Source organism: Stutzerimonas stutzeri (genome assembly GCF_038561965.1).
Taxonomy (GTDB): domain Bacteria; phylum Pseudomonadota; class Gammaproteobacteria; order Pseudomonadales; family Pseudomonadaceae; genus Stutzerimonas; species Stutzerimonas stutzeri_AA.
This window is the reverse complement of sequence record NZ_CP139348.1, coordinates 1-115,343: the sequence shown is the minus strand read 5'-3', so window position 1 is coordinate 115,343 and position 115,343 is coordinate 1. Positions and strand designations below refer to the sequence as shown.

The following is a 115,343-nucleotide window of genomic DNA, read 5'->3' as shown; positions in this document are numbered from 1 at the left end:
GTTTTAGTGGCCGGCGACTGGACACTTGCGCATTACGCCGCGCTGCGGCGTGAGGTCGAGCGATTCAAAACGCGCATCGACGAACGCAGCGAGGTCCGGCTGGAACAGCTCAGCCGGCTGGATACCGCGGGTGCCGGCCTGCTGGTGGAGTTGCTCGGCCGCGAGCGGATCGCTGCCATCGAGGCATGGGCACCGCAGTTACCAGCTGAACGACTTGCCCTGCTGCGTACCGTCGCGGCTGCGCTGAGTCAGCCGGACGCCACCCCGCCACCAAGTGGCTATGCCTTCGGTGATGTGCTGGCGCATATCGGTCGCACGGTTGCCGCCGTATGGAAGCAGCAGCGCATGCTGCTGGGCTTTATCGGCCTGACCCTGCAGACCCTGCTGCTAACCCTGCCGCGGCCTCGGCGTTGGCGGCTGACGTCGCTGGCCGTGCATGTCGAGCAGACCGGTCTGGATGCGGTGCCAATCGTCGCGCTGCTGACTTTTCTGGTCGGCGCGGTGGTGGCGTTTCTCGGCGCCACCGTGCTCGCCGACTTTGGCGCAACCATCTATACGGTCAATCTGGTGGGCTTTTCATTCCTGCGCGAGTTCGGCGTGCTCCTGGCGGCAATCCTGCTCGCCGGGCGCAGCGCCAGCGCTTTCGCCGCGCAGATCGGCTCGATGAAGTCGAATGAGGAGATCGACGCCATCCGCACCCTCGGCCTGAGCCCGATCGAACTGTTGGTGCTGCCGCGGGTGCTGGCAATGCTGATCACGCTGCCGATCCTGACCTTCGTCGGCATGCTCAGCGGCATTGCCGGCGGGCTGGTGGTGTGTGTGCTGGCGTTGGATATCTCGGCGACCATGTTCTTCAACATCATGGCCCGCGACATCGCCGTCAGCCACTTCCTGGTCGGGCTGGTCAAGGCGCCGGTGTTCGCCTTCGTCATCGCAGTGATCGGCTGTCTGGAAGGCTTCAAGGTCACCGGCAGCGCGCAATCGGTGGGCGAACACACCACCTCCAGCGTGGTCCAGGCGATTTTCATGGTGATTCTGCTGGATGCCATCGCCGCGCTGTTCTTCATGGAGATGGGCTGGTGAAGGGCGACGACGCGCTGATCCAGGTACGTGGACTGGTCAATCGCTTTGGCAGCCAGACCGTGCACGAGAACCTCGACCTGGACATCCGCCGCGGCGAGATTCTCGGGGTGGTAGGCGGCTCAGGAACCGGCAAGTCCGTGCTGCTGCGCAGTATTGTCGGCCTGCGGCGGCCGAATGCCGGCAGCGTGACGGTGTTTGGCGAGAATCTGCTGGAACTGCCGGCCGAGCGCCGCTCACAGGTGGAGCGACGCTTCGGTGTACTGTTTCAGCGCGGCGCGCTGTTCACCTCGCTGAATCTGCAGGAGAACGTTGCCCTGTCCCTAATCGAGCACGCCGGCCTCGAGCGCAAGGATGCCGAGCACCTGGCCCGCCTGAAGCTGGCGCTGGCCGGATTGCCGCCAGATGCCGCCTGCAAGTACCCCGACGAGCTCTCCGGCGGCATGGTCAAGCGTGCCGCCCTGGCCCGTGCACTGGCACTGGACCCTGAAGTGCTGTTTCTCGACGAGCCCACTGCGGGGCTCGACCCCATTGGTGCAGCGGCATTCGATCAACTGATCCTGACCCTGCGCGATGCCTTGGGCCTGAGCGTGTTTCTGGTGACGCACGATCTCGATACGCTCTACACCATTTGCGACCGGGTCGCGGTGCTGTCACGCAAGCGAGTGCTGGTGGCCGACCGCCTGGACGTGGTGGAAGCCACCGACGATGCCTGGATCCGCGACTACTTCCACGGCCCGCGCGGCCGGGCGGCACAACAAGCCGCCGATTTGCTGGAGAACTGAAAATGGAAACCCGTGCCCATCACGTGCTGATCGGCCTGTTCACCGTCCTGGCAGTCGGCGGCGCCTTGCTGTTCGCCCTCTGGCTGGGCAAGTCGAGCATGGATCGCGAGTACAACTACTACGAGATCAGCTTCAATCGCGCGGTCAGCGGCCTGTCCAATGGCAGCTCGGTGGAGTACAGCGGCATCAAGGTCGGCGACGTCGAAGCGCTATGGCTCGAGCCGGACGACCCGCGCATGGTCCGCGCGCGCATCCGCGTTTACTCCGGCACGCCGATCAAGCAGGACACCCGTGCCCGCCTGGCCTTGGCCAACATCACCGGCAGCATGATCATCCAGCTGCACAGCGGCACGCCGCAGAGCTCACCGCTGGAAGGCACGCGTGGCGAACCGCCGCTGATCATCGCCGACCCATCGCCGCTGAGCGCGCTGCTGGAGAACGGCGAAGACTTGATGACCAACATCAACAACCTGCTGCGCAGCGCCAATCTGATGCTCTCAGAAGACAATGCCGGGCATATCGGCCGCACGCTGGCCAACCTCGAGCAGGCCACCAGCGTACTCGCCGAGCAGCGTGGTGATCTTAGCCAGGCGCTTACCCAACTCGGCCAGCTAGGCCAGCAGACTAATAAAGCGCTGGAGGAAATCAGCCTTCTGACGCGAAATGCCAACGGCCTGATCGACGGAGAAGGCCGCCAGGTATTGACCAGCGCCAGCGAGTCGATGGCTGCGCTGGAGCGTGCCACATCGCGCCTGGACGAACTGCTGGCAAGCAATCAGGGCGCACTCAACAACGGCCTGCAAGGCTTCAGCGAGCTGGGCCCGGCAATCAACGAGTTGCGCGGAACCCTTGGTGCACTGCGTCGCGTCACCCAGCGCCTCGAAGACAATCCGAGCGGCTTTTTGCTCGGCCGCGAAAAAATTCAGGAGTTCACCCCATGAGCCGTCTTGCGCTGATTCGCTCGTTCGCCGTCGCAGCACTGCTCGGCACGCTGCCTGCCTGCACGCTGCTGCCCGAGGCCGAGTCGATTCGGGTGTTTTTGCTGCCGGCCAGCGAGGCTCCAGCGAACCAGGCCGCCGGTACGTTGCGCCAGGCACTGCGCATTCATACGCCACATGCCAGCAGGATTCTCGCCGGGCCCCGTATTGCCGTAATGCCCGATGGCAGCCAGATCAGCAGCTATCAAGGAGCACGCTGGGGCGATACGGCACCGACCCTGCTGCGCGATCGGTTGATCGAGCAGTTCAGGCAAAGCGGGCAACCGACGGCGGTGAGCAGCGAGGAAAGCAATCTGTTCGCCGAACTGGAGCTGTTTAGCGACTTACGGGCATTCCAAAGCGAGTACATCGACGGTAAACCGCAGGTGCGGATTCGCCTGGACGCGCAGCTGGCATCGGCCGCAGATCAACGCATCCTCGCCAGCCGTCGCTTCGAAATTCTCCAGCCCAGTGGTAGCGCGCAGTTGGAAAGCGTGGTCGAAGCGTTCGGCCAAGCCAGCGACCAGCTCAGCCTGCAACTGCAAAACTGGGTATTACAGGTAGCAAAAAGCCAGCCTGTGCAGTGAATTGCCGCGAAATGGTCAGATAACGCAATAGGTGCGCTTTTATTGACTCAGGCTAAACGCAACCTTCATGACAATCGCTTAGCATGCGAACTATTGCTTCACGAAAGGAATGCTCATGAAAGCGCCAGCCCAAAAAAATCTTCGCCGCGTGCTGTTAGGGCTCGTAGCGCTCGTGGTGGTCGGCCTGCTGGCTTGGTCAGAGCTACGCACGGATGGCCTGGGGGAAGGCTTCGCCAGCGGCAACGGGCGTATCGAGGCCACCGAAATCGACGTAGCGACTAAACTGGGTGGGCGCATTCGCGAGATCAGCGTCGACGAAGGTGACTTCGTCCAGCCGGGCCAGGTCATCGCGCGAATGGATACCGAGGTGCTCGACGCGCAACTCAACCAGGCCCGTGCCCAGGTGCGCCAGGCAGAGAACGCCATTCTCACCGCGCAGGCCCTGGTTACCCAGCGCGAGAGCGAGAAGGCCACAGCCGAGGCGGTGGTGTTGCAGCGGCGTGCCGAGCTGACCGCCGCGCAAAAGCGCCACCAGCGCACCGAAACCCTGGTCGGGCGCAATGCCTTGCCGCGCCAGCAACTGGACGATGACCTCGCCGCCATGCAGAGCGCGCAAGCCGCTTTGGCCGCTTCCCGCTCGCAGGTACTGTCGGCCGATGCCGGCATCGCAGCCGCCAGGTCTCAGGTCATCGAAGCGCAGTCGGCGCTGGAGGCAGCACAGGCCAGCGTCGTCCGGCTGCAGGCCGACATCAGCGACAGCGAGCTGAAAACCGATCGCGTGGCGCGCGTGCAATACCGCGTGGCGCAGCCGGGCGAAGTGCTCGGCGCCGGCGGCAAGCTACTCAATCTGGTCGACCTGGCCGATGTCTACATGACTTTCTTCCTCCCCGAGCGCCAGGCCGGCCGGGTGGCGATGGGCGCGGAAGTGCGCCTGGTGATCGACGCCGTACCGCAATACGTCATTCCCGCGAAGGTCACCTACGTCGCCAGCGTCGCGCAATTCACGCCGAAAACGGTGGAGACCGAGAGCGAGCGCGAGAAGCTCATGTTCCGGGTCAAGGCCCGGATCGATCCCGAACTGCTGCGCAAGCACATGGAGCAGGTCAAGACCGGTCTGCCCGGCATGGCCTATCTGAAGCTCGACGCTGATGCCGAGTGGCCGGTACACCTGCAGATCAATGTCGGCTCATGAGCCAGCCGCTCGCGCCGGTGGCGCAGATCGATGGCGTCAGCCTGCAGTACGGCAAGTCACGCGCGCTGGACGACCTCAGCCTGGCACTGCCGGCGCGCTGCATGGTCGGCTTGATCGGCCCGGACGGGGTTGGTAAATCCAGCCTGCTGGCGCTGATCGCTGGTGCGCGCAAGCTGCAGCAGGGCCGCGTACAGGTGCTCGAAGGTGACATGGGCGATGCCGGTCACCGCCGCGCCGTGTGCCCGCGCATCGCCTACATGCCCCAGGGGCTGGGCAAGAACCTGTATCCGACACTCACGGTTTTCGAGAACCTGGAGTTCTTCGGCCGCCTGTTCGGCCAGGGCGCCGAAGAACGCCATTGGCGCATCGCCGAGCTGACCCGCAGTACGGGCCTGGCGCCGTTCGTCGAGCGCCCGGCCGGCAAGCTGTCCGGCGGTATGAAGCAGAAGCTCGGCCTATGCTGCGCACTGATCCATGATCCCGATTTGCTGATCCTCGACGAGCCCACCACCGGCGTCGACCCGTTGTCCCGGGCGCAATTCTGGGAACTGATCGAACGCATCCGCACCGAACGGCCGCAGATGAGCGTGCTGGTCGCTACCGCCTACATGGATGAGGCGCAGCGCTTCGATCATCTGGTGGCCATGGACGCAGGGCGAGTACTGGCCACCGGTACGCCGGCCGAGCTGCTGGCGCGCACCGATAGCGAGAGCCTGGAAGAAGCCTTCATTCGCTTGCTGCCAGAAGAGAAAAGGCGCCGCCATCGCGCCCTGGAGATCCCGCCGCGCCAGGCCAGCGATAGCATCGCCATCGAAGCCCATGACCTGACCATGCGTTTTGGCGACTTCGTTGCGGTAGACCGGGTCAACCTGCGCATCGAGCGTGGGGAGATATTCGGTTTTCTCGGCTCCAACGGCTGCGGCAAAACCACCACCATGAAGATGCTCACCGGCCTGCTGCCGGCCAGCGAGGGCCAAGCCCTGCTGTTCGGCAAGCCGGTCGACCCGCACGACCTGCAGACCCGTCAGCGCGTCGGTTACATGTCCCAGGCCTTCTCGCTGTACAGCGAACTGACCGTGCGCCAGAACCTCGACCTGCATGCGCGGCTGTTCCACCTGCCGACCGAACACCGCGAGCCGCGCATACGCGAAATGCTCGAACGCTTCGAGCTGGTCGAGGAAGCCGACAGCCTGCCGGAAGCCTTGCCGCTGGGCGTTCGTCAGCGCCTGTCGCTGGCAGTGGCGGTGATTCACGCGCCGGAGATGCTGATTCTCGACGAGCCGACATCGGGCGTCGACCCGGTGGCTCGCGACGGCTTCTGGGAGTTGCTGGTGCAACTTTCACGCGAGGACGGCGTGACCATCTTCATTTCCACCCACTTCATGAACGAAGCGCTGCGCTGCGACCGCATTTCGCTGATGCATGCCGGGCGGGTACTGGACAGCGACACACCGCAAGGGCTGATAGATAAACGTGGGCTGCCGACGCTGGAAGCCACGTTCATCGCCTACCTTGAGGACGCCATGGCTGAAGGCGCGGCGAAGGCAACGCAGCCTCTGGTGAACAGCAATAGCGTTCGACCGGCCGAGTTCAAGAGCAGTGGCGAACTGCAGGCGCGATTCAGCCTGCGCCGCCTGCTCAGCTACACCCGCCGCGAATCCATGGAACTGCGCCGCGACCCGATCCGCGCGACGCTGGCCATGCTCGGCACGGTGGTACTGATGTTCATCATGGGCTACGGCATCAGCATGGACGTCGAGGACCTGACCTACGCCGTGCTCGACCGCGACCAGACCACGGCCAGCCAGGCGTATGCACTGAACATCGCCGGCTCACGCTACTTCATCGAGAAGACGCCATTGACCAGCCCTGCGGATCTCGACCGGCGCATGCGCAGCGGTGATATCGCCCTGGCCATCGAGATTCCGCCCAACTTCGGCCGCGACCTGAAACGCGGTGCCGTGCCACAGGTCGCGTTCTGGATCGACGGCGCCATGCCGATGCGCGCCGATACCATCAAAGGTTACGTGCAGGGGCTGCACATGAGCTACCTGCAGGACCTCGCACGTAGCGCGGGTGTAGACGGTCGAGCGCTGGCCAATGTGGCGATCCGTTATCGCTACAACCCCGACGTGCAGAGCCTCCCGGCCATGGTCCCGGCAATGATTCCGATCCTGCTGATGATGATTCCGGCCATGCTGACGGCGCTCGGCGTGGTACGTGAGAAGGAGCTGGGTTCGATCACCAACTTCTATGTCACGCCAGTCACCCGCCTGGAGTTCCTCATCGGCAAGCAGCTGCCCTATATCGCGCTGGGCATGATCAATTTCGCCACGCTGGTGCTATTAGCGGTTTTCGTCTTCGGCATTCCGATCAAGGGCAGCCTGTTCACCCTGGTGCTGGGAGCGCTGCTTTACGTCACCTGCGCCACCGGCTTGGGTCTGTTGATGTCGTCGGTTCTCAACAGTCAGATCGCGGCGATCTTCGGCACGGCCATCGCTACCCTGCTGCCGGCCGTACAGTTCTCCGGGCTCACCCACCCCGTTTCGGCGCTGGAAGGCGTTAGCGCTTTGCTCGGCCAGATCTACCCGACCAGCCACTTCCTGGTCATCAGCCGCGGGGTGTTCTCCAAGGCGCTGGGCATGGCCGACCTCTATTGGTACTTCATCCCCTTGCTGCTGGCGATTCCGCTGCTGACCCTGCTCAGCGTCGCCGGTCTGCGCAAGCAGGAAAAATGACATGCGTACACTTGGCAACGTCTTCCAGCTCGGCCTCAAGGAACTGCGCAGCCTGTATCGCGACCCGGCGCTGCTGGTGCTGATCGTCTACGCCTTCACTCTGGCGATCTACACCGCCGCCACCGCATTGCCCGAGGCGCCCCACCGGGCAACCCTCGGGGTAGTGGACGAAGACCAGTCGCAGGCATCGCAGCGCATTCTCAACGCCTTTCAGCTGCCGTATTTCCTGCCACCGGTGCCCATTGACCTGCGGCAGATGGACAGCGGAATGGACGCAGGCCTGTATACCTTCACGCTGAACATCCCCCCGGGTTTCCAGAAGGACCTGCTCGCTGGCCGCAACCCGACCATTCAGCTAAACGTCGACGCGACGCAGGTCAGCCAGGCGTTCACCGGTGCCGGGCATATCCAGCAGATCATCAACGACGAGGTCAGCGCCTTCGTGCAGCGCTATCGCGCCAACACCGCACTGCCGGTCGAGGCGGTGGTGCGCACCGCCTTCAACCCCAACCTGACCCGGTCCTGGTTCGGTGCCGTCAACGAGGTGATCAACCAGATCACCATGCTTTCGATCATCCTCACCGGTGCAGCGCTGATCCGCGAGCGCGAACACGGCACCATCGAGCACCTGCTGGTGATGCCGGTCACCCCGTTCGAGATCATGCTGGCCAAGGTCTGGGCGATGGGGCTGGTGGTACTGCTGGCCTCCGCATTCGCCCTGCGCTTCATTGTCGAGGGCTGGCTGCAGATTCCGATTCAGGGCTCGCTGCTGCTGTTCATGGGCGGCGCAGCGTTGCACCTGTTCGCCACCACTTCGATGGGTATCTTCTTCGGCACCGTGGCGCGCTCGATGCCACAGCTGGGCCTGCTGATCATCCTGGTATTGATGCCGTTGCAGATCCTTTCGGGCGGCATGACCCCGCGTGAGAGCATGCCCGATCTGGTGCAGCACATCATGCTGGCAGCGCCCACGACTCATTTCATCGAACTGGCCCAGGCAATTCTGTTCCGAGGCGCCGGCGCCTCGGTGATATGGCCGCAGCTGCTTGCCCTGGCTGTTATCGGCACGGTGTTCTTCCTCGGCGCGCTGTCGCGGCTACGCCAGTCGTTGCGCTAGCGCCGGCACAATCTTCCTGACGCATCCATCGCCGCGCCCCCTCCCCCTGCCGACGTCATGTGGCACGACGCCAGCATCCTATGCTTACCTTGGTAACCATATGGTTACCCATGACCCCGAAACGCTCGGGAATTTTTGTATCAGTGGCCGGTCTATCGTGCCGACATGCTAAGAGCCTGATGCTCGACAGCGCGCCAAGGAAGCCTCATCACTATGCGCATTCTCGTTACTGGCGGTGCCGGATTCATCGGCTCCGCACTGATCCGCCACCTCATCCTCGATACCGAGCACAGCGTGCTCAACCTGGACAAACTGACCTACGCCGGCAACCTCGAGTCGCTGGCAACCGTGGAAGACAACCCGCGCTATCAGTTCCTCCAGGCCGACATCGCCGATCGTGAGCGGGTCAGCGAGGCGCTGTTGGAGTTTCAGCCGGACGCCATCATGCATCTGGCCGCCGAATCTCACGTGGACCGCTCCATCGATGGTCCGGCCGAGTTCATCCAGACCAACATCGTCGGCACCTATCAGCTGCTGGAGGCCACCCGCGCTTACTGGCAAAGCCTGCCGGCCGAGCGCCGCGAGGCGTTCCGTTTCCATCACATCTCCACCGACGAGGTGTATGGCGACTTGCACGGTTTCGACGATCTGTTCACCGAAACCACGCCTTACGCACCCAGCTCGCCCTACTCGGCGAGCAAGGCGTCATCGGATCACCTGGTCCGTGCCTGGCAGCGTACCTACGGGCTGCCGGTGCTGATCACCAACTGCTCGAACAACTACGGCCCTTATCACTTCCCCGAGAAGCTGATCCCGCTGGTGATCCTCAATGCGCTGGACGGCAAGCCGCTGCCCATTTACGGCAACGGCACCCAGGTGCGTGATTGGCTGTTTGTCGAAGACCATGCCCGCGCACTGTTCAAGGTGGTCAGCGAAGGCAAGGTCGGTGAGACCTACAACATCGGCGGCCACAACGAGCAGAAGAACATCGAGGTGGTGCGCGGTATCTGCGCGCTGCTCGAAGAGCTGGCACCGAGCAAACCGGCCGGCCTGACGCACTATGAAGAGCTGATCACCTTCGTCAAGGATCGCCCGGGCCACGACCTGCGCTACGCCATCGACGCCAGCAAGATCGAACGCGAGCTCGGCTGGGTGCCGCAGGAAACCTTCCAGACCGGCCTGCGCAAGACCGTGCAGTGGTATCTGGACAATCTCGAATGGTGCCGTCGCGTTCAGGACGGCAGCTATCAACGCGAGCGCCTTGGCGCACTGGAGAACGCATGAAAGGAATCATCCTCGCCGGAGGCTCCGGCACTCGTCTGCATCCCATCACCCTTGGCGTATCCAAGCAGCTGCTGCCGATCTACGACAAGCCGATGGCCTACTACCCGATTTCGGTACTGATGCTCGCCGGTATCCGCGACATTCTGCTGATCTCCACCCCGCAGGATCTGCCGCAGTACCGGAACCTGCTGGGTGATGGCAGCCAGTTCGGCGTCAACTTCACCTATGCCGAGCAGCCCTCTCCGGACGGCCTGGCCCAGGCGTTCCTGATTGGTGAAGAGTTCATCGGTGACGACTCGGTGTGCCTGATCCTCGGCGACAACATCTTCCACGGCCAGCACTTCACCGAGAAGCTGCAGCGTGCCGCGGCACAGCCAAGCGGCGCCACGGTGTTCGGCTATTGGGTCAAGGACCCGGAGCGCTTCGGCGTGATTGACTTCGACGAGACCGGCAAAGCCCTGTCTATCGAGGAAAAACCGAAGAAGCCCAAGTCCAGTTACGCGGTGACCGGCCTGTATTTCTATGACAATGACGTGATCGAGATCGCCAAGTCGATCAAGCCGTCGCCACGCGGCGAGCTGGAGATCACCGACGTCAACATGGCCTATCTCGAGCGCGGCGATCTCAATGTCGAACGCTTCGGCCGTGGCTTCGCCTGGCTGGATACCGGCACTCACGACAGCCTGCTCGAAGCCTCGCAGTACGTGCAGACCATCGAGCACCGCCAAGGTCTCAAGGTCGCCTGTCTGGAAGAGATCGCCTACCAGAACAAGTGGATCGACCGCGAGCAGCTACTGCGCCGCGCCGATGCCTTGGGCAAGACCGGTTACGGCCAGTACCTGTTCAAACTGGCGGGTGAAGACGCATGAAGATCATCGAAACCAGCATTCCCGACGTACTGATCATCGAGCCCAAGGTCTTCGGCGACGAACGCGGTTTCTTCTACGAGAGCTTCAATGCGGCCGCTTTCGAAGCGGCCACGGGGCTCAAACGCCAGTTCGTCCAGGACAACCACTCCAAGTCCCAGCGCGGCGTGTTGCGCGGCCTGCACTACCAGATCCAGCAACCGCAGGGAAAACTGGTACGGGTCGTTGCCGGCGAGGTGTTCGACGTTGCCGTAGACCTGCGCAAAAGCTCGCCGAGCTTCGGCCGCTGGGTCGGTACTCACCTGAACGCGCAGAACCAGCGCCAGCTGTGGATTCCCGAAGGTTTCGCACACGGATTCGTGGTGCTCAGCGAAAGCGCCGAATTCCTCTACAAGACCACCGACTACTACGCGCCGGAGCATGAACGCAGTCTGTTGTGGAACGATCCGGAGCTCGGCATCGAGTGGCCGATCGAAGAACCGCTACAGCTGTCCGCCAAAGACCAGGCCGGCAAGCGCCTATGCGATGCGGAGCTGTTTCCATGAAGATCCTGATCACCGGCAGCAAGGGGCAACTCGCCCGTGAACTGCAGTTGGAGCTGGCGGGTGCCGGTAAATTGCTGGCGCTTGGACACAACGCACTGGACCTGTCCGATCCGGATCAGGTCCGTGAACAGGTGCGCCTATTGCGACCGGATCTGATCATCAATGCGGCGGCGTACACCGCCGTCGACCCTGCTGAAAGCCATCGCGAGCTGGCCTTCGCTGTCAACGCCCGCGGCCCGCAGGTACTTGCTGAAGAAGCGGCGCGTCTTGGCGTGCCGCTGATTCACTACTCCACCGACTACGTGTTCGACGGCCGCAAGGCCGAGCCCTACACCGAAGCCGATGTGCCGCAGCCATTGAGCGTCTACGGCGCCAGCAAGCTGGCCGGAGAGCAGGCCATTCAGGCGGTCGGAGGGGAATACCTGATCCTGCGCACCAGCTGGGTCTACTCGCAGCACGGCAAGAATTTCCTGCTGACCATGCAACGTCTGCTGCAGGAGCGCGATGCGCTTTCAGTGGTCAGCGACGAGATCGGCGCGCCGACCTGGGCCGCCACCATCGCTCGCACCACGGCGGAAATGGTGCGCAAGCGCAGCAGTGGCGAAGCAGGCCCGAGCGGTCTGTATCACCTCACAGCCAGCGGCGAGACGTCCTGGTATGGCTTCGCCTGCAGCATCGCCGAAAAGCTACGCCAGCAAGGCCGCCTGCGCGCCGAGATTACCCCGATCCTGTCGAGGGACTACCCGACCGCAGCACAGCGCCCGCTCAATTCCCGACTCAACTGCGCGCGACTACAAAACGACTGGGGCATCGACCTCCCGGATTGGGAAACCGCCATGCATGAGTGCCTTGCCCAATCGCAAGACTTCGGCATGCCCAACACCCTCCAGGCTGCTGCCGTCGGCCGCTGAGCCGAGCGGCGAATAGCGGCAGCAGCGGACAGCTGCCGTACAAGCATCCGCTGCCTGGCCGCCTCGATCATCGACGCTGAACGCCGGCACGCTCTGCGTGCATAATGCGCCCGACACCCAGGCGCCCACGCATGACCGCACAGCATCCTCCTCGCCGCCCTCGCTGGCGCAACCTCGCCCTGCTGGCCTTGCTGCTGGCGCCTTTGCTCTGGCCGTTGCAACAGCTCGCCGAGCGCTACTACCGCAACGAGCTGACCGAACAGAATCGTCAAACCCTCGACCTGTACGTAGCCAACCTGCTCGGCACGCTGAATCGCTATGAAGTGCTGCCGCGCATTCTCGGCGACTTGCCGGCTTTGCGCGCCGTTCTGCAGGGCGACGCACCGGCGGTGCGGGACAACGCCAATCGCTTGCTCAAGCGTCTGCGCAATCAGACCGGCGCCGACGTGATCTACCTCATGGGAACGGACGGCAACACCCTGGCGGCCTCGAACTGGGACGAGGAAGACAGCTTCGTCGACCGCAACTTTGCCTTTCGCCCCTATTTCCGCCAGGCCATGGAGGGCCGTCTGGGACGTTTCTTCGGTCTGGGTACTACCTCCGGAAAGCGCGGCTACTACTTCGGCGCCGCCGTGCGCGACGACAGCGGCATTCTCGGCGTACTGGTGGTCAAGGTCGATCTGGACCACACCGAGACCCTCTGGGGCAATACCCCGGAACAGCTGCTGGTGACCGACAATTTCGGCGTGGTAATTCTCACCTCACGCCCCGAATGGCGTTTCCGCGCGACGCGGGGACTGGCCGTCGACGAGCGCGAACAGATCGCCTTCGACCAGCCCTATCCCACCCTGTATCCACAGGACCTCACGCTGAACATCGACGCCTGGCTGATCCAGAGTCGCGAGCTCAAGGAAACCGGCTGGACGGTGCGCATTCTCGCCCCGGTCAACCTGGTCGAGCGACCGGTACGCACCGTCGTCGCCATCGGTGCCGCTACCCTGCTGGCGCTGCTGCTTTGGCTCGGCCTGCTGATGCAGCGCCGTCGGCACTTTCTCGAACGGCTGGCCCTCGATGCCCAGGCACGCCAGCAGCTGGAGCAACGCGTGCTCGAGCGCACCCGTGATCTGGAGGCGCTGAACAGCCGGCTGAAGGTTGAAGTGCTCGAGCGCGAACACGCCCAGCAGGAATTGGTGCGCGCCCAGGACGAGCTGCTGCAAGCCGGCAAGCTGTCGGCGCTGGGCACCATGTCGGCGAGCATCAGCCACGAACTCAACCAACCGCTGGCGGCGATTCGCAGCTATGCCGACAACGCCGGCGTGCTGCTCGACCATCAGCGCAACGGCGAGGCCCGCGACAATCTGCGATTGATCAGCGAATTGACCGCGCGCATGGCCTCGATCATCGCCCACCTGCGTGCCTTCGCCCGTCGCGACCAGCATGCGCCAGAGCGCGTCGCCCTGCAGCCAGCGCTGGACGACGCCCTTGCACTGCTCGCCAAGCGCCGCCAGGCGATGGGTGTGGAGCTGATCCGCGACCTGCCGGAAGCGACCCTATGGGTGCAGGCAGGCGAGACACGGCTGCGGCAGATCCTCGCCAATCTGCTGGCCAATGCCCTCGACGCGCTGACCGAGCGGCCGCAACCACGACGCATCTGGCTGCGCGCCGAGCAGCAGGGCGACGGTGTACTACTGAGCCTGCGCGACAATGGCCCGGGCTTTTCCGCCGAAGCCCTGCAGCGCGCCCGCGAGCCGTTCTTCACCACCAAGACCAGCGCACAGGGTCTAGGCCTCGGCCTGGCGATTTGCGATACCCTCACCCGCGCCTTGGGCGGCGAGCTGCGCATGAGCAACCATCCCGAGGGTGGCGCACAGCTTGGCCTGTTTCTGCGCTGTGCCGAGCCTGGCGTCGCCTTTCCCACCGAGGACCATTTCCAATGAGTAGCGACCACCCGATCAGTGCCCAGGCGCAGGTGCTGCTGATCGACGACGATCCCCATCTGCGTCAGGCATTGAGCCAGACCCTTGATCTCGCCGGGCTCAAGGTCGTCAGCCTGGGCGATGCACGGGATTTGGCTGCACGCCTCCCTGCGGATTGGGCAGGCGTGGTGGTCAGCGACATTCGCATGCCGGGTATCGATGGCCTGGAGCTGCTGCAGCAGCTGCGCGCCCGCGATGGCGAGCTACCGGTAATCCTCATCACCGGGCACGGCGACATCCAGCTGGCCGTGCAGGCGATGCGCGCCGGCGCTTACGATTTCCTAGAAAAACCCTTCCCCAGCGAAGCACTGCTGGACAGCGTGCGCCGGGCACTGGCGCTGCGTCAACTCGTGCTGGACAACCGCTCGCTGCGCCTGGCGCTGGCCGACCGCCAGCAACTCTCGGCGCGCCTGCTCGGCCAGTCCAGGGCGATGCTGCGCCTGCGCGAGCAGATCGGTGCGTTGGCCGGCACCCAGGCCGATGTACTGATCCTCGGCGAAACCGGCGCCGGCAAAGAGGTGGTTGCCCGCGCCCTGCATGACCTGTCCAACCGGCGTAACGGGCCCTTCGTGGCGATCAATGCCGGGGCGCTGGCCGAGTCGGTCGTGGAAAGCGAACTGTTCGGCCATGAGCCCGGCGCCTTTACCGGCGCGCAGAAGCGACGCATCGGCAAATTCGAGTTCGCCAACGGTGGCACGCTGTTTCTCGACGAGATCGAGAGCATGAGCCTGGACGTGCAGGTCAAGCTGCTCCGGCTGCTGCAGGAACGGGTCGTCGAACGGCTCGGCGGCAACCAGTCGATCGCGCTGGATATTCGCGTTATCGCCGCAACCAAGGAAGATCTACGAGTGGCTGCTGATCAGGGCCGCTTTCGCGCCGACCTGTATTATCGGCTCAACGTCGCGCCGCTGCGAATCCCACCGCTACGCGAGCGCAACGAGGACATCCTGCTGCTGTTTCAGTATTTCGCCGAGTCTGCCGCCCAGCGCCATGGCCTGCCGATACGCGAGCTGCAGCCGGAACAGCGTGCGGCGCTTTTGCGCCACGCCTGGCCGGGCAACGTGCGCGAGCTGCAAAATACAGCCGAGCGCTTCGCATTGGCCCTCGGCCTAGGGCTCGACCAGCCGGATGGCGAACCGGCTGACCGCCTGGCTGACAGCGGCAATCTTGGCGAGCAGGTTGACGCGTTCGAGCGCGCACTGATCGCTGCCGAGCTGAACCGCCCGCACGGCTCGCTGCGCAGCGTCGCTGAAGCACTGGGCCTGCCGCGCAAGACGCTGCACGACAAACTGCGCAAGCACGGCCTGACTTTCAACGACGCTGGCGGAAGCTCGCCCGACGAGAACGACTGAATGGCGGAAATCCGCCATCCTCTTTGCTAGTGACGGCACCGTCCATCAGGCAAAGGCGCGGTGAGGTCGACCATCCGCCTCAAAGCCCCCATCTGCCGCAAAGGTGCGAAATAGACGCGTTAGTTGGCAATTGGCCATTCAAACTTTCATCTATTGCTGGGTAAACTCCCCGCCCTCGGGTAGCGCTGCCGGTGATTGGCACAGGCATTGCTCCTGAAACTCGAAGAACCGGACGGAACAAGTGGCGATGGTGCATCGCAACCGGGCCATTGCGCCTAGACTTAAACCGCTGGTTACTGCCGGGAGCGCCGGACGGCCTCCCACTCACAACAAGAGGAAACATCAATGTTCAAACTGACTGCCAAGGCGCTCGCATGCGCCCTGTCGCTGAGCATCGCCGGTCTGGCCCAAGCGGCTGACCCGATCACCATCAAGTTCTCCCACGTCGTCGCCGAGAACACGCCGAAAGGCCAGGGCGCACTGATGTTCAAGAAACTGGTGGAAGAGCGTCTGGCCGGCAAGGTCGAGGTGCAGGTTTACCCGAACTCCTCGCTGTTCGGTGATGGCAAGGAAATGGAAGCCCTGCTGCTGGGCGACGTTCAGCTGATCGCTCCGTCGCTGGCCAAGTTCGAACATTACTCCAAGGGTGTTCAGGTCTATGACCTGCCGTTCCTGTTCGACGATATCGCGGCAGTCGACCGCTTCCAGAAAGGCGAAGCCGGGCAAAGCCTGCTGCGCACCATGGAAGACAAGAACATCACCGGCCTGGGCTACTGGCACAACGGCATGAAGCAGCTGTCGGCCAACAAGCCGCTGCGCGAGCCGAAGGATGCCCGTGGTCTGAAGTTCCGCGTACAGGCTTCTGCCGTACTGGACGAGCAGTTCAAGGCCGTGCGCGCCAACCCGCGCAAGATGAGCTTCGCCGAGGTCTACCAAGGCCTGCAGACTGGCGTTGTGAATGGTGCCGAGAACCCCTACTCGAACATCTACTCGCAGAAGATGCACGAAGTGCAGAAGTACATCACCGAGTCCAACCACGGTCTGCTGGATTACATGGTGATCACCAACACCAAGTTCTGGAACGGTCTGCCGGCTGACGTACGCGGCGAGCTGGAAACCATCCTGGACGAAGTGACTGTCGCGGTGAACAAGCAGGCTGACGAGCTGAACCAGGCCGACAAGCAGCGCATCGTCGATGCTGGCACCACCGAGATCATCAACCTGACTCCTGAGCAGCGCGAAATGTGGCGCGAAGCCATGAAGCCGGTCTGGAAGAAGTTCGAAGGCGAGATCGGTGCTGACCTGATCAAGGCTGCCGAAGCAGCCAACCAGGCTAACTAAGCCTTGCCGAGGGGCGGATACTCCGCCCCTTTGCTGTAACACCCGAAATACCCGACAGCTCAGTGAAAAAACATAGCAGCTGACGAAGGCGAAGCCCACACCAAGGGCAGACAGGCCAGGCCAAGGTGATCCCCTAGCCACGCCGCTTCGATAGTGACAACAAGAGTTTTTCATTGCTCTGTCTGCCAGCCCACCCCGGCTGGTTCACGGCGCACCTCCGTGCTGCCTTTGCACAACAGCAGTCCATCGGGAGATGTCATCCATGAACGCCCTCTGGCGCGTCTGGGATCGCTTCGAGGAAGGCTTCATCGCCTTTCTGTTGGTCACCATGACACTGGTGACCTTCGTCTACGTGATCCTCAACAACCTCTACACACTTTTCTACGATCTGGGCGACCGGTTCGAAGGCAGCGCCGACTTCTGGTTCGCGATCGGTGATTTCATCATCGGTATGGCCCAGGCCATGACGTGGAGCACCGCACTGACCAAGGCGCTGTTCGCCTGGCTGATCTTTTCCGGCCTCGCCTATGGCGTGCGCACCGCCGGTCACATCGGCGTCGATGCACTGGTGAAGCTGGCGCCGCGGCACATCCAGCGCATCATCGGCATCATCGCCTGCCTGTTCTGCCTGGGTTACGCCGGCCTGCTGACTGTAGCCAGTTTCGAATGGATCCAGACGCTATTCATCGCCAATATCGGCGCGGAAGACCTGGGGCATATCGGCATCAAGCAGTGGCACATCGGCATGATCGTGCCGTTCGGCTTTGCCATGGTGTTCATCCGTTTCGTCGAAATCTTCGTGCGCATCCTGCGCAACGAGCAAACCGGACTCGGCCTGGCCGATGAAGCGGCCGAAGCGGCCAAGCTCGGCGAAGAGGAGCCCAAGCAATGACCATTCTGTTCCTGTTCCTCGCCCTCTTCGCACTGATGTTCATCGGTGTTCCGGTGGCCGTTTCCCTCGGTCTGGCCGGTTCGCTGACCATCATGATCTTCAGCCAGGACTCGGTGCGCTCGCTGGCAATCAAGCTGTTCGAGACCTCCGAGCACTACACCCTGCTGGCAATCCCGTTCTTCCTGCTTGCCGGTGCCTTCATGACCACCGGCGGCGTGGCGCGTCGCCTGATCGACTTCGCCAACGCCTGTGTCGGCCACATCCGTGGCGGCCTGGCGATCGGTGCGGTGCTGGCATGCATGCTGTTCGCCGCGTTGTCCGGTTCGTCACCGGCAACCGTAGCCGCAGTCGGCTCCATTGCCATCGCCGGCATGGTGCGCTCCGGCTACCCGCAGGCATTCGGTGCCGGCATCGTCTGTAACGCCGGCACCCTGGGCATCCTGATCCCGCCATCGGTGGTCATGGTGGTCTACGCCGCCGCGACCGAGACCTCGGTGGGCAAGCTGTTCATGGCCGGTGTCGTCCCCGGCATCATGCTCGGCGGCGCGCTGATGCTGGCGATCTACATCATTGCGGTGAAGAAGAACCTGCCGGCACTGCCGCGCGCCACGTTCCGCGAATGGCTCTCCGCCGCGCGCAAGGCGGTCTGGGGTCTGCTGCTGATGGTGATCATCCTCGGCGGCATCTACTCGGGGATGTTCACGCCCACCGAAGCGGCTGCCGTGGCTGCGGTGTATTCGGCCTTCATCGCCCTGTTCGTCTACAAGGATCTGACCTGGCGTGAGTGTCCGAAGGTGCTGCTGGAGTCCGGCAAGCTGAGCATTATGCTGATGTTCATCATCGCCAACGCCATGCTCTTCGCCCACGTGCTGACCACCGAGCAGATCCCGCAGGCAATCACCGCCTGGGTCATCGAGGCCGGGCTGCAGCCATGGATGTTCCTGCTGGTGGTGAACATCGTGCTGCTGATCGCGGGTGCCTTTATGGAACCGTCGGCGATCATCCTGATCCTGGCACCGATTCTGTTCCCGATCGCCATTCAGCTAGGCATCGATCCGATTCACCTCGGCATCATCATGGTGGTGAACATGGAGATCGGATTGATAACGCCACCGGTGGGGCTGAACCTGTTCGTCGCCTCGGCGGTGACGGGCATGCCGGTCACCCAGGTGATCCGTGCAGTGCTGCCGTGGCTGGCGCTGATGCTGAGCTTCCTGGTGATCATCACCTACGTGCCGTCGATTTCGCTGGCGCTGCCAAACATGCTTGGCATGTAGCGCGGAGCAATTTCTTCCCTTTAGCCCGGCTTATGCCGGGCTTTTTTTCGCCCGGAGAAAGGCGCGTCAGAGCGCCAGTACGTCCGCCGGGCGGCGGCGGAACCAGCCCGTCAGCGACAGGCGATCGGCCTGGGTGACCAGCACCTCGTGGGGGAATTCGCCGGAGAGAAACACCACCAGATTACCGGCCAGCGGCGGCACGTCCTGCTGCGAGCCATCGGGCATATGCATGCGCAACTCGCCGGCATGGGCCGGCTGCCAGTCCGGATTAAGGTAGATCACCGCGGTCACCGAACGGCTGTCGTCATCGCGAAAGCGATCCAGATGGGTCTGGTAGAAGGCGCCGGGCGGATAGAAGGCGAAATGGCACTCGAATTCTTCCAGGCCGAGAAACAGCTCGCGGTTGAGCGCCTGACGCAACTCGTCCATCACCCCGAGGTACTGATCGCAGACCGCCGCCTGGCCAGGTTCCAGCCACTGGATATGGTCGCTGCGAATGCCTTCGCGCACAGCCTGCGCCTCGCCGCGGCCGACGCCGGCCGGTGCCAGGGCACCTTCGGCCTCACGCCTGCGGCACTCGTCGGCCAGCTTGTGGGTCACATCACTGGGAAGAAAAGAACTCTGCAGCGACCAGCCGCGCTCGGCGAGGTCGTCGATGATCGAAGAGAACTGCAAGGAAGTGACTCCGAAGGGATACCGCAGGAGTCTAGGGTCTGTTACGACCCCGCCACAAGCACCGTCGCTGCGCCAATTGGCTGCAGCGCTCGCGCGCCTCGACAAGCATGCGCCGGGGCACGGAAAATGAACCGCCCGCCAGACAGGAGCTTCCATGCGCGCCCTTTTAGCCTGTGTACTGCTGACCTTCAGCTTCGCCAGCTTTGCCGATACTTATCAGGAACTCTACGAAACCGCCGGCTGGACCGAACAGCGGGCCAATTTCGCCGATGCCCTGACCGCCGCCCAGCAACGTTACAAGGACACCCTGCCGCCTGCGGTATTCCAGGCACTGGTGACCAACAGCAACCGTCGCTTCGCCTCTCACGCCATCGACCAACGCGCTCAGCGAGCGCTACGCGAGCACCTGCCAGAGCCGCAACCAGCACTGGAGTTCTTCCAGTCGACACTGGGACGCAAGATCGTCTCTGCCGAAGTGCTGGCCGCGCGCCGCGAGCAACTGGCGCGGCACAGCAACGGGTTGCCACGGGTCGAGGCTGGCAGCAATCGGCAGTTGCTGATCCGCCACCTGGCCACGGCCATTCCGGCCAGCGAGGCGGGTGCGGAAGTCAGCCTGGCGCTGGCCGGCGTTGCCGCCGACAGCTTGAGCCAGATGATTCCCGGGCTGCTTGGCGGCAATCAGGCGCAGAACCTCTTGAGCAGTCAGCGCAAGCGGATGATCGAGCAGACCGAAGCCGACCTCGATAACACCCTGCTGTATGTCTATCGCGACCTGTCCGATGCCGAGCTGGAGGAATACGTGCAGTTCGCCCAGTCGGACGCGGGCAAAGCCTATTACCAGGCGGCGCTGCAGGCGCTGCGGGCCGGGCTGGCAGTAGGCATGAGCGGCACCGACCTGGAGCCGCAGCAGGGCATCTGAGCGGCTACTTCAGGCGCTCGCGCAGGAACTCGAAGTAGGCACGGCGCAGCTCCTCGCGTTCGTTCACCAGATGGTGGCGTGCCTCGGGCAGGCGCAGAACTTCCGCACCAGCGAACTTGCGTTCGAGGATCGGCAGGTTGTACTGCCAATCCACCGTCATGTCCGCCTCGCCCTGGATGATCAGTGGCGAGTGGGTGCTGCCCGCTGCACCTTCGATGCGCGGTATCCAGCGTGACAAGGCGCCGACCCAGGCGGTTGGCAGGATGTCCGGCTGCAGCGGGTCCTGGCTCTGGACGAACTCGAGAAAACCCGGATCACCGGAGTTCTCACTGAACGTCCGCGGTATCTGCTGTACGAAGCGCCGCAGCAATTCGTAGCTGATGCGCGAGCGCAACCAGGCACGCGGGCGGATCAATGGCGCCAGCAGGATGGTGCGGCCCAAGTCAGGACTGTCGGCCTGATGCAACAGGTAATCCAGCGCGATGGCACCGCCGGTGCTCTGGCCAAGCAGATGCCAAGGCCGCGGCAGATCAAGCTGGCGCGCCTGCTCGAACAGCCCGCTGAGCACCGCCTGGTATTCGTCGAATTCGTTGATGCTCGCCCGCGGGCCACTGGACAGGCCGTGCCCCGGCAGGTCGCAAGCAAGCACGGCGAAACCCATCTCCAGCGCCCAGTCGACCACATGTCGATACAGGCCCATGTGATCGTAGTAGCCATGCAGGATCAGCAGACTGGCGTGGGGCTGCTCGGGCCACCAGGCCTGGGCGACCACATCGTAGTCATGCACACGGAAGCGCCCTAACCGCCGCTGCACATTGCGCCGATGCGGCATGTCCAGGCCGTAATAGGCCTGGTAGTGCAGCGTTTCGGCGCAAGCGTCGGTTGCCTCGACCAGGGCGGGCAAACTGTTGCGCAGACGATCAGGCTGGATACGCGAAGGCATGGGCTTTCTTTGGACGGTTGGGACTCGGGATATTCAGCTCTGAGCCGCGTCATGGCAAGCTTGCGCACCCACATCGGAGCCAGCCATGAGTGCCCGCCGCAAATACCTGATCGCCGCCTTGATCGCCCTGCTCTGGGGCGGCGCCATGCTGGCCGCGTTCTGGTGGTTCGAGGCACGCTACCTGCGCACCTTCGAAGGTGAGCGCGCCGAGCTGTTTTCCGGCGACGAGCTGCGCCTGCCGGCGGAACTGCAGGGCCCTGGGCCGGTGCGTTTCGTGCATTTCTGGGATCCGAGCTGTCCATGCAATGTTGGCAACCAGCAGCACCTGGAAGAGCTGCTGAAGCGCTTTGCCGGGCAGCCCGTGGACTTCTATGAAGTGCGCAAACCCGGCAGCAAGGGCCGTCTGCCGGGACCGCTGGCGTCACTGCAGTCGCTGGACGTGCTGCCCGGCTCCGAGCAACTGCCGGCCAGCCCCGCCGTGGGCATCTGGGACCAGAGCGGCGAACTCGCCTATATCGGTCCGTACAGCGAGGGCGCGGTGTGCAGCTCGGACAATAGCTTCGTCGAGCCGATCCTCGATGCGGTGCTGGCCGGGCGCAAGGTGCGCGCCACCCATTCGCTGGCGGTGGCTTGCTTCTGCGACTGGCAGCAACCATAGGCTATGACCGGCAAACTTGATCGCAATCAAATGATAACTATTATCACCTGAACGAGAATCGCTCCCATCCAGTCGGCATCACAGTCGACGCACCATCCGGGAGCCGTTCGATGATCCTCCGCCTTCACCCGCTCGCCCTGGCCTGCCTGGCCGTAAGCACTACTTCCGCTCTCGCCGCACCACTCGAGTTGCCGGAAACTGTCGTCACCGCCAAGGGCTACGAAGCCGCGACCCAGGACATTCCGCAAGCCATCGAGGTACTGCAAGCACAGCCAACCGAAACGGCAGCGCCGGCTGGCAGCCTGTTCCGCGGTAAGCCCGGGCTCGCCGTGCATAGCGACGGCGCCTGGGGGCAGAACCCGGTGTTGCGCGGCATGAAGAAGGAAAGCGTGGTGCTGATGGTCGACGGCGTGCGGGTCAATTCCGGCCAGCCGCAAGGCTCGTTAGCCTCGCAGCTTGATCTCGGTTTGCTGGAACGCGCCGAAGTGGTCAAGGGTCCGGGCTCGGTGCTGTACGGCAGCGGCGCCATGGGCGGGGTGGTCAACCTGGTCACGCCACAGGCACGCTTTACAGAGCAGGACGAACGCAGCGGACGCTTCTCCACCAGCGCCAGCAGCGTCGACAAGGGCTTCACCGGCGCGACGCTGCTGCGCGACTCCAGCAGCGATCATGCGCTGGTGCTGGGCGTTGCAGGGCGCAAGGTCAACGACTACAAAAGCCCCAACGGTACCGAAGAGAACACTGGCTACAGCTCCGATACCCTGCTGTTCAAGTACAAGCAAAGGCTGGCCGAGGATGTCAGCGTAAACCTGAACATCCAGCGCCACACCGACCGCGACGTCTGGTACCCGGGCTCGGCGCGTACCGGTGGGCAGCCGGGCGGCGCCGGCATCCCGGTACCGCTCGGCACCGCGACCATTCATTCGCCGGAACAGCAGCGCGAGCTGTTCCAGATCGGACTGGAAAACGGTCTCGGTGCAGGCACCCTGAACACCGAACTCTACCGTCAGGAGGTCTACCGGGAGATCCGTGCCTACTCCGAGCGGCTCGATCGCGACTACGTTCGCAACGACGTCAGCTTCATTACTCACGGGCTGCGCTCGAGCTGGGTGGTGCCAGTAGCCGATCACCTGCTGACGGTGGGCGTCGACGGCTGGAAGATGACCGGCGATCCGGAGCGCTACGTGGATGGCCCGCCGACCTTCAACAACAACCAGCGCAACGACCCCTTCAAGGATGCCGAGATCGAGTCCTACGGGCTGTTCGTGCAGGACGAATTCGACCTCGGCCAGACGCGCCTCACCGCCGGAGCCCGTTACGACCGCATCAGCGCCGATGCCCGAGCCAAGGGCAACGGTCCTTCATTTACAACCAGCGGCCTGGACAGCACTGACCACAACCTGTCGTGGTCGCTGGGTGCGCTGCATCCGCTGACCGACACCCTTAACCTTTATGCCAACGTCGGCCAGGCCTATCGCGCCGCCGACATGCGCGAGCGCTATGACGATGCGCCGCGCGGCGACGGCTATTTTCACGTCGGCAACCCGCAGCTGGACGCCGAGCGCTCCACCAGTTTCGAGGTCGGTCTCAAGGGTAACGATGGCGATTTCACCTATCAGCTGGCTGCCTTCCACACACGCATCGACGACTACATCGCCGGCCGCGTGACCGGCACTAACGCGCCCAACGGGCTGCCGATCAAGCGCACCGAGAACCTCGACAAAGTGGTGATCTACGGTTTCGAAGGCAGCGCCAGCAAGGCCGTTGGCGTCTTCGTGGTGGACGGCAGCTTCACCTGGCTGCGCGGTGAGAACAAACAGGACGACGAACCACTGAACCAGATGCCGGCCCACGAGCTTACCCTGGGCATTGGCCAGCCGGCCGAGCGCGGCCTCTACTGGCATGCCCAGCTGCGTGCGGTCGCCGAACAGGATCGTGTAGCGACCGAGTTCACCCGCGGTGGCGAGGACCGTACCGCAGGCTTCGTTACCGCCGATGCCAGCCTGGGCTGGGGCTTTGGCAAGATCGGTGTACTGCAGACCGCCAATCTCGATGCGCGCCTGAGCAACCTGTTCGACAAGGCCTACCACGAGCATCTGGCTGACGGCATCAGCGGCAACGAGCTGGAAGCACCCGGGCGCGGCATCACCGTCGCGCTGAGCGGGAGCTTCTGATGCTCCGCCACCTGCTGATGGCCGTTCTGCTGGTGGCTGGAGCACCAGCGTTGGCGGACAAGCTGCCGCGCCTGGTCCTGGCCGGCCCGTCCTCGTCGGTATCGAATCCGTTGATTCACATGGTCGAATCCGGTGCGCTGGACGACCTGGCGGACAAGGTGGAATTCGTCAGCTGGCGCGATCCCGACCAGCTGCGCCTGCTAGCGCTGAACGAGCAGGCAGACGTGCTGGCCATGCCGGTCAACGTCGCCGCCAACCTGTACAACCGCGGCGCCAAGCTGCGCATGCTCAACGTTTCGACCTGGGGGCTGCTCTGGCTGGTGTCCCGCGAACAGGGCCTGACCACCCTGGACGATCTGCGCGGCAAGGAGATCGCCATGCCGTTCCGTGGCGACATGCCGGACATCCTCTTCGGCCTGCTGGCCGAGCGTGCCGGCATCGATGTACGCAAGGACCTGCGTTTACGCTACGTCGCCACCCCAATCGACGCCATGCAGCTGCTGCTGATGCGCCGTACCGACCACGCGCTGCTGGCCGAGCCGGCAATCTCCATGGCCCTGCGCAAGGCCAGCGAAGGGCCGTTGGGGCTGGTTGCGCCGGATCTGTATCGCAGCGTCGACCTGCAACGGGAGTGGGGCCGTCTGCTGCAACGCGAAGCACGCATTCCACAGGCCGGCATCGCGCTGATGGCCAGTGTGAAGGACCAGCCGCAGATCGCCGCACGTATCGCCCAGGCCTATGCCGACTCGCTGCAGTGGTGCAGCGCCAACGCCGAGCGCTGTGGCCAGCTGGTCGCCAAGCATCTGCCGATGCTCAGCGCTGCTGCGGTAACCGATTCGCTGGCCGTGGCGCAGATGGAGGCCGTGCCCGCCGCCGAGGCGCGGGCAGAAGTGGAGTATCTGTTCGAGCTGCTGTTGCAAAAGAACCCGGCGCTGATCGGCGGCAAGCTGCCGGCCGATGACTTCTACTCGCCAGTCAGCGATCAGCCATGAGCCTCCTGCGCAGCTGGCTGGCCAGCCTGCCCGGCTATCTGTGGAGCGGCTGGGGCGCGCTAGCCAGCCTGTTTCTGCTGCTGGCGGGCTGGGAGGCAGTGGCCAGTCACTATGGCGCACTGGTGCTGCCTACGCCGCTGGACACCTTTGCCCGTCTGCTCCAGTTGATCGATGAAGGGGCCGCCTGGCCGGAGCTACTGGCCACCAGCCGCCGGGCGCTGCTCGGCTTTGCCTTGTCCGTGGTGGTCGGCAGCGTACTCGGGCTTGCCGCCGGTGTCTCCATGACTGCCTCGATGATGGCGCGGCCGCTGGTCACCGTGCTCATGGGCATGCCGCCAATCGCCTGGCTGGTACTGGCGATGCTCTGGTTCGGCGCCAGCGACGGCACTCCGGTGTTCACCGTGTTCATCGCCAGCTTTCCGCTGGTGTTCGTCGGTGCACTGCAAGGCACCCGCACACTGGACAACCAGCTAAAGGGCATGGCCCTGGCATTTCGCCTGCCGCGGCGGATGCTGTTGCTCGATGTCTATCTGCCGCACGTCGTCTCCTACCTGTTTCCGGCCTGGATCACCGCACTCGCCATGGCCTGGAAAATCGTGGTGATGGCCGAGTTGCTCGCCACCCAGGACGGCGTCGGCGCCGCGCTCGCGGTGTCACGCTCGCATCTGGATACCAGCGCGACCATGGCTTGGATCACCGCGGTGGTCGGCCTGTTGCTGGCGGTGGAATACCTGCTGCTGGAACCGATCAAGCGCGAAGTCGAGCGCTGGCGCGAGGTGTCCTCATGACGCAATTGCACATTCACGGCCTGGCCCACGCCTTTGGTCGCGAGGAAATCTTCAGCGGCATCGACTTCAACCTGGCGGCAGGTGAAGTGGTCGCGCTGGTCGGCCCTTCGGGCTGCGGCAAGACCACCCTGCTGCACCTTTGCGCAGGGCTGCTGGACGTGCAGGAAGGACGCATCGACAACGGTTTCGGTAACCCCGCCAGCATGTTCCAGCAACCGCGGCTGCTGCCATGGAAAACCACACTCGATAACATCGCCCTGGGCCTCAAGGCCGCCGGCATGCCGCGACCGCAACGCCTGCAGCAAGCGGCGGCCCTGGCGCTGCGCCTGGGCCTGGCTGCTGGCGATCTTGGCAAATTTCCGCACCAGCTTTCCGGTGGCATGCAGAGCCGTGTGTCCCTGGCGCGGGCGCTGGTGTTGCAGCCGGATCTGCTGCTGCTCGATGAACCCTTCGCCGCGCTGGATATCGGCCTCAAGGAAGACCTCTACGCCCTGCTGCTGGCCGAGCAGGCTGCACGCGGCATGGGCGTGCTGATGATCACCCACGACCTGATGGAAGCCGTGCGCCTGGCCGACCGCATCCTGGTCATGGCGGCCACACCGGGACGCATCGTCAGCCACCTTGAGCTGGATCTGCCAGCCGTGCAGCGCAGCGATATCTGGATCTATCAGCACACCGCCGAGCTGCTGCAGTTGCCCGCCGTGCGCGAGAGCTTCGGCCTGGCCAGCCGCGCGCCGCAGCCCTTGCCCACCGACGCCAAGTTCGCCATTCGCGAGGCAGCCCCCTCACCCACCGCCAGTAGAGCGCGCTCACGATGCTGAAGACCTTATCGCCGCGACTCGCTGCCTGGCCATTGCTGCTGTGCAGCTTCCGTCCGCTGTTTCTCGCCACCGTGCTGCTGGCCGTGGCCGGCATCGCACTCTGGCTCGGCTTTCTCGGTTTCGGGTTGCCGCTGCCAAGCGTGCCGGGTGGGCCAATGGTCTGGCATGCCCATGAGATGCTGCTCGGCTTCGGCCTTGCCGCGGTGGCCGGCTTCGTGCTCACCGCGGTGCCCGAATTCACTGCCACCGCGGCGTTCGGCCGGCATGTGGGTTTTGCCTTTTTGCTGCTCTGGCTGGCGGCGCGGCTGTGTTTCTGGCTCTCCGGCATCATTGGGCCGTGGCCGGCGGCGCTGTTCAACAGTGCCTTCGCGCTCGCCCTGCCGCTGCTGCTCGCCCCGCGCCTGCTGGGCGATCCCTTGCGCCGACAGTACGGTTTCTTTGGCGGGCTCAGCGCGCTGGCCCTGGTGACAGTCGGCTTCCATATCGACGCCGTCAGCGGCCAGTACCCGATGCGCTGGTTACATGCGGCGGTCGGCGTGATGATGGTGCTGATCGTGGTCGCCATGAGCCGAATCTCCATGCGCATCCTCAACGACGCCATTCAGGCACACCGGGATGCCGGCCACGAGGTGGACGACGACTATCGCGCGCGACCGCCACGGCGCAACCTGGCGATCTTCTGCATCAGCCTGTTTTCCCTCGTTGAGTGGCTGGCTCTGCCGGCCCCGCTGAACGGCTGGCTGGCGCTCGCCACAGCCGCTGCCATGTTCAATCTGCTCAACGACTGGCACATCGGCCGCGCGCTGCTGGAACGCTGGTCGCTGATGCTCTACAGCGTTTACTGGTTGATGGCCTTGGGTTATGGCGCACTCGGCGTCTCGCTGCTCGCCGACGGTTATGCCAGCAGCGCCGGTCGCCATCTGCTGACGCTTGGCGCCATGGGCGTATCGATTCTCGCGGTGCTGTGCATCGCCGGGCGCACCCACAGCGGTTATGCGCTGGATCGCGGGCCCTGGGTGCCTATCGCAACGTGCCTGCTGGTATTCGCCGCGCTGCTGCGCGCCAGCGCCGGGCTGCCGGGTGCGCCCGTGCCACTGCTGAACATGCTCGCAGGGCTCGGTTGGCTGACGGCCTTCGGCCTGGCGTTGCGCTACCTGGCACCACTCTGGCTGCGCCCGCGCCCGGATGGCGGTGCGGGATGCGACGAGCCACTGAGTGAGAACGCAACTGGTACGGGTTGCCGACCTGAAGGCTGATCGGCACATGGACGCGGAATGGTTGCTGGGGAAGCGCAACGGACGCACCGAGACGTGATGCCTGAAGATGGCGCGACTCGCGTTATCCGCTCTCCGGCTGCACATGGCGTTGCGGAGCAGACAACTGAAACAAAAAGGGCGCATCGATGCGCCCTTTTCGTTTTGCTGTCGAGCCAATGCTCAGGTATGTACCGAGGGCGGCACCAGCACTTTGCGGCTGTCGATCACCTGGCGCCAGGTCGGATTGCCAGCGGTTTCAGCAGCGGCCTGCTGCATCGCGCGGATACGGCGTTTTTCGGCGCGGCGGGTGAGGAACCAGGCAAGGAAGGTCGCCAGCGACACGCTGAGCAGGATCAGGCTGGCCACCGCGTTGATCTCCGGTTTCACGCCCAGACGCACGGCAGAGAAGATCTCCATCGGCAGGGTGGTCGAACCTGGACCGGAGACGAAGCTGGCCAGTACCAGATCATCCAGCGACAGGGCGAAGGAGAGCATGCCGCCAGCCGCCAGCGAGGGCGCGATCATCGGCATGGTGATCACGAAGAATACCTTCCACGGTCGCGCACCGAGGTCCATCGCGGCTTCCTCGATGGACAGGTCCAGCTCGCGCAGGCGCGCCATCACCACCACCGCGACGTACGCCGAGCAGAAGGTGGTGTGGGCGATCCAGATCGTCACCAGCCCGCGCTGCGCCGGCCAGCCGACCAGTTGCGCCATGGCGACGAACAACAGCAGCAAGGACAGACCGGTGATCACTTCCGGCATCACCAGCGGCGCGGTGACCAGGCCACCGAACAGCGTGCGGCCACGGAACACCGGGATCCGCGTGAGGACGAATGCAGCCATGGTGCCCAGCGCCACGGCGGCAACCGCGGTGTAGGCCGCGACTTCCAGCGAGCGCATCACCGCGCCCATCAGCTGGGAGTTGTCCAGCAGCCCGGTGTACCACTTCAGCGACCAGCCACCCCACACCGTCACCAACCGCGAGGCGTTGAACGAGTAGATGACCAGAATCACCATCGGCAGGTAGATGAACAGCAACCCGAGCACCAGGATCAGATTGGAAAAGCTCCAGCGCCTCATAGCTTGCCCTCCAGTTCCTTGGCTTGGTTTCTGTTGAACAGGATGATCGGTATCAGCAGGATCGCCAGCATCACCACCGCCAGAGCCGAGGCCACTGGCCAATCACGGTTGTTGAAGAACTCCTGCCACAGCACCTTGCCGATCATCAGCGTCTCCGGGCCGCCGAGCAGTTCGGGGATGACGAACTCGCCCACCACCGGGATGAACACCAGCATGCAACCGGCGATGATGCCGTTCTTCGACAGCGGCACGGTGATCTTCCAGAAGCTGGTGAGGTTGCGCGCACCGAGGTCGGAGGCGGCCTCCAGCAGGCTCTGGTCGTGCTTCACCAGGTTGGCGTAGAGCGGCAGGATCATGAACGGCAGGTAGGAATAGACCACGCCGATGTACACGGCGATATCCGTATTGAGTATCTGCAGCGGTGTGTCGATCAGCCCCATGCCGAGCAGCAGGCTGTTGAGCAGACCGTTGCTGCTGAGAATGCCCATCCAGGCATAGACGCGGATGAGGATGGCGGTCCAGGTCGGCATCATGATCAGCAGCAGCAGCACCGTCTGCAGATCCTTGCGCGCCCGCGAGATCGCATAGGCCATGGGATAGCCGATCAGCAGGCAGAGCAGGGTGCTGAAGAAGGCGATCTTCAGCGAGCCCAGATAGGCCGCCAGATACAGCTCGTCTTCGCTGAGGAAGATGTAGTTGCCGAGGTTTACCAGCACCTGCAGCTGCTGGTTGGCATAGGCGAAGATGTCGGTATACGGCGGTATCGCCACATCGGCTTCGGCGAAGCTGATCTTCAGCACGATGGCGAATGGCAGCAGGAAGAACAGCATCAGCCAAACGAAGGGTACGCCGATGACCAGTCGGCGCCCGGTGTTCAACGGCGAGCGCTTCATGCCTGCAACACCACGCCGCTGTCATCCCACCAGTAGACGTACACCTCTTCCTCCCAGGTCGGCAGTTTCACGTGGCGCTCGGCGTTGGCCATGAAGGCCTGCAGCACGCCACCGGATGGCAGCTTGATGTAATAGACCGAGTGGCCACCGAGGTAGGCGATGTCGTGCACGACGCCTTTGGCCCAGTTGTAGCCAGGGCGCTCCAGTTCTGGCAGTTCGGTGCCGATCAGCAGCTTTTCCGGACGGATCGCGTAGGTGATCTGCTTGTCCTGGGCGCGGGTACTGATGCCGTGACCGACGTAGATCGGGTTCTCAAGGCCTGGGCTGGCAATGACGGCGTGATCGCCCATGTCTTCGATCAGCTCGCCATCGAACAGGTTGACGTTGCCGATGAACTCGCAGACCAGGCGGCTCGCCGGGGTCTCGTAGATGTCCATCGGGCTGCCGACCTGGGCGATCCAACCCAAATGCATGATGGCAATGCGTTCGGCCATGGTCATGGCCTCTTCCTGGTCGTGGGTGACCATCACGCAGGTCACGCCGACGCGCTCGATGATCTGCACCAGCTCCAGCTGCATCTGTGAGCGCAGCTTCTTGTCCAGCGCGCCCATCGGCTCGTCGAGCAGCAGCAGCTTGGGACGCTTGGCAAGCGAACGCGCCAGCGCGACACGCTGGCGTTGGCCGCCGGACAGCTGATGCGGCTTGCGCCTGGCGTACTGACTCATCTGCACCAGCCCGAGCATCTCCTTCACCCGCGCTTCGACCTCCTCTTTCGGCAGCCCATCCTGCTTGAGGCCGAAAGCGATGTTCTGCTCCACTGTCATGTGCGGGAACAGGGCGTAGGACTGGAACATCATGTTGATCGGCCGCTCGTAGGGCGGCATGTCGGTAATGTCCTGGCCATCGAGGAAGATGCGTCCCTCGGTGGGCCGCTCGAAGCCGGCGAGCATGCGCAGCAGGGTCGATTTTCCCGAGCCCGAACCGCCCAGCAGCGCGAAGATTTCGCCCTGATGGATGCTCAGCGAGACATCGTCGACCGCCACCGTTTCGTCGAACTTCTTGGTGACGCGATCGATCTTCAGCAGCACCTGCTTGTTCTTGCTCTCGCCACTGAGGGCTTTCTTGTAGGCGCTGGAGGCAACGGCCATGCGCGAACTCCCGAAATGAAAAAGGTTGGCCGGCCTGCGCCGGGTATCTAGTGGTCATTGCAACGAGCGCGTCGCCAGACGCGCCCTTCGATCAGGGGTTCACTTGCCGGACTTCACCTTGGTCCAGGAGCGGGTCGTCAACCGCTGGATCTTCGGCGGCAGCTCGGCCATGACGTACAGGCGATCCAGCACTTCCTGCGGCGGATATACCGAAGCGTCCTGGCGCACCTCCTGGTCCATCAGCTCGCCGGCCTTGAGATTGGGGTTGGCGTAACCGACATAGTCACTCACCCCGGCAATCACTTCGGGGCGCAGCAGGTAGTTGATGAACGCGTGGGCTTCGTCGACGTTACGTGCATCGGCCGGAATGGCGAGCATGTCGAACCAGAGGTTGCCGCCCTCCTTGGGAATGGCGTAGGCGATCTCGACCCCTTTGCCGGCTTCCTCGGCGCGGGCGGCCGCCTGGAATACATCGCCGGAGAACCCGGCGGCGACGCAGATATTGCCATTGGCGAGGTCAGAAATGTATTTGGAAGAATGGAAATAACGCACATGTGGACGCACGGCCAGGAGCTTCTCCTCGGCCTTCTGATAATCCGCGGCGTTCTCGCTGTTGGGGTCCAGCCCCAGGTAGTTGAGCATGGCCGGGATCATCTCATCCGCCGAATCGAGAAAGGCGATGCCGCAGCTGGCCAGCTTTGCCGCGTTCTCCGGCTCGAAGATCACCGCCCAGGAATCGATCTCATCGACGCCCAGCGCGGCTTTGACCTTCTCCACGTTGTAACCGATGCCGTTGGTGCCCCATAGATACGGCGCCGCATGGGCATTGCTGGGGTCGTTCTTCTGCAGCTGCTTGAGCAGCGCCGGGTCGAGGTGTTCCCAGTTCGGCAGCTTGCTCTTGTCCAGCGCCTGGAACGCACCGGCACGGATCTGCTTGCCGAGGAAATGGTTGGAGGGCACCACCACGTCGTAGCCGCTGCGGCCAGCCAGCAGTTTGCCTTCCAGGGTTTCATTGGAATCGAAGACGTCGTAGACGGGCTTGATGCCGGTTTCCTTCTCGAACTCTTCCAGCGTCGTTTCGCCGATGTAATCCGACCAGTTGTAGATGTGCACGGACGCAGCCTGGGCGGTCGCGGTACCGGCAATGGCGGCGGCGACGATCAGCGACTTGAATGTCGAACGCATGAATGAGTCCTCTTGTTACAGACCGCGCGCGATCCCGGCGGGAAAGGCGGGCTGTTTATTGGAAAAACCTCTGAAAATCAACAGATTTGGTGTAACGGACAGTGCTGCCGCGACGAGCAGGCGTGCCGGGGCCGTGTTCGGATGCTTACTCTCGCAACCCAATGTGCGGCAGGTACTGCTGTCGATGATTGCCCCGATAGCCGTGCATGCGTGCGTACACACTAGCCGGCATCGGGGCGGGCCCATCAACGTCCGGACTTGATCTTGGTCCAGCTGCGGGTCATCGCGCGCTGGGTTTTCGGATCCAGGTCAGGGAAGGTGTAGAGCTTCTGCAGCACCTCCTTGCTCGGGTAGATACCTTCGTCCGTGCGAATCGCTTCATCCAGCAACGGGGTAGCAGCGGCGTTGCCGTTGGGGAACTGCACGTAGTTGGTGATCGACGCCATCACTTCCGGCTTCATCAGGTAGTTGAGGAAGACGTGGGCGTTGTCGACGTTCTTGGCATCGGCTGGCACCGCCAGCATGTCGAAGAAGCTGCCGGCGCCCTGCTGCGGAATCTTGTAGCCGACGTTTACGCCGTTGGCCGCTTCCTCGGCGCGGGATTTGCCTTGGTAGATGTCGCCGGAATAACCGATCGCCACGCAGATATTGCCGTTGGCCAGGTCCGAGATGTACTTGGACGAATGGAAGTAGGCGACGTGCGGGCGGATCTGCATGAACAGGTCTTCGGCCTTCTTCAGCTCGTCGGCCTTGCCGCTGTCCGGCGCATAACCCAGGTAGTGCAGCGCGGCAGGCAGCATCTCGGTCGGCGAGTCGAGGAAGGCGACGCCACAGGACTTCAGCTTCTCGATGTTTTCCGGCTTGAACACCAGATCCCAGGAGTTCACCGGCGCGTTATCGCCGAGTACGGCCTTGACCTTGTCGACGTTGTAGCCGATGCCGATGGTGCCCCACATGTAGGGAATCGAGTACTGGTTGCCCGGGTCGCTCGGCTCCAGCGCCTTGAGCAGGTCCTTGTCGAGATTTTCCCAGTTCGGCAGCTTGGACTTGTCCAGCTTCTGGAACACGCCGGCCTTGATCTGCTTGGCCAGGAACGGGTTGGACGGCACCACCACGTCATAACCGGAGCTACCGGCCAACAGTTTGGCTTCGAGCACTTCATTGCTGTCGAAGACATCGTAGACGACCTTGATGCCGGTTTCCTTGGTGAAGTTTTCCAGGGTGTCTTCGGCGATGTAGTCGGACCAGTTGTAGACGTGCAATACCTGAGCCTGAGCAGCCCCGGCAACGGTGCCGGCCAGCGTCATGGCAAGAAGGGTCTTGGCGAAGGGTTTCATCCGTGCAGCTCCTGTTGTCATCGTTAATTGTCGGGGCAGTGGAGCAGGCCATGTAGCGGAACGGCCCGCGGTGTGCCGGCGTCGACACACCCCTCGGCAAGTCTGGCCTCCAGCACGCGCGCAGTCTGGCAAGGTCAGGGGCTTTTTTTCAACAACCCGAACGCACGCAGCTGGCAATCGACAACCGTGGCCCAGCTAGCACCGGCTGCCGCGTCGCTCAACCCAGCACATCCTTGGCCGTTGCATCCAGGCACAGACGCACCTTGCCGATCAGCTCGTCGATCTGCTCCTCGCTGATAACCAGCGGCGGGGAGATGATCATGGTGTCGCCAACCGCCCGCATCACCAGGCCGTTACGGAAGCAATGCTCACGACACAGCATGCCGACGCCGGGGTCGGCAAAGCGCTCGCGGGTCTTCTTGTTCTTCACCAGCTCCAGCGCACCGAGCAGGCCAACGCCACGGGCTTCGCCCACCAGCGGATGCTCAATCAGCTCCTGCCAGCGAGACTGCAAATAGGGTGCCGTCTTGGTCTTCACCCGCTCGACGATCTTTTCCTCGCGCAGGATGCGGATGTTCTCCAGCGCCACCGCGGCGGCCACTGGATGCCCCGAGTAGGTGAAGCCGTGATAGAACTCGCCGCCCTCGTTGAGCGTCTGCACCACTTCGTCGCGTACCACCACGCCGCCCATGGGGATATAGCCCGAGGTCAGCCCCTTGGCGATCGGCATCAAATCCGGCTCGAGGCCGTAATAGTCGCTGCCGAACCACTCACCGGTACGGCCGAAGCCGCAGATGACTTCGTCGGCGATGAAGAGGATGTCGTAGCGCGCGAGAATTTCCTTGATCCGCGGCCAGTACGTTTCCGGCGGGATGATCACGCCGCCGGCGCCCTGGATCGGTTCGGCGATGAAGGCGGCGACCTTGTCCTCACCAACTTCGAGGATCTTCTGCTCCAGTTGGTCGGCAATGCGCACGCCGAACTCTTCCGGGCTCATGTCGCCGCCCTCGCCGAACCAGTAGGGCTGATCGATATGCTCGATGCCGGGGATCGGACCGTCACCCTGCTCGTGCATGGCTTTCATCCCACCCAGGCTGGCGCCGGCGATGGTCGAGCCGTGGTAGCCGTTCCAGCGGCCGATGACCACCTTCTTCGCCGGTTGGCCCTTGATCGCCCAGTAATGGCGCACCATGCGCAGCACGGTGTCGTTGGCTTCCGAGCCGGACCCGGTAAAGAACACGTGGTTCATGCCGGCCGGTGCGATGTCGGCAATCGCCTTGGCCAGCGCCACGGCCGGCGGGTGCGCAGTCTGGAAGAACAGGTTGTAGTAAGGCAGCTCGCGCATCTGCTTGGTCGCGGCCTCGACCAGCTCCTCGCGGCCATAGCCGAGGTTGACGCACCAGAGCCCGGCCATGGCGTCGAGGATCTTGTGCCCCTCGCTGTCCCACAGATAGACGCCGGACGCCTTGGTGATGATGCGCGTGCCCTTGGCATTCAGCGCTTTGTAGTCGGTAAACGGCGGCAGATGATGGTCGCGGCTCAGCGCTTGCCAGTGCAGGGTTTGCGAATCGCTCATCAGTCACCTCTCGATAAAGTACGTGCATGTTTGGCGAATGAGAAAAACGTCATCCGCCCTACGACCGGTTCCGGTGGAAGCGGCGCTTATACCGACAGCATCAGGAACTCCCGCTCCCAGGAACTGATCACCCGGTGGTAGTTCTCCTGCTCGGCGCGTTTGACCGCGACGTAGCCGGTGATGAATTTCGGGCTCAGGTATTTCTCCAGCTCGCGGCAGGTTTCCATCCGTTCCAGCGCCGCTTCCAGTGTCAGCGGCAGGCGCAGGTTGCGTCGTTCGTACCCGCGACCCTTGACCGGCTGGCTCGGTGGTAGCTGCTCGACCATGCCGATGTAGCCGCACAGCAGGCTGGCGGCGATGGCCAGGTAAGGATTGGCATCGGCGCCGGCCAGGCGGTTCTCAACGCGGCGGTTCTGCGGATCTGAATCCGGTACGCGCAGGCCCACGGTACGGTTTTCCTCGCCCCACTCGACGTTCACCGGTGCCGAGGTATCCGGCAGGAAGCGGCGGAACGAATTGACGTTCGGCGCGAACATCGGCAGCAGCTCGGGGATGTACTTCTGCAGGCCGCCGACGTGGTGCAGGAACAGCTGGCTCATGGAGCCGTCTTCGTTGGAGAAGATGTTGCGTCCGCTCTGGTCGATGACGCTCTGGTGCAGGTGCATTGCACTGCCCGGCTCGCCGGTCATCGGTTTGGCCATGAAGGTGGCGGCGACGTTGTGCTTGAGCGCCGCCTCGCGCATGGTGCGCTTGAACACCAGGATCTGATCGGCCAGGTGCAGCGCCTCGCCATGACGGAAGTTAATCTCCATCTGCGCGGTGCCTTCCTCGTGGATCAGCGTATCCAGATCCAGTCCCTGTGCCTCGCACCAGTCGTACATATCCTCGAACAGCGGGTCGAATTCGTTGGCCGCGTCGATGGAGAACGACTGGCGGCCGGTTTCCTGGCGACCGGAGCGGCCGATCGGCGGCTGGAACGGCAGGTCCGGATCTTCGCAGCGCTTGGTCAGGTAGAACTCCATTTCCGGCGCGACGATGGGCTGCCAGCCGCGGTCGGCGTACATCTTCAGTACGCGCTTCAGGATGTTGCGCGGTGACAGCTCGATGGGATTGCCCATCTTGTCGTACGTGTCGTGGATCACCTGGGCGGTGGGCTCGATGGCCCAGGGCACGAGAAAAACGGCATCCGGGTCGGGCCGGCAGAACATGTCGATGTCGGCCGGATCGAGCAGCTCGTAGTAGATGTCGTCCTCGACGTAGTCGCCGGTCACGGTCTGCAGCAGAACGCTTTCCGGCAGGCGCATGCCTTTCTCGCCGAGGAACTTGTTGGTTGGTGAAATCTTGCCGCGGGCGATCCCGGTCAGGTCGCTGATCAGGCATTCCACTTCGGTGATCTTGTGTTCTTTCAGCCAGCCGGTGAGCTGGTCGAGCTGGATACTCATGTTGACCTCGGGGTTGCTGGAAAGGGCCGCCTGGATCGGCCGTCAGCGTTGTCGGGCGCGGGCCTCGCAGGCTTCGGCGAAGCCCCGGAACAGCGCCAGATAATGCGGATGTTCGTGAACCTGCCACTCCGGGTGCCACTGCACACCGAGGGCAAAGCTGCGTGACTGCTTGACGGAAAACGCCTCGATCAGCCCGTCCGGTGCCAGCGCTTCGATGCGCAGACCGCCACCGAGCCGTTCGACACCCTGACCGTGTACGGAGTTGACCTGAATTTGCGCCGGCAGGCCCATTTTCTCGAGCAGGCCGCCAGGCTGGACATGCAATGCATGACTGAGGCCGTACTGCACCTCCAGTGGATCATCCTGACGCTCACGGTGATCCTGATAAGGTCCGGCCTCGTGAACCTTCTGGTGCAGCGTGCCGCCAAAGGCCACGTTCATTTCCTGAAAGCCCCGGCAGATGCCAAACACTGGAATACCCGCCTCGACAGCTGCACGAATAAGCGGCAGGGTGAGGTGATCACGCGAAGGATCATGATGCGTACCCGCCTCGCTCGCTGGGCCGCCATAATGAAGCGGCTCGACATTCGACGGCGAGCCGGTGAACAACAGGCCGTCGAAGCTTTCCAGCAGCGTCGTCGGGTCGATCAGCTCGTCCAGTGCCGGGATCACCAGCGGCACACCGGCGATCGCCGCGGCACGCAGGTACTTGTCACCAGCGATGTGGAATTTGTGGTGGCCGATCTGCTTGGTACAGGCCGAAACGCCGATCAGAGGCTTGCGCGACATGGGATACTCGTCGTTCGAATGAGGCATACCGGAGAGTAGTCTTGTTCATTTTTATAGACAATAGCCCGAGCATTAGCCCGTCGCAGGTTATCGTCAGCGCCTTCGATATGCCCCAAAAAAGGCCTGTTGTGGGCACTGATGGGGCGCTAGCGGGCTACTATTGACAGTGAACAGGCTTTTCGATTGACTCCCAGACAAGCATCTGATGATTGAAATTTTTAACAATTAAGGTAATTCATCATGGCCCCGCCGCGTGCCGTTCAGCTCAACGAAGCTAACGCATTTCTCAAGGAACATCCGGAGATCCAGTACGTCGATCTGCTGATCACCGACATGAATGGAGTAGTGCGCGGCAAGCGCATCGAGCGCGCCAGCCTGCACAAGGTCTACGAAAAGGGCATCAACCTACCCGCTTCGCTGTTCGCTCTGGACATCAATGGCATCACCGTTGAAAGCAGCGGGCTGGGCATGGATATCGGCGACTCCGACCGCACCTGCTTCCCGATCCCCAACACACTGTGCAAGGAACCCTGGCAGAAGCGCCCCACCGCGCAGCTGCTGATGACCATGCACGAGCGTGATGGCGACCCGTTCTTTGCCGACCCGCGCGAGGTGCTGCGCCAGGTGGTGAGCAAATTCGACGAGCTCGGCCTGACCATCTGCGCCGCCTTCGAACTCGAGTTCTATCTGATCGACCAGGAGAACATCAACGGCCGACCGCAGCCGCCGCGCTCGCCGATTTCCGGCAAGCGGCCGCATTCGACCCAGGTCTACCTGATCGATGATCTCGACGAATACGTCGACTGTCTGCAGGACATTCTCGAAGGCGCCAAGGAGCAAGGCATTCCGGCCGACGCCATCGTCAAGGAAAGCGCTCCGGCACAGTTCGAGGTCAACCTGCATCACGTTGCCGACCCGATCAAGGCGTGCGACTACGCAGTGCTGCTCAAGCGACTGATCAAGAACATCGCCTACGACCACGAGATGGACACCACCTTCATGGCCAAGCCCTATCCGGGCCAGGCCGGCAACGGGTTGCACGTGCACATCTCGCTGCTCGACAAGAATGGCAACAATATATTCGCCACCGACAATCCGCTGGAAAGCGAAACACTGCGGCATGCCATCGGCGGTTTGCAGGAGACCATGGCGGCGTCGATGGCCTTCCTCTGCCCCAACGTGAACTCCTACCGCCGCTTCGGCGCGCAGTTCTACGTGCCCAATGCGCCCTGCTGGGGCATGGACAACCGCACGGTGGCGCTGCGCGTGCCGACCGACAGCCCGGACGCGGTGCGTGTCGAGCATCGTGTCGCTGGCGCTGATGCCAACCCGTACTTGCTGCTGGCGGGCATCCTCGCCGGGGTGCATCACGGCCTGACCAACAAGATCGAGCCGGACGCGCCCATCGAGGGCAACTCCTACGAGCAGGTCGAACAGAGCCTGCCGACCAATCTGCGCGACGCACTGCGCGAGCTGGACGACAGCGAGATCATGGCGCGCTACATCAGTCCTGATTACATCGACATCTTCGTTGCCTGCAAGGAGAGCGAACTGGCCGAATTCGAGCACTCGATCTCCGATCTGGAATACAACTGGTATCTGCATACCGTCTAGCCGCCTGTCATGGCGAGGCGATAGCACGGCGGTTTGCATCCGCCGCCGTGCTGGCTTCAAATAGGCCGATGACCAAGCCCAGCCCAGCGACGCCCAGTCGCCGCCCGCGCGCCAGCAGCCAGACGCGCATTCGCCAGATCCTTGCCAGTGCCCGCGAACTGCTCGCCGAGCAGGGCGCCACGACGTTATCCGTATATGCCGTGGCCGAGCGCGCCGGCATTCCGCCTTCTTCCGTCTATCACTTCTTCTCAGGTGTGCCGGCGCTGCTCGCAGCACTGACGGCGGACGTCCACGCGACCTTCAGAGCCAGCCTCGAACAGCCCATCGATCATCAGAGCCTGACCAGCTGGCGCGACCTCTCACGACTGATCGAGCAGCGCATGCTGAGGGTCTACGAGCAGGACAGCGCCGCTCGCCAGCTGATCCTGGTGCAGCATGGCCTCGGCGAGGTGACGCAAGCCGACCAGCGCCTGGATCTCGAACTCGGTCAGGCGATGCAGACGGTGTTCGACCGCCACTTCGCCCTCCCGCCCCTGCCGCAGGACATTGATGTCTTTGCGCTGGCCCTGGAACTGGGCGACCGCGTCTATGCTCGATCCATACAGCTGTACGGCAGCCTGACGCCGCGCATGGCCGAGGAAGGCCTGCGAGTGTTCGACGCCTACCTGGGTCTGTATCTGCCGCCGTGCTTGCCGAAGCGGGCGCAGGCTGAGTAATAACCGATAAATATCGATAAACGGCCTAATCGAAACCGACCACATGCCAATCGAACACTATCAATCCGGATAAGTATCGAATAAATTTGCGCCTTCGATAACTGCCGCCCTTTCAACCGCAGCCGCGAGGTTTCCATGTCCCGAGTCGTTACCGTTGCCGCCACCCAGATGGCCTGTTCCTGGGATCGCCAGGCCAACATCGCCAATGCCGACAAGCTGGTGCGCGAGGCCGCCGCCAAGGGCGCGCAGATCATCCTTATTCAGGAGCTGTTCGAGACGCCCTACTTCTGCCAGAAGCCCAATGCCGAATACCTGCAGCTGGCCTCGTCGGTCGAGGAAAATCCGGCCATCCAGCATTTCCAAAAGGTCGCCGCCGAACTGCAGGTAGTGTTGCCGATCAGCTTCTTCGAGCTCGCCGGGCGTGCACGCTTCAACTCGATCGCCATCATCGATGCCGACGGCAAGCTGCTCGGCGTCTACCGCAAGAGCCACATTCCGGACGGCCCCGGGTATCACGAGAAGTACTACTTCAACCCGGGCGACACCGGCTTCAAGGTCTGGAATACCCGCTACGCCAAGATCGGCGTGGCCATCTGCTGGGATCAGTGGTTCCCCGAAACCGCGCGCAGCATGGCGCTGATGGGCGCGGAACTGTTGTTTTACCCGACCGCCATCGGCAGCGAGCCGCACGACCCGAACATCACGTCGCGCGACCACTGGCAGCGCGTGCAGCAGGGCCATGCCGGCGCCAACCTGATGCCGCTGATCGCCAGCAACCGCATCGGCCGCGAAGAGCAGGACGGCTACGACATCACCTTCTACGGCTCCTCGTTCATCGCCGACCAGTTCGGTGCCAAGGTCGAGGAAATGGATGAAACCAGCGAAGGCGTGCTGGTGCACCAGTTCGATCTCGACCAGCTCGAACACATCCGCAGCGCCTGGGGTGTGTTCCGTGATCGCCGGCCGAATCTCTACGGCTCGATCCGGACTCTGGACGGCTCGCAGCCGTCAGAGTGAGTCGCGCGCCCGCCGCTACGCACCACGGGAAAGGCCTGCCCTTTCCCGCTTCATGAGAGATACAGATGACCACGCTGACCACCACGCCACGTACCGATGGCTACTTTATGCCCGCCGAATGGGCGCCGCACAGCCAAGCCTGGATGGTCTGGCCGCAACGCCCGGACAACTGGCGTGACAACGGTGCGCCCGCGCAGGCTGCGTTCACCGCCGTAGCCAAAGCCATCGCGCGCTTCGAGCCGGTCACCGTCTGTGCCAGTGCCGAGCAATACATCACGGCACGAGCGGCATTGGATGATCCGCGAATCCGCGTAGTGGAGATAAGCACCGACGATGCCTGGGTGCGCGACACCGGACCGACTTTCGTCGTCGACGACAACGGCGGGCTGCGCGGTGTGGATTGGACATTCAACGCCTGGGGTGGTGAAGACGGCGGGCTCTATGCCGACTGGCAGCGCGACGACGAAGTGGCGCGCAAAATTCTCGAGATCGAATACTGCGATCGCTACCGCACCGAAGGCTTCGTGCTCGAAGGCGGCTCGATCCATGTCGACGGCGAAGGCACGCTGATCACCACCGAGGAATGCCTGCTCAATCGCAACCGCAACCCGCATCTGACCCGCGAGCAGATCGAGGCAGTGCTACGCGATCACCTGGCGGTCGACAGCATCATCTGGCTGCCCCACGGCCTGTTCAATGATGAAACCGACGGCCACGTCGACAACTTCTGCTGCTTCGTACGCCCCGGTGAAGTGCTGCTGGCCTGGACCGACGATGCGAACGACCCCAACTTCGAGCGCTGCCAGGCGGCCATGGCTGTGCTGCAGAGCGCCCGAGACGACAAGGGCCGCGCGCTGACAGTGCACAAGATGCCAATCCCCGGCCCGCTGCACGCAACCGCCGAGGAATGTGCTGGCGTCATCGCCCTGGATGGCAGCCAGCCGCGCGATCCGTCGGTCCGCCTGGCCGGCAGCTATGTGAATTTCCTCATCGTCAACGGCGGCATCATCGCACCAGCCTTCAGTGACCCGCTGGATGCCGAAGCCGAGCGAATTCTGGCGCAGGTGTTTCCGCAGCATCAGGTGGTGATGGTACCGGGTCGCGAGATTCTCCTCGGCGGCGGCAACATTCACTGCATCACCCAGCAGCAACCGGCGCCGCTGTTACGCTGACGCGACGAACTTGAGCCTGACCATCAGGCACGAGGAGGTTCGATGACGTTTCTGGTGAACCTGGATGTCGACGACCTGGAGCGGGCTGTCGACTTCTACCAGTCGGTGTTCGACCTTCGTGAAGGCCGCCGCCTCGGCAGCTTTGCGGTGGAGATGCTCGGTGGCCCGACACCGATCTATCTGCTACTCAAGGACGCGGGCAGTGCCGCGATCCCCGGTGGAACTCTGCAGCGCAACTACGGGCGGCACTGGACTCCACTGCATCTGGATTTCGTCGTCGAGGACATCGAAGCCGCCACGGCCAGGGCCATCGCTCATGGCGCGCATCTGGAACAGCCGATAGCGACTCAGGTCGGACACAAGCTGGCGCTGCTGGCCGACCCGTTCGGCCATGGCTTTTGCCTGCTGCAGTTCATCGGGCGGGGTTACGACGAACTGGCCGACTGAGCAGACCGGCCAGCGTCAGTTCGATCCGCTGAGCTGCGTCTCAGCCGACGATCACCTGGTTCTTGCCCAGGCGCTTGGCGGTGTACATCGCCGCATCGGCGCGGGCGAAAACGCTGCTCAGCTCGGGATCGCTGGCTTTCAAATAAGTCAGGCCCAGGCTGGCGGTGACACGGAAGCGCTCGCCATTTTCAGCGGTAAATACCACGCGTTCGATTTCGCGCTGCAAGCGCTCGGCAATCTGCTCGGCCAGGTCCGGCTGACAGCCCGTTAGCACGGCGGCGAATTCCTCACCGCCGATGCGCCCGAACAGATCGCTCTGGCGCAGCACCGAAGCGCCGCAGCGGGCCACTTTCTGCAGCACCTGATCACCCATCTGGTGCCCGTGGGTATCGTTGATGCGTTTGAAGTCATCGATGTCCAGCAGCAGGAATGCCAGCGACGAGGCGAACTGCCGGGCTCGCTCGAATTCGTTGCGGGCGCAATCGAAGAAGTGCCGGCGGTTGCTGCTCTGGGTCAGCACGTCGGTGGTCGCCAGGCGCTGCAGCTCGCCTTCGAGTTGTTTCTTCTCGGTGATGTCCTCGGCGATGCCGACGATGATCGGGCCCTGACCATGCTCGGCCTCGCGCCCGATGAAGCACTTGTCGCTCAGCCAGCGCAACTGCCCATCGCCACGGATGATGCGGTACTCGCGGGTCTCTACGGCGCCCTCGTCAAGCACGGCAAGCATGCTCTTCTGCGCATACTCCACGTCATCGGGATAGATCGAGTTGCGCCATTCGCCGTAGTCGGCCAGCAGCAAGGCCGGCGAGCGACCGAAGATGCGCTCGTATGCCGGGCTGACGTAGATCATCCGCTGCGCCTGCCAGTCGAACGCCCAGAGCACCGCGTTAACGCCGCCCAACAGGGTGCTGAACAGCTGCTCACGCTCACCCAGGCGGGCCGCTTCGGCACGCGCGTGCATCAGTGCCAGCAACGTCTGCGCGTCGCCGCCCGGAGGCATTCTCATTCCCGAATCACCCTGATTGCTCGCCAGCCGCATAGCCATTCTTCCTGAATCGACCGCCGCACATGCGGCGGTACTGCATAGATAAGAGTGCTGTTCAGAGAGTTGGCCAGGCGCAAAGTTCCGAGCGCCGCCACACCGGCAGGCTAAGCCGATCGAAGGTCAAGCCGAGGCGACGGGCGGCCTCAGGGAGTAGGTACGCAGGTGCTCGGCGAATTCACGCAGCGACTGGATGCCGCTGGCCTCGGCCTCGTGCACCCATTGTTTGATGGCGGCAAGCATGTCGTGGCCGTTGGAGCTGGTCCGGGTCCAGATCTGCTGCAGTGCCAGACGCTTCTCGTAGATCACCTTGAGTGCCTGGCTTTGCGCGAGCATGAGGTCGATATGCGCTTGCTGCTCCTGCTGCAACAGACTCGGTTCACGCGATAGCAGGCGCTTGGCACGGCGCAGCTGATGACGTACGGAGGCGTCGGCGCGGCTCAGTTCCTGGCGCACCAGCGGCACGATGACCAGCTTGCGGTACTGCGCCATGATCTGGAAACGGTTGTTGAGGATCGCCATCGCGCTGTCCATGTCCAGCTGCTGCTTGCCTTCGATGCGATGGGCGATGGGTGCGGTACGGTTGACCTTGGCCAGCCCGAGCAGGCTGAACAGGCGAATCCAGGCCCAACCCATATCGAACTCCCACTTGCGCACCGAGAGCTTGGCCGAGTTCGGATAGGTGTGGTGATTGTTGTGCAGCTCTTCACCACCGATGAGGATGCCCCAGGGCACGAGATTGGTCGCCGCATCGCGGCATTCGAAGTTCCGATAGCCGACCGCATGGCCAAGACCGTTGACCACGCCGGCGGCCCAGAACGGAATCCAGATCATCTGCACGGCCCAGATGCTGAGGCCGATGACGCCGAACAGCGCCAGGTCGATGAGCAGCATGAGCACGATGCCGCCATTGGGGAAACGCGAATAGAGGTTGCGCTCGACCCAGTCATCCGGGCAGTTCTTGCCGTAGATGCGCAAGGTCTCCTCGTTCTTCGCCTCTTCCATGTACAGCTCGGCGCCCTTGCGCACGACCGTGGCGAGGCCCTTGTGTACAGGGCTGTGCGGGTCGTCGGGGGTTTCGCACTTGGCGTGGTGCTTGCGGTGGATGGCGGTCCACTCGCGGGTGTTCATCGCCGTGGTCAGCCACAGCCAGAAACGGAAGAAGTGTTTGAGCGCCGGATGCAGCTCCAGCGAACGATGCGCCGAATAGCGATGCAGGTAGACCGTGACGCTGACGATAGTGACGTGAGTCAGCAGCAGCGTGGTCGCGATGAGTTGCCAGACCGAAAGGTCGAGTAAACCGGTGTGCCACATAGTTACGGGGTGCCTCGTGGATTAGGCGCGCCGACAACCTCGCCGGCGTTGGCCTGCTTGCCAGCCTAACATCACGTCGCAGCGAGTCTATAAAACAGCCTGACCGACCGTCTAAAAGCTGGTGCTTTTTTAGCCAGCTTCGGCTGCAATCGCCAGGCTGTTTCAGCATGCTCCGAGCGTGCTGATTACCCCCATTTCCAGCAAGACGCTATCAGCCGTGCTGGCATACGGCTATCATTGTTTCTTTTTCCGCCCCGGAAAGTTGCGTCTCATGCAAACGTTGTATGTCGAGCGCAGCACCTCGCGCTTCTGGCCGGCTTGCCGATGACCACCGCCGGCATTTCTACCGCCAGATGGATCTTCGCACTAGGCAGCCTGCTGCTCGCGCTGCTGTTCGGCAGCCTTGCGTTCAATGATTACAGCGCCCGAGATATCGCCTGGCATCTGGAAATCGAAACCCACGGCGAGCTGCAGAGCCTGGCGCTACAAAGCGCTCAGCTCAACCAGCGGCGTCAGGCGGATATGGTCGCTACGGCCTTGGCCGGCAATGCCGAGGTTTTGCGCCAGGTGCGTCGGATCGACACCAAGCTGCGTGATGGCATTGCGCTGGACGATGAGCGCGTGGAGCGCTCGCGCCAGCGCCTGCTCGCGGCACTGACCCCGGCCTGGAACTCGATGCAGCGCAACCAAGCGCTACAGCTGCAGATATTCTGGGGTAATGCCGGCATGGCGCTGCTGCGCATGCAACAGCCCGAGCATTTCGGCGACACGCTGGCCGAGCAGCGCCCGATGCTCGCGCGGGTGCTGCTCGATGACATCGCGCAATTGGGCCTGGAAGTCGACGCACTCGGCGCCAGCAGCCGCGCCATCATTCCGCTGCACGCCACCGACCGGCCGGGCAGTGAAGTGATTGGCGCGCTGGAAGTCGGTTACAACGTACTGCCGGAGCTGTCCGACCTGAGCAGTCAGCTGGCTGCCGGCCTGGCATTGATCGTCAATCGAGACGCGCTTCAGGCGGCCAACCTGCCGCCACCCAGCGGCGTTCAGCTGCATCGAGACAGCAACTGGCTGCTGATCGGCCATTCAGCGACGCAGGTTCTGCATTGGGCCGAGACCGGCATGCTGCCAGACCCGGAAAGCGGCACCGCCTCGCGTCTGCTCAGTGCCGCCGGGCGCAGCTACATGCTCAACCAGATCCCGCTGCACGATGAGCAGCAGGCCCAGCCAAAGCGTCCGCTGGCGGCAGCCCTGGTGTGGCGCGACATCAGTGCGATGGAAAACGAGCATCACCAGGCCGAGCGCCGCCTGCTGATCAAATGGAGCCTGGCCTGGCTGATCGCCGAAGCGCTGCTGCTGACATTGGCCTTCCTCCTGCAGCGACGCTTCAGCGTGCAACGGCAGCATCAGTTCGCCCAGCAGCAACAGAGCCGCCGCCAGCAACGCCTGTACGACCGCGCGCAGAAAATCGCCAGCCTGCTGCCCGGCGTGGTGTTCCAGCTCAAGCGCTTCGCCAATGGTCGCTACGCGTTCCTGTATGCCAGCGAGGGCGCGCGCGAACTCTATGGCATCGATCCTCAGCAGCTGCTGGATGAGCCCACTCACGCGCTCGCGCGCGTACACCCGCAGGACCTGACTCGCTTAAAGTTCGCGCTGCTGCGCCTGGCGGCGCGTCCCGGCACCGGCTCGGTCGAATTCCGAATCCAGCATCCGCAGCGCGGCCTGGTCTGGGCTGAAGGGCGTGCGACGGCCGAGCGGCTTTCCGACGGCACGGTGCTGTGGCATGGCTTCGTCACCGAAATCACCGAGCTGATGGAAGCCACCCGCGCACTGAAGAAAAGCGAAAGCCGTTATCGCGCCATGGTCAGCAATCTGCCCGGGGTGGTCTACCGCTGCCGCAACGATGGCCGTCGCCGCATGAGTTACCTCAGCGAGGGCATCGTGCGCCTGACAGGCTATCCGGCCAGCGACTTCGTCGGCGACCGCGTGCGCAGCTTCACCAGCCTCATCCACACCGAGGATCTGCCGCTGGCCTGCCACCGCCCCGAGCAGGACACCTTCGAAGGCATCTACCGGCTCACCAATGCCGAAGGACGCACGGTCTACGTGCGGGAAAAGGCCCGTGTAGTGCGCGAGCGCGACGACAGTGTCGGCTGGTGCGACGGCTTCATCTGGGACGTCACCGACCAGGCATTGGCCAAGGAAGAGATGCAGGAGCGCGAACGCTACCTGAGCATGCTGATCGACAACGTGATCGACGCCATCATCATCATCGATGAGCGCGGCATCATCGAAACCTTCAACCACGCCGCCGAACAGATCTTCGGTTACGGCAGTGACGAAGTGCTGGGTCGCAACCTCTCGATGTTGATGCCCGAGCCGGACCGTTCGGCCCATGACGGCTATCTGGACAACTATACGCAACGCGGCACTTCGCGCGCGCTGGAGCAGAACCGCGAACTGACCGCGCTGCGCCGCAACGGCGAAACCTTCACCATCGAGCTGCGCGTATCGCAGATCAGCCACCATGGTGAGCGCAAGTTCATCGGTCTGGTGCGCGACATCACCGAGCGCAAGCGCATCGAGCGGATGAAGAGTGAACTGGTATCGATCGTCAGCCACGAGCTGCGCACGCCGCTGACCTCGATCTCCGGTGCGCTCGGCCTGATCGTCGGTGGCGCGCTGGGCGAGCCTTCGCCGACGATGCTGCAGATGCTGACCATTGCCCACCACAACAGCCTGCGTCTGGGCCGCCTGGTAGACGATCTGCTGGATATGGACAAGCTGGTCGCCGGCAAGATGGCGCTGGATCTGCGCAGCCATTCGCTGGCGATGCAAATGCAACTGGCCGCGGGCGCGAACCAGGGCTATGCGGCCAAACACGGTATCCATCTGGAGCTGCTGCCGGTACCTGCGCTGCAGGTGATCGCAGACGACGACCGGTTGCAGCAGGTACTGGCGAATCTGATCTCCAATGCGGTCAAATTCTCACCCGAGGGCGGATCCGTCTCGCTCGGCGCGCAACAGCACGGCGCCTGGGTGCGCATCTGGGTGCGCGATCAAGGCCCGGGTATTGCAGCTGAGTTTCATGCACGGATTTTCCAGAAATTCTCCCAGGCCGATTCTTCGGATACCCGCCAGAAAGGTGGTACTGGGCTGGGGCTGGCGATCAGCAAGGAACTGATCGAATACATGAATGGCCGGATCGGCTTCGATTCGGAGCCCGGCCAGGGCGCCTGCTTCTGGTGCGAATTGCCACTCGCGCCGGCTGCGACCGAACTATCCTGATGCTTCCGTTGATGCGGACGCGCACGCAAACCGACCCTCGGAGGCACAATGGCAGAGCTCAGGCGCATCCTTCACGTTGAAGACGATCCGTCGATTCAGGCGGTAACCAAACTGGCGCTGGAAGCCATCGGCGGCTACCAAGTGCTGTCCTGCTCTTCCGGTGCGCAGGCTCTGGAGGAAGTCGAAGCCTTCGCACCGGACTTCATCCTGCTGGACGTGATGATGCCGGGCATGGACGGGCCGCAAACACTGCTCGGGCTGCGTGAGCGAATCGACCTGGAGCAGATTCCGGTAACATTCATGACCGCCAAGGTTCAGCCGAGCGAGATCGAGCACCTGCGTAAACTCGGTGCGCGGGACGTTATCGTCAAGCCGTTCGACCCGATGCAACTGGCGGAGCAGATTCGCAGCATCTGGCTTACTAGCCGATACTAATCTGATCTGACTACGCCCCTGTCGTGACTCTTCGTCCGACCTGGACGACATTCACCGAACCAGCAAGGCCCGACGATGGAGTCACCGCAAGCAATCCTGGCGTCGATGCCATCCAACGTTCAGCCGCGTGAGCTTTCGCGCCTGGCAGCGTTGCTGCGCTACGAAATCCTCGATACGCCCGAAGAAACGGCCTTCGACGATTTCACCGAGCTGGCGGCGCAGATGTGCGACACGCCTATCGCGCTGATCTCGTTGGTCGACGACCGCCGTCAATGGTTCAAGAGCCGCGTTGGCCTGGAGGTCAGCGAAACGCCACGGGAAATCTCGTTCTGCACCTACACCATCACCGGCGATGAAATCTTCGAAGTGCCGGATACCCTGCAGGACCCTCGCTTTCGCAACAACCCACTGGTACTCGGCGATCCGCATATCCGTTTCTACGCTGGCACGCCGCTGACCTCACCCGACGGCCACAACCTCGGCACACTCTGCGTGATCGACCGGCAGCCGCGGCGGCTCAGCGTGGAACAGCGCGAAACCCTCGAGCGCCTCGGCCGCCAGGTGATTCGCCTGTTCGAACAGCATCTGCTGACGCACCGGCATGCCGAACAGGCGGCACTGCAACAGGCGATCCTCAACAGTGCCTCCAGCGCCGTGCTGGTAACGCGCCCGGACGGCATCGTCACCAGCGTCAACCCGACCGCCGAGCGCCTGCTCGGTTACAGCGAGCAGGCTTTGGTCGGTCATCCGCTGACCGCCGCGCTGTTTCGCCCCGAAGCGCTGCAGCGCCGCGCCGCGCTGTTGTCCAATGAGCTGCAGGCATCGGTACAGGCGGATTTCGCCGTCTTGACCGCTCCGCTGCAGCGCGGCCAGCGGGAAATGTCCGAATGGCGCCTGCGCCATCAGAACGGCAACGATGTGCCTGTGCTGCTCGGTGTTACCGCCATCCATGACGAGCAGGAGCTGCTTCGCGGCTATCTGGTCAATGCCTATGACCTGGCCTATCAGGAGCAGCTGCAGCTGCGTTTGCAGCAGATCGCCGCGCAAGTACCGGGCATGCTCTTCCAGTTTCACTGGAAACCCGATGATGCGGCGTGCTTCCCCTACGTCAGCGAAGGCGTCGAGCAGATCTACGGGCTGAGCCCGGGGCAGTTGGCCGGGAGCTTCGCGCCGATCATCAGCCGCGTACACCCCCTCGACCGCAGCGCCCTCTTGACGAGTATTCGCAATGCGGCATCGGAACTGGCGCCCTGGCATATCGAGCATCGCGTCGAACATCCTCGCAAGGGACTGATCTGGGTTGAAGCCCGTGCGACGCCACTGCGTCAGGTCGACGGTTCGGTGCTCTGGCATGGCTTCGTCACCGACATCACCGCGCGCAAGGCCGAGCAGCTGGAGCTGGATAAGCAGCAGGAAATGAACCGGCGCCTGCTCGAAGCGTTGAGCGAAGCGGTCATCGCCTGCGACGCCGACGGCAACCTGACCCTATTCAATGAAAAGGCCAAGCAGTGGCATGGCGCCGACGCCGAACCAGGCTCGCCAAACGAGTGGGCGACGCGCTATCAGCTTTACCGGGCCGATGGCGTCACGCCGCTGCAGCCCGATGAGATTCCGCTGCGGCGTGCCCTGAGCGGCGAGCACGTTATCGACCATGAGATGGTTCTGCTGAGCAATGGCGCGCCGCGCCATGTGCTGTCCAACGCCGATCCGCTGTACACCTCCGACGGTCAGCCGATGGGCGCGGTGGCCGTGCTGCACGACATTACCGAACGCAAGCGCATCGAGCGCCTGCAGCGCGAATTCATTTCCACCGTCAGCCATGAGCTGCGTACGCCGTTGACATCCATCACCGGCGCACTGGCCTTGATCTGCTCGAATGTCATGGGAGAAGTCCCCGAGCAGATGCACGAGCTGCTGGATATCGCCCTGCAGAACAGCCAGCGCCTGAGTGCGCTGATCGACGACCTGCTGGACATGGACAAGCTGCACGCCGGCAAGATGCGCTTCGAGCTGATCGAGCAGCCGTTGCGACCGCAGCTCGAACTGGCGTTGCGCAGCAATAGCAGCTACGCCGAGCGGCATGGCGTGGAGTTGTATCTCAGCGCCTGCCCTCCTGTACTGGTTGAGGTCGATGCCATGCGGCTGCAGCAGGTGCTAAGCAATCTGCTCTCGAACGCCGCGAAGTTTTCCCCTGCTGGAGAGCGGGTCGAGCTATCGGCCTGGATGAGTGACGGACGCGTTCGGGTTGCCGTCCGAGATCGGGGCCCGGGAATTTCCGATGAGTTCCGCTTGCGGGTATTCCAGAAGTTCGCTCAGGCCGACTCGTCCGACAGCCGCCAGCAAGGCGGAACAGGCCTCGGCTTGGCGATCAGCAAGGAGCTGATCGAACGCATGGGTGGGCAGATCGGCTTCGACTCCGAACCCGGTCATGGCGCCTGCTTCTGGTTCGAACTACCCGTGCAAGGCCCTGCCATGGAGAGCACTCGATGAAACAGCTCAAACGCATCCTGCACGTCGAGGACGTACCGTCCATTCAAGTGGTGACCCGTATCGCGCTGGAAAAAATCGGTGGCTTCGAAGTGCTCAGCTGCCCGTCCGGCCAGGCTGCCCTGGACCAGGTGCAGGCCTTTGCCCCCGACCTGATTCTGCTCGATGTGATGCTGCCGCAAATGGACGGCATCGAGCTGGTCCGGCAGCTCGCCGATCTGGTCGACCTGCAACAGACACCGGTGGTGTTTCTCACCGGACACCTGCAACCCGAACGATTGCAGGAGCTGCGCCAGCTCGGCGTGCGCCAGGTACTGGGTAAACCCTTCGATCCGCTCCAGCTGTCCGCCCAGTTGCAACAGATCTGGGAGGCCGAGCATGGATGATCGCACCCGCCTCGCGCTGCAGGAGCAGCTGGCGGAACTCGAGCAGCAGTTCGGCGAACGGCTACAGGCCGACCTGGCCGACTTGGCCGCGCTCGCTCAGGAACTGCAGCAGACCCCCTCCACCGTCAACCGTCGCCAGGTGATGCTGGCCATCCGCGAGCGCCTGCACCGGCTGGCTGGCGCTGCCGGCACCTTTGGTTTCGCCAAACTGGGTGACGCCGCCAGGCAATTGGAGCAGCGCGCCGATCGCTGGCTGGATTCGGCCAAACCCGGCAGCCGGGCGGCAGAAGCCTACGCGCGAGCACTGCTGCAACTGGCCAGCGAAACACCCGGCCAGGAGCGCGAGGGTGCACCGGAGCTGCCTGAACATCACGAGGAGCCGGCACCTGGCTGCCGCATCTATCTGATGAAGTCCGACCCGGTCGCCGGTACCAGCATGGCGGTGACGCTGCGCAATTTCGGCTATCTGGTCAGCCAGTGGCCCGACTTTGCCTCGCTGCAGCAAGCCGTGGCCAATGAACTGCCCGATGCGCTGATCGTAAGCGTGCAGAACGACAGCGAGTTCGAATCGCTGGCTGCTTTGCAGCAGAGTCTCGAGCAACCACTGCCGCTGCTGGTCATCCACGACCGCGCCGACTTCGCCAGCCAACTGGCCGCGGTACGCGCTGGAGCCCAGGGTTTCTTCGTCCGCCCACTGGACATCACCCAACTGGAAAACAGCCTGGAACGCTGCCTCGATCGCCAGCAGGGCGAGCCGTTCCGGGTACTGATCGTCGACGACGATGCCGAACTGGCGACACGCTACAGCCTGGTCCTGCGCAACGCCCAGATGCAGGTACAGACGCTCACCGAACCGACCCGCGTGCTGGAAACCATGCGCAGCTTCAACCCCGAAGTGCTGCTGCTGGACGTCAACATGCCGGACTGCTCCGGCCCGGAGCTGGCGCAGATGATCCGCCTGCACGACGAGTGGCTGCGGGTGACGATCATCTATCTTTCGGCAGAAACCGATACCCACCGGCAAATGGCAGCACTGCTCAAGGCCGGCGACGATTTCATTACCAAGCCAATCAGCGACAGCGCCTTGGTCGCGGCCGTGTATTCCCATTCACAGCGTGCGCGCTCGCTGAGCACGGCATTGGCGCGCGACAGCCTGACCGGCCTGCTCAAGCACGCCGACATCAAGGAACAGCTGGCACTGGAAGTACAGCGCACCCTGCGCACCGGCAAGCCGGCCAGCGTGGTGATGCTCGATCTCGACCACTTCAAGCAGATCAACGATACCTACGGGCACGCCGCCGGCGACAACGTGATCCGCGCGCTGGCCAACCTGCTGCGTCAGCGCTTGCGCCGCATCGACAGCCTCGGCCGCTACGGCGGCGAGGAGTTCGTCGCGGTATTGCCGGAATGTACCGCGTTGCAGGCCAGGCGCATCTTCGATGAGATCCGCGTGCGCTTCGCCGCGCTGGGCTTCAATGCCGGCGATCACCATGACTTCCGCGTGACCTTCAGTGCGGGCATCTGCGAAACCGACGGCCACAGCGCCTCGGGCATGTTGCTTGAGCGCGCCGATCAGGCCTTGTATGTGGCCAAGCACCAGGGCCGCAACCAGGTGCAAATCGCCGAACATTGAGTGGCGCCGTGTTTCGCTGCGAACGGCTGTGCTTTGGACGGGTCTGACTATACTGCGTTAATCCCGGTGACCACGCTCGAGCGAGGCAACCGGGGATACTGTGCAGTTGTCCCCGGCGAAAGGAGTCCGGTTTGCCCGCAAGACTCGCGATCGGTTGGCATTCAATCGCATTTTTGGCTGCTTTCATGCTGCTCGCTGCCCTTGGTTGGCAAGGCAAGCGCACGCAGGAATCCCTGCTGCAGACAAATCGATCCGTCAGCGAAAGCCTGGAGGTCATCACCTCCGTTCAGGCCATCCTCTCTTCCCTGCAGGACATCGAAACTGGCTCTCGCGGTTTTATCCTGACGGGTGAGCCGGCTTATCTCGAGCCCTATGAACGCGGCCTCAGGCAGCTGGAAGGCTATCGTCGCAGCCTGGAAATTCAGGTTGAAGGCGAAACTTTTCCTGACCAGCGCTGGTTCCAGACCCTCGATTCGACGATTGCCGAACGCCTCGAAGTGGCGGCCGGCAACATCCAGGCGCGCCGTGATGCTGGGCTCCAGGCGGCAGTGGAGCGACTTCGCGTGGCTGGCGGCAATGTACTGATGGACCGCCTTCGTGCGCTGCTCAATGCCGTCGAGCAACAGGAGCGGCGCGAGCTGGCAGCAGCCAGCAGCGCGGTAACGGCAACCACTCAGCGCGCGCAGCAACTGGCGCTGATCGGCAGTCTGGTGGTGGTCGGGCTGTTCATCGCCGCCTTCTGGGCCTTGCAGAGGAACCTGCAGATCCGCCAGCAGCTCGCGCGCACGGCACAGGCCGGGGAGGCGCACCTCGGCGCACTGCTGCAGGCCATTCCGGATCATCTGTACGCGATCGACGAACGGCAGCAGGTTTCCAACGTTTCGCGAGGTACGCCGGGCCGAGCGCCCGCCCCTGAAGCGATCGAACCGCTGCTCAGCGATCTGCTGGAGCATGGCGATGATGATGATGCGCTGCGGCAGAAGACCTGGTGCGAATTGCAGACCCAGCGCACCTTCGAGGTCCGCCTGATGCCTACCGGGCTGGGCGATTACCTGGCGATCGCGCGAGACGTCAGCGAGCTGCAGCGCAGCCGCGATACGCTGCACGACCAGCAGGTATTCCTTCGTCGAGTGGTGGATACCGATGACAATCTGATCTTCGTTCGCGACGCCCAGGGCCGCTTTTTGCTCTGCAATACGGCGCTGGCCGCCCTGCTCGATGTACGCCCGCAGGACATCGAGCAACGCCGTCCGGACGAGGTGCCTTCCGCCCGCTTGTTACAGCCGCTGCTGCTGGGCGACGAAGAGCTGGCGGAACTGGCAAGCGGCAGCGGCGATCTGCGCTCCAGCGAGGTTGCGCTGACCGACGCGCTCGGCAACGAGCATTGGTTTCAGGTGGTCAAGCGGCCGCTGCGCATTTCGACACGCACCTGCCATGTAGTCACGGTGGCGGTGGACGTCTCCTTGCGCCGACGCATGGAGCAGATGAAGACCGAGTTCATCTCCACGGTCAGCCACGAACTGCGTACGCCGCTAACCGCCATCCGCGGTGCTCTGGGCATGCTCATTGGAGGCATTGCCGGCGACATTGGCAAGGACGCCCGCCCGCTGCTCGATATAGCGCACAAGAACAGCGAGCGCCTGGTGCGCCTGATCAATGACATCCTCGACATTGAAAAGCTGGAGGCCGGACGTCTGGCGTTCAATTTGGGTCGGCACGACGTGCGCGCGCTGGTACAGCAGGCGCTGTCGGACATCACCCCCTACGGACGCGATTACGAGGTCAGCCTTGAACTGCTGAACGAAACCGAGCCGCCCTTCAGCGAAGCAACGCTGGACCCCGACCGCTTCGCCCAGGTGATGGCCAACCTGCTGTCCAACGCGATCAAGCATTCCCCTGCTGGCGGCCAGGTGACCGTGGACCTGCGGCGCAAAGGCGGCATGCTCGAAATCGGTGTGCAGGATCACGGCGCCGGCATTCCGGAAGCCTTTCGCTCGCGGATCTTCGAGCGCTTCGCCCAGGCCGATTCCTCCGATGCCCGGCAGCGCGGCGGTACCGGCCTGGGCCTGGCGATCACCCGCTCGCTGGTGCAGCAGATGCACGGACAGATCGGCTTCGACTCGCAGCCCGGGCTGGGTACCCGCTTCTGGCTGCAGCTGCCGCTGGAACAGCAGCAGCCGGCGCAGCCGCAAGCACCCGCCGCTCCCGCAGCCCAATCGACGAGGCCCGAAAAGGCACCGCTGATCCTGATTCTGGAGCCCGACACCCGCGCCGCCGGTCAACTGGCCGATGCCCTGCACCAGCACGGCTACGCCACTCTGATTGCCAGAAACTCCGCCAACGCGCGGGAACTGCTCGCCCAGTTCAAGGTGCAGGCGCTCACCCTGAGCCCGGCGCTGGATGATGAGAACAGCGTGGCCTTCCTGCAGAACCTGCGCAGCCAGCAGCACTACCGCAACCTGCCCGTGTTGATCGTCAGCCTGCAGCCACAGCGTCGCGACGAGGACGATGGCGTGCTGCGTGGCGGGGCCGTGGGCGTGATCGACTGGCTGCACAAGCCGATCGACCCCTCACGGCTCATGGAGGTCGTGCGCGCCTGCCTGCAACTGGGCGGCCATAAACCGCGCATCCTTCACGTCGAAGACGATGACGATCTGCGTGAGCTGATGGCCAGGCAAATCGCCACGCTGGAGATTGATCTGTATGGCGCAGCGACACTCCATGAGGCGCGCCAGCTGATCACGGCGCAACCGTTCGACCTCGCCATCATCGACCTGATGCTGCCCGACGGCGATGGCACCGAACTGTTCGACCAGCTCGCACAAAGCAGCCCACCGCCCCCCGTGATCATTTTTTCCGCACTCGACACTCCCATCCAGGACAACCGCCTAGCGCTGCGCCAACTGGTGAAATCGCGTCATGACGGTGATGAGCTGGCCAGGTTGATCCAGCATCTGCTGCAGCACTGGCCGCCGGGACACACTCACGAAACTGACGAGGTTCACGCATGAGCGAATCCGGCAGCAAACGCATCCTCATGGTGGAAGACGAAGAAGACATCGCCTTTCTCATCCGCTACATGCTCGAACGGCACGGATTCATCGTCGATCACGCCGCCGACGGCCGCCAGGCCCTCGAGCATTTCGCTCAGGCAGAGCCGCCAGACCTGACGCTGATGGACATCATGCTGCCCTATCACGACGGGCTCGAACTCATCGAGCGTCTACGCGCGCAGCCCGGTTGGGAGAGCGTCCCGGTGTTGATGCTCACAGCCAAGGCACGCGAGGTCGATATCGTCCGCGCACTGGAACTGGGCGCGGACGACTACGTGACCAAACCCTTCCAACCCGAAGAGCTGCTGGCGCGCATCCGCAGACTGCTGCGAGGCCGTCGATGAGGCGAGTGGTCCTGTTGCTCGCCCTGGCGATGCCATGCACCGTCGCGGTCGCGGACGTCGCCACCGCCGAGCGCCAGATCCAGGCACAGCAACTGGGTGCCGCAGAAGCCACGCTGCATGCCCATCTGACAGAGCAGCCGGACGACCAGGATGCGCAGTTCCTGCTTGCCCGCGTATTGAGCTGGCAAGGCCGACCCGAACAGGCGCTGCCGATCTATGCTCACCTGCTGCAGCGGCAACCGGACAACGCCGACTATCTGCTCGGCCAAGGCCAGGCGCTGCTCTGGGCGGGACGTCCGCAGCGCGCGCTGATATCACTGGAACGGGCAGCTCAGCTCGCGCCGGATTACGTCGAGGTGCAGCAGGTCATCCTACAGGCCCGCTCTGCTCTGACCGTCCCCACTACCGCATCTGCGCCGGTCCCGGTTACCGACGCGGCAACCAAGCGCCGCCATGAGCTGGAAATCTCGGCCCGCCAGGATTGGCTCGACAACGGTTTCGACAACTGGCGCAGTCAGCGCCTGGACTACACCTCGACCCAGCCGGAGCGCATCGGCTGGTACGGCGCGCTCCTGCGCGAACAACGCTTCGGCGAGTGGGACGAAGGTGTCGAGGCCGGCACGGTGATTTCACTGGACGAGAACTGGACCCTGCAATCCGAGCTTGGTTATCAGCCCTCTCCGTATTTCCTTCCCGAGTGGCACGCCGACCTGCGCCTGCAGCGACGCCTGCCCGACGGCTATCTAGGTGCTGCCAGCATCCGTCGCACCGAGTACGAAACCACCCGGGTCGATCGGCTTGCCCTGAGTGCCGAGCGTTACTGGGGCGCCTGGCGCGCCGGCTACACGCTGAATGTCACCGATGTGGCCAATGCCGGCACGCCGGTCGGCCATGACCTTGCGCTGGACTACTACTACCAGGGCCTGAGCTACGCCGGTCTGCGCCTGACAGTGGGCGAGGAAGAAGCCGTGGAAGAACAGCAGCTGATCACCAGCGATGTGCGTGCCGTCAGCCTGCAGGGTCGGCACTGGCTCGACAGTCGTTGGGCGCTGAGCTGGGAGATCGGTCATCACCAGCAGGGCAGCTACTACGATCGCCAATGGCTGCAGATCGGCCTGCGTCATGCGTTCTGAATGGCTGACGACCTGTCCTCCGTGGCTATGCGAAGCTGCCGGGCGCGTCTGGGTCAAGCTCTGGCCCGAGGACACCATGCTGCAAATGGCGCTCTACTGCGCCTTCGGTCTCGGTGCGCTGACGCTGCTGGTGTTGCTGCAAGTGTTGCTGCTCGGTGAGCTGTCCAGACGCCGAGCCGTGCGTCGGCGACAGTTCAACGAACAGTGGCGGCCCTTCTTCGCGCTGTGCAGCCTCAGCGACGAACTTCCTTCGACCGATGTGCCGTTGCCGCGCCGACGTCAGCTCTGGTTCCTGCTGCAGTGGAACCGTGCGCAATTGCAGTTGCGCGGGGCTGCCCGCGAGCGCATGAACCGTGCACTGGTAGCGCTCGGCATGGATCGCCATGCGTTGAGTCTGCTGCGCGGTCAGGTGCGCAGCAAGCTGATCGGCCTGACCTGCCTGCGTCACCTCGCCGACCCGGCGCACTGGGATGCGGTACAGCCACTGCTGCTCAGCCGCAACTCCATCGTCGCGCTGGCCGCGGCTCATACGCTCGTCGCGATCAACCCAGCCAAAGCCATGCAGCTGATTCTGCCGGCGGCGGTCGAGCGCCCCGACTGGGCACTGCCCCGCCTGGTCAGCCTCTGCCGGCAAGCCGGTGAACACGCGGTGACCACCCCCTTGCTGATCGTACTGGCGAGTTCCGACAACCCTCGGCGTGAGCGCCTGATCAGCCTGCTGATCTATGGCGACCCGCGACATGCCGCCCCCTGGGCGCGGGCGCGACTGGATGAACAGGCGCCGGCCGAGCAGCTACAGGTCGCCCTGCGCTGCCTCAGCGAACTCGGCGACCCGCGCGACCGCGGTCGACTCCTGCGAGCCCTGCAGCACCAGCAGGCGGACGTACGCCTGGCCGCGCTCCAGGCGCTGCACAAACAAGCGCGCAGCGATGACCGCGAACTGTTCGTGCCGCTGTTGTCGGACTCTAGCTGGTGGGTGCGGCAGGCCGCAGCCGACAGCCTGGCGACCATGCCCGGCGCCTCCCCCGACACGCTGCAGCAGCTGCTGGAGCAGGTTCAGGACCGCTACGGCAAAGATGCCCTGCGCCGCGCGATTGCGGAGGTACGCCGGTGACCGTTGATTGGCTGTGGTGGTTGCAGGTCGCATTCATCCTTTACTTCCTGCTGCTCAACGGCATGTACCTGCTGCTCAACGTGCTGTCGATGGCAAGCCTGATGGGCTACATCCGGCAACGTGCCGAGATCGGTGAGGTGGCACCCTACCTGGGGGTTGAACCGCCGGTATCGGTGCTGATGCCGGCGTTCAACGAGGAAGCGACTATCCGCACCTCGGTGCGCTCGATGCTGCAGTTGCAGTACCCCGAATTCGAGATCGTGGTGATCAATGACGGCTCGAAGGACAACACCCTCGCCGTGCTGATCGAGGAGTTCGACCTGGTGCCGCACCCCGAGCCGTTGCGCCAGGCGGTAGCGCACCAACCGGTGGCGGCGATCTATCGTTCACGCCGCTACGCCAATCTGCGTGTGGTCGACAAGGCCAACGGCGGCAAGGCGGACGCACTCAACGCAGGCATCAACGCCGCCCGCTACGGCCTGTTCTGCGGGGTCGACGCCGACTCGATCCTGCAGCGCGACAGCCTGTTGCGCGTGGTGCAGCCCTTTCTCGAAGACGAGCGCACCATTGCCGCGGGCGGCACCGTGCGTATTGCCAATGGCTCCCAGGTTCGCGGCGGCTTTCTCATCCAGGCCGGCCTGCCGAGCAACTGGCTGGCGCGCTTCCAGATCGTCGAATATCTGCGCGCATTTCTCTTCGGCCGCCTTGGCTGGTCGCCGCTGAACGCAGTGCTGATCATTTCCGGCGCATTCGGCCTGTTCGATCGCGAACGGGTAATGGCTGTCGGCGGCTATCGCACCGACACCGTTGGCGAAGACATGGAACTGGTGGTGCGCCTGCACCGTTATCACCGCGAGAAGCGCATCCCCTACCGCATCCGCTATCTGCCCGACCCGATCTGCTGGACGGAGTGCCCGGAAGACCTCGGCACCCTGGGGCGCCAGCGCAGCCGCTGGCAGCGCGGCCTGGCTGAAAGCCTCGGCCGTCATACCCGTCTGGCCTTCAGCCTGCGCGGCGGTACACCGGGTTGGCTGGCCTGGCCGTTCATGGCGTTGTTCGAATGGATCGGCCCGCTGATCGAACTGGTGGGCTACGCCTTCATGCTCACAGGGTTCGCCTTCGGTGCAGTTTCCTACGCGGCGCTGGCGGCGTTTCTGCTGGTGGCGATCGGCATGGGCATCCTGTTGTCGGTCAACGGCCTGCTGCTGGAAGCCATGTCCTTTCGCGTCTATAACCGTCGCCGCGACATGCTGCAGCTGTTCCTGATGGCCGTGCTGGAAAACTTCGGCTACCGCCAGCTCAACACCCTGTGGCGCTGCCGCGGCCTCTGGCAATGGTTCTCCCGGCGCAAGCACCACTGGGGCGCCATGCGCCGCAGCGGCAGCTGGGGACAGTAGGAAGCGGGCTCATGCGGTACGAGCCTCGGCTTTTCGCCGATTCACCATGCGGGGCTGTGGTGGATGTAAAAGGCGATATCCACCCTACGAACTCGGTGCCGGATGAATAAGGCGCGCCATTCACCGGCGCGCGGTCGGCTTACCAAAGCTTCGATGAAACACAGCCCGTAGGGTGGATCACGCTTCACCGATCCACCGTGGCGGTGCTGAGGTGGAGGTGAATGCGGCACCCCCGACGCACTGCCGCTACAGCTTGATCCATGTCGCCTTCAGCTCGGTGTACTTGTCGAAGGCGTGCAGCGACTTGTCACGGCCATTGCCGGACTGCTTGAAGCCACCGAACGGTGCGGTCATGTCGCCGCCGTCGTACTGGTTGACCCACACGCTCCCGGCACGCAGCGCCCGCGCGGTGCGGTGCGCCTTGGACAGGTCGGCGGTCCACACGGCCGCGGCCAGACCGTAAGGCGTGTCGTTGGCGATCGTGACCGCTTCTTCCGCGCTGTCGAAGGTGATCACCGACAGCACCGGGCCGAAGATTTCTTCCTGAGCGATCTTCATCGCATTGTCGACGCCATCGAAGATGGTCGGCTCGACATACAGCCCGCCGGTTTCCTCCAGCGTACGCTGGCCGCCGATCAGCACCTGCGCACCCGCTTCGCGGCCGGCGTCGATGTAGCCGAGCACGGTGTTCAGCTGTTGAGTATCGACCAGCGCGCCGACGTTGGTAGCCGGGTCCAGTGGATTGCCCGGTTTCCAGCCCTTGAGCGCCTCGACCACCATGGGTAGGAAGCGCTCCCTGATCGAACGCTCCACCAGCAGGCGCGAGCCCGCGGTGCAGACCTCGCCCTGGTTAAAGGCGATGGCGCCAGCGGCCGCCTGCGCTGCCGCCTCGAGATCGGGTGCGTCGGCGAAAACGATGTTCGGGCTCTTGCCGCCGGCCTCAAGCCAGACGCGCTTCATGTTCGATTCGCCGGCATAGATCATCAGCTGCTTGGCGACCCGGGTGGAGCCGGTGAAGACCAGCGTGTCGACATCCATGTGCAGCGCCAACGCCTTGCCGACGGTGTGGCCGTAGCCGGGTAGCACGTTAAGCACGCCGGCCGGAATGCCAGCCTCGATCGCCAGCTGGGCAATGCGGATCGCGGTCAGCGGCGACTTCTCGGACGGCTTGAGCACCACCGAGTTGCCGGTGGCCAGCGCCGGGCCGAGTTTCCAGCAGGCCATCATCAGCGGGAAATTCCACGGCACGATGGCCGCCACCACGCCAACCGGCTCGCGGGTGACCAGGCCGAGCTGGTCATGCGGTGTGGCCGCTACTTCGTCGTAAATCTTGTCGATCGCCTCGCCGCTCCAGCGCAGCGCCCGCGCCGCGCCAGGAATGTCCACCGCCAACGAGTCGCCGATTGGCTTGCCCATGTCGAGGGTTTCCAGCAGCGCCAGCTCCTCACCATGCGCCTCCAGCAGATCGGCGAAGCGGATCAGCACCGCTTTGCGCTTGGCCGGTGCCAGTTTCGCCCAGCTACCGGCGTCGAAAGCCGCGCGGGCGCTGGCCACGGCGCGGTCGGCATCCGCCTGGTCGCAGCTGGCGACCTGCGTCAGCACACGCCCGTCCACCGGACTGATGCAGTCGAACTGGCCGCTGTCAGCCGCGGCGCAATGCTCACCCTGGATAAAGGCGCGACCTTCGATGCGCAGATCACGGGCACGCTGTTGCCAGTCGGCGAGGGTCAGGGTGGGCATGGTGAATCCTCTCTGTCAGGTCATCGGGATGTGGAAAAAGCACCCTAAACCAGCGGCGCGGACCCTATCAATATTTTTTACGAACGGCCGGCTAATCGCCTTGTTTTGTTCGTTTTATTAAACATAGACTCGATCAAAACGCTGCGGCACCGCCGCAGCATAGCCGCTCGCCCCCGGAGCCCGCCCCATGTCTCAGGATTTCAATCCAAATACCTCGCCCGATCACTTCTGGATGCCCTTCACCGCCAACCGCCAGTTCAAGGCCAGTCCGCGCCTGCTGGAAAGTGCCGAGGGCATGTATTACACGGCGAGTGACGGCGGCAAGGTGCTCGACGGCACGGCCGGCCTCTGGTGCTGCAATGCCGGCCACGGACGCCGCGAGATCAGCGAGGCGGTAAGCCGGCAGATTGCCAAGATGGACTTTGCTCCGACCTTCCAGATGGGCCACCCGCTGCCTTTCGAGCTGGCCGAAAAGCTCGCGAGTATCAGCCCCGAGGGCCTGAACCGGGTGTTTTTCACCAACTCCGGCTCTGAATCGGCAGATACCGCGCTGAAGATCGCGCTGGCCTATCAGCGCGCCATCGGTCAGAGCTCGCGCACACGGCTGATCGGCCGCGAGCTGGCCTACCACGGCGTCGGTTTCGGCGGCATGTCGGTGGGCGGCATGGCCAACAACCGCCGCGCCTTCGGGCCGATGCTGCCGGGCGTCGACCATCTGCCGCACACCCTCGATCTGCAGCGCAACGCCTTCAGCAAGGGTCTGCCGCAACATGGCGTTGAACGGGCCGATGAGCTGGAGCGGCTGGTGACGTTGCACGGCGCGGAGAACATCGCCGCGGTAATCGTCGAACCGATGTCCGGCTCGGCCGGCGTGATCCTTCCGCCCGTGGGCTACCTGCAACGGCTGCGCGAGATCACTGCCAAGCACGGCATCCTGCTGATCTTCGATGAAGTCATCACCGGCTTCGGTCGGGTCGGCGAGGCCTTCGCCGCCCAGCGCTGGGGCGTGACGCCGGACATCCTCACCTGCGCCAAGGGCTTGACCAACGGCGCGATCCCGATGGGTGCGGTGCTGGTCGCCGACCACCTGTTCGATGCCTTCATGAAGGGCCCGGAAAGCGTCATCGAGTTCTTCCACGGCTACACCTATTCCGGGCACCCGGTGGCCTGCGCAGCGGCGCTGGCAACGCAGGAGATCTATCAGCAGGAGAACCTGTTCCAGAAGGCCATCGACCTCGAACCTTACTGGCAGGAGGCGCTGTTCAGCCTCAGAGACCTGCCCAACGTGATCGACATTCGCACGGTCGGCCTGGTCGCCGGCATCCAGTTCGCCGCCCATGCCGATGGCGTCGGCAAGCGTGGCTACGGAGTGTTCCGTGAGTGCTTCGAGAAAGGCCTGCTGGTGCGCGCCAGCGGCGATACCATTGCCCTGTCGCCGGCGCTGATCGTCGAGAAGACCGATATCGAGCAGATGGTTGCGCTGCTCGCCGACGGCATCCGCAAGGCGGGATGACGCACATCGACGCCCGGCCTGCGCCGCTAGCTGCGCAGGCCTTGGAAGGCATGGACGAGCGGCGCCAGAGGCCATGCTCGTCGATGCACCTCTAACCCGTAGGAACCAGTTTGCCGGCGAGCAGCCGGCAGTCGCCTGGAACGGCTATCGGCTGTGCGGGAAGGCGCGGTATATCACAGCGACTCCAGGCAACCAGCCAGGGTTTCGCCAAGCCCTTCAAGCAGCTTCTCGTAGCCCTTGGCATCGGTCGCCAGGCCGACGCCCAGAATATCCAGTTCAGCCATTTTCACCGGCAACCCGGCGGTCAGCGTTTCGGCCAGGCGCGGGCGTGCCGGCGGTTCGCTGAACACGCAGCTCGGCCCCGCCTGCTGCAAGCGCTCACGCATCGCCGCCACATGCCGCGCCCCTGGCTGGGCCTCGCCGCCGGCCGTGAACACACCGGCATGGCGCAGGCCGTACGCCGCTTCGAAATAGTCGTAGGCCTCATGGAAGACGAAGAACGGCTTGTTCTGCACACCGGCGAAACGCTGCTTCAGGTGCGCATCGACTGCCTCGATGCGTTGGGCGAAGATCGCCGTGTTGGCGCGATATTGCTGGGCGTTCGCTGGGTCGGCAGCCGCCAGGTCTGCCGCCATACGCTCGGCGATCACCAGGGCATTGGCCGGCAGTAGCCACAGGTGTGCATCGAGCGAGCCGGGACGATGGTCGTGATCATGTTCGTCAGCGTGTGCGGTGTCGGCATGCTCATGCTCATGCTCGTCGTGGTCGTGGTCGTGGTCGTGCCCGGCGTGATCGTCGTGATCGTCGTGATCGTCGTGATCGTCGTGATCGTGATGCTCATCTTCGGCGTGCGTGTGGGCATCGCCGAAGCGGCGCAGGGTCAGCTCAGGCAGCTCCTGCACGGCTACAGTCGTACCCTCGCGAGCTGTCAGCGCGCGCGACAGGAAATTCTCCAGATCCGGGCCGATCCAGTAGAACAGTTCGGCGTCGCGGATGCGCCGTACATCGGATGGGCGCAGCGAGTAATGGTGCGCCGAGGCGCTGGCCGGAAGCAGTACGTCCGGCTCGCCGATACCATCCTGCACCGCCGCAGCGATCAGCTGCAGGGGCTTGATGCTGGTCAGGACACGAACTTCAGCCTGGGCGGTGGCGGCGCCAGCGAGCAGCGCGGCCAGCAAAGGAAGGGAGCAAAGACGATTCACGGGCATCACTCGAAGGCGTTAGATTGGTACATAATAACGTCTCTCTCCCAACACGTCGCCGCCCATGTCCAAGACCCCGCTGGCCTGCACGCCTCACGACCACGACCATTGCGTCAGCCACGCGCTGGCCGAAGCCGACAGCCTTTGCGCGCGCCAGGGCGTGCGCCTGACCGCCCTGCGCAAGCGCGTGCTGGAGCTGGTCTGGCAGAGTCACAGGCCGCTCGGCGCCTATGACATCCTCGCGGTACTGAGCGAGCAGGACGGCCGCCGTGCAGCGCCGCCGACCGTCTACCGCGCGCTGGATTTCCTGCTGGAGAACGGCCTGGTGCATCGCATCGCGTCGCTCAACGCCTTCATGGGTTGCAACCACCCGGAACATCCTCATCAGGGTCAGTTCCTCATCTGCCGCCACTGCCACACAGCCATCGAACTGGAGCAACCGTCCATTGCCGCGGCAATCGATACGGCCGCTGGCGCCGTAGGCTTTACGGTTGAGGGCCAGACCGTAGAAGTGGTCGGCCTCTGCTCTACCTGCCGGAACGCCGCATGAGCGAGGTGCTGCTGCGACTGGATGACATCCACGTGCGCTTCGCCAATCAGGACGTGCTGGAAGGCGCGCAACTGCAGGTGCATCGCGGCGAGATCGTTACCCTGATCGGCCCCAATGGCGCTGGCAAGACCACGCTGGTGCGTGCTGTGCTCGGCCTGCTGAAACCCGATCGCGGCCAGGTCTGGCGCAAGCCGAAGCTACGTGTCGGCTACATGCCGCAGAAGCTGCACGTCGACCCCACCCTGCCCTTGTCGGTGCTGCGCTTCCTGCGTCTGGTGCCCGGCGTCGACCGTGCCCGTGCGCTGGCGGCGCTGGGCGAAGTCGGCGCCGAGCACGTCATCGACAGCCCGCTGCAGAAGATTTCCGGCGGCGAGATGCAGCGCGTGCTGCTGGCCCGCGCCCTGCTGCGCGAACCGGAGCTGCTGGTACTCGACGAACCCGTTCAAGGTGTGGACGTGTCGGGCCAAGCCGAGCTGTACCGGTTGATCGGGGTACTGCGCGACCGTTACGGCTGCGGCGTGCTGATGGTTTCCCACGACCTGCACCTGGTAATGAGCGCCACCGACCAGGTGGTCTGCCTGAACCGGCACGTCTGCTGCTCGGGGCATCCGGAACAGGTCAGCAGCGACCCGGCCTTCGTCGAGCTGTTCGGCCAGGATGCGCGCAGCCTGGCGATTTATCACCACCAGCACGACCACAGCCACGACCTGCATGGCAGCGTGGTGATCGACAAACCCCACGTCCACGGCCCGAACTGCAAGCACTAGTAGGGCCTATTGATGCTTTGTCACGGCCGCGCCGGATCCAGTTTTAGCGCGGGGCAAGGCATGAGGAGAGAAGTTTGGTTATTCCAAATAAACGACGAATAACGCAGCACCGCGCTAAAACTGGCCCGGCCCTTCGGGTTGCGCGTCAAATGGTGCCATGCGGCGTTGCGGGACTTGCCAAGGGAGCGACCATTGCCTGCGTCCCGCGCCTTGCCTGGCACCATTTGACGCGGCAACGCGGCTCGCGCCAAAGCATCAATAGGCCCTAGCATGCCCGATTTCCTCCTCAACGCCCTGCTCGCCGGCCTCGCCCTGGCGCTGGTCGCCGGCCCGCTCGGCTCTTTCGTCGTCTGGCGGCGCATGGCCTATTTCGGCGACACCCTATCCCACGCCGCGCTGTTCGGCGTTGCCCTCGGACTGATGCTCGACGTCAACCTGACCCTGGCAGTGACGGTCGGCTGCGTGCTGCTCGCCCTGCTGCTGGTGACGCTGCAACAGCGCCAGCCGCTGGCCTCGGACACCCTGCTCGGCATCCTCGCCCACAGCACGCTGTCACTGGGGCTGGTCTCGCTGAGCTTCATGAAGGATGTGCGCGTCGACCTGATGGGCTATCTGTTCGGTGATCTGCTCGCCGTCGGGCCGAGCGATCTTGCCTGGATCATGGGCGGCAGCGCGCTGGTGCTACTGATGCTGATACCGCTGTGGCGGCCGCTGCTGGCGATCACCGTGCACGAGGAACTGGCCAAGGTCGAAGGCCTGCCGGTGGCCGGCATCCGCCTGGCGCTGATGCTGCTGATCGCCGTGGTGATCGCCGTGGCGATGAAGATCGTCGGCGTGCTGCTGATCACCTCGCTGCTGATCATTCCCGCCGCCGCCGCGCAGCGCCATGCGCGGACGCCGGAGCAGATGGCCTTTGGTGCGAGCCTGCTGGGTATCGTCGCGGTGTGCCTGGGGCTGACGCTGTCCTGGTTCGAGGACACTCCCGCCGGCCCGTCCATCGTGGTCAGCGCCGCCGCGCTGTTCCTGCTCAGTTTCGCCTGGCCGAAGCGCGCCTGATGACCGACCTGAAATACCTGCGCGGCTACCCCGAGCCGCTGCTGGCGCAGGTTCGCCAGCTGATCGCCGAGCAGCGCCTGGGTGACTACCTGCAGCGTCGTTACCCCACACGGCACGAAGTACAGAGCGACAAGGCGCTGTATGGCTATGTGCAGAAGCTCAAACAGGACTACCTGAAAAGCGCGCCGCCAATCGACAAGGTGCTCTATGACGGCAGACTGGATCTCACCCATCGCGCCCTTGGCCTGCACACCGCGGTATCACGGGTGCAAGGCGGCAAGCTGAAGGCGAAGAAGGAAATTCGCGTCGCCGCACTGTTCAGGGAGGCGGCGCCGGAATTCCTGCAGATGATCGTGGTGCACGAACTCGCCCACCTGCGTGAGAGCGAGCACAACCGCGCCTTCTACAAGCTGTGCGAACACATGCTGCCGGGCTACGGACAGATCGAGTTCGACCTCCGCCTGTTCCTGCACTGGCGCGAACTGCGGGCGCAGCAGGCGCTACCCCGCGAGCACGCCTAGCGCCTCCGTGGCGCCAGGCGTCGGTATGCCGGCGGTGCCGCTCAGATCCAGCCCAGCCAGCGCCACCAGGTCGCCGCGAACAGCAACATGCTCAGGTAACCGATCAGCGTGACCAGCACGCCGACCTTGGCGAACTGCCGCGCGCTGAAGGTTTCGGTGCCCAGGCAGACCATGTTCTGCGGTGCGTTGATCGGCAGAATGAAACCGTAGCTGACCACGAAGCCGAGCAGCATGGTCATCCCCAGTCGGCTGAACTCACCGGGCAGGCTGAGCAACACCGAAATCAGGATCGGCAGCATCGCCGATGTCAGCGCCGTAGCACTGGCGAAGCCCAGATGAATCACGATGAGAAAAGCGCCGAGGATGGCGAAGATGCCCAGCGGCCCCACTACGCCGAGTCCGGTGTGCGCCACCACCTGAGCACCCAGCCATTGTCCGGCCTGGGTTGTCAGCAGTACGGTACCGAGGCTGATACCGACCCCAAAGACGATTACCGTGCCCCAAGGTACCCGCGCCTGAACCTCCTTCCAGTTCATCACACCGACGCGTGGCAGCATCAGGATCACCAGTCCCGCGTAGGTGGTGCTGGTGGTGTCGAAGCTGTGCAGCTTGCCTTCGGTGGCCCAGCACATCAGCAGCGCGATAGACACGGCGAGCAGGCGCTTCTGCGCCGAGGTCATCGGCCCGAGCTCGGCGAGCGAGCGCGCCACGGCTTCCTTGCCACCGGCTATCCGCTCGGTTTCCGGCGGCAGCAGCTTGAGCACGATGACCAGCAGCACGAAGGACATCAGTACGGCCCAGGGAGCGCCGGCGATGAGCCAGTCGATCCAGCTGACTCGCTCTCCCAGCAATTTGTCCATGAAGCCCACCAGCAGCAGATTCTGCGCCGCTGCGGTCTGGATGCCGATATTCCAGATGCTGGTGCCCTGGGCGACGATGATCATCATGCCGGCGGCAAAGTTCGAACGCTTGTCGATGCCGAACGCATTGATGATGCCGAGCATGATCGGAACCACGCAGGCGGCGCGGGCCGTGGCGCTGGGCACCACCAGACTGAGCAGGACGATGACCACCAGCGTGCCGCCGAGAATATGCCGCGAACTGGTGCCGACCCTGGACAGGGTCATCAGCGCGATACGACGGTCGAGCCCGGTAAGGGTCATTGCCGCGGCGATGAACAGGGCGCCCGCTACCAGCGCCAATGCCGGATTGGCGAAGCCGGAAAGCCCCATGCTGATCGCTTTGGAGGTGCCGTAGACGACCTCGGGGTTTTCCAGCGTAGGCGCCGTGCCGACGAGGAAGGCCAGCAGTGCGGTGATCATGATCGCGCTGACCTCGTAGGACACCGCCTCGCTGATCCACACCACCACCGCGAACACCAGGATGGCCAAGACACGCTGACCAGCCACGGGCAGATCGGCCGGCAACGGCATCAATAGCACGCCAATCAATGCCAGTAAGGCCACCAGCAGGCCGATCGGGATGCCGAGCAGACCCTGGCGGGCTGCATGTTGGGTATCGCTCATGGTAAGGCTCCATCCGCTGACAGATACGCTTACAGCATGGGCAAGCCGGGCGGCCGCAACCATGACCTGCGTCTATTGCAGGCCTTTGCGGGCGAATTAACCAAGTAAAGAAAGCAGAACGCCGGCGAGCGCCGGCGTCTTGTGGTCGTTAAAACACGCCAGGTTCGAGCGGGCAGACGCCCGACACAAACCTGGCACTACGTCAGGCAGGGATTGCTTCCGCCGCGGCCTCACGTGCCCATACCCGATGCTGACCGAGCGCCTGGGCGAAGTTGCCGAACACCCCATCCACATCGTCGCCTTCCAGCAGACCGGCGTCGGGCTGCAGGCCGAGGGTCGCCAGCAACGGACGCGCCGCGCCAAGCATGACGATAGGTTTCAGATGCTTGTAGGCTTCCAACACGTAGTGCTTGGCCTCGCCGGACTTGGCCATGGCCGCAGCCGCATCGGCGCCGCCGGGGACGAACACAGCGTCGAACATCACCGAGGGCATGCCATCCATCGCGGCGTCGACTGGCAGCATCTTGCCGTCCGCCGTTTTCACCGGCGCCGGTGACGGGCCGATGATCTTTGCCAGCGCGCCCTCCGAGGCCAGCTTGGCCTTGAACGCATCGATTGCCGCGCCATCGACGCCGTTCGCCACCAGGATCGCGACCTTGCGCGACTTGATATTGCCCGGCACATGATTCATCAGGCTCAACGCCGGCGAACTCTGCACGCTGGAGACCTTGCTCGTCACGGTCGGCGCGCTCGGTACCGGCAGGCCCAGGTTCTCGGCGACACGGCGGGCCAATTCCAGATCGATGTTGGCGAGAATCTCGTTGACCTGGCGCTCACGGATGAAGATTCGCTCCACCTTGCCCAGCTCGAAGGTGTACGCGCCGACGATGTGCTCCTTCTCCGGCGCGCTCATGCTGTTCCAGAACAGCGTGGCCTGGGAGAAATGATCGCCGAACGATTCGCTGCGGTTACGGATCTTGTGCCCCTCGACGCGCTCGGGGTAACTCTCGAAACCGCCACCCTGGGCCGCCGGCGGGGTTTCCTTGGGCCAGCCGCTGTCGATCGAGTTGGGCTCGTAGTTGGCGCGGCCCTTGTGGATGGTCTGGCGGTGGAAGGCGTCGCGCTGGTTGTTGTGGAACGGGCACAGCGGCCGGTTGATCGGGATCTCGTGGAAGTTCGGGCCACCGAGACGCAACAGCTGGGTGTCGGTGTAGGAGAACAGCCGGCCCTGCAGCAGCGGGTCGTTGGTGAAGTCGATGCCCGGCACGATATGACCGATGTGGAAGGCCGCCTGCTCGGTTTCGGCGAAGAAGTTGTCCGGGTTGCGGTTGAGGGTCATCTTGCCGAGCTTCTGCACCGGCACCAGCTCTTCGGGGATGATCTTGGTCGGGTCGAGCAGGTCGAAGTCGAATTTGTGCTCATCCGCCTCCTCGACCACCTGCACGCCCAGCTCCCACTCGAAATAGTCGCCCATCTCGATGGACTCCCACATGTCGCGGCGGTTGAAGTCCGGATCCTTGCCGGCGATCTTCAGCGTCTCGTCCCAGACCAGCGAGAAGGCGCCGGCCATTGGCTTCCAGTGAAACTTGACGAAGCGGCTGACGCCCTCGGCGTTGATCAGGCGGAAGGTGTGCACGCCGAAGCCTTCCATCGCCCGGTAGCTGCGCGGTAGCGCGCGGTCGGACATGGTCCAGAGCACCATGTGCGCCGATTCCGGCGTTAGCGAGACGAAGTCCCAGAAGCTGTCGTGGGCCGACTGCGCCTGCGGGATCTCATTGTGCGGCTCGGGTTTGACCGCATGCACGAAGTCCGGAAACTTGATGGCGTCCTGAATGAAGAACACCGGCATGTTGTTGCCGACCAGGTCGAAGTTGCCTTCATCGGTATAGAACTTGGTGGCGAAACCGCGCACGTCGCGCACGGTGTCGGCCGAGCCGCGTGAGCCTTGCACGGTGGAGAAGCGCACGAACACCGGAGTTTCCTTGCCTTCGCCGGCGAGGAACGAGGCCTTGGTCAGCCAGGCGTGGTCGGCGTAGCTCTGGAACACGCCGTGGGCCGCGGCGCCACGGGCGTGCACGATGCGCTCGGGAATGCGCTCGTGGTCAAAGTGGGTGAGCTTCTCGCGCATGATGAAATCTTCGAGCAGCGAGGGTCCGCGGTCACCGGCCTTGAGGGTGTTCTGGTTGTCGGCGATCTTCACGCCCTGGTTGGTGCGCAGCGCCTCGCCGGTGGCGTCGCTGCGAAACGCTTCAAGCTGGTCGAGCTTGGCGTTGTGATTGGCGCGGTCGACGGTATTGGTACCGGCAAGTTCGCTCTGTTCTGGGGTCTTGTCCGTCATGATGGGCCTCCATTGCAGTGAGCAGAACCGCGAACGATCGGGCCTTGATCGGGCCAAATGCGTAATCATTTCACGGCGTACCGGTTAGTGACCCCCATAGGGACTACATGGTTGCCGGCTATGCTGATTTGCTTTGGCTATAGCGCCAATGCATTCGCTCAATCGACACAGCGCAAGCGAGCGACCTCGGCGGCAAACGGGTAGAATGCCCGGCTTTCGCCGATTATCCCGGCAACGAACGTCGCACCCACAAGGTTCGCCCGTGATCGAATTCCATCAAGTCCACAAAACCTATCGGACCGGCGGCCGGGACATACCCGCGCTGCAACCGACGCAGCTGGAAATCGCTTCCGGTGAGGTGTTCGGCCTGATCGGCCACTCCGGTGCCGGCAAGAGCACGCTGCTGCGCCTGATCAACCGCCTTGAAGAGCCCTCGGGCGGACGTATTCTGGTCAACGGCGAAGACGTCACCGCACTCGACGCCGACGGCCTGCGACGCTTCCGCCAGCGCGTCGGCATGATCTTCCAGCACTTCAACCTGCTGATGTCCAAGACCGTCGCCGACAACGTCGCCATGCCGCTGCGCCTGGCCGGCATCCGCTCGCGCAGCGAGATCGACGCCCGCGTCGCGGCCCTGCTCGACCGGGTCGGCCTCAAGGAGCACGCACGCAAGTACCCGGCGCAGCTCTCCGGCGGGCAGAAGCAGCGCGTCGGCATCGCTCGCGCGCTGGCCACCGAGCCGAGCATCCTGCTCTGCGACGAGGCCACCAGTGCCCTCGACCCACAGACCACCGCATCGGTGCTGCAACTGCTGGCCGAGATCAACCGCGAACTGAAGTTGACCATCGTGCTGATCACCCACGAGATGGACGTGATCCGCCGCGTCTGCGACCGCGTAGCGGTGATGGATGGCGGTGCCATCGTCGAACAGGGGCCGGTCACCGAGGTGTTCCTGCACCCCAAGCACCCGACCACCCAGCGCTTCGTGCTGGAAGACGAAGCGGTAGATGAAGGCGAGCAGCACGACGATTTTGCTCACGTGCCGGGTCGTATCCTGCGTCTGACCTTTCAGGGCGACGCCACCTACAAGCCGCTGCTGGGCACGGTTGCCCGCGAAACCGGCGTCGACTACAGCATCCTTTCCGGACGCATCGACCGCATCAAGGACACGCCCTACGGCCAGCTCACGCTGTCGCTGATCGGCGGTGACATGAGCGCGGCGATGGCGCGACTGCAAGCCGCCGACGTGCATGTGGAGGTATTGCGCTGATGGACGCGTTGTTGAGCTCTTTGTTGGGGAATGTCGACTGGTACGAGATCTGGCTGGCCACGCTGGACACCCTGTTGATGCTCGGCGGGTCGCTGCTGTTCACCATCCTGCTCGGACTGCCGCTGGGCGTGCTGCTGTTTCTCTGCGGCCCGCGCCAGCTGTTCGAAAACGGCCCGCTGTATGCCGCGCTGTCCTTCGTGGTCAACGTGCTGCGCTCGCTGCCGTTCATCATCCTGCTGATCGTGATGATTCCCTTCACGGTGCTGGTCACGGGCACCTCGCTGGGCGTGGCCGGGGCGATACCGCCGCTGGTGGTGGGCGCTGCGCCGTTCTTTGCACGGCTGGTGGAAACCGCCCTGCGCGAAGTGGACCGCGGCATCATCGAGGCGACCCAGGCGATGGGCGCCACCACGCGGCAGATCATCTTCAGCGCATTGCTGCCTGAAGCGCGTCCGGGCATCATCGCCGCCATTACCGTCACCGCCATCACCCTGGTGTCCTACACCGCGATGGCCGGTGTGGTGGGTGCCGGCGGGCTTGGCGACCTGGCCATCCGCTTCGGCTACCAGCGCTTCCAGACCGACGTGATGGTGGTCACGGTGGTCCTGCTGCTGGTGCTGGTGCAGGTGCTGCAGAGCGTCGGCGACAGGCTGGTCACCCACTTTTCGCGCAAATGAACCGCAACCAGGGCGAGCGAACCATCGCACCCCGCTCAACTCCTGAAGGAACCGAACGATGAAGAAACTGATTGCCGCCCTGGCCACCGTTGCCGCGTTTTCCGCGCAGGCTGCCGAGACTCTGACCGTCGCCGCCACAGCCGTACCGCACGCCGAGCTGCTGGAGTTCGTCAAACCGCAACTGGCCGAGCAGGGCGTGACGCTGAACGTAAAAGTCTTCACCGACTACGTACAGCCGAACATCCAGGTCGCCGAGAAGCGTCTGGACGCCAACTTCTTCCAGCACCAGCCGTACCTGGATGAGTTCAACAAGGGCAAGGGCACTGACCTCGTCAGCGTCGCCGGCGTGCATATCGAGCCCTTTGGCGCCTATTCCAGCAAGCACAAGTCGCTTGATGCGCTGCCCAATGGCGCCACCGTGGTCATCCCGAACGACGCCACCAACGGCGGCCGCGCGCTGCTGCTGCTGGCCAAAGCCGGCGTGATCAGCCTCAAGGATGGCGCCGGCATCACCGCCACGCCGAAGGACATCGCCGACAACCCGAAGAACATCAAGGTACGTGAGCTGGAAGCGGCGACCCTGCCGCGCGTACTGACCCAGGTCGACCTGGCGCTGATCAACACCAACTACGCGCTGGAAGCCAAGCTGAACCCGACCGAAGACGCGCAGGTGATCGAGGGCAGCGACTCGCCCTACGTCAACATCCTGGTTGCCCGTCCGGACAACAAGGACAGCGACGCCATGCAGAAACTGGCCGCCGCGCTGCACAGCGAGGACGTTCGCCAGTTCATTCAGGAAAAGTACAAGGGCGCCGTGGTTCCCGCGTTCTGAAGCTGACCGCGTAACCTGCGAAAGAAACCCCGCTTCGGCGGGGTTTCTCGTTTCTAGCTGATTGCCGTCGGCGGGCTTCAGGCCACCGGCAACACCCGCACGGCACGCTCAGCGTTGCGCATCCGCCTCCCGCAGGGCCTTTTCAACCTCCCGCTCCAGCGCATACGCCGGGCCTTCGACGGTGCGATAGTCCTGGGTATAACGCCGGGCGAATTCGGCCACGCCCCAGTCCAGATATTGTTCGACGTGCTTGAGTTCATGAGCCCAGAGCGCAACGTTGTCCTGGGCGTCGCTGGCGTGGCGGAAGACGATGACGTCGATCAGGGTGACCGCGTTGACATCGGGATTACGCAGCAGGGTATTGCCGGCATTCAGCGTCACCTCATCACCGACGCGGTAGTGCGCGCTCTCCAGCACGGCGAGATCGAAATACGGCTCGAGTTGCGAGCGGATGTGCAGCGGCATCGGCTCCACGCCGCCGGCCACAAGCCGGTCCCGCGATTGCTGGATCCAGTTCTCCAGCCCCAGCGTGGCCATGCGTTGCATCCGTTCGTAGACGACGCGGGTGTCCGCTGCCGAGCCGGGCACGCACAAGCAGTTGCCACCGAGGCAGATCGGTTGTTGACCGGGCGGGCAGGCGGTCTGCGCGGCAACGGAGGCGCTGCCGAGCAGCGCGGCCAGGAGCAGCAGGAACGGGAAGCGAAAAGGCAGGCTGAACGACACGCGATGTCCTCGAAGGCGAGGGCGAGCCTCGGGTCGGTGCGCACTATAGCCGGGCGCCCGAGGCTCGCGAAGCGCCTGCCGCGCTAGATCACCGGCGATGCCGCGCTCACCACACGCAGGGCCAGGCCCTCGTAGGGGTCGAGGTTGATCTGCAACTCGCAGTTGTCGGTGAGATCACCTTCGACGCGCTCGTGAATGATGTCCACCACCGGGCCAGGTGCGACGCCCGGCAGGCAGACGGTTTCGCTGATGGTCTCGGCGCTGAAGTTGAGCGCGGTGATCTGCACGCCTTTGCCGGCCGGCAATTCGTGAACCATGATCAGCAGCCCCGGCGCCTGTACGTCAGGAATCAGGATCTGCTTGCTCGCGGCAATGTCGTAGGCCTGCCGCACGCTGAGGATGCGCTTGAGCTGGCAGGCGAACGAACCTGTGGTCTGCAGCTGCTCGGCCAGGCTGCCGTACAAGGCGCGGGCTTTTGGCAAGCCTTCGGCGGAGGTGGATGCCTCCGGTGCCAGATCAGCGAGGTCATAGCCGCCGCGGTTGATCCAGCGGGTGTCGCCGTCGCCCATCAGGTGCTCGACCTGCTCGGGCGCCAGCGGCAGGGCGCCGACCAGATCCCAGCCGGAGAGGGCGAACACGCCGGGCTGCATGGCATTGAACATCACCAGCAGGATATGCAGGCGCTGGATCTGCTCCACTTCAGCCGGGCCGATGGCGTCCAGATCGCGGATGTTCAGCGCCGCGGCAATCACGCTGGCGGTGGTGCAGGCCACGCCATTGGTGACGAACTTGAGGTTGTAGGGGGCATGTTCGCCGGTCAGCCGTTCGTACAGTTCTTCGCGGATCAGCTCGCGCAGGTGCCCGCCAGGCAGCGTCTGGCCCTTGTAGTGGTAATGGTCGTAGGCGTGCAGGGTCCAGAAATGCACCAGCTCCAGGGTCAGCTCGTCATGGTTCTGCAGCGCGTGGATCAGCGAGGCCGGGTCGATGCCGAAGGCGTGCACTTCGCGCAGCATCATGCGCAGGAACTCGGTGTCGCCAGTGAGCAGGGCGTGGTGATAGGCCGGGCGGCTGATGAAGTCGTAAGACAGGTCCGCGCCACCCTGAGACATGGCGGCGATGTCGTCGATGGTCAGGTTCAGCTCCTGGAAGCTGAAGCCGCCGGCCTTGCGGATCGCGCCGGCGAGCAGCTGGTTGCCGGTGACCGACAGCGGATGGCCTTCGGACCAGGCGGTGCCCTCGGCACGGCGCTCGACGCCGAGAAAGCCGTTGGCATCCAGGCGCAGCATCCGCGCACCGGCGACATCGATAGCGTGCAGGGCATCGCCGATGATCAGCTGCTGGGCGGCGAAGGTCGGATCGAGCCAGTTCAGCGATGGCTGGCCTTCCTTGAAGTAGTGCAGGTAGACCCAGCGCCTGACCTTGCCGTCGACTCCGGTGACCTCGCCGGTGACGCTCCAGTCGGTGTCCTTGATGCCGGGTTCGAAAAAGATCACCCGCTGCAGCTGGCCGACGATGTAGTGCTTTTCATGCAGCCGATCCACCACCGGCGGCTCCAGGTTGACCGAATCGCGTCCCGGCGGGACCTCGGGCAGCAGCTCCCAGTCCTCCTCGCGGATCTCCACCATGTGATAGAGCCCGGGATAGTCGCCGTAGGCCATTTCCGCGAGGCGGAAGTCGGCGCCCTTGCCGGTGTGCGCCGGGACGATGTCGTCGATGACGATGGCGTTGTGTGCAGCAGCGACCCGGCTGAGCTGGAGCATCTGCTCCTCGGTGCCCAGCTTCGGGTCGATATCGAAACTGATGCGGTCGAAGTTGCCGTCGATGGTCGGCGTGAACTCGCGCCCGCTCAGGCCGCCGGAGCGCTTCATCGGGCCGTTGTGGATGCCCTGCACACCGAGTTCAGACAGCGCGCTCCACAGGCGATCATTGCCCAATGTCTCGAGCACCGAGCAACCCTCGGGAGTGATGATGGCCGCTGGGTAGGCGGTGAACCACACCGAGCCGATGGCGCTGGCATCACGCGGGCGGGCCTGGGCGTAGGGCCGCTGCCAGAGCCGCGCCTGGCCGGCATAAAGGCGCGCGCGTTCGCGGGCCGCGTGCAACATGGACTGGTCGACCAGCCACTGGATATAGCTATTGTCTGGGGTGCTCATTCGACGTCGGTTCCCGCTGTGCTAAGGGAAATGTAGTCGTTTGAGTCAGGCGCTCCGTCATCGTTGCATCGAATTGAGCGCATGAAGCCCGCCGCCGGCGGAACCGCGGCGACAGCGACGCCTCGAAAGGCCCAGGCGGTGACCTTTGTCATCCATTGCAGACCGATTGTGGAGTTATCGATGGTGCGTCTCCCCCTGTTATCCGCCTGGCGTTCGCTGTCCGGCTTCGGTCTGCTGCTGGGCACACTGTTCTTCTGCGCGGCGCTGACCCCCTCGCTGGTGCCGCGCTCGACGCTGAGCCAGGGCGTGCTGGCCGGCGCGGCGCTGGCGGTCGGCTATGGCATCGGTGTGCTCTGGCGCTGGCTGTGGCGCTATCTGGGTCTGCCGGAACGGCCGGAGCGCCTGCGCGAGCGGGTCAATCTGGTAATCGCTGGCGGCTGCGTACTGCTGGCGGGGGGCTTTCTCAGCCAGGTTGCCGGCTGGCAGAACGCGGTGCGCGCGCTGATGGGCATGGAGCCGGTAAGCAGTGCGCACCTGATCGAGGTAGTCCTCACCGCGCTGGCGACCTTTCTCATCCTGCTGACGCTGGCGCGCCTCTACCGGCTGCTGTCGCGCTTCGTCTCACGACATGCCGACCGCATCCTGCCGCGCCGGGTGGCCAACGTCATCGGTGTGCTGGTGGCACTGGCACTGTTCTGGTCGCTGGCCACTGACGTTCTGGTGGCCCAGGCGCTGCGGGCGCTGGATGCCTCGTTCGCCCAGTACGACGCACTGATCGAGCCGGAAACGGCGCCGCCGATCTCGCCGCTGAAGAGCGGCAGTGCGGCATCCGCGCTGCGCTGGGAGGAACTGGGCCGCACCGGGCGCGGCTTTATCGGCTCCGGTCCTTCCGCAGCCGAAATCTCGGCCCTGAGCGGCCGCCCGGCGCTGGAGCCGATCCGCGTCTATGTCGGCCTGCGTGCGGCCGAGACGCCAAGCCAACGCGCTCGCTTGGCGCTTAGCGAATTGCAGCGCAGCGGCGCCTTCGAACGTTCGGTGCTGGTGGTGGTTACGCCGACCGGCACTGGCTGGATCGATCCCGCGGCGATGAACACGGTGGAGTACCTGCACCACGGCGACATTGCCAGCGTGGCGTTGCAGTACTCCTACCTGAACAGCCCGCTGGCCTTGCTGGTAGAGGCCGACTACGGCCGTGATGTTGCCCGCGCATTGTTCGCCGAAATCTATGCCTACTGGACGGAGCTGCCGCCCGAGCGCCGACCGCGGCTGTATCTGCACGGGTTGAGCCTCGGCGCCTTGCACTCGCAGCGCTCGTGGGAGCTGCACGAGCTGCTTGGCGACCCGATCCATGGTGCGCTGTGGAGCGGGCCACCATTTCGCAGCGATCTGTGGCGCAGCCTCACCGACAGTCGCAACGACGGCAGTCCAGAGTGGCGCCCGCAGTTCCGTGATGGCCGCTTCGTGCGTTTCATGAACCAGCACGGCACCCCTGAGCCGGCCGACGCCCCCTGGGGACCGATGCGCCTGCTCTATCTGCAGTACGCCAGCGACCCGATCACCTTCTTCGACCATCGTTACGCCTGGCGCCGGCCGGATTGGCTGAGCGAGCCGCGTGGGCCGGACGTATCGCCGTCGCTGCGCTGGTTCCCGCTGGTGACCATGCTGCAGCTGGCGGTGGACATGGCAGTGACCACACCAACGCCGCCCGGTTACGGGCACGTCTATGCGCCGGCCGATTATGTCGATGCCTGGCGGATCGTCAGCGCTCCGACCGGCTGGAGCGACGCCGCACTGCAGCGCCTGAAGCGGCATCTGGCCCATGAGCTGGCCAACGCCGACGAGGAGGACAGCGACGAAGCCGCCTACGGCAACCGCGGCGGCTGAGCGGCACGCGCGGTCCTCTCTCGGGCACGCCGTGGTCGACCGCGCAGCCGACGCCAGCCCAACAGCACGCCGCTGATGGCGATCACCAGCATGCCGCCACTGAAAGCCAGCAGCAGGCCGTCACGCAGCAGCGGCCGTTGCAGCAAGGGCAACCAGTCCCAGCTGTGCAGCAGTTTGAACACCCAGCGCACGGCTCGCCGGCGCTGGTCGAGCTGTTCGATCACGGTGCCGCTGTAGGGGTCGATATGCAGCCAGGTCGCGGCCGGGTCGTCGAAGCGCACCCGCAGCAGCGGCAGGCGTCGCGGCAGATGGCTGTAGAGGCTCGGTTCGCTACGGGCGTAGTAGTGGAAATCTTCCCGTTCCAGCCACTCGAAGCGCATTCGCTGCTCGGACCAGGCTTGCCGGGCGCTGCGCTCCAGCAGGTGGCGTTCCAGGCGAGGCTGCGCCGGCAGCGCAGACGCCACCGGCAGGATGCGCGTTTCGCCGCGGGCATCGATGCCGAGCAGATAGGGCTGGTCGCCGAGCATATGCCACTGCAGTTCCACCGGCGCGATACCGGCCTGCTGCAGGCGGTCCAGCACGGGCGCCAGCTCCCTATCCAGCACCTCGGCACTTAGCGGTGCCTGCCGCAGCGCGCCCGCATCGATGATCGAGCGCTTCTCGAACAACCCCCAGGGCTCCATCGACAGCATGCCGCTGCCCAGCCAGACCAGCAGCGCCACCCCGACCAGCAAACCGCCGACATGATGTACACGCCCAGCGCCAGTCGGGTAGGGCGAGTGCGAGCCGTTGCTGTAGTGCCCGGCAAAGCGCCAGCGCAATAACCCGATCGCCATGCCCAGCAGAACCAGCACCGCGGCGAGCAGGGCGCCATAGACCAGCGCCACCGTCCAGACCGCCTTGGGCAACACCTCACGCAGCGGATAGAGCCAGTGCAGCCAGGCCCCCAGCAGGTTCCAGGCGCGCTCGTGAGCTGTGGCGTCGCGCACCACCAGCCCGGTGTGGCTGGAGATGTAGAGCAGCTGATGTTCGGCATCGTCCGCCTGCACGCGATACAGCGGCCGCTCGCGAGCCAGAGCGTGGTTGCGCGTCCATGCGTCTTCCTCGACCAGGTCGAGCAGTTGCACCTCGGCACCCTGAGCGAACTGCCTCGCGCTGGCCAGGGCCTCGGCGGCGCCGATGTGCTCGATCCGCTGGCCGCTCTGCGCATCGACCGCCAGTAGCGGGCCGTCGCCGTAATCCAGCAGGTAGCGCGGTCCGCCACCGGCGCTGGTCAGACGCAGGCTGAGCGGGGTGCGCGAATCATCGACAGCCGCGAATGCCACGCCAGGCGCGACGCAGCAGTCCGCGCTCAGCGGTGCCAGCCGCGCCAGATGCTCGGCCGGCGTCAGCTTGGGATAGGCAACGAAGAGCATCACCACACCACTGACGACCCAGAGCAGGACGAACACGCCCAGCCCGATGCCGAGCCAGCGATGCGCCAAATACAGGTAGCGCTTCATGCCGGTCAGAAGTCCAAGGTCACGGCGGCATACAGCGCACGGCCGGCACCCGGCGCATGCAGCGTCTCGGCACCGTCGTACCAGACATACTCGTAGTAGCGATCGGTGAGGTTCTTCAGCTGCACGTCGAGGCCCAGTTGCTCGGTCAGCTGATAGCTCAGCCCGAGATTGAGCAACACGTAGCCACCAAAGCGGCCTTCACTGTTTTCCCGCTCCAGGTAGTAATCGGTCTGGCCGTTGAGCCAGCCGCTGAGCTGCAGGGCCTGGCTCGCTTGGTAGGTTGCACCGGCCGAGTAAAGTCGCTGCGGCACGTGGTCGATCTGCTGCCCCTGGCTGGCCGGCAGGCTTGGGTCAGCCTTCTCGATTTCCGAAAACTGCCAGGAATGGGCTAACCACAGGCTCAGGTCGGTACTGGGATAGACGTTGAGCTGGGCGTCGTAGCCCCAGCGGCGAGTTTGCCCGAGGTTCTCCGATTCGCCGCTGGGATCGTTGAGCCGACGACGCACCTCGTCGGACGCCACCTGCTCCCAGTAGGCGATACGCCCATCCAGCCAATGCGCTGGGCTGAACTTGATGCCGGTTTCCCAGCCGTCGTTGATCGACGGCGACAGATCGCTGGTGCGTGGCGGCACCTTGTAGGCGGCCGCGCCCGTGCCGGTCTGGAAGGTACGGCCCCAGTTGCCGTAAAGGCTGAGCTGCTCGATGGGGGTGTAGATCAGGCTGATCTTCGGCTGCTCGATGCTGCCGTAGTCGTTGATGGCGTAGTCGTTGCCGCTCAGCTCATCGGTGAAGTCGCCGCGGATGCGGTCGACGCGAAACGCCGGGATGACCTTCAGCGACTCCACCGGCTGGACCACCGCCTGCAAGTAGGCGCCGTAGCTGTCGTAGTCGAAGCGCTGGTCGCGGGTCTGGGTCACGGCCTGGCGCTCGACGGTGGTGTAGCGCTCGCTGCGGTTGCGCTGCTGTTCGGTGTCCAGACCACCTTCGATGGCCAGGTCGTACAGCCAGGCCACGTCCGGGCGATAGGTCAGCGAGGTCCGCGCGCCGTAGTGCTTCTCCTCGGTGGTGCGGCGCTGCTGCGGCTGGGCCTGGGAGAAACGCACCCAGCGGTCATCGTCCAAGGTATTGAGCCAGACCTTGGTTGCCCACGAGAGGTCGCCCGTCAGCTCGCTGTCCAGGTGCAGACTGAGTTGGTTCATGCGCCTTTCACCCATGTCACTGGATGACAGTGCGTAGGACTGACGCGGCGAGCGGCGCGCATCATCGCGGGACAGGTAGCCCGGCTCGTCGGCATCGGCCTCGTAATGCCGGGCGATCAGGCCGAGACGCCAGCTGCCGGCATCCGGTGTGTAAAACCATTTGCCGGACAGGCTGGTGCGCTCGCTGCCGGCATGGTCGCGGTAGCCGTCGCTTTTCTGCTGGCCGATGAAGTAGTTCTGCGTCCAGTTGCCGCTTTCGATGCCCTTGGCCAGCTGCAGCTCCTGGGTGTCGTAGCTGCCGTAGCGCAGCCGAGCCTTGCCGTAGTCACCGCCGATGCGCGACTGCACGGCGACGTTGCCGGCGATGTTGTACAGGCCGTAGCGTGGGTCGTTGGTGCCGCGCACCACCTCGATGCCGTCGATCTCCAGGGGGAACAGCATGTCCAGATAGGGCATGTTGCCGTCGTTGCTATTGCTTGGGATGCCATCGATCAGCAGCTTGACCGCATTGACTTCGCCTTCGCCGTTGAAGCCGCGAAAGGACAGTTTGCCGGAGCTGGTGCCTTGACCGAACTCGGTGAGCATCACTCCCGGCGCACGACGAAACAGCTCCCAGGAATAGAGCACTGGCTGCTGCTCGAGAATGTCGCCGCCGAGCAGATCGACCGAGCTGATCACGCTGCTGGTCGGCAAGCCGCCACCCGACTGGGTCGCGGTGACGGTGCTGCTGCCCAGCGACAGGGAAGATCCAGTGGTTTCGGCAAAGCCTGCCGGTAGATAGCTGGCGGCCAGAACCGCGATAAGCAGTGGGCGCAGCGCTGGGCGCCGCGAAGTTTGCGCAGAGTGGTCGAGCATCTCACATGCTTCCTTGTGCAACAGGCATGGCCATACGGCGAGTAGCCGCAAGCAGGCGCCGGCACGAAGCCAATGGCTGGTGCAGGCGGTTCAGGCGTGGCAGCGAAGGGTGACGCCGGGGCGTCAGGCGAGGGGGGAAGCGCGGGGATTCAGGGCCGGCCACTGTTCCCGTGGCGATGACCAATGGTCACGTGATTCGGCGGCGCGGACTTCACGTCCGACAGGTTGTAGCGGCAGCAACGGTGATGCGCCTGGCAGCGCTGCCAGGCCAATCGAGCCGGCGCAGCAGCAGCACGGCGGCATCCCGCCATGCGTGCCCGGCTCATGCTCGCCATGACCTGCAGCTTCATGCAGCGCATGCGACTGCTGCACCTGCGCCTGCATCAACGGGCAATGCCCACTCCAGCCGAGCAGGCGCTTGGTCTCCGCCGGCAGCAGGCCCGAGAGCGGCATGCTCAGCAAATGGATCAGCAGGGCCAGGCTGGCGAGCCAGGCGGGAAGACGGCGGCGGTTCATCGGCAGTCCGATAAGGCGCGGTTGCGAATGGAGTTCATGATAGGAATCCCTATCAGGAAAAGAGTTGCGCAAACTCAAGAACGAGCATCAGGTCCCACTGGACGGGTTAGCTGCGCGACGCATTCGTCACGCAGCGAGCATTGGGCCTCAGCGTGCGTCGAGCAGAGCCTGCGCCGCATCAGCAGGCTGGCCGGCCAGCTGGCGCTGGGCCTGCTTCTGCTGCTTGTAGGCCAGCGCCGCGGCGGGCACAGGAGTCACGGTGCCGGTTTCCAGCCACTTCTTCAGGCGATTGGCGTCAGCCATATGGGTGTACTTGCCGAACGCATCGAGCACCACGAACGCCACCGGGCGCTGCTTCATAGTGGTACTCATCACCAGGCAATGGCCGGCAGCGTTGGTGAAGCCGGTCTTGCTCAGCTGGATGTCCCAGTTGTTCTTGCGCACCAGGGCATTGGTGTTGCGAAAGCCGAGCGTGTAGTTGGGTTTGCGGAACGCCACGGTCTTTTCGTCGGTGGTGCTGAACTGCTGGATCAATGCGTACTGGCGGCTGGCGCGGATCAGCTTGACCAGATCATTGGCGCTGGAGACGTTGCGCTCGGACAGGCCGGTAGGCTCGACATAATGCGTGCGGGTCATGCCCAGCGCGTGCGCCTTGGCGTTCATCGCCTGGATGAACGCCGGGTAACCGCCCGGGTAGTGGTGCGCGAGGCTGGCCGCAGCACGGTTTTCCGAGGACATCAGGGTCAGCAGCAGCATCTCGCGCCGGCTGATCTCGCTGCCGATACGCACGCGCGAGAACACGCCCTGCATTTCCCTGGCGTCGCGGATGGTCACCGGTAGCACCTGATCCAGCGGCAGTTTGGCATCCAGCGCAACCATGGCGGTCATCAGCTTGGTCACCGAGGCGATCGGTACCACCATGTCGGGGTTGCTGGAATACAGCACTTCATTGGTATTGAGGTCGACCAGCAGCGCACTGCCGGAGGCGAGCTCCTGAACGGCCGGCTTGGCAGCCTGGGCATGGTGGACTGGCAACGAGGCCAGGCAGACGACAAACAGGCTGGCCAGGGTACGACGAAAGTTCACGATGGGTTTTTCCCCGCGATGAAAGGGCGAAATGCGCTAAATGCGACGTGGTAGACGTTGTGCCAGTATAGGGAATCGCCCGACGGCCCGCCTGTTCCCGATGAACGGTTCGTCGGATGCCGTTCGGTGGCTGCCGGCATTGCGGAAACATTCTGACGTGCCTCCCGCAGCATGGCCGTTTCTGATCGGCTGCACCTCTCGGTCTTTCCGGGGTCAAACGCTGACACTTACCGAGGGGAGGTCCCGCCATGTCCCGTTTCAGCCACAAGCCCACCACCCGCGAAGAAGTCCAACACGAGATCGAAAGCCTGATGCGCGCGCTCGACGAGCTCAAGCACGATGCCGCCCGCGATTCTCGCAAGCGCCTGGGCGCACTGCGATCGCGAGCCGAGTCGCTTTGGCAGGATCAGGATTGGGATGAGCACTATGCCGACCTGTCCAAGCGTACCCGCGAGGCCAGCCGCGCGGCGCGTGACTGCGCCAAGGAACACCCGCTGAGCACACTGGCCCTGGCCGCCGGCGCGTTTGCGGTGATTGGTTACCTGGTCACCCGTCGCTGACCGGCAAACGCCATGCTCAACGCCGAAACGCCGCGGTTGAAGTTCGCACTCTACGGTGCGCATGCCGACCTCGGCAGCGCGCTGCTGGTGGAGTTGCTCAGCCGCCAGCATGAGGCCGTCGCCTTGATCGACGATCTCAATTCGATATCGGCTCGCCCGGGCTTGCGCACCAAGCCAGGCGATCCATTCGATCCGATCAGCGTAAGCGAGAGCGTGGCGGGTATGGACGCGGTGATCTGTCTGTTCCAGACACCGCGCCTACCTGGCACCGATGCAGTCACCGGCGAGTCGCCCAAGCGAGACTTCTACCAGGCGGTGGAAGCGCTGCTGCTGGGCATGCAACGCGTCGGGGTCGAGCGTTTGCTGCTGATTGCTGACTTCCCGGCGATCAAACTGCAGCCAGAGGTCGAAGCAGCCTTGCAACGGCTGATCAAACATCCGCTGCGCTGGACACTGGTAGACGCACCGTCAGCCGGTAGCCAGTTGACCGTCGAGGCGCTAGCCGAGGCTGCCGGCAAAGGCGACGCCAATCCCTATCGGCAATTGCAGCGCATCGCCGCTGGCATCGTCGATGAACTGGAACAACCCCAGCACATCCATCAGCGCATTCACTTCAGCGGCTAGCTCAGCTGTCGACGCAGTTCGGCCAGCACCGGCGCCGTATCCGGGCGGATTCCACGCCAGAGTTCGAATGCTTCTGCCGCCTGCTCCACCAGCATGCCGAGCCCGTCACGGGTAATCGCACCCAATGCAGCCGCCCACCGACAGAATGCCGTGGGCGTTGCGGCGTACATCATGTCGTAGCAGAAGGTATGGCCTGGCTCGATCAGCGTCACGGCCAGCGGTGGCAGTTCGCCGCCGAGGCTGGCCGAGGTGCCATTGATGATCAGGTCCACCGGCGCGGTGAGGTCGGCAAAGTCGCCTGCGGACAGCGGGCCGAGTTCGGCGAATTCCCGTACCAGTTGTTCGGCCTTGCTCGTGGTGCGGTTGGCGATGGTCAGCGCGGCGGGCTGCTGCGCCAGCAAAGGTTCCAGCACGCCACGCACGGCTCCGCCGGCACCCAGTAGCAGAATGCGCTGACCGGCCAGCGTCACCCCGGCATTCAGCAGATCGCTCACCAACCCGGCGCCGTCGGTGTTATCGCCGAGCAGGCGCCCGTCATCGAGCTTCTTCAGGGTATTCACCGCACCGGCTCGGCGCGCGCGCTCGGTCAGCTGATCGGTCATCCGGTAGGCCTGTTCCTTGAACGGAACGGTGACATTGGCGCCCAGACCGTCACGGAAAAATGCCTGGGCGAACGCAGGGAAGTCGTCCAGCGGCGCCAGCAAAGGCTCATAGCTCAGCACCTGACCGGTCTGGGCGGCGAACAGGGCGTGAATCTGCGGTGACTTGCTGTGGCCGATGGGGTTGCCGAAGACGCCGTAGCGGTCCATCCAATACCTCTGCATCAATCTGTTCTGAAGGCGTTACGGGCTGCGTTGCGCGTCGATCTACGGCTGCTCGGCAAGCCAGTCGCGGTCCTGCAGGAAGTACTCGGTCAACCGCGCTTCTGGCGTACCCGGCTCGGGATGCTTGTCGTAGCCCCAGGCCACTTGCGGCGGCAGCGACATGAGGATGGACTCGGTGCGCCCACCCGATTGCAGGCCGAACAGGGTGCCGCGGTCGTAGACCAGGTTGTATTCGACGTAACGCCCGCGTCGCAGCAGCTGGAACTGCCGCTCGCGCTCACCGAACGGCGTGGCCTTGCGCCGCTGGACGATGGGCAGATAGGCGTCGAGGTAGGCGTCGCCGACCGCACGCATGAAGGCGAAGCTGGTGTCGAAGTCCCACTGGTTCAGGTCGTCGAAAAACAGCCCGCCGACACCACGGGGTTCGTGGCGGTGCTTGATATGGAAATAGCGATCACACCACTCCTTGTAGCGCGGGTAGACGTCCGCACCAAACGGCGCGCAGGCATCCCGCGCGACCCGGTGCCAGTGCACACAGTCTTCCTCGGCACCGTAGTAGGGTGTCAGGTCGAAACCACCACCGAACCACCAGACCGGTTCCTCACCTTCCTTTTCGGCGATGAAGAAGCGCACGTTGGCGTGGGAGGTCGGTACGTACGGATTGTGCGGGTGGATCACCAGCGACACGCCAAGCGCTTCGAAACCACGCCCAGCCAGCTCCGGCCGGTGTGCGCTGGCCGACGGCGGCAGGCTGTCACCGTGGACATGGGAGAAATTCACGCCACCCTTTTCGACCAGTGCGCCATTCTCGATCACCCGGGTCCTGCCGCCACCGCCGGCGGGTCGCGTCCAGGCATCCTCGGCGAAGCGCGCACCGCCATCCTCGGCCTCCAGCGCAGCGCAGATGCGGTCCTGCAGATCGAGCAGATAGGCTTTGACGGCTTCGGTCCTGTCGTTCACGAAATCACCTTGCAGAAGACCGCTCGGCAGCCATCAAGGGCGGCTGAGCGATGCTTGAAACGGGGTCGGCCGGCAAGCATAGCATTCAGCCGATTGACGAACGCAGCCCTGACGGGTTGGATAGGCGCTCTTTCAACGACCAGGAGCCAGACATGTCCCAGCGCGTCCAATTCAGCCAGCACGGCGGTCCCGAAGTGCTGGAACAGGTCGATATGCCGCTCAGCGAGCCGGCCCCAGGTGAGGTACGGGTGCGCAATCACGCCATCGGTTTGAACTTCATCGACACCTATTTCCGTGGCGGCCTGTACCAGCCGCCGAGCCTGCCATCCGGGCTGGGCACCGAGGGAGCCGGCGTGGTCGAGGCAGTAGGCGAGGGCGTGCAGAAACTGCAACCCGGCGACCGCGTCGCCTATGCAACCGGGCCGCTGGGCGCCTATGGCGAGCATCACACGTTGCCGGCACGGCATCTGGTCAAACTGCCGGATTCGATCAGCTTCGAGCAAGCCGCCGCCGCAATGCTCAAGGGCCTGACCTGCCAGTACCTGCTGCGCCAGGTCCATCCGCTGCAGGCCGGCGAGACGGTGCTGTTCCATGCCGCGGCTGGCGGCGTCGGTTCCATCGCTTGCCAGTGGGCCCACGCGCTGGGCGCGCAGCTGATCGGCGTGGTCGGCTCGGCGGACAAGGCCGCGCGTGCCAAATCGCTCGGGGCCTGGGCCACCATCGATCGCACCCGCGAAGATGTGGTGCAACGCGTGCTGGAGCTCACGGAGGGCAAAAAATGCCCGGTGGTTTACGACTCGGTGGGCAAGGACAGCTGGGAGACCTCGCTGGACTGCGTCGCCCCACGCGGCCTGCTGGTGAGTTTCGGCAACGCCTCCGGTGCGGTCACCGGGGTGAACCTGGGCGTACTGGCACAGAAGGGTTCGCTGTTCGTCACCAGGCCGATCCTCGCCGGCTACGCCGATACGCCAGAACGCCTGCAGGCGATGGCCGATGAACTGTTCGAAATGATCGGCAGCGGCAAGATCCAGGTCGAGATCGGCCAGCGCTACCCGCTCAGCGAAGCGGCCGAAGCCCAGCGCAAGCTGGCTGCAGGACAGACCACCGGATCGACCATTTTGTTGCCCTGATGGGTTTGCCGACTGCTCCGCTATGCGGACTGGAGCAGCCGTGCAGAAAAGCTGGCCGTCAGGCAGGACGAATGACGTCGCCGCTACGCAGATCACGGATGACGCTGGGGTTGCGTCGCCCACCCAACGGGCCGGTAAACACCGCGTCGAGCTGCTGTGGGAAGTATTGCTCCACCCGCAGCCGCGAACGCGCTGCGGGACGGCCCGCTGGATTGGCCGAGGTTGAAACCAGAGGCCCAGTCAGCGCGCACAAGCGCGCAACTAGCGGGTGGTCCGTGACCCGCAGCGCGACGCTGTCATGGCGCCCGGTGATCCACTCCGGCAGGCGGCCGCGGTGCGGCACCAGCCAGGTGTTCGGCCCCGGCCAAGTGCCGGCCAGGCGATCGAGCCAACGCTCGGGTAGATCATCCAGCAGGAAATCGAACTGCTCGATGGCGTCAGCAATGAGGATCAAGCCCTTCTCCACCGGCCGTTCCTTGAGCGCCAGCAGTCGCATCACCGCATCTTCATCCCACGGGTCGCAACCCAGACCCCAGACTGCTTCGGTCGGGTAGGCGATTACTCCGCCAGCACGGACCACCCGCGCCACCTGCTGCACACGCCAATCGCCGATCATGCCGACCTCTGCCTGGATGAAAAGTCGGCAGTGTACCCAAGCCATATGTCGCCGAGCAGGGGGCTGACCGGCTGATTCGCAACAGGCTGCAACAGGAAATCCTTTTTCGCATACGGGAAGTACGCAGCGGGCGAGCGGTTTTGCCGGGCGACGGTGATGAGCTCACGCTGAGCCGTAGCGATGAAGCCGCCTAGCAGGTAATGACCGACCAAAGCCCGTTATCGCAGGCGACCAGCCCATCGACTTCCAGCTCGGTCAACTGCGCCAGCACCTGCCCGAGCGGCTGGTCGAGCGCCATTGCCAATGCTTCGCTACTGCGTGACGCCGCCAGCAGCTCACGCAGCAGCGGATTATCCGTCTGCATCGGCGTTTCGCCAGCCAGCGGCTCGATGCGCTGCCAGCCACGCAGGGCTTCGAGCACATCCTCGACCGATTCCACCAGCGCCGCGCCCTGGCGGATGAGCTGATGGCAACCTCGGGCGCCGGGATGATGGATCGAACCGGGGATCGCATAGACCTCGCGGCCCTGTTCCGCGGCGAGTCGGGCAGTAATCAGCGAGCCGCTGGACGGGCTCGCCTCGACCACCAGCACGCCCAATGACAAACCGCTGATGATGCGATTGCGCCGGGGAAAGTTGCTGGCCTGCGGCGGGCAGTCCAGCGGCAGCTCGGACACCAGCGCACCGCCTTGCTCGACGATCTGCCGCGCGAGGCCTACATGGCGCTGGGGATACAACCGCTCGATCCCGGTACCGAGCACAGCGATGGTTTTGCCACCGGCATCCAGCGCGCCCTGATGCGCCGCGCCGTCGATGCCCAGCGCCAGTCCGCTGGTGATGACGAAACCGGCACCGGCCAGGCTGCGGGAAAAAGCCCAGGCGTTGTCCAGGCCGTTGCGCGAAGCACGGCGACTGCCAACCATCGCCAGCTGCGGTCGCTCAAGCAGTGACGGGTCGCCGGCTATGAACAGCAGCGGCGGCGCATCTGGCAGCTCGGCGAGCAAGGCAGGGTAGTTTGGGTCGTCCCAGCAGAGCAGGTGCCGGTCCGGCTGTTCCAGCCAGGCAAGGGCTGCACTGGCACGCTCGCGGATTTCAGCACTGCGTCGCGGTTCGGCACAAACGGCCGGCAACCCCAGCGAGCGCCAGGCACTAGCAGGGGCGCTCAGCGCCGAAGCGGCATCGGGAAAGGCACTAACCAGCTTGCGCAGACGGCGCGGGCCGAGTTCGGGCAGCAGATGAAGACGCAGCCGGGCTTCGAGCTCGGCAGGGGAAATGGCAGGCATGGGCGAGCGCTCCTTGTCTCGTGGCACCGCATCCTTGCGGTGTTATCACAGCATGAAAAAGCCCCGCGTTCGCGGGGCTCTCGTGCTCAGGGGTTACGGACCTTGTCCTTCACCGCCAGCGAGCGAGTCGCCTGCAGTACCAGGCCATAACTGAGCTTGTCGTAGGTACGGAACACCATCAGCAGACCGGAGCGCTCGTCCGGGATCTTCACGTTCTCGCCAGTCACACGGTCGCGCACGGTTTCGCCGGTCTTGTAGACCGCCAGCACGTTGCCATCCTTCAGGCCGTCGCGGGCGCCCTTGTTCAGCGTGACCACGTCGAACTGGCCGATCTGGGTTACGCCACGCGGTACGTCGAGGATCACGCCTTCGACATCGGTAGCTGGCGCGCTGGGCATGAAGGTGGAGTTGATCGCACGCTCTTCGCCCGGGAACAGGCGATCACCGATGCGCGCTTCCTGGGTGGTGCGGGTCAGCTGCATGGTGGCGATGTCGCCTTCGACTTCGACGATCTCGACGGTGCCGACGTCGTCGGCGTTGATGCCGAGGAACTCGCCGCTGTCCGGATCGACGTAGGTTTTGCCCTGGCGGAAGATGCCATAAGCCGGCATGTTGGCCTCGAAACTGCCGCGGCCGTAGATGCGATCACCTGCGCCGCTGATCACCCGCTCGGCATTGCCGGCAACGATATAGGGCGCACCCTGAAACTCTTCGGCGGTGTCGACGATGCGGTTGCTCAGCAGGAAGCTGTTGATCGCCTCCAGCGGAATGGTCGGGATGGCTTCGGCCATCGGTGTGGTGCGTACGGTCGGCGACAGCTTGATGGTGCCGCGCGAGGCACCGCGGTCGAGCACCAGACGCGGCTGGCCATCGACATAGACCAGGCTCAGGGTGTCGCCGGGATAGATCAGATGGGGATTGGATATCTGAGGATTGGCATGCCACAGCTCCGGCCATTTCCAAGGCTCGCGCAGAAAGCGGCCGGAAATGCCCCAGAGTGTGTCGCCCTTCACCACGGTATACCGCTCCGGGTGATTGTCCTTGAGCTGCACCGCGGCCTGGGCGAGCCCGCCGACCGCCACCAGCAGCAGGGCGAGTAGTGATTTCCTCATGTGGTGAATCCCTTTATTATGTGCCTTCACGTAAAGCGCCCTAGCGCCGCGGAACCCTTTTGGATCGCGGCATTAAGCCGTTTTCCATGCTGCTCGGCATCTTAGCAGCGGCTTTTGATTTTATTCCATAAGTGCATCACAAACGCATATGGCCATTCTGAACATCCTTGAATTTCCCGATCCACGGCTGCGTACCATCGCTAAACCGGTGGATGTGGTCGATGACGATATTCGTCAGCTGATCGATGACATGTTCGAGACCATGTACGAGGCTCCTGGCATCGGCCTGGCCGCGACGCAGGTCAATGTGCACAAGCGCGTGGTCGTGATGGACCTGTCCGAAGACAGGTCCGAGCCGCGGGTTTTCATCAACCCCGAATTCGAATCGCTGACCGACGAGATGGACCAGTACCAGGAAGGTTGCCTGTCAGTACCGGGCTTTTACGAAAACGTCGATCGCCCGCAGAAAGTGCGAATCAAGGCGCTGGACCGTGACGGCAAGCCTTACGAGATGGTCGCCGAAGGCCTGCTCGCAGTATGCATCCAGCACGAATGCGATCACCTCAACGGCAAGCTGTTCGTCGATTATATCTCCAGCCTCAAGCGCGACCGGATCAAGAAGAAGCTGGAAAAAATCCACCGCCAGCAGGCTTGATTCCCGAACCTCAAAGGCTTGCTACGGCAAGCCTTTTTCTTAGCGAGTCCCCATGACCCAGCCCTTGCGCATCGTTTTCGCCGGCACTCCGGATTTCGCCGCCCAGCATCTGCAGGCCCTGCTCGATGCGGGCAAATCGGTGGTCGCCGTCTACACCCAGCCGGATCGCCCGGCCGGTCGCGGGCAGAAGCTGATGCCCAGCCCGGTCAAGCAACTCGCCATGCAGCACGGCATTCCCGTGCTTCAGCCGCAGACCCTGCGCGATCCGGCCGCACAGGCGGAACTGGCAGACCTTCAGGCAGACCTGATGGTGGTGGTCGCCTATGGCCTGATCCTGCCGCAGGCGGTGCTCGACATGCCGCGCCTGGGTTGCATCAACAGCCACGCCTCGCTGCTGCCACGCTGGCGCGGCGCCGCACCGATCCAGCGTGCGATCGAGGCCGGCGACAGCGAGTCCGGCGTCACCGTGATGCAGATGGAGGCGGGCCTCGACACCGGGCCGATGCTGCTCAAGGTCCATACGCCAATATCCGCCGAGGACACCGGCGGCACTCTGCACGACCGTCTCGCCGAGCTCGGCTCGCAGGCGGTGGTGCAGGCCGTCGACGCACTGGCTGCCAGTTCGCTGGTGCCCGAGGCCCAGGACGACAGCCTGGCCACCTATGCGCACAAGCTGAGCAAGGACGAGGCGCGCGTCGACTGGACCCGCCCAGCCGTCGAGCTGGAGCGGCTTATCCGTGCTTTCAACCCATGGCCGATCTGCCACAGCACACTCGCTGGCGAGGCGTTGAAGATCCATGCCGCGCGCCTGGGCGAAGGACAGGGCGAGCCGGGCCGAATCCTCGAAGCGAACAAGGACGGGCTGACCGTAGCTTGTGGCGAAGGCGCTCTGTCGCTGACTCGTCTGCAGCTGCCCGGAGGCAAGCCGCTTGGCTTCGGTGATCTGTACAACAGTCGCCGCGAGCAGTTCGCGCCCGGCCTGGTACTTGGTCAATGAACCCGCGCCTGGCCGCCGCCCGTGCGCTGAGTGTCGTGCTCTCGGGCAAGGCTTCGTTGGGCAGCAGCCTGCCCGAAGTGCTGGGCAAAGTGGACGCTCGCGACCGCGGTCTGACCCAAGACCTGGCCTTCGGCGCTGCACGCTGGCAGCCGCGCCTGGCCGGCCTGGCTGACAAGCTGTTGCAGAAGCCCTTCAAAGCAGCCGATCGCGATGTCGAAGCCCTTTTGCTGGTGGGTCTGTATCAGCTGTTCTACACCCGCGTTCCGGCCCACGCGGCCATCGGCGAAACCGTCGGTTGCGTCGACAAGCTGAAGAAGCCCTGGGCCAAGGGGCTGCTCAACGCCGTGCTGCGGCGCGCCCAGCGCGAAGGTGAAGCCCTGCTGGCCGAACTCGAACACGACCCGGTGATCCGCCTCGCCCATCCGCGCTGGCTGCAAAAGGCGCTCAAGGCGCACTGGCCGGAGCATTGGGAGGCCATCTGCGCGGCGAACAACGCGCATCCGCCGATGATGCTGCGGGTCAATCGGCGCCAGATCAGCCGTGACGGATACCTCGCCGAGCTGCAGAGCGCCGGTATCGAAGCCCATCCCTGCGAGTTCGGCGAGGACGGCATTCGCCTGGCCGCGCCGTGCGATGTACACCAGCTGCCGGGCTTTGCCGAAGGGCGTGTCAGCGTGCAGGACGAGGCCGCGCAGCTGGCCGCCTCGTTGCTCGACTTGGCGCCGGGTCAGCGCGTGCTGGACGCCTGCTGCGCGCCGGGGGGCAAGACCTGTCATCTGCTCGAACGCGAGCCGCAGCTGGCCGAGCTGATCGCGCTGGATCTGGAGCCCAAGCGTTTATTGCGGGTACGTGAGAACCTCGATCGCCTGCATTTGCAGGCCGAGCTGGTTGCCGCCGATGCCCGTGCCACAGAGCAATGGTGGGATGGCAAGCCATTCCAGCGCATCCTGCTCGACGCGCCCTGCTCGGCCACCGGCGTGATCCGTCGGCATCCGGACATCAAGCTGACCCGCCAGGTCGACGACATCGCGCCCCTTGCCGTGCTGCAGGGTGAGATGCTCGACGCACTGTGGCCGACGCTAGAAGTTGGCGGCGTCCTGCTCTATGCCACCTGTTCGGTGCTGCCGACCGAGAATCGCGAGGTGATTGGTGCCTTCCTCAATCGCACGCCGGGCGCACGGGAGCTGGATCTGCCCGGCAGCTTCGGCCTCCAGCAACCGCACGGGCGCCAGTTGCTGCCGCAGGAGAACGGCCACGACGGCTTCTACTATGCCAAGCTGATCAAGATCGCCGCACAGCCGCGTGGTCACAATGCCTAAGCCGAACCCCCAGCACTGCGTGCGCGGGCCCAACATGGAAGCGGCGGCTGTCATCCGCCTCTCAGGAGTGATCGCGTGAAGATCATCATTCTCGGTGCCGGGCAGGTCGGTGGCACCCTGGCCGAACACCTCGCCAGCGAAGCCAACGACATCACCGTGGTAGACACCGACGGCGAGCGCCTGCGCGACCTCGGCGATCGCCTGGACATTCGCACCATCCAGGGCCGCGGCTCATTTCCCACCGTGCTGCGCCAGGCCGGCGCCGACGACGCCGACATGCTGGTGGCGGTGACCAACAGCGACGAAACCAACATGGTCGCCTGCCAGGTCGCCTACACGCTGTTCCATACACCGACCAAGATCGCCCGCGTGCGTGAATCGGCGTATCTGGTCCACTCAGGCCTGTTCAACAACGAAGCGATCCCGGTGGACGTGCTGATCAGCCCCGAGCAGGTGGTCACCAACTACATCAAGCGCCTGATCGAGCACCCCGGTTCACTGCAGGTGATCGACTTTGCTGGCGGCAAGGCCCAGCTGGTCGCGGTGCGTGCCTATTACGGCGGGCCACTGGTCGGCCAGGAACTGCGCCAGCTGCGCCGCCACATGCCCAACGTGGATACCCGCGTCGCGGCCATATTCCGCCGCAACCACGCGATCCTGCCCCAAGGCGACACGGTGATCGAGGCCGATGACGAGGTGTTCTTCATCGCCGCCAAAGGCCATATCCGTGCCGTGATGAGCGAGATGCGCCGCCTCGACGAGAACTACAAGCGCATCGTCATCGCCGGCGGCGGCCATATCGGCGAGCGGCTGGCCGAGGCGATCGAGAGCCGCTATCAGGTCAAGATCATCGAGATGAACCCGGCGCGTTGCCGCTACCTCTCCGATACTCTGGACAGCACCATCATCCTCCAGGGCAGTGCCTCGGACCGCGACCTGCTGGTCGAGGAGAACATCAACGAAGCGGACGTTTTCCTCGCGCTGACCAACGACGACGAGGCCAACATCATGTCCTCGCTGCTGGCCAAGCGACTGGGCGCGCGCAAGGTGATGTGCATCATCAACAACCCGGCTTATGTCGACCTGGTCCAGGGCGGCGAGATCGACATCGCCATCAGCCCGCAGCTGGCGACCATCGGCACGCTGCTGACCCACGTCCGCCGTGGCGACATCGTCAGCGCCCACTCGCTGCGCCGAGGTGCGGCCGAAGCCATCGAGGTGATCGCCCACGGCGACCCGCGTTCGAGCAAGGTCGTCGGACGCGCCATCGAGCAGATCGCCTTGCCGCCGGGAACCACCATCGGCGCGGTGATCCGTGATGATCAGGTGCTGATTGCCCATGACGATACGCGTATCGAATCGGGCGACCACGTCATCCTGTTCCTGGTCGACAAGAAACACATTCGCGACGTGGAGCGCCTGTTTCAGGCCGGGCTGACCTTCTTTTAATCCCTCTGTACTGCCGAATAAACGACCCGCCAACTGGCGGGTCGTTTTGTTTTATCAATCAGGAAACCCTTGCGTCCGCTTCCTCGCGTTTTTTCACCATCTCCTCCGATTGCATCCATTCGTCTCCAATGCCCTCCGATTTCCATTTTATGGCCAGCTTTTGTACTCTCCAGGCTTGACGCAGACTTTACCGGTCGATTGAACGAAACTATCGTCAATCGGTTTGACGGCACCATGTCGCGCCAAAAGCGCTTTTAACCTGAGCATGAGCAATGCCCCTCCTAGACAAATAACGATCCGATTCCTCGGGTCTCTACAAGGAACAGGAGAAACTCCCATGAGGAACAGCACCATCCCGACACGCTCTCGCCGGCTGTTGACCGGCTGCGCCGCCCTGGCCAGCATCGGTTTCGCCAGCATCACCCAGGCCGATACCCTGGAAGAGATCAAGAACAACAGCAGCGTCCGCATCGGCTATGCCAACGAAACGCCGTTCGCCTACACCGCCCTCGACGGCAGCGTCACCGGCGAATCGCCGGAGATCGTGCGCAAGGTCTTCGAGCGCATGGAGATCGACACCATCAAGCCGGTGCTGACCGAGTGGGGCTCGCTGATTCCCGGATTGCGCGCCGGTCGCTTCGATCTGATCGCCGCCGGCATGTACATCACCCCCGAGCGCTGCAAGCAGGTGCTGTTCACCGATCCGCACTACCGCCTGCTCGACACCCTGCTGGTGGCCGAGGGCAACCCGAAGAATCTGCGCAGCTACGAGGACATCGCCGGCAACCCCGAGGTGAAGATCGCCATCATGTCCGGCACGGTCAACCTCGGTTACGCACGCAAGGCTGGCATCAAGGATTCACAGATCCTTCAGGTCCCGGATACCACCTCACAATTGCAGGCGGTGCGCAGCGGTCGCGCCGATGCGGCCATCGGTACCCAGCTGACCATGCGTGGGTTGGCGGAAAAGGCCGGCAACGATGTCGAGGCCATTGCCGACTTCAAGGACGACCCGGCCCGCGCCGGCTATGGCGCGCTTGCCTTCCGTCCGCAGGACGAAGCGCTGCGTGATGCGGTCAATGCCGAGCTCAAACAATGGCTGGGCAGTGAGGAGCACCTGAAGACCATCGAGCCGTTCGGCTTCGATCGCTCCAACATCACCGACAAGACTGCCGCCGAACTCTGCGGCGCCTGAAAGCCCGTCGGGCGGCTGGTCGGCGCGGCCGACCCGCTGTCCCGCCTGTGAACGCTGACCAAGGCTTCGTAGCCCGCTGCGCAGCCTCGGTCAGCGCTCCGGAAAACCGGATAGCGCCATCATGATCGAACTGCTTCCACTCCTGCTGCAGGGCGCCTGGGTCACCGTCAAGGTGACCTTCTTCGGCTCCCTGCTGGCGATCGCCTGCGCGCTGATCGCCGCCCTGGCGCGGCTCTCGCCACTGACGCCGTTGCGCTGGCTGGCCATCACCTATATCGAAGTGTTCCGCGGCTCGTCGCTGCTGGTGCAGCTGTTCTGGCTGTATTTCGTGCTGCCGATGCCGCCGTTCAATATCGAAATGAGCGCCTTCGCCGTGGCCGTGGTCGGCCTGGGCCTGAACATCGGCGCCTATGGGGCCGAGGTGCTGCGCGGCGCGATCCGCTCGGTGCATCAGGGCCAGCATGAGGCCTGCCAGGCACTGAACATGACGGCAGCCACCCGCATGCGCCGAATCATCCTGCCGCAGGCATTGCTGGCGGCCATTCCACCGGGCACCAATCTGCTGATCGAGTTGCTCAAGAACACTTCGCTGGTTTCGCTGATCACGCTGTCGGATCTGGCCTTCCGCGCCCGCCAGCTGGATCAGGCGACGCTGATGACCATGGAGATCTTTGGCCTGGCATTGGTCATCTATTTCGTTCTGGCCCAGGCGATCAACTTCGGCATGCGCCAGCTGGAACGACGTCTGGCCCGCGGACGAATGCGCGGAGGCCTGTCATGAATTTCTTCGACTGGCAGTTCGCTCGTGAAATCCTGCCACGCCTGCTGGATGCCTCGCTGACCACCATCGGCATCGCCCTGGCGGGTTTCGCCATCGCCGTGGTGCTCGGGTTGTTTCTCGCCATCGGCCGCCGCAGCCGCTTACGCTGGCTGTCCTGGCCGATCACCGGCCTGATCGAGTTCATTCGCAGCACGCCGCTGCTGATTCAGGTGTACTTCCTCTTCTACGTATTCCCCAACTACGGGCTCAACCTTAGTGCCATGCAGGCCGGCATCATCGGTATCGCCCTGCATTACGCCTGCTACACCGCCGAGGTCTACCGCGCCGGTTTGGATGCGGTGCCACGTTCACAATGGGAAGCCGTCACCGCACTGAACATGAAACCCTGGACCGCCTATCGCGACGTGATCCTGCCGCAGGCCCTGCGCCCGGTGCTGCCAGCGCTGGGCAACTACCTGATCTCGATCCTCAAGGACACGCCCGTTCTCTCGGCGATCACCGTGGTGGAGATCATGCAACGGGCCAAGAACATCGGCTCCGAAAGCTTCCGCTATCTCGAGCCGATCACCATGGTCGGTATCTTCTTCCTCATTCTCAGCCTCGGCCTCGCCTGGTGCGTGCGTCGCCTGGAAAACCGCATGGAGCTGGCCCGATGAATACCTCGATGCACCCTGCAGCAACCCTCAACCCGGCAGCCGAGTCAGCGCCAGTACAGCCAATGGTACGTTTTGCCGGCGTGACCAAGCGCTACGGCGAACTGACCGTACTCGAAGGACTGGACCTCGATGTGCACGAAGGCGAGAAGGTGGCGATCATCGGTCCCAGCGGTTCGGGAAAGTCGACGCTGCTTCGGGTGCTGATGACACTGGAGGGTATCGACGAAGGTGTGATCGAGGTCGAGGGCGAGCCGCTGACGCACATGCCAGGAAACAACGGGCAACTGGTGCCAGCCAATTCCCGCCATTTGCGACGAGTACGCGGCAAGGTCGGCATGGTGTTCCAGAGCTTCAACCTGTTTCCACACATGAATGCCTTGCAGAACGTCATGGAAGCGCCGGTGCAGGTGCTCGGCCTGAGCAAGGCCGAAGCGCGCGAACGCGCCGAAGAGTTGCTCGCCATGGTCGGCCTGGAGGACAAGCTCGAACACTTTCCGGCCCAGCTCTCCGGTGGCCAGCAGCAACGCGTAGCGATTGCCCGCGCGCTCGCCATGCGGCCCAAGGTGATGCTCTTCGACGAAGTGACCTCGGCGCTCGACCCCGAGCTCTGCGGCGAGGTGCTGAACGTGATCCGCCGCCTCGGTGAGGCGTACAACCTGACCATGCTGATGGTCACCCATCAGATGGGTTTCGCCCGGGAGTTCGCCGATCGGGTGTGCTTCTTTCATCAGGGCCGCATTCATGAACAGGGCAGCCCGAACGAGTTGTTCAACAACCCGCAGGAGGAGCGCACCCGTGAGTTTCTCAGTGCGGTCAACGAGGCCCACTGAACCGCCACACGGCTGTCACGCGCTGCCCGCAAGATACGGGCGCAACAGCTAAGACCAATGGCGTATGCTGGCAGCCTTGCCCGGCGAGCGCTGTGCACTACAGTGACAAAACCTCCTTGGGCGCCGCGCAGCAAAAAGGTTTAAAAATGCTCGAATCGCTGGAAAAGATGCTTTCGCAAGGCATGGACAATCCGATGCTGCGTTTCGGGCTCGGCAAGGGTTATATGGATGCCGGTCAGCCGGGCAGGGCAGCGGAGCATCTGCGTCGCTGTGTCGAGCTTGATCCGAAATATTCAGCTGCCTGGAAACTGCTGGGCAAAGCGCTACAGGCCGACGGCGACAAGCCGGGCGCCCATCAGGCCTGGGAGCGTGGCATTGCCGCAGCGCACACGCAGGGCGACAAACAGGCGGAAAAGGAAATGACCGTGTTCCTGCGCCGGCTCGACCGGCTGACGCCTGACTGAAGCGACACTGCGCGCCGAAGAACTCAGTCTTCGCGCACGAACTGCAGGCCAACCCCTTCGGCATCCACACGCATCACCACCATCCGCAGTTCCGGGGCAGGAATGGGCAGGTCCTGGACTTGGCCGGTCACCTCGTCCCCCGGGTGCAGCACCACCAGCTCCGGATGTCTCACATAGACGCCGCCGTCCGACAGATCCCGGGTATGGGCGAAGACCTCGCCGAAGGCCGAATGCGCGATGCGGATGCGGCACTTCATATTGGTACGCGGATGCTGACGCTGGTTGTTCATTGAATTCGTCCTTGTCGTTATTGTTCGGGCCTAGTCAGTACCAGCGCTTCTCACCGGCGGGGCGTTTCTTGAAGCGCTTCATGGTCCACATGTATTGGCTGGGATAGGCGCGAACGTACTTCTCGATCATCGCGCTCATCGCTGCCACACCAGTTTCGGCGTCCTCGCTGTACATGCCTTCGGGCGCGGCCTCGAGCACCACCTTGTAGCCTGATCCACCCTCAAGGCGCACCGCGTGGAGAAACACGCCAACCGCTTTGCCGCCTGCCAGCATGCCCGGCACGAACTTGCTGGTCAGCGCCTGCGTGGCGAAAAACGGCACGAATATACCGCTGCCTTCGCTCGGCTCAGGGTCGGCCGGAATGCCAACCGCGCCGCCACGGCGGACTTCCTTGATAACGCTGAGAATGCCTTCGCGGGTCGACGGTGCCACCCGGTTGCCCAGTTGCACGCGCTGTTTCTGCAACAGCTCATCCACCGCCTTCAGCTTTGGCGGACGATAGAAGATGATCGGCTTGCACTGGTCGCAATAGAAATGATTCAGGACCTCCCAGTTACCGAGATGGCTGGTGATGCCGACCACGCCTTTGCCGGACGCCAGCGCCGCCTGTAGCACTTCAAGGCCTTCGACCTGCCGGACCAGGCCCAGAGTCTTCTCCGCCGGCCAGATCCAGGCGCAGGCGCTTTCGGTGAAGGTCATGCCGGTCTCGCGCAGTGTGCGGCCGAGCAGCGCTTCGAGCTCCGCGCCGCTCAGCTCGGGAAAGCATTTTTGCAGATTGATCCGCGCCACTTCACGCGAACGGTTCGGCAGCTTCCACATCAGCCAGCCGATCATCGCGCCCAGGCCCTGGACCATGCGCCAGGGCAGTCGAGCGAAGAGTCGCAGGGAGCCGACCACCAGGGCACCTTTGAGCTTTTCCACACTGAACTCCGAAATTTTCAGGTCGCCTAGTCTACCTGCAACCGTGCTCAGCGTTCAGGCGCAGCCGCCGCAACGCCATGCATCTTGGCAGCGCAGCCCTGCAGCGGATCAATCATCGCCAGCCAGCTCGGCATACCGCTCGCAGTCGCTGAGGTGGTCCATGACCAGGCCGCAGGCCTGCATGTAGGCATAACAGATGGTCGGCCCGACGAAACTGAACCCAGCTTTCTTCAACCCTTTGCTCATGGCCTGCGCCTCGGCCGAGACGGCAGGGACCTGATCGATGCGCTCGAAACGGTTGATCTTCGGCGCGCCATCCACGAAGGACCAGATGAAAGCCACCGGATCTTGCAGCTGCAGCCAGGCGCGGGCGTTGCTGCGTGCGGCCTCGAGCTTGCGGCGATTGCGGATGATGCCAGCGTCCTGCATGCGCTCGTCGATCTCGGCATCGCTCATGCGCGCCAACCGTGCGGCATCGAAACCGAACAGCACCTGCCGGTAGCGCTCGCGCTTGCGCAGCACGGTGATCCAGGAAAGCCCAGCCTGAAAGGCTTCGAGCAAAAGGAATTCGAACAGCACCTGCGGATCACGAGTCGGCACACCCCATTCGCGATCGTGGTAGTCGACATACAGCGGATCCGTGCCGCACCAGGCGCAACGTGGCATATGGTCTCCTTGAGCAGGCCTCGCCCGATGGCCGAAACCATCGCAAGCGCGACCATGCGGGGGGTATACTTCGAGGCTTTCTGTCGAAGCCCAGCACAGGTGAAATTTTGAGCCAGACTACGCCTGCCGTGCGCACCTTCCAAGACCTGATCCTCGCCCTGCAAAGCTACTGGGCCGAGCAGGGTTGCGTGGTCCTGCAGCCCTATGACATGGAAATGGGCGCCGGTACATTCCACACCGCCACCTTTCTGCGCGCCATCGGTCCCGAGACCTGGAACGCCGCCTACGTTCAGCCTTCGCGTCGCCCGGCCGATGGCCGCTACGGCGAAAACCCCAACCGCCTGCAGCACTATTACCAGTTTCAGGTGGTGTTGAAGCCCAATCCGGAAAACATCCAGGATCTGTACCTGGAGTCGTTGCGCCGCATCGGCGTCGACACCTCGGTGCACGACGTGCGCTTCGTCGAAGACAACTGGGAATCGCCGACTCTCGGCGCGTGGGGCCTGGGCTGGGAAGTCTGGCTCAACGGCATGGAAGTCACCCAGTTCACCTACTTCCAGCAGGTCGGTGGCGTCGAATGCTACCCGGTCACCGGCGAGATCACCTACGGTCTAGAGCGCCTGGCCATGTACCTGCAGGGCGTCGACTCGGTCTATGACCTGATCTGGGCCGATGGCCCGTTCGGCACCGTGACCTACGGCGACGTGTTCCACCAGAACGAGGTGGAGCAGTCGACCTATAACTTCGAGCACGCCAATGTGCCGAAGCTGTTCGAACTCTTCGATTTCTATGAGAGCGAAGCCAACCGCCTGATGGCCGCCGAGCTGCCGCTGCCGGCCTACGAGATGGTGGTCAAGGCCTCGCACACCTTCAACCTGCTCGATGCCCGTCGCGCCATTTCGGTTACCGCACGCCAGCAGTACATCCTGCGCGTGCGCAGCCTGGCACGCTCGATAGCCCAGAGTTACTTGCTGGCACGAGCCAAACTCGGCTTCCCGATGGCCACCCCCGAATTGCGTGACGAAGTGCTGGCCAAGCTGGAGGCTGCAGAATGAGTGCACTGGATTTCCTCGTCGAATTGGGTACCGAAGAGCTACCGCCCAAGGCACTCGCCAAGCTGGCCGACGCCTTCTGTGCCGGTATCGAGAAGGGCCTGAAGGACGCCGGCCTGGGCTTCGTCAAGACGCAGGCCTATGCCGCGCCACGGCGCCTGGCAGTAGTGGTCGAGCAGCTGGCGACCCAGCAACCCGATCGCAGCATCAACCTCGACGGCCCGCCGATGCAGGCCGCCTTTGATGCCGACGGTGAGCCGACCCAGGCCGCCCTGGGCTTCGCTCGCAAGTGCGGCGTGGATCTCGCCGAGATCGATCGCAGCGGCGCGAAACTCAAGTTCAGCCGCACCATCGAAGGGCAGCCGGCTGCCGAGCTGCTGCCGGGTATCGTCGCAACCTCGCTGAACGATCTGCCGATTCCCAAGCGCATGCGCTGGGCCGCGCGCAAGGAAGAGTTCGTCCGCCCGACTCAGTGGCTGGTGATGCTCTTCGGTGAACAGGTAATCGATTGCGAGATCCTCGCCCAGCGCGCCGGCCGCGAATCCCGAGGTCACCGCTTCCACAGCCCGGGCCAGGTGCATATTTCCAAGCCGTCGAGCTATCTGGAAGACCTGCGCGGCGCCCATGTGATCGCCGATTTCGCCGAGCGCCGCGAACTGATCGCCAAGCGCGTCGAGCAGCTGGCTGCCGAGCAGAACGGCACAGCCATCGTGCCGCCGGCGCTGCTCGATGAAGTGACCGCACTGGTCGAATGGCCAGTGCCGCTGGTGTGCTCGTTCGAAGAACGCTTCCTCGACGTACCGCAGGAAGCGCTGATCACGACCATGCAGGACAACCAGAAGTACTTCTGCCTGTTGGACAGCAACGGCAAGCTGCTGCCGCGCTTTATCACCGTGGCCAACATCGAATCCAAGGACCCGGCACAGATCGTTTCCGGAAACGAGAAGGTCGTGCGTCCGCGTCTGACCGACGCCGAGTTCTTCTTCAAGCAAGACAAGAAGCAGAAGCTCGACAGCTTCAACGAGCGCCTGAAGAACGTGGTATTCCAGGCTCAGCTCGGCACCGTGTTTGACAAGGCCGAACGCGTCTCGCGCCTGGCCGGACTGATCGCCGAACGCACCGGTGGCGACAAGCAGCGTGCCGCCCGTGCCGGTCTGCTCTCCAAGTGCGACCTGGCCACCGAAATGGTTGGCGAGTTCCCGGAAATGCAGGGCATCGCCGGTTATTACTACGCGCTCAATGACGGCGAGCCGGAAGACGTGGCGCTGGCGCTGAACGAGCAGTACATGCCGCGCGGCGCCGGTGGCGAATTGCCGACCACGCTGACCGGCGCCGCCGTGGCGGTGGCGGACAAGCTAGACACCCTGGTCGGCATCTTCGGCATTGGCATGTTGCCCACCGGCTCCAAGGACCCCTACGCCCTGCGTCGTGCCGCCCTTGGCGTGCTGCGCATCCTCATCGAGAAGCGTCTGGATCTGAATCTGGTCGAGGCGGTCAATTTCGCCATCGGCCAGTTCGGTACACAGGTGAAGTCAGCCGGGCTGGCCGATCAGGTACTCGAGTTCATCTTCGATCGCCTGCGCGCCCGCTACGAGGACGAAGGCGTCGACGTCGCCGCCTACCTGTCGGTGCGTGCCGTGCAGCCGGGCTCGGCGCTGGACTTCGATCAGCGCGTGCAGGCCGTACAGGCCTTCCGCACGTTGCCGGAGGCTGCAGCACTGGCCGCGGCCAACAAGCGCGTCTCCAACCTGCTGAGCAAGTTCGATGCGAAGCTGCCGGAAGCCGTCGAGCCACGCTGGTTCGACAACGCCACCGAGTTCTCGCTGTACTCGGCGATCCAGCAGGCCGAGCAGGCGGTGCAACCGCTCGCCGCGGCGCGTCAGTACCGTGAGGCACTGGAGCGTCTGGCGCACCTGCGTGGTCCGGTGGATGCCTTCTTCGAGGCGGTGCTGGTGAATGCTGAAGACGCTTCGGTACGCGCCAACCGTTATGCCTTGCTGGCCCGGCTGAGAGGACTGTTCCTTGGCGTTGCCGATATTTCCGCACTTGGCTAAGCCCGTGAAGCTGATCGTGCTGGACCGCGATGGCGTGATCAACGAGGACTCCGACCAGTACGTGAAGTCGCTGGAGGAGTGGATCCCCATTCCCGGCTCGTTGGAAGCCATCGCGCGGCTGTGCAAGGCTGGCTGGACGGTAGCCGTGGCCACCAACCAGTCCGGCGTCGCACGCGGCAAGTTCGATATCAGCACGCTTGGCGACATGCATTTCAAGATGCAACAGCTGGTGATGGAGCAGGGCGGCCGCATCGACTTGATCGTGCACTGCCCACACGGTCCGGACGACGGCTGCAATTGCCGCAAGCCGAAACCTGGGATGTTCCGCACCATCGCCGAGCATTTCGGCCTGCTGGATCTGAAAGGCGTGCCGGTGGTGGGCGACAGTCACCGCGATCTGCATGCTGGCATGCTGCTCGGCGGCGTTCCTTATCTGGTCAGGACCGGAAAAGGCTTGCGCACGCTGGAAGGCACGCTGCCGCCGGGCACTCAGGTCTTCGATGACCTTGCCGCCGTAGTCGATCATCTACTCGAGAGTTCTCGATGAGCCTCCTGTTTTCCGTCCGAATCGCCCTGTTCTACTTCCTGTTGGCGCTCACGGCATTCGCCTGGTGCCTGGTGAGCCTGGTCTTCGCTCCGTTCATGGCGTTCCGCCCGCGCTATCGCTTCGTGGTGCAGAACTGGTGTCGTTGCGCCGTATGGCTGGGCAAGACACTGGTAGGCCTGCGCTACGAAGTGCACGGTGCGCAGAACGTGCCGGCGCGTCCCTGTGTGATCCTGGCCAAGCACCAGAGCACCTGGGAGACTTTCTTTCTCTCGGCCTATTTTGAGCCGCTGACCCAGGTGCTCAAGCGCGAGCTGTTGCGGGTGCCGTTCTTTGGCTGGGCGATCATGCTGCTCAAGCCCATCGCCATCGACCGCAACAACCCCAAGGCGGCGCTGCGTCAGGTCGCCAAGCAGGGTCACGAGCGCCTGGAGCAGGGCGCCTGGGTGCTGATCTTCCCTGAAGGCACGCGTGTGCCGGTTGGCGAGCAGGGCAAGTTCTCGCGCAGTGGTGCAGCGCTGGCGGTCAACGCCGGTCTGCCGGTGCTGCCCATTGCCCATAACGCTGGTACGTTCTGGCCAAAGGCGGGCTGGGGCAAGCGGCCGGGCATCATCCAGGTAGTCATTGGCCCAGCCATGTACGCTGATAGCGAAAGTCCACGGGCCATTGCAGAACTCAATCAGCGCGCCGAAGACTGGATCAACGCGCAGGTCGCACAACTCGAAACACAGGGTCGTCCGACCCTCTGATCAACACGCCGGGGCAGGGCAGGGACGTCCGCCCATCTTTGCGAGTCCCCTATGCACCACATACCCAACCATCAGCTGGTCACCGAATGGCTGCGCCTGCTGGACGGCTATCCGGCCGAAGCAGCTGCCGCGCTGCAGTCTGTTGCCGAACAGAAAAGCGCTGAGCTAGCCGAGCATTTCTATTCACAGATGCTCGCCGATCCGCACTCGGCCAGTTTTCTGTCGCACGACCAGGTGAAAAATCGCCTCGGCAAATCCATGCAGAAGTGGATTGTTACGGTCTGTTCCTAGACGTCACGCAGCGACCTCGACGCGGTAGTCGACCTGCAGCGCAAGGTCGGCGATGTCCACGCGCGTATCGAGATTCCGGTCAGCCTGGTGTTGCGCGGCGCTCGCTCACTCAAGGGGCGCCTGCGTCAGCTGCTCGAACAGCGCGATCTCGACGAGCCGGTACGGCGCAAGGCGGCACGCATGGGTGCCGATCTGATCGACCTGGCCGTGGAGATCATCTGCTTCGCCTATTCTCAGTCGCACGACCGCAACTCCCGCGCGGAGGAAGCCTACCGGCTGTTCTCCGTCTCTCAGAACATCGGTGTCGAGAAGGAACGTCAGCGTGCCGCGCTGCTGGACTGGGAGAACCAACTGATGTTCGATCTGGCCGTCGGCAACCTGACCGGGGCGCTTCCGCAGCTCGCCGGTTCCGAATTCGGTCTTTGGTTTCGCCACAAGGCGTCCCACGCCTTCCAGGGCTCGCCTGAGAGCGCGAGCATCCTTGATTACATCGTGGGCATCGACCAGGAGCTCAAGTCCATCGCGGCACTGCAGGATGCCGCCGGACGCCTGGCGAAGCTGCATCAGATCCGCGAGCAGACCCGCTCGATCAAATTCCTGCTCGACAGCCTGTTCGAACAGGCCAACGATCTGGAAGCGGGTCGCGATGTCCTGACCCGCCTGCTCAACCGCAAATTCCTGCCGGTGGTAATGGCTAAGGAAGTGCTGTACGCACGTCAGTCGAGTAACACGTTTGGTGTGTTGGCGATTGATGTCGACCACTTCAAACGCATCAACGACACCTACGGACATGACGGCGGTGATCAGGTGCTTCAACAGGTTGGCGCCCTGCTGGCCAGCAATACCCGCGGGGGCGACTATGCCTTCCGCTTAGACGGCGATGAGTTTCTCCTGGTGCTGGTGGATATCGACGCGAGCAAGGCGTTCGCTGCGGCGCAGAAGCTGCGCGAGCGCATCGCCGGAGAAAGTTTCCGCTTAGCCAACGGCGAAGTGCTACAGGTAACCGTTAGCATCGGCATGGCTGTGCACGACGGGCACCCGGACTACGAACGCCTGCTGCAGCAAGCCGATCAGGCCCTTTATCAGGCGAAGAACAGCGGGCGCAACTGCTGCGTGCTGCACGAAAGCTGATTTTCAGCAGCGCACGCCGGGTGTGAAAAAGGGGAGCAGATGTGAATCTGCTCCCCTTTCTTTTTCGCTTCTCGGATCAGGCCGGCGCGGAAGACCGGATCAGGTGATCGAAGGCGCTCAGCGAAGCCTTGGCCCCTTCACCCAGCGCAATCACAATCTGCTTGTACGGCACCGTGGTCACGTCACCGGCCGCGAACACGCCGGGGATGCTGGTCTGGCCTTTGGCGTCGACGATGATCTCGCCGAAGCGCGAAAGCTCCACGCTACCCTTGAGCCAGTCGCTGTTGGGCAGCAGGCCGATCTGCACAAAGATGCCTTCCAGCTCGACGGTGTGCACGGCGTCGTTGGTGCGGTCCTTGTAGACCAGGCCGGTGACCTTCTGGCCGTCGCCCTGGACTTCGGTGGTCTGCGCCATCTTCAAGATGTTCACGTTGGGCAGGCTCTGCAGCTTGCGTTGCAGTACCGCATCGGCACGCAGTTCCTCACCAAATTCGAGCAGGGTGACATGGGCGACGATGCCGGCCAGGTCGATGGCCGCTTCCACGCCGGAGTTGCCGCCACCGATCACCGCCACGCGCTTGCCCTTGAACAGCGGGCCGTCGCAGTGCGGGCAGTAGGCGACGCCACGGCCGCGGTATTCCTGCTCGCCAGGCACGTTCATTTCGCGCCAGCGTGCGCCGGTGGCAAGGATCAGGCTCCTGGCCTTGAGCTCGCCGCCGTTCTCGAACTGCACGCGATGCAGGCCGTCTTCGCCAGCCGGAATCAGCTTACTGGCACGCTGCAGGTTCATGATCTCGACGTCGTATTCACGCACGTGTTCTTCCAGCGCGCGGGCCAGTTTCGGGCCTTCGGTTTCCTTCACCGAGATGAAGTTCTCGATGGCCATGGTGTCGAGCACCTGGCCGCCGAAGCGCTCGGCCGCCACACCGGTACGGATACCCTTGCGTGCGGCGTAGATGGCCGCTGCCGCGCCGGCCGGGCCACCACCGACCACCAGCACGTCGTAGGCGTCCTTGGCCTTGAGCTTCTCGGCGTCACGGGCGCTGGAGCCGGTATCGAGCTTGGCGAGGATCTCTTCCTCGCTCATGCGGCCCTGGGTGAACAGTTCGCCGTTGAGGTAGATGCTCGGCACCGACATGATCTGGCGACGCTCGACTTCGTCCTGGAACAGCGCGCCGTCGATGGCGACGTGCTTGATGTTCGGATTGAGCACGGCCATCAGGTTCAGCGCCTGGACCACGTCCGGGCAGTTCTGGCAGGACAGCGAGAAGTAGGTTTCGAAGCGGTAGTCGCCGTCCAGCGCCTTGATCTGTTCGATCACCTCGGGCGCGGTCTTCGACGGATGGCCGCCGACCTGCAGCAGCGCCAGCACCAGCGAGGTGAATTCGTGGCCCATGGGGATGCCAGCGAAACGCAGGCTGATGTTGCCGCCGATGCGGTTGAGCGAGAACGACGGCTTGCGCGCATCGTCGCCGTCGGTCTTGAGGGTGATCTTGTCGCTGAGGCCGGCGATGTCCTGCAGCAGGCTCAGCATCTCCTGGGATTTCTCGCCGTCATCGAGGGACGCAACGATCTCGAAGGGCTGGGTGACCTTCTCCAGGTAGGCTTTCAACTGGGTCTTGAGATTGGTATCCAACATGAATCATTTACCCCATCAAATATGTGTGGCGCTCAGGGCGCAGTAAGGTGAGCAACTTGATGAGGTGACCATACGCCGAGCAGGGCTGTACTCGAAATTGATTAAACCAGTCACGGCGATTCACTCTGTCTATCCCTAGAAAAGCAAAAGCCCCGACATGACGGTCAGGGCTCTGCTGTTTGGATGTTTCGCCTAGTCCAGTGCACTAGCTAGGAGCTAGCTAGCGCGATCAGAAGTCCAGGTTCGACACAGCCAGGGCGTTGGTCTCGATGAAATCGCGGCGCGGCTCGACGGCATCACCCATCAAGGTATTGAAGATCTGATCCGCACCAATCGCATCCTCGATAGTGACCTTGAGCATGCGACGCACGTTCGGATCCATCGTCGTTTCCCACAGCTGATCCGGGTTCATTTCACCCAGCCCCTTGTATCGCTGCACGCTATGGCGGCGGGTGCCCTCGGTCATCAACCACTCAAGCGCTTGCTTGAAGGTTGACACCTGCTTCTTGCGCTCGCCCCGCTGAACATAGGCGCCCTCTTCGAGCAGGCTGTTCAACTTCTCGCCCAACGCGGTAACGGTTCGGTAGTCGTTGCTGGCGAAGAAATCACGATTGAAGGTGATGTAGCTCGCCAGGCCGTGGGAGCTGATCTCAACTTCCGGCAGCCACAGATGGCGTTCCTTGTCTTCACGCAGGCTGACGTTGTAGACCAAACCGGAGCGTTCACCAACCTTGAGCTGGGCGCTGTACTGTTCGAGCCAGGCCTGCATTGCAGAATGATCGGCCAGTTGCTCTACCGGCACGCGCGGCAGGTAGATGAAGTGTTCGGTCAGTTCCAGCGGGTACAGACGAGACAGCCGCTGCAGCGTTTTCATCACCGTGCGGTAATCGTTGACCAGCTTCTCCAGCGCGCCACCGGAGAGGCCCGGGGCGTGTTCGTTGACATGCAGGCTAGCGTCTTCCAGAGCCGACTGAGTGAGGTATTCCTCCATCGCCTCATCGTCCTTGATGTATTGCTCCTGCTTACCGCGTTTGACCTTATATAGCGGCGGCTGAGCGATATACACGTAACCGCGCTCGATCAGTTCAGGCAGCTGACGGAAGAAGAAGGTCAGCAGCAGAGTCCGGATGTGCGAGCCATCGACGTCGGCGTCGGTCATGATGATGATGTTGTGGTAGCGCAGCTTGTCGATGTTGTACTCGTCGCGCCCGATACCACAGCCCAGAGCAGTAATCAGCGTGCCTACTTCCTGGGAGGAAATCATCTTGTCGAAACGTGCTTTCTCGACGTTAAGAATCTTACCTTTGAGCGGCAAGATGGCCTGGGTCTTGCGGTTACGTCCCTGCTTGGCAGAGCCGCCTGCGGAATCACCCTCCACTATGTAGAGTTCGGAAAGCGCAGGGTCTTTCTCCTGGCAGTCAGCAAGCTTGCCCGGCAGACCGGCGATATCCAGAGCGCCCTTACGACGGGTCATTTCCCGAGCCTTGCGCGCAGCCTCACGAGCGCGGGCGGCGTCGATCATCTTGCCAACTACGGCCTTGGCTTCGCTGGGGTGCTCAAGCAGGAAGTCGGCGAAGTGCTTGCCCATCTCCTGTTCCACAGCGGTTTTCACCTCCGAGGAGACCAGCTTGTCCTTGGTTTGCGAACTGAATTTCGGGTCCGGCACCTTCACCGAAATGATCGCGGTCAGGCCTTCGCGCGCATCATCGCCAGTGGTGGCGATCTTGTGCTTCTTCGCCAAGCCTTCCTGCTCGATATAGCTATTCAGGTTTCGCGTCAGTGCGGAGCGGAAGCCAGCCAGGTGGGTGCCACCGTCACGCTGCGGAATGTTGTTGGTAAAGCAGAGGATGTTCTCGTTGAAGCTATCGTTCCACTGCAACGCCACCTCGACACCAACGCCATCGTCGCGCTGCATGTTGAAGTGAAATACCTGATTGACCGGCGTCTTGTTGGTGTTCAGATACGCAACGAAGGCACTCAGCCCGCCCTCATACTTGAACAGCTCTTCCTTGGCGGTACGCTCATCGCGCAGGACGATACCGACGCCAGAGTTGAGGAATGACAGTTCACGCAGACGCTTGGCCAGAATATCCCAGCTGAAATGGATGTTCTGGAACGTTTCGGCTGATGGCTTGAAATGGATCTGCGTGCCCGAGGAATCGGTTTCACCGACCGGAGCAAGCGGAGCCTGGGGCACGCCATGACGGTAGAGCTGCTCCCAGACCTTGCCCTCGCGACGGATCGTCAACATCAACTCTTCGGAAAGCGCGTTGACCACCGAAACACCTACGCCGTGCAGCCCGCCGGATACCTTGTAGGAGTTGTCATCGAACTTACCGCCAGCGTGCAGTACGGTCATGATGACCTCTGCGGCCGAAACACCTTCCTCGTGAATATCCACCGGGATGCCCCGGCCGTTGTCACGGACGCTGATGGACTCATCGGTATGGATGGTGATGGAGATGTCAGTGCAATGCCCGGCCAACGCTTCGTCGATCGAGTTATCAACGACCTCGAAGACCATATGGTGCAGGCCGGTGCCGTCGTCGGTATCGCCGATGTACATGCCAGGGCGCTTGCGCACTGCATCGAGGCCTTTGAGTACCTTGATGCTCGACGAATCGTACGTGTGGTTTTCGCTCATGCCTTCACTCCCGAGGGGCCGTGGACTTGGGTGATTTGCCCATGTTCCACGTGAAACATTGAGACTGGCGTCTGTTCATGCCAGCCTTCTTGCAAAACAGTTGAATCAACACAGGTGATAAAAACCTGACAGTTAAGTTGCTCGAGCAACTTGCACAGCGCTAGTCGATGCTGCGCGTCCAACTCGGACGGCAAGTCATCGACCAGATAAATGCACTGCCCACGCTTGGCCTCGCTAACCAGGTGGCCTTGAGCAATGCGCAACGCACAGACAACAAGTTTCTGTTGGCCACGGGACAACACTTCAGCAGCGTTGTGATTGCCAACTTTCAATCGCAGATCTGCACGCTGAGGACCCGACTGGGTATGACCTAACGAACGATCCCGTTCCAACGACGAAGCGAGCACCTCTGCCAGGGACCTATCTTTGTCCCATCCGCGGTAGTAGCTCAGCTTCAAGCCATCCAGATCGAGCAAAGCCTGGAGCGTGGTTTCGAACACCGGCTTCAGGGCCTGGATATAGGCCCGCCGATAGCCGTCGATCTCGTCGCTGGCCAGGCTCAGCTCACGGCTCCAGGCCGCGTCCGAAGCGCCGTCCAGTGTACCATGCCGCAGCCACGAGTTCCGTTGCCGCAGGGCCTGTTGCAGGCGCTGCCAAGCAGCCATGAAGCGATGTTCCACGTGAAACACGCCCCAATCTAGAAATTGTCGCCTCAGTTTGGGCGCGCCTTCGAGCAGGCGGAAGCTATCGGGATTGATCAGCTGCAACGGCAGCATGTCGGCGAGTTCGGCTGCCGACCTCACACTCTGTCCATCAATCCGGATTCGGACCTCGCCACTGCGATCACGCGAGACACCGAGCGCGCGACTATGCTGATCGGGCAACTCCACCTGGCCGAAGACGGTGCAGGCAGATTGCTCGTAGGTGATGACGGGGTTCAGCCGAATGCTACGGAAAGACCGCGCCAAGCCAAGCAAATGGATAGCTTCGAGCAGGCTGGTTTTACCGCTGCCGTTATCGCCAAAGAGGATGTTGATGCGAGGAGAGGGAGGCAACGTCACCGGCTGCAGATTGCGGACCCCGGTGACGGAGAGACGACTAAGGGACATTCAGCTGGGTTACAGACGCATCGGCATTACGACATACGCGGAGTCGTCGTTGTCGAATTCCTGAACCAGTGCGCTACTGTTCGCATCTGAAAGAATCAGGCGAACCTGCTCGGTGGTCATCACGCCAAGCACATCGAGCAGGTAGCTTACATTGAAGCCGATTTCCAACGAGCCGCCGTTGTAATCGACCGCTACCTCTTCTTCGGCTTCTTCCTGCTCAGGGTTGTTCGCCTGGATTTTCAGCAGCCCGTTTTCCAGCTGCAGACGAATACCGCGATATTTCTCGTTGGAGAGAATCGCGGTGCGGCTGAAGGCTTCGCGCAGCAGCTGGCGGTCACCGACCACCAGCTTGTCTCCCCCGCGAGGCAGCACGCGCTCGTAATCGGGGAATTTGCCGTCTACCAGCTTCGAGGTAAAAGTGAACTCGCCAGTGGTGGCGCGAATATGATGCTGACCCAGGACAATACTGACGTCAGCGTCCTGGTCGTTGAGCAGGCGGGCAAGTTCAAGAATCCCCTTGCGCGGCACGATGACCTGATGCCGATCGGGCTGCTCGATACCGGCTTGCATCGAACACATCGCCAGGCGATGTCCATCGGTCGCTACGGCACGCAACATGCCATTGGAAACCTCGATGAGCATGCCGTTGAGATAATAGCGAACGTCCTGCTGCGCCATGGCGAAACTGCTGCGCTCGATCAGTTTGCGCAGCTTGCCTTGGCCGACGCTGAAGGAAAGCGAACCTGGGGCTTCTTCCACCGTCGGGAAATCGTTGGCGGGAAGGGTCGAAAGGGTGAATCGGCTGCGGCCGGATTTGATCACGACTTTTTGATCATCCAGACGGATATTGATCAACGCGTCGCCCGGCAAGCTCTTGCAGATATCCATGAGCTTGCGTGCTGGAACGGTGATCTCACCCGGCTCGGCGGCGTCTTCAAGCGCCACGCGGCCAACCAGCTCGACCTCGAGATCAGTGCCGGTCAGCGACAATTGCTGGCCCTGCACCACAAGAAGAACGTTGGACAATACCGGCAAGGTCTGACGGCGCTCGACGACGCCAGCAACCAGCTGCAGGGGTTTCAACAGGGCTTCGCGCTGAATGGAGAAATGCATGGTCTGGTCCCTTGCCTATAAATTAGGTCGCACTCAGGTTGTCAAAGTTCGCAGCAAATTCTTGTAATCTTCACGGATATCCGCGTCGATTTCCCGCAGTTCGGCGATCTTACGGCAAGCATGCAACACCGTGGTGTGATCTCGACCACCGAAGGCATCGCCAATTTCCGGCAGGCTGTGGTTGGTCAGCTCTTTCGACAGGGCCATGGCTACCTGTCGCGGACGCGCCACCGAACGGGAACGCCGTTTCGACAGTAGATCGGAAATCTTGATCTTGTAGTACTCGGCCACGGTGCGCTGGATATTGTCGACGCTGACCAGTTTATCCTGCAACGCCAGCAAGTCCTTCAGCGACTCACGAATCAGTTCGATGGTGATGTCGCGTCCCATGAAGTGAGCGTGAGCAATCACCCGCTTGAGCGCACCTTCCAGTTCGCGGACGTTGGAGCGGATACGCTGTGCGATGAAGAACGCTGCATCATGGGGCAGATCGACCTTCGCCTGGTCGGCCTTCTTCATCAGAATCGCGACACGGGTTTCCAGCTCAGGAGGCTCGACCGCGACGGTCAGCCCCCAGCCAAAACGCGATTTCAGGCGTTCCTCGAGACCATCAATTTCTTTAGGGTAACGGTCGCTGGTGAGGATGACCTGCTGACCGCCTTCGAGCAATGCGTTGAAGGTATGAAAGAACTCTTCCTGCGATCGCTCTTTCTTCGCAAAAAACTGGATATCGTCGATCAGCAGCGCATCAACAGAACGATAGAAGCGTTTGAACTCGTTGATGGCATTGAGCTGTAGCGCCTTGACCATGTCGGCAACGAAACGCTCGGAATGCAGGTACACCACCTTGGCATTCGGATTCTTCTTCAGCAGGTGATTGCCCACCGCGTGCATCAGGTGAGTCTTACCCAGGCCCACGCCCCCGTAGAGAAACAGCGGGTTATATCCGTGCTTGGGGTTGTCGGCCACCTGCCAGGCAGCCGCTCGCGCCAGCTGGTTAGACTTGCCTTCGACGAAATTTTCGAACGTAAAGGTACGGTTCAGATAGCTGGTGTGCTTGAGGCCACCTTCCACCTGGACATTGCGCTCTACCCGAGGTTGCTCGGGTTCGCGGGCGTCTGCCGACAACGGTTCGAAACGCGCAGGAGGCGGCGCTGATGCGGCCGGGGTACTGACAACCGACGGCTGCGGCTGGGCACGTGCTACAGCTGCGGAAGGTAGCGCCGCGGATGAGGTCCGTTTACTGCCTATCAACAGAGAAAGTGCGGGGGCCAGACCGCTAGAACGCTCTGAAAGCAATTCCAGAAGACGAGACAGATACTTTTCGTTGACCCAGTCAAGCACAAAACGATTGGGTGCGTAGACACGCAGCTCCTCATCGGTGCCTTCGACCTGGAGTGGACGAATCCATGTGTTGAATTGCTGAGCAGGCAGTTCATCGCGCAAAAGCTCAACACACTGCTGCCAAAGTTCCACCGACACGGAAACTCCTATCGACTCTGTCGAGGTAAGACGGCGGCCATTGTAGCGGCGTGCCCAAGGGTTATCCACAACAACTGGCTGCTCCATCTAGGTGGAATGTGCAGT

General features: G+C 63.5%; 98 protein-coding genes and 1 pseudogene (1 of these 99 running past the window's edge). 64 read left to right on the top strand and 35 right to left on the bottom strand.

The genetic code is table 11. From position 1 onward, the window contains the following. The 16 genes from SM130_RS00495 to dctM form a co-directional block, all read left to right on the top strand. Positions 1-1,083, top strand: the 3' portion of a protein-coding gene (locus tag SM130_RS00495) for an MlaE family ABC transporter permease (RefSeq protein ID WP_102826863.1). 66 nt of this gene lie to the left of the window's left edge; only the last 1,083 of its 1,149 coding nucleotides appear in the window; the start codon falls outside the window, past its left edge; the stop codon is at positions 1,081-1,083. Beyond that, the gene (locus SM130_RS00490) at positions 1,080-1,865 is read left to right on the top strand and encodes an ABC transporter ATP-binding protein (RefSeq protein ID WP_102826864.1); all 786 of its coding nucleotides are present in this window, start codon (positions 1,080-1,082) and stop codon (positions 1,863-1,865) included. The genes SM130_RS00495 and SM130_RS00490 overlap by 4 nt, the downstream gene beginning before the upstream one ends. Before the next feature lie 2 nt (positions 1,866-1,867). Then, positions 1,868-2,806: an MlaD family protein gene (locus SM130_RS00485; RefSeq protein WP_102826865.1), complete on the top strand. Its 939-nt coding sequence runs from the start codon at positions 1,868-1,870 to the stop codon at positions 2,804-2,806. Continuing rightward, on the top strand, positions 2,803-3,429 hold the full coding sequence (locus SM130_RS00480; protein WP_102826866.1) for an ABC-type transport auxiliary lipoprotein family protein: 627 nt from the start codon (positions 2,803-2,805) through the stop codon (positions 3,427-3,429). Before SM130_RS00485 ends, SM130_RS00480 begins: the two co-directional genes overlap by 4 nt. 115 nt (positions 3,430-3,544) lie before the next feature. Further along, positions 3,545-4,621, top strand: a complete 1,077-nt coding sequence (locus SM130_RS00475) for an HlyD family secretion protein (RefSeq protein ID WP_102826867.1) — start codon at positions 3,545-3,547, stop codon at positions 4,619-4,621. Continuing rightward, complete coding sequence (gene rbbA, locus SM130_RS00470; protein WP_102826868.1) at positions 4,618-7,359, top strand: ribosome-associated ATPase/putative transporter RbbA; 2,742 nt, start codon at positions 4,618-4,620, stop codon at positions 7,357-7,359. The genes SM130_RS00475 and rbbA overlap by 4 nt, the downstream gene beginning before the upstream one ends. A gap of 1 nt (position 7,360) precedes the next feature. Next, entirely contained in the window at positions 7,361-8,476 is a 1,116-nt protein-coding gene (locus SM130_RS00465) for an ABC transporter permease (RefSeq protein ID WP_102826869.1), read from the top strand. Positions 8,477-8,689: 213 nt separating this feature from the next. Continuing rightward, on the top strand, positions 8,690-9,760 hold the full coding sequence (gene rfbB / locus SM130_RS00460) for a dTDP-glucose 4,6-dehydratase (RefSeq protein ID WP_102826870.1): 1,071 nt from the start codon (positions 8,690-8,692) through the stop codon (positions 9,758-9,760). Then, a complete protein-coding gene (rfbA, locus tag SM130_RS00455) occupies positions 9,757-10,629 on the top strand; it encodes a glucose-1-phosphate thymidylyltransferase RfbA (protein ID WP_102826871.1) in 873 nt (290 codons plus the stop codon). The genes rfbB and rfbA overlap by 4 nt, the downstream gene beginning before the upstream one ends. Continuing rightward, on the top strand, positions 10,626-11,171 hold the full coding sequence (rfbC, locus tag SM130_RS00450; RefSeq protein ID WP_102826872.1) for a dTDP-4-dehydrorhamnose 3,5-epimerase: 546 nt from the start codon (positions 10,626-10,628) through the stop codon (positions 11,169-11,171). Before rfbA ends, rfbC begins: the two co-directional genes overlap by 4 nt. Continuing rightward, the gene (gene rfbD, locus SM130_RS00445; protein ID WP_102826873.1) at positions 11,168-12,082 is read left to right on the top strand and encodes a dTDP-4-dehydrorhamnose reductase; all 915 of its coding nucleotides are present in this window, start codon (positions 11,168-11,170) and stop codon (positions 12,080-12,082) included. Before rfbC ends, rfbD begins: the two co-directional genes overlap by 4 nt. 131 nt (positions 12,083-12,213) lie before the next feature. Further along, complete coding sequence (locus tag SM130_RS00440) at positions 12,214-14,019, top strand: sensor histidine kinase (protein ID WP_102826874.1); 1,806 nt, start codon at positions 12,214-12,216, stop codon at positions 14,017-14,019. Continuing rightward, positions 14,016-15,410 (top strand): sigma-54-dependent transcriptional regulator, encoded by a 1,395-nt coding sequence (locus SM130_RS00435; protein ID WP_102826875.1) that lies wholly within the window; start codon positions 14,016-14,018, stop codon positions 15,408-15,410. The genes SM130_RS00440 and SM130_RS00435 overlap by 4 nt, the downstream gene beginning before the upstream one ends. Positions 15,411-15,755: 345 nt before the next feature. After that, complete coding sequence (dctP, locus tag SM130_RS00430; protein ID WP_102826876.1) at positions 15,756-16,751, top strand: C4-dicarboxylate TRAP substrate-binding protein DctP; 996 nt, start codon at positions 15,756-15,758, stop codon at positions 16,749-16,751. 262 nt (positions 16,752-17,013) lie between these two features. Then, positions 17,014-17,643, top strand: a complete 630-nt coding sequence (locus SM130_RS00425) for a TRAP transporter small permease (RefSeq protein ID WP_102826877.1) — start codon at positions 17,014-17,016, stop codon at positions 17,641-17,643. Then, a complete protein-coding gene (dctM, locus tag SM130_RS00420) occupies positions 17,640-18,920 on the top strand; it encodes a C4-dicarboxylate TRAP transporter large permease protein DctM (protein WP_102826878.1) in 1,281 nt (426 codons plus the stop codon). The genes SM130_RS00425 and dctM overlap by 4 nt, the downstream gene beginning before the upstream one ends. 66 nt (positions 18,921-18,986) lie before the next feature. Here the strand turns inward: dctM and SM130_RS00415 are convergent, their stop codons facing one another. Beyond that, positions 18,987-19,595 (bottom strand): 2OG-Fe(II) oxygenase, encoded by a 609-nt coding sequence (locus tag SM130_RS00415; RefSeq protein ID WP_102826879.1) that lies wholly within the window; start codon positions 19,593-19,595, stop codon positions 18,987-18,989. Positions 19,596-19,749: 154 nt separating this feature from the next. On the opposite strand from SM130_RS00415, the gene SM130_RS00410 reads away from it, so the two are divergent. Continuing rightward, positions 19,750-20,514: a hypothetical protein gene (locus SM130_RS00410; RefSeq protein ID WP_102826880.1), complete on the top strand. Its 765-nt coding sequence runs from the start codon at positions 19,750-19,752 to the stop codon at positions 20,512-20,514. Between the two features lie 4 nt (positions 20,515-20,518). On the opposite strand, the gene SM130_RS00405 is transcribed toward SM130_RS00410, so the two are convergent. After that, the gene (locus SM130_RS00405; RefSeq protein ID WP_102826881.1) at positions 20,519-21,457 is read right to left on the bottom strand and encodes an alpha/beta hydrolase; all 939 of its coding nucleotides are present in this window, start codon (positions 21,455-21,457) and stop codon (positions 20,519-20,521) included. An 85-nt stretch (positions 21,458-21,542) separates the two neighbouring features. Here SM130_RS00405 and SM130_RS00400 point away from each other — a divergent pair, with 85 nt between their 5' ends. From SM130_RS00400 to SM130_RS00375, 6 genes are all read left to right on the top strand, one after another. Beyond that, a complete protein-coding gene (locus SM130_RS00400) occupies positions 21,543-22,115 on the top strand; it encodes a DUF6436 domain-containing protein (protein WP_102826882.1) in 573 nt (190 codons plus the stop codon). A gap of 110 nt (positions 22,116-22,225) precedes the next feature. Then, on the top strand, positions 22,226-24,289 hold the full coding sequence (locus SM130_RS00395; RefSeq protein ID WP_102826883.1) for a TonB-dependent receptor plug domain-containing protein: 2,064 nt from the start codon (positions 22,226-22,228) through the stop codon (positions 24,287-24,289). Further along, entirely contained in the window at positions 24,289-25,281 is a 993-nt protein-coding gene (locus tag SM130_RS00390; RefSeq protein ID WP_102826884.1) for an ABC transporter substrate-binding protein, read from the top strand. Before SM130_RS00395 ends, SM130_RS00390 begins: the two co-directional genes overlap by 1 nt. After that, positions 25,278-26,069 carry an ABC transporter permease gene (locus SM130_RS00385; RefSeq protein ID WP_102826885.1) on the top strand — a complete coding sequence of 264 codons (792 nt, stop codon included), beginning with the start codon at positions 25,278-25,280 and terminating at the stop codon, positions 26,067-26,069. Before SM130_RS00390 ends, SM130_RS00385 begins: the two co-directional genes overlap by 4 nt. Then, the gene (locus SM130_RS00380; protein ID WP_102826886.1) at positions 26,066-26,890 is read left to right on the top strand and encodes an ABC transporter ATP-binding protein; all 825 of its coding nucleotides are present in this window, start codon (positions 26,066-26,068) and stop codon (positions 26,888-26,890) included. The genes SM130_RS00385 and SM130_RS00380 overlap by 4 nt, the downstream gene beginning before the upstream one ends. Continuing rightward, entirely contained in the window at positions 26,884-28,146 is a 1,263-nt protein-coding gene (locus SM130_RS00375) for an NnrS family protein (protein ID WP_102826887.1), read from the top strand. The genes SM130_RS00380 and SM130_RS00375 overlap by 7 nt, the downstream gene beginning before the upstream one ends. A gap of 180 nt (positions 28,147-28,326) precedes the next feature. Here the strand turns inward: SM130_RS00375 and SM130_RS00370 are convergent, their stop codons facing one another. The 8 genes from SM130_RS00370 to SM130_RS00335 form a co-directional block, all read right to left on the bottom strand. Next, positions 28,327-29,229, bottom strand: coding sequence for an ABC transporter permease subunit (locus tag SM130_RS00370; RefSeq protein WP_102826888.1), 903 nt, complete (start codon positions 29,227-29,229; stop codon positions 28,327-28,329). Further along, positions 29,226-30,107 carry an ABC transporter permease subunit gene (locus SM130_RS00365; RefSeq protein WP_181019306.1) on the bottom strand — a complete coding sequence of 294 codons (882 nt, stop codon included), beginning with the start codon at positions 30,105-30,107 and terminating at the stop codon, positions 29,226-29,228. Before SM130_RS00365 ends, SM130_RS00370 begins: the two co-directional genes overlap by 4 nt. Positions 30,108-30,118: 11 nt before the next feature. Further along, complete coding sequence (gene potA, locus SM130_RS00360; RefSeq protein WP_102826890.1) at positions 30,119-31,270, bottom strand: polyamine ABC transporter ATP-binding protein; 1,152 nt, start codon at positions 31,268-31,270, stop codon at positions 30,119-30,121. 99 nt (positions 31,271-31,369) lie between these two features. Further along, positions 31,370-32,455: a polyamine ABC transporter substrate-binding protein gene (locus SM130_RS00355; RefSeq protein WP_102826891.1), complete on the bottom strand. Its 1,086-nt coding sequence runs from the start codon at positions 32,453-32,455 to the stop codon at positions 31,370-31,372. A 245-nt stretch (positions 32,456-32,700) separates the two neighbouring features. After that, entirely contained in the window at positions 32,701-33,792 is a 1,092-nt protein-coding gene (locus tag SM130_RS00350) for a polyamine ABC transporter substrate-binding protein (RefSeq protein WP_102826893.1), read from the bottom strand. Positions 33,793-34,009: 217 nt separating this feature from the next. Next, positions 34,010-35,368 (bottom strand): aspartate aminotransferase family protein, encoded by a 1,359-nt coding sequence (locus SM130_RS00345; protein ID WP_102826894.1) that lies wholly within the window; start codon positions 35,366-35,368, stop codon positions 34,010-34,012. Between the two features lie 86 nt (positions 35,369-35,454). Beyond that, positions 35,455-36,810 (bottom strand): glutamine synthetase family protein, encoded by a 1,356-nt coding sequence (locus SM130_RS00340; RefSeq protein WP_102826895.1) that lies wholly within the window; start codon positions 36,808-36,810, stop codon positions 35,455-35,457. 42 nt (positions 36,811-36,852) lie between these two features. After that, on the bottom strand, positions 36,853-37,599 hold the full coding sequence (locus SM130_RS00335; RefSeq protein ID WP_102826896.1) for a gamma-glutamyl-gamma-aminobutyrate hydrolase family protein: 747 nt from the start codon (positions 37,597-37,599) through the stop codon (positions 36,853-36,855). 240 nt (positions 37,600-37,839) lie between these two features. Between SM130_RS00335 and SM130_RS00330 the strand changes: the two genes are divergently transcribed. From SM130_RS00330 to SM130_RS00310, 5 genes are all read left to right on the top strand, one after another. Continuing rightward, positions 37,840-39,213, top strand: a complete 1,374-nt coding sequence (locus SM130_RS00330; RefSeq protein WP_258006895.1) for a glutamine synthetase family protein — start codon at positions 37,840-37,842, stop codon at positions 39,211-39,213. A 68-nt stretch (positions 39,214-39,281) separates the two neighbouring features. Beyond that, the gene (locus tag SM130_RS00325) at positions 39,282-39,929 is read left to right on the top strand and encodes a TetR/AcrR family transcriptional regulator (RefSeq protein WP_102826898.1); all 648 of its coding nucleotides are present in this window, start codon (positions 39,282-39,284) and stop codon (positions 39,927-39,929) included. 135 nt (positions 39,930-40,064) lie between these two features. Beyond that, a complete protein-coding gene (gene aguB / locus SM130_RS00320; RefSeq protein WP_102826899.1) occupies positions 40,065-40,946 on the top strand; it encodes an N-carbamoylputrescine amidase in 882 nt (293 codons plus the stop codon). Positions 40,947-41,011: 65 nt separating this feature from the next. Next, complete coding sequence (gene aguA, locus SM130_RS00315; RefSeq protein WP_102826900.1) at positions 41,012-42,118, top strand: agmatine deiminase; 1,107 nt, start codon at positions 41,012-41,014, stop codon at positions 42,116-42,118. A gap of 42 nt (positions 42,119-42,160) precedes the next feature. Continuing rightward, a complete protein-coding gene (locus SM130_RS00310; protein WP_102826901.1) occupies positions 42,161-42,565 on the top strand; it encodes a VOC family protein in 405 nt (134 codons plus the stop codon). Between the two features lie 40 nt (positions 42,566-42,605). Here the strand turns inward: SM130_RS00310 and SM130_RS00305 are convergent, their stop codons facing one another. Continuing rightward, positions 42,606-43,604, bottom strand: a complete 999-nt coding sequence (locus SM130_RS00305; RefSeq protein WP_102826902.1) for a GGDEF domain-containing protein — start codon at positions 43,602-43,604, stop codon at positions 42,606-42,608. 126 nt (positions 43,605-43,730) lie between these two features. After that, entirely contained in the window at positions 43,731-44,921 is a 1,191-nt protein-coding gene (gene desA, locus SM130_RS00300; RefSeq protein WP_102826903.1) for a delta-9 fatty acid desaturase DesA, read from the bottom strand. A 324-nt stretch (positions 44,922-45,245) separates the two neighbouring features. Between desA and SM130_RS00295 the strand changes: the two genes are divergently transcribed. From SM130_RS00295 to SM130_RS00250, 10 genes are all read left to right on the top strand, one after another. Beyond that, entirely contained in the window at positions 45,246-48,206 is a 2,961-nt protein-coding gene (locus tag SM130_RS00295) for a PAS domain S-box protein (RefSeq protein ID WP_102826904.1), read from the top strand. A 48-nt stretch (positions 48,207-48,254) separates the two neighbouring features. Beyond that, positions 48,255-48,641, top strand: a complete 387-nt coding sequence (locus SM130_RS00290) for a response regulator (RefSeq protein ID WP_102826905.1) — start codon at positions 48,255-48,257, stop codon at positions 48,639-48,641. Between the two features lie 75 nt (positions 48,642-48,716). Beyond that, entirely contained in the window at positions 48,717-51,131 is a 2,415-nt protein-coding gene (locus tag SM130_RS00285; protein WP_102826906.1) for a PAS domain S-box protein, read from the top strand. Beyond that, a complete protein-coding gene (locus tag SM130_RS00280) occupies positions 51,128-51,514 on the top strand; it encodes a response regulator (RefSeq protein ID WP_102826907.1) in 387 nt (128 codons plus the stop codon). Before SM130_RS00285 ends, SM130_RS00280 begins: the two co-directional genes overlap by 4 nt. Next, positions 51,507-53,147 (top strand): diguanylate cyclase, encoded by a 1,641-nt coding sequence (locus SM130_RS00275; RefSeq protein ID WP_102826908.1) that lies wholly within the window; start codon positions 51,507-51,509, stop codon positions 53,145-53,147. Before SM130_RS00280 ends, SM130_RS00275 begins: the two co-directional genes overlap by 8 nt. A gap of 131 nt (positions 53,148-53,278) precedes the next feature. Further along, positions 53,279-56,158, top strand: coding sequence for a CHASE3 domain-containing protein (locus SM130_RS00270; protein WP_102826909.1), 2,880 nt, complete (start codon positions 53,279-53,281; stop codon positions 56,156-56,158). Further along, on the top strand, positions 56,155-56,544 hold the full coding sequence (locus SM130_RS00265) for a response regulator transcription factor (RefSeq protein ID WP_102826910.1): 390 nt from the start codon (positions 56,155-56,157) through the stop codon (positions 56,542-56,544). Before SM130_RS00270 ends, SM130_RS00265 begins: the two co-directional genes overlap by 4 nt. Continuing rightward, positions 56,541-57,677 (top strand): YaiO family outer membrane beta-barrel protein, encoded by a 1,137-nt coding sequence (locus SM130_RS00260; RefSeq protein WP_102826911.1) that lies wholly within the window; start codon positions 56,541-56,543, stop codon positions 57,675-57,677. Before SM130_RS00265 ends, SM130_RS00260 begins: the two co-directional genes overlap by 4 nt. Further along, positions 57,667-58,791 (top strand): HEAT repeat domain-containing protein, encoded by a 1,125-nt coding sequence (locus SM130_RS00255; RefSeq protein ID WP_102826912.1) that lies wholly within the window; start codon positions 57,667-57,669, stop codon positions 58,789-58,791. Before SM130_RS00260 ends, SM130_RS00255 begins: the two co-directional genes overlap by 11 nt. Further along, positions 58,788-60,188, top strand: coding sequence for a glycosyltransferase family 2 protein (locus SM130_RS00250; RefSeq protein ID WP_102826913.1), 1,401 nt, complete (start codon positions 58,788-58,790; stop codon positions 60,186-60,188). The genes SM130_RS00255 and SM130_RS00250 overlap by 4 nt, the downstream gene beginning before the upstream one ends. Before the next feature lie 246 nt (positions 60,189-60,434). Here the strand turns inward: SM130_RS00250 and SM130_RS00245 are convergent, their stop codons facing one another. Next, positions 60,435-61,928, bottom strand: a complete 1,494-nt coding sequence (locus SM130_RS00245; RefSeq protein ID WP_102826914.1) for an aldehyde dehydrogenase — start codon at positions 61,926-61,928, stop codon at positions 60,435-60,437. Positions 61,929-62,115: 187 nt separating this feature from the next. On the opposite strand from SM130_RS00245, the gene SM130_RS00240 reads away from it, so the two are divergent. Then, positions 62,116-63,441, top strand: a complete 1,326-nt coding sequence (locus tag SM130_RS00240) for an aspartate aminotransferase family protein (protein WP_102826915.1) — start codon at positions 62,116-62,118, stop codon at positions 63,439-63,441. A gap of 173 nt (positions 63,442-63,614) precedes the next feature. Here the strand turns inward: SM130_RS00240 and SM130_RS00235 are convergent, their stop codons facing one another. Further along, positions 63,615-64,643, bottom strand: coding sequence for a zinc ABC transporter substrate-binding protein (locus SM130_RS00235; protein WP_102826916.1), 1,029 nt, complete (start codon positions 64,641-64,643; stop codon positions 63,615-63,617). A 64-nt stretch (positions 64,644-64,707) separates the two neighbouring features. Here SM130_RS00235 and zur point away from each other — a divergent pair, with 64 nt between their 5' ends. From zur to SM130_RS00215, 4 genes are all read left to right on the top strand, one after another. Beyond that, positions 64,708-65,193, top strand: a complete 486-nt coding sequence (zur, locus tag SM130_RS00230; protein ID WP_102826917.1) for a zinc uptake transcriptional repressor Zur — start codon at positions 64,708-64,710, stop codon at positions 65,191-65,193. Next, on the top strand, positions 65,190-65,960 hold the full coding sequence (gene znuC, locus SM130_RS00225) for a zinc ABC transporter ATP-binding protein ZnuC (protein ID WP_102826918.1): 771 nt from the start codon (positions 65,190-65,192) through the stop codon (positions 65,958-65,960). Before zur ends, znuC begins: the two co-directional genes overlap by 4 nt. Positions 65,961-66,230: 270 nt before the next feature. After that, the gene (gene znuB, locus SM130_RS00220) at positions 66,231-67,016 is read left to right on the top strand and encodes a zinc ABC transporter permease subunit ZnuB (RefSeq protein WP_102826919.1); all 786 of its coding nucleotides are present in this window, start codon (positions 66,231-66,233) and stop codon (positions 67,014-67,016) included. After that, positions 67,016-67,537 carry a YgjP-like metallopeptidase domain-containing protein gene (locus SM130_RS00215; RefSeq protein ID WP_102826920.1) on the top strand — a complete coding sequence of 174 codons (522 nt, stop codon included), beginning with the start codon at positions 67,016-67,018 and terminating at the stop codon, positions 67,535-67,537. The genes znuB and SM130_RS00215 overlap by 1 nt, the downstream gene beginning before the upstream one ends. Before the next feature lie 41 nt (positions 67,538-67,578). Here SM130_RS00215 and SM130_RS00210 read toward each other — a convergent pair whose 3' ends face one another. Beyond that, on the bottom strand, positions 67,579-69,063 hold the full coding sequence (locus tag SM130_RS00210; RefSeq protein WP_102826921.1) for a DASS family sodium-coupled anion symporter: 1,485 nt from the start codon (positions 69,061-69,063) through the stop codon (positions 67,579-67,581). A gap of 202 nt (positions 69,064-69,265) precedes the next feature. Then, positions 69,266-71,470 (bottom strand): catalase HPII, encoded by a 2,205-nt coding sequence (gene katE / locus SM130_RS00205; protein ID WP_256044978.1) that lies wholly within the window; start codon positions 71,468-71,470, stop codon positions 69,266-69,268. A 193-nt stretch (positions 71,471-71,663) separates the two neighbouring features. On the opposite strand from katE, the gene SM130_RS00200 reads away from it, so the two are divergent. Genes SM130_RS00200 through SM130_RS00190 form a run of 3 tightly spaced genes read left to right on the top strand, consistent with a single transcriptional unit; the run spans position 71,664 to position 74,180 of the window. Continuing rightward, a complete protein-coding gene (locus SM130_RS00200) occupies positions 71,664-72,671 on the top strand; it encodes a methionine ABC transporter ATP-binding protein (protein ID WP_102826923.1) in 1,008 nt (335 codons plus the stop codon). Then, a complete protein-coding gene (locus SM130_RS00195; protein ID WP_102826924.1) occupies positions 72,671-73,348 on the top strand; it encodes a methionine ABC transporter permease in 678 nt (225 codons plus the stop codon). Before SM130_RS00200 ends, SM130_RS00195 begins: the two co-directional genes overlap by 1 nt. Positions 73,349-73,406: 58 nt before the next feature. Beyond that, positions 73,407-74,180, top strand: coding sequence for a MetQ/NlpA family ABC transporter substrate-binding protein (locus SM130_RS00190; RefSeq protein WP_102826925.1), 774 nt, complete (start codon positions 73,407-73,409; stop codon positions 74,178-74,180). Positions 74,181-74,288: 108 nt separating this feature from the next. On the opposite strand, the gene SM130_RS00185 is transcribed toward SM130_RS00190, so the two are convergent. Beyond that, entirely contained in the window at positions 74,289-74,903 is a 615-nt protein-coding gene (locus SM130_RS00185; protein ID WP_102826926.1) for a DUF4157 domain-containing protein, read from the bottom strand. Between the two features lie 83 nt (positions 74,904-74,986). Further along, on the bottom strand, positions 74,987-77,056 hold the full coding sequence (gene treS, locus SM130_RS00180; RefSeq protein WP_102826927.1) for a maltose alpha-D-glucosyltransferase: 2,070 nt from the start codon (positions 77,054-77,056) through the stop codon (positions 74,987-74,989). Between the two features lie 180 nt (positions 77,057-77,236). Here treS and SM130_RS00175 point away from each other — a divergent pair, with 180 nt between their 5' ends. Next, entirely contained in the window at positions 77,237-78,940 is a 1,704-nt protein-coding gene (locus tag SM130_RS00175) for an alpha/beta hydrolase (RefSeq protein ID WP_102826928.1), read from the top strand. Here SM130_RS00175 and SM130_RS00170 read toward each other — a convergent pair. The 4 genes from SM130_RS00170 to pbpG form a co-directional block, all read right to left on the bottom strand. Continuing rightward, positions 78,919-80,442: a PepSY domain-containing protein gene (locus SM130_RS00170; protein ID WP_102826929.1), complete on the bottom strand. Its 1,524-nt coding sequence runs from the start codon at positions 80,440-80,442 to the stop codon at positions 78,919-78,921. The genes SM130_RS00175 and SM130_RS00170 overlap by 22 nt on opposite strands. Positions 80,443-80,447: 5 nt before the next feature. Further along, positions 80,448-82,496 (bottom strand): TonB-dependent receptor, encoded by a 2,049-nt coding sequence (locus SM130_RS00165; protein WP_102826930.1) that lies wholly within the window; start codon positions 82,494-82,496, stop codon positions 80,448-80,450. Positions 82,497-82,619: 123 nt separating this feature from the next. Then, complete coding sequence (locus SM130_RS00160) at positions 82,620-83,012, bottom strand: DUF2946 family protein (protein ID WP_102826931.1); 393 nt, start codon at positions 83,010-83,012, stop codon at positions 82,620-82,622. Between the two features lie 147 nt (positions 83,013-83,159). Beyond that, positions 83,160-84,098: a D-alanyl-D-alanine endopeptidase gene (pbpG, locus tag SM130_RS00155; protein WP_102826932.1), complete on the bottom strand. Its 939-nt coding sequence runs from the start codon at positions 84,096-84,098 to the stop codon at positions 83,160-83,162. A 248-nt stretch (positions 84,099-84,346) separates the two neighbouring features. Here pbpG and SM130_RS00150 point away from each other — a divergent pair, with 248 nt between their 5' ends. Both SM130_RS00150 and SM130_RS00145 read left to right on the top strand, forming a co-directional pair. Beyond that, positions 84,347-84,658, top strand: coding sequence for a DUF883 family protein (locus SM130_RS00150; protein WP_102826933.1), 312 nt, complete (start codon positions 84,347-84,349; stop codon positions 84,656-84,658). A 12-nt stretch (positions 84,659-84,670) separates the two neighbouring features. After that, on the top strand, positions 84,671-85,282 hold the full coding sequence (locus SM130_RS00145) for an NAD(P)-dependent oxidoreductase (RefSeq protein WP_102826934.1): 612 nt from the start codon (positions 84,671-84,673) through the stop codon (positions 85,280-85,282). Here the strand turns inward: SM130_RS00145 and aroE are convergent. Together aroE and hemF are read right to left on the bottom strand one after the other, a co-directional pair. Next, positions 85,279-86,091, bottom strand: coding sequence for a shikimate dehydrogenase (aroE, locus tag SM130_RS00140; RefSeq protein WP_102826935.1), 813 nt, complete (start codon positions 86,089-86,091; stop codon positions 85,279-85,281). The genes SM130_RS00145 and aroE overlap by 4 nt on opposite strands. A gap of 57 nt (positions 86,092-86,148) precedes the next feature. Next, positions 86,149-87,066, bottom strand: a complete 918-nt coding sequence (hemF, locus tag SM130_RS00135) for an oxygen-dependent coproporphyrinogen oxidase (RefSeq protein WP_102826936.1) — start codon at positions 87,064-87,066, stop codon at positions 86,149-86,151. A gap of 152 nt (positions 87,067-87,218) precedes the next feature. On the opposite strand from hemF, the gene SM130_RS00130 reads away from it, so the two are divergent. Next, positions 87,219-88,196 (top strand): quinone oxidoreductase family protein, encoded by a 978-nt coding sequence (locus SM130_RS00130; RefSeq protein ID WP_102826937.1) that lies wholly within the window; start codon positions 87,219-87,221, stop codon positions 88,194-88,196. 58 nt (positions 88,197-88,254) lie between these two features. Here the strand turns inward: SM130_RS00130 and SM130_RS00125 are convergent, their stop codons facing one another. The 3 genes from SM130_RS00125 to SM130_RS00115 all read right to left on the bottom strand — a co-directional run bounded on the left by SM130_RS00125 (position 88,255) and on the right by SM130_RS00115 (position 91,206). Beyond that, positions 88,255-88,812, bottom strand: a complete 558-nt coding sequence (locus tag SM130_RS00125) for an L-threonylcarbamoyladenylate synthase (RefSeq protein ID WP_102826938.1) — start codon at positions 88,810-88,812, stop codon at positions 88,255-88,257. A 190-nt stretch (positions 88,813-89,002) separates the two neighbouring features. Further along, entirely contained in the window at positions 89,003-90,094 is a 1,092-nt protein-coding gene (dprA, locus tag SM130_RS00120) for a DNA-processing protein DprA (protein ID WP_102826940.1), read from the bottom strand. Positions 90,095-90,180: 86 nt separating this feature from the next. Then, positions 90,181-91,206: a LysM peptidoglycan-binding domain-containing protein gene (locus SM130_RS00115; protein WP_102826941.1), complete on the bottom strand. Its 1,026-nt coding sequence runs from the start codon at positions 91,204-91,206 to the stop codon at positions 90,181-90,183. A 148-nt stretch (positions 91,207-91,354) separates the two neighbouring features. Between SM130_RS00115 and def the strand changes: the two genes are divergently transcribed. From def to SM130_RS00070, 9 genes are all read left to right on the top strand, one after another. Continuing rightward, positions 91,355-91,861, top strand: coding sequence for a peptide deformylase (gene def / locus SM130_RS00110; protein ID WP_102826942.1), 507 nt, complete (start codon positions 91,355-91,357; stop codon positions 91,859-91,861). Between the two features lie 52 nt (positions 91,862-91,913). After that, positions 91,914-92,858 (top strand): methionyl-tRNA formyltransferase, encoded by a 945-nt coding sequence (gene fmt, locus SM130_RS00105; RefSeq protein WP_102826943.1) that lies wholly within the window; start codon positions 91,914-91,916, stop codon positions 92,856-92,858. Then, the gene (gene rsmB, locus SM130_RS00100; protein ID WP_102826944.1) at positions 92,855-94,177 is read left to right on the top strand and encodes a 16S rRNA (cytosine(967)-C(5))-methyltransferase RsmB; all 1,323 of its coding nucleotides are present in this window, start codon (positions 92,855-92,857) and stop codon (positions 94,175-94,177) included. The genes fmt and rsmB overlap by 4 nt, the downstream gene beginning before the upstream one ends. A 75-nt stretch (positions 94,178-94,252) precedes the next feature. Beyond that, positions 94,253-95,626 (top strand): Trk system potassium transporter TrkA, encoded by a 1,374-nt coding sequence (gene trkA, locus SM130_RS00095; protein WP_015275047.1) that lies wholly within the window; start codon positions 94,253-94,255, stop codon positions 95,624-95,626. Positions 95,627-95,963: 337 nt separating this feature from the next. Further along, positions 95,964-96,821, top strand: coding sequence for an ectoine/hydroxyectoine ABC transporter substrate-binding protein EhuB (gene ehuB, locus SM130_RS00090; protein ID WP_102826945.1), 858 nt, complete (start codon positions 95,964-95,966; stop codon positions 96,819-96,821). A 121-nt stretch (positions 96,822-96,942) separates the two neighbouring features. Beyond that, positions 96,943-97,602: an ectoine/hydroxyectoine ABC transporter permease subunit EhuC gene (gene ehuC, locus SM130_RS00085; RefSeq protein WP_102826946.1), complete on the top strand. Its 660-nt coding sequence runs from the start codon at positions 96,943-96,945 to the stop codon at positions 97,600-97,602. Next, on the top strand, positions 97,599-98,258 hold the full coding sequence (gene ehuD, locus SM130_RS00080; RefSeq protein ID WP_102826947.1) for an ectoine/hydroxyectoine ABC transporter permease subunit EhuD: 660 nt from the start codon (positions 97,599-97,601) through the stop codon (positions 98,256-98,258). Before ehuC ends, ehuD begins: the two co-directional genes overlap by 4 nt. Then, positions 98,255-99,088 (top strand): ectoine/hydroxyectoine ABC transporter ATP-binding protein EhuA, encoded by an 834-nt coding sequence (gene ehuA, locus SM130_RS00075; RefSeq protein ID WP_102826948.1) that lies wholly within the window; start codon positions 98,255-98,257, stop codon positions 99,086-99,088. The genes ehuD and ehuA overlap by 4 nt, the downstream gene beginning before the upstream one ends. Before the next feature lie 146 nt (positions 99,089-99,234). After that, positions 99,235-99,552 carry a tetratricopeptide repeat protein gene (locus SM130_RS00070; RefSeq protein WP_102826949.1) on the top strand — a complete coding sequence of 106 codons (318 nt, stop codon included), beginning with the start codon at positions 99,235-99,237 and terminating at the stop codon, positions 99,550-99,552. A 23-nt stretch (positions 99,553-99,575) separates the two neighbouring features. Here SM130_RS00070 and SM130_RS00065 read toward each other — a convergent pair whose 3' ends face one another. The 3 genes from SM130_RS00065 to SM130_RS00055 all read right to left on the bottom strand — a co-directional run bounded on the left by SM130_RS00065 (position 99,576) and on the right by SM130_RS00055 (position 101,430). After that, a complete protein-coding gene (locus SM130_RS00065; protein ID WP_102826950.1) occupies positions 99,576-99,842 on the bottom strand; it encodes a PilZ domain-containing protein in 267 nt (88 codons plus the stop codon). Positions 99,843-99,876: 34 nt separating this feature from the next. Beyond that, entirely contained in the window at positions 99,877-100,764 is an 888-nt protein-coding gene (locus SM130_RS00060; RefSeq protein ID WP_102826951.1) for a lysophospholipid acyltransferase, read from the bottom strand. Positions 100,765-100,872: 108 nt separating this feature from the next. Next, positions 100,873-101,430, bottom strand: coding sequence for a DNA-3-methyladenine glycosylase I (locus SM130_RS00055; protein WP_102826952.1), 558 nt, complete (start codon positions 101,428-101,430; stop codon positions 100,873-100,875). A 107-nt stretch (positions 101,431-101,537) separates the two neighbouring features. On the opposite strand from SM130_RS00055, the gene glyQ reads away from it, so the two are divergent. The 5 genes and pseudogenes from glyQ (at position 101,538) to SM130_RS00030 (ending at position 107,251) form a co-directional block, all read left to right on the top strand. Then, positions 101,538-102,485, top strand: a complete 948-nt coding sequence (gene glyQ / locus SM130_RS00050; protein WP_061340224.1) for a glycine--tRNA ligase subunit alpha — start codon at positions 101,538-101,540, stop codon at positions 102,483-102,485. Continuing rightward, on the top strand, positions 102,482-104,536 hold the full coding sequence (glyS, locus tag SM130_RS00045) for a glycine--tRNA ligase subunit beta (protein WP_102826953.1): 2,055 nt from the start codon (positions 102,482-102,484) through the stop codon (positions 104,534-104,536). The genes glyQ and glyS overlap by 4 nt, the downstream gene beginning before the upstream one ends. 4 nt (positions 104,537-104,540) lie before the next feature. Further along, positions 104,541-105,083 (top strand): D-glycero-beta-D-manno-heptose 1,7-bisphosphate 7-phosphatase, encoded by a 543-nt coding sequence (gene gmhB / locus SM130_RS00040; protein ID WP_102826954.1) that lies wholly within the window; start codon positions 104,541-104,543, stop codon positions 105,081-105,083. Continuing rightward, positions 105,080-105,829, top strand: coding sequence for a lysophospholipid acyltransferase family protein (locus SM130_RS00035; protein ID WP_102826955.1), 750 nt, complete (start codon positions 105,080-105,082; stop codon positions 105,827-105,829). The genes gmhB and SM130_RS00035 overlap by 4 nt, the downstream gene beginning before the upstream one ends. 51 nt (positions 105,830-105,880) lie before the next feature. Next, a pseudogene (locus SM130_RS00030) lies at positions 105,881-107,251 on the top strand (diguanylate cyclase). 76 nt (positions 107,252-107,327) lie between these two features. Here SM130_RS00030 and ahpF read toward each other — a convergent pair. From ahpF to dnaA, 5 genes are all read right to left on the bottom strand, one after another. After that, positions 107,328-108,890, bottom strand: a complete 1,563-nt coding sequence (gene ahpF, locus SM130_RS00025) for an alkyl hydroperoxide reductase subunit F (RefSeq protein ID WP_342369076.1) — start codon at positions 108,888-108,890, stop codon at positions 107,328-107,330. A 229-nt stretch (positions 108,891-109,119) separates the two neighbouring features. After that, a complete protein-coding gene (gyrB, locus tag SM130_RS00020; RefSeq protein ID WP_102826726.1) occupies positions 109,120-111,534 on the bottom strand; it encodes a DNA topoisomerase (ATP-hydrolyzing) subunit B in 2,415 nt (804 codons plus the stop codon). Beyond that, complete coding sequence (gene recF, locus SM130_RS00015) at positions 111,531-112,643, bottom strand: DNA replication/repair protein RecF (RefSeq protein WP_102826727.1); 1,113 nt, start codon at positions 112,641-112,643, stop codon at positions 111,531-111,533. The genes gyrB and recF overlap by 4 nt, the downstream gene beginning before the upstream one ends. A 9-nt stretch (positions 112,644-112,652) precedes the next feature. Next, positions 112,653-113,756 carry a DNA polymerase III subunit beta gene (gene dnaN / locus SM130_RS00010; RefSeq protein WP_102826728.1) on the bottom strand — a complete coding sequence of 368 codons (1,104 nt, stop codon included), beginning with the start codon at positions 113,754-113,756 and terminating at the stop codon, positions 112,653-112,655. A 33-nt stretch (positions 113,757-113,789) separates the two neighbouring features. After that, complete coding sequence (gene dnaA / locus SM130_RS00005) at positions 113,790-115,238, bottom strand: chromosomal replication initiator protein DnaA (protein WP_102826729.1); 1,449 nt, start codon at positions 115,236-115,238, stop codon at positions 113,790-113,792. Positions 115,239-115,343 lie beyond the last annotated feature (105 nt).

What these genes read in the sequence shown, in the direction of transcription:
- rfbD (WP_102826873.1), top strand. Translation starts at nt 11,168, where the DNA reads ATGAAGATCCTGATCACCGGCAGCAAGGGGCAACTCGCCCGTGAACTG.
- rfbB (WP_102826870.1), top strand. Translation starts at nt 8,690, where the DNA reads ATGCGCATTCTCGTTACTGGCGGTGCCGGATTCATCGGCTCCGCACTG.
- SM130_RS00055 (WP_102826952.1), bottom strand. Translation starts at nt 101,430, where the DNA reads ATGCCACGTTGCGCCTGGTGCGGCACGGATCCGCTGTATGTCGACTAC.
- SM130_RS00265 (WP_102826910.1), top strand. Translation starts at nt 56,155, where the DNA reads ATGAGCGAATCCGGCAGCAAACGCATCCTCATGGTGGAAGACGAAGAA.
- SM130_RS00035 (WP_102826955.1), top strand. Translation starts at nt 105,080, where the DNA reads ATGAGCCTCCTGTTTTCCGTCCGAATCGCCCTGTTCTACTTCCTGTTG.
- SM130_RS00435 (WP_102826875.1), top strand. Translation starts at nt 14,016, where the DNA reads ATGAGTAGCGACCACCCGATCAGTGCCCAGGCGCAGGTGCTGCTGATC.
- ehuA (WP_102826948.1), top strand. Translation starts at nt 98,255, where the DNA reads ATGAATACCTCGATGCACCCTGCAGCAACCCTCAACCCGGCAGCCGAG.
- SM130_RS00395 (WP_102826883.1), top strand. Translation starts at nt 22,226, where the DNA reads ATGATCCTCCGCCTTCACCCGCTCGCCCTGGCCTGCCTGGCCGTAAGC.
- SM130_RS00480 (WP_102826866.1), top strand. Translation starts at nt 2,803, where the DNA reads ATGAGCCGTCTTGCGCTGATTCGCTCGTTCGCCGTCGCAGCACTGCTC.
- SM130_RS00405 (WP_102826881.1), bottom strand. Translation starts at nt 21,457, where the DNA reads ATGCCTTCGCGTATCCAGCCTGATCGTCTGCGCAACAGTTTGCCCGCC.
- SM130_RS00125 (WP_102826938.1), bottom strand. Translation starts at nt 88,812, where the DNA reads ATGATCGGCGATTGGCGTGTGCAGCAGGTGGCGCGGGTGGTCCGTGCT.
- SM130_RS00375 (WP_102826887.1), top strand. Translation starts at nt 26,884, where the DNA reads ATGCTGAAGACCTTATCGCCGCGACTCGCTGCCTGGCCATTGCTGCTG.
- ehuC (WP_102826946.1), top strand. Translation starts at nt 96,943, where the DNA reads ATGATCGAACTGCTTCCACTCCTGCTGCAGGGCGCCTGGGTCACCGTC.
- SM130_RS00410 (WP_102826880.1), top strand. Translation starts at nt 19,750, where the DNA reads ATGCGCGCCCTTTTAGCCTGTGTACTGCTGACCTTCAGCTTCGCCAGC.
- katE (WP_256044978.1), bottom strand. Translation starts at nt 71,470, where the DNA reads ATGATTACGCATTTGGCCCGATCAAGGCCCGATCGTTCGCGGTTCTGC.
- SM130_RS00485 (WP_102826865.1), top strand. Translation starts at nt 1,868, where the DNA reads ATGGAAACCCGTGCCCATCACGTGCTGATCGGCCTGTTCACCGTCCTG.
- SM130_RS00145 (WP_102826934.1), top strand. Translation starts at nt 84,671, where the DNA reads ATGCTCAACGCCGAAACGCCGCGGTTGAAGTTCGCACTCTACGGTGCG.
- SM130_RS00465 (WP_102826869.1), top strand. Translation starts at nt 7,361, where the DNA reads ATGCGTACACTTGGCAACGTCTTCCAGCTCGGCCTCAAGGAACTGCGC.
- SM130_RS00280 (WP_102826907.1), top strand. Translation starts at nt 51,128, where the DNA reads ATGAAACAGCTCAAACGCATCCTGCACGTCGAGGACGTACCGTCCATT.
- treS (WP_102826927.1), bottom strand. Translation starts at nt 77,056, where the DNA reads ATGAGCACCCCAGACAATAGCTATATCCAGTGGCTGGTCGACCAGTCC.
- SM130_RS00070 (WP_102826949.1), top strand. Translation starts at nt 99,235, where the DNA reads ATGCTCGAATCGCTGGAAAAGATGCTTTCGCAAGGCATGGACAATCCG.
- SM130_RS00345 (WP_102826894.1), bottom strand. Translation starts at nt 35,368, where the DNA reads ATGAGCGATTCGCAAACCCTGCACTGGCAAGCGCTGAGCCGCGACCAT.
- aroE (WP_102826935.1), bottom strand. Translation starts at nt 86,091, where the DNA reads ATGGACCGCTACGGCGTCTTCGGCAACCCCATCGGCCACAGCAAGTCA.
- ehuD (WP_102826947.1), top strand. Translation starts at nt 97,599, where the DNA reads ATGAATTTCTTCGACTGGCAGTTCGCTCGTGAAATCCTGCCACGCCTG.
- SM130_RS00130 (WP_102826937.1), top strand. Translation starts at nt 87,219, where the DNA reads ATGTCCCAGCGCGTCCAATTCAGCCAGCACGGCGGTCCCGAAGTGCTG.
- SM130_RS00310 (WP_102826901.1), top strand. Translation starts at nt 42,161, where the DNA reads ATGACGTTTCTGGTGAACCTGGATGTCGACGACCTGGAGCGGGCTGTC.
- SM130_RS00255 (WP_102826912.1), top strand. Translation starts at nt 57,667, where the DNA reads ATGCGTTCTGAATGGCTGACGACCTGTCCTCCGTGGCTATGCGAAGCT.
- SM130_RS00325 (WP_102826898.1), top strand. Translation starts at nt 39,282, where the DNA reads ATGACCAAGCCCAGCCCAGCGACGCCCAGTCGCCGCCCGCGCGCCAGC.
- dnaN (WP_102826728.1), bottom strand. Translation starts at nt 113,756, where the DNA reads ATGCATTTCTCCATTCAGCGCGAAGCCCTGTTGAAACCCCTGCAGCTG.
- SM130_RS00210 (WP_102826921.1), bottom strand. Translation starts at nt 69,063, where the DNA reads ATGAGCGATACCCAACATGCAGCCCGCCAGGGTCTGCTCGGCATCCCG.
- SM130_RS00160 (WP_102826931.1), bottom strand. Translation starts at nt 83,012, where the DNA reads ATGAACCGCCGCCGTCTTCCCGCCTGGCTCGCCAGCCTGGCCCTGCTG.
- ahpF (WP_342369076.1), bottom strand. Translation starts at nt 108,890, where the DNA reads ATGTTGGATACCAATCTCAAGACCCAGTTGAAAGCCTACCTGGAGAAG.
- SM130_RS00215 (WP_102826920.1), top strand. Translation starts at nt 67,016, where the DNA reads ATGACCGACCTGAAATACCTGCGCGGCTACCCCGAGCCGCTGCTGGCG.
- rsmB (WP_102826944.1), top strand. Translation starts at nt 92,855, where the DNA reads ATGAACCCGCGCCTGGCCGCCGCCCGTGCGCTGAGTGTCGTGCTCTCG.
- ehuB (WP_102826945.1), top strand. Translation starts at nt 95,964, where the DNA reads ATGAGGAACAGCACCATCCCGACACGCTCTCGCCGGCTGTTGACCGGC.
- zur (WP_102826917.1), top strand. Translation starts at nt 64,708, where the DNA reads ATGTCCAAGACCCCGCTGGCCTGCACGCCTCACGACCACGACCATTGC.
- SM130_RS00425 (WP_102826877.1), top strand. Translation starts at nt 17,014, where the DNA reads ATGAACGCCCTCTGGCGCGTCTGGGATCGCTTCGAGGAAGGCTTCATC.
- SM130_RS00285 (WP_102826906.1), top strand. Translation starts at nt 48,717, where the DNA reads ATGGAGTCACCGCAAGCAATCCTGGCGTCGATGCCATCCAACGTTCAG.
- gyrB (WP_102826726.1), bottom strand. Translation starts at nt 111,534, where the DNA reads ATGAGCGAAAACCACACGTACGATTCGTCGAGCATCAAGGTACTCAAA.
- SM130_RS00195 (WP_102826924.1), top strand. Translation starts at nt 72,671, where the DNA reads ATGGACGCGTTGTTGAGCTCTTTGTTGGGGAATGTCGACTGGTACGAG.
- rfbA (WP_102826871.1), top strand. Translation starts at nt 9,757, where the DNA reads ATGAAAGGAATCATCCTCGCCGGAGGCTCCGGCACTCGTCTGCATCCC.
- SM130_RS00390 (WP_102826884.1), top strand. Translation starts at nt 24,289, where the DNA reads ATGCTCCGCCACCTGCTGATGGCCGTTCTGCTGGTGGCTGGAGCACCA.
- SM130_RS00150 (WP_102826933.1), top strand. Translation starts at nt 84,347, where the DNA reads ATGTCCCGTTTCAGCCACAAGCCCACCACCCGCGAAGAAGTCCAACAC.
- SM130_RS00115 (WP_102826941.1), bottom strand. Translation starts at nt 91,206, where the DNA reads ATGAGGAAATCACTACTCGCCCTGCTGCTGGTGGCGGTCGGCGGGCTC.
- znuB (WP_102826919.1), top strand. Translation starts at nt 66,231, where the DNA reads ATGCCCGATTTCCTCCTCAACGCCCTGCTCGCCGGCCTCGCCCTGGCG.
- SM130_RS00240 (WP_102826915.1), top strand. Translation starts at nt 62,116, where the DNA reads ATGTCTCAGGATTTCAATCCAAATACCTCGCCCGATCACTTCTGGATG.
- def (WP_102826942.1), top strand. Translation starts at nt 91,355, where the DNA reads ATGGCCATTCTGAACATCCTTGAATTTCCCGATCCACGGCTGCGTACC.
- SM130_RS00295 (WP_102826904.1), top strand. Translation starts at nt 45,246, where the DNA reads ATGACCACCGCCGGCATTTCTACCGCCAGATGGATCTTCGCACTAGGC.
- dprA (WP_102826940.1), bottom strand. Translation starts at nt 90,094, where the DNA reads ATGCCTGCCATTTCCCCTGCCGAGCTCGAAGCCCGGCTGCGTCTTCAT.
- recF (WP_102826727.1), bottom strand. Translation starts at nt 112,643, where the DNA reads ATGTCCCTTAGTCGTCTCTCCGTCACCGGGGTCCGCAATCTGCAGCCG.
- SM130_RS00175 (WP_102826928.1), top strand. Translation starts at nt 77,237, where the DNA reads ATGGTGCGTCTCCCCCTGTTATCCGCCTGGCGTTCGCTGTCCGGCTTC.
- potA (WP_102826890.1), bottom strand. Translation starts at nt 31,270, where the DNA reads ATGGCCGTTGCCTCCAGCGCCTACAAGAAAGCCCTCAGTGGCGAGAGC.
- rbbA (WP_102826868.1), top strand. Translation starts at nt 4,618, where the DNA reads ATGAGCCAGCCGCTCGCGCCGGTGGCGCAGATCGATGGCGTCAGCCTG.
- SM130_RS00275 (WP_102826908.1), top strand. Translation starts at nt 51,507, where the DNA reads ATGGATGATCGCACCCGCCTCGCGCTGCAGGAGCAGCTGGCGGAACTC.
- SM130_RS00340 (WP_102826895.1), bottom strand. Translation starts at nt 36,810, where the DNA reads ATGAGTATCCAGCTCGACCAGCTCACCGGCTGGCTGAAAGAACACAAG.
- rfbC (WP_102826872.1), top strand. Translation starts at nt 10,626, where the DNA reads ATGAAGATCATCGAAACCAGCATTCCCGACGTACTGATCATCGAGCCC.
- SM130_RS00370 (WP_102826888.1), bottom strand. Translation starts at nt 29,229, where the DNA reads ATGAGGCGCTGGAGCTTTTCCAATCTGATCCTGGTGCTCGGGTTGCTG.
- SM130_RS00380 (WP_102826886.1), top strand. Translation starts at nt 26,066, where the DNA reads ATGACGCAATTGCACATTCACGGCCTGGCCCACGCCTTTGGTCGCGAG.
- SM130_RS00400 (WP_102826882.1), top strand. Translation starts at nt 21,543, where the DNA reads ATGAGTGCCCGCCGCAAATACCTGATCGCCGCCTTGATCGCCCTGCTC.
- SM130_RS00065 (WP_102826950.1), bottom strand. Translation starts at nt 99,842, where the DNA reads ATGAACAACCAGCGTCAGCATCCGCGTACCAATATGAAGTGCCGCATC.
- SM130_RS00355 (WP_102826891.1), bottom strand. Translation starts at nt 32,455, where the DNA reads ATGCGTTCGACATTCAAGTCGCTGATCGTCGCCGCCGCCATTGCCGGT.
- SM130_RS00440 (WP_102826874.1), top strand. Translation starts at nt 12,214, where the DNA reads ATGACCGCACAGCATCCTCCTCGCCGCCCTCGCTGGCGCAACCTCGCC.
- SM130_RS00475 (WP_102826867.1), top strand. Translation starts at nt 3,545, where the DNA reads ATGAAAGCGCCAGCCCAAAAAAATCTTCGCCGCGTGCTGTTAGGGCTC.
- SM130_RS00190 (WP_102826925.1), top strand. Translation starts at nt 73,407, where the DNA reads ATGAAGAAACTGATTGCCGCCCTGGCCACCGTTGCCGCGTTTTCCGCG.
- aguB (WP_102826899.1), top strand. Translation starts at nt 40,065, where the DNA reads ATGTCCCGAGTCGTTACCGTTGCCGCCACCCAGATGGCCTGTTCCTGG.
- znuC (WP_102826918.1), top strand. Translation starts at nt 65,190, where the DNA reads ATGAGCGAGGTGCTGCTGCGACTGGATGACATCCACGTGCGCTTCGCC.
- SM130_RS00290 (WP_102826905.1), top strand. Translation starts at nt 48,255, where the DNA reads ATGGCAGAGCTCAGGCGCATCCTTCACGTTGAAGACGATCCGTCGATT.
- SM130_RS00165 (WP_102826930.1), bottom strand. Translation starts at nt 82,496, where the DNA reads ATGCTCGACCACTCTGCGCAAACTTCGCGGCGCCCAGCGCTGCGCCCA.
- SM130_RS00245 (WP_102826914.1), bottom strand. Translation starts at nt 61,928, where the DNA reads ATGCCCACCCTGACCCTCGCCGACTGGCAACAGCGTGCCCGTGATCTG.
- SM130_RS00350 (WP_102826893.1), bottom strand. Translation starts at nt 33,792, where the DNA reads ATGAAACCCTTCGCCAAGACCCTTCTTGCCATGACGCTGGCCGGCACC.
- fmt (WP_102826943.1), top strand. Translation starts at nt 91,914, where the DNA reads ATGACCCAGCCCTTGCGCATCGTTTTCGCCGGCACTCCGGATTTCGCC.
- dctP (WP_102826876.1), top strand. Translation starts at nt 15,756, where the DNA reads ATGTTCAAACTGACTGCCAAGGCGCTCGCATGCGCCCTGTCGCTGAGC.
- desA (WP_102826903.1), bottom strand. Translation starts at nt 44,921, where the DNA reads ATGTGGCACACCGGTTTACTCGACCTTTCGGTCTGGCAACTCATCGCG.
- aguA (WP_102826900.1), top strand. Translation starts at nt 41,012, where the DNA reads ATGACCACGCTGACCACCACGCCACGTACCGATGGCTACTTTATGCCC.
- glyS (WP_102826953.1), top strand. Translation starts at nt 102,482, where the DNA reads ATGAGTGCACTGGATTTCCTCGTCGAATTGGGTACCGAAGAGCTACCG.
- SM130_RS00260 (WP_102826911.1), top strand. Translation starts at nt 56,541, where the DNA reads ATGAGGCGAGTGGTCCTGTTGCTCGCCCTGGCGATGCCATGCACCGTC.
- SM130_RS00330 (WP_258006895.1), top strand. Translation starts at nt 37,840, where the DNA reads ATGGCCCCGCCGCGTGCCGTTCAGCTCAACGAAGCTAACGCATTTCTC.
- SM130_RS00305 (WP_102826902.1), bottom strand. Translation starts at nt 43,604, where the DNA reads ATGCGGCTGGCGAGCAATCAGGGTGATTCGGGAATGAGAATGCCTCCG.
- dctM (WP_102826878.1), top strand. Translation starts at nt 17,640, where the DNA reads ATGACCATTCTGTTCCTGTTCCTCGCCCTCTTCGCACTGATGTTCATC.
- SM130_RS00170 (WP_102826929.1), bottom strand. Translation starts at nt 80,442, where the DNA reads ATGAAGCGCTACCTGTATTTGGCGCATCGCTGGCTCGGCATCGGGCTG.
- SM130_RS00335 (WP_102826896.1), bottom strand. Translation starts at nt 37,599, where the DNA reads ATGTCGCGCAAGCCTCTGATCGGCGTTTCGGCCTGTACCAAGCAGATC.
- SM130_RS00385 (WP_102826885.1), top strand. Translation starts at nt 25,278, where the DNA reads ATGAGCCTCCTGCGCAGCTGGCTGGCCAGCCTGCCCGGCTATCTGTGG.